Here is a 109957-nt window from a genome sequence, read left to right on the forward strand (position 1 = left end):
CGCATCGGCGAGTTGTGGGTGCGGGCGCACGCGGACAGGGAGACGCGAACGGAGTGAGCGTCTCCTGATTGCGAGCGGGGAGCGACAGCGACTCGCGAGCAGCGAGGCGTGAGCGCAGCGAGCGCCTCGGGACGTGCGAGCGGCGAACGCAGTGAGCCGCGAGCTGCGAGACGCGAACGCAGTGAACGTCTCGAAGGCTACGCGCGCAGTTCCAGCTTCTTCACCCGGGTCGAGATCGCGAGGAAGGTCGCGGCGAGCGTCAGGACCACGGCACCGGCGGCCGCGATCTCGTGGGCCGGGGACGGGTGGCTGTAGCCGGTCGCGAGCAGTTCCTGACCGGGCAGGGTGGTGTGGTGGGGCGTGCCGACGAGCGGGACGAAGTAGTCGACGAGGTCGTTGAACCCGTACCAGACGACGGCGACGAAGACGGCACCGACGGGGAAGTCGCTGTAGCGGTGGATGAGGAACGCCTCCAGCACCATGGCGAGGTGGCTGCCGAAGAGGAACGCGTACATCGGCCAGCCGACGCCGATGAAGCCGTCGAAGAACGCTGCGAGCACGAACGGCGTCCACGCGCCGAGCTTGATGCAGCCGAAGAAGGCCAGCGCGTTCAGCCACTCCTGGTTGCGGCCGAGCTTCCACAGCCCCAGCGAGAGCGCGATGAACAGCGTCGCGACGGGGCTGTCGGGGACGAACGGCCACATGACCACCGGTTCGGCGGCGAACTGCCAGGTGATCAGCGGGTCGGAGAGCGGGACGGGGTGGAAGCCGTAGTACCAGAAGCCAAAGGCCGTGCCGACGAGGTTGATGGCGACGATGACCCACGCCATCCGGAGACCGAAGTCCTCCAGCCAGGTCGGCAACGGCGCGACGTACCACGGGAGGTCCTCGCGCGGCGGGCGGTCGCTCATGTCGGCGGCGACGGATGGGGCCGGCAAAGACCCTTCGGTGCACCCCGCCGGCGATCGCCCACCGGAGCGAGGCCGCTTCTGGTTGCGAGGACGCTTGGTAGCGAGCGCGCGCCGTAGCGAGAGCGAAGGTTGATTAACGGCGAATACCAAATCCGTCGTAATGGCACGGACAGCGAAGAAGGTCGAATCGCTCATCGCCGAGGACGCGGCGATGGCCGACGCCCTCTCGGCGGTGTACGAGCGCACCGACGAGGGTGCTCACGAGGTCCAGTGGGGCGACGTGAGCGACGACATCACCAGCGGTCAGTGGGGCCGCATGATCGAGAAGGGCGTGCTCGTCGACGGCGACAACGGATTCGAGCTTGCAGACGCCGACGCGGTCGAGCGCGCGCTCGAGGAGGGTGGTGGTTCCACGACGTCGATCTCGACGGACACGGACGCCGACGACGTCGAGACCACCTCGTGGTCGACGTGGGACAAGCTCGCCGCGGTCGCCAGCATCGGGCTGTTCGCCGGCTACTCCATCGGCCCGATAAAGAACACCATCGGCGGGATACTCGACGTCGTTCTCGGCCCCGTCGAGAGCATGCTCCCGTTCTACGTCGTCATCATGATCCTCGCGATGCTGACGGGCCTGTACTCGACGCTCCTGCAGGACAACCTCATGGACATGGAGAAGATGAGCAAGTACCAGGAGCGGATGAAGGCCATCCAGGAGAAGCGCAAGGAGGCCAAGGAGCGCGGCGACGACGAGGCCATGGAGCGCATCCGCGAGGAGCAGATGGAGGCCATGGGCGACCAGGCCGGGATGATGAAAGAGCAGTTCCGGCCGATGGTGTGGACGATGTTCCTCACCATCCCCGTGTTCCTCTGGATGTACTGGCGGATCAGCTCGGCCAGCGCGCCCGTCTCGCCGCAGAACATCGTCCTGCCGATGATCGGCTCGACGACCTGGCAGAACGGCGTCCTCGGCCCGATGCAGGCGTGGATCATCTGGTACTTCCTCTGCTCGATGGGCTTCACCCAGCTCATCCGGAAGTCGCTGAACATCCAGACGACGCCGACGTAACAAAACCTCTTTCTTCTCCCCACTCGCAGATGCGATATGCTGATTACCGTCTCCGGACCGCCGGGTAGCGGCAAGAGTACGACGGCCAAGAAGCTGGCCGACGCGCTCGACCTCGAACACATCAGCGGTGGTGACATCTTCCGCGAACTCGCCGACGAGCGAGGCTACACCCCGCTGGAGTTCAACAAGATGGCCGAGCAGGACGACGAGATCGACCGCGACCTCGACCGCCGCCTCCGCGACATCGCCATCGCCCGCGACGACGTGGTGCTGGAGTCGCGGCTCGCCGGGTGGCTCGCCGCCGAGCACGCCGACTTCCGCGTGTGGCTCGACGCGCCGCTGGACGTTCGCGCGGCCCGCATCGCCGACCGCGAGGACAAGGCCGTCGACCAGGCGCGCGAGGAGACCGCCGCCCGCGAGGGCAGCGAGGCCGACCGCTACCTGGAGTACTACGACATCGACATCAGGGACCTCTCCATCTACGACATCGACGTCAACACCGCCCGCTGGGACGCCGACTCCGTGCTCGACATGCTCGTCACCGCGGTCGAGGAGTACGACCCCGAGACGGACGAGGGCAAACACCCCGTCACGGACGTCAGGTACGACTTCTGACCATGAGTCTGCGTGGCCCGCCCGACGAACGCGGCCCCGACGCCCTCCTCGAGTTCGGCGTCGTCAACCTCGACAAGCCCCCCGGCCCCTCCGCCCACCAGGTCGCGGCCTGGGTCCGGGACCTGTGTGACGTCGAGCAGGCGGCCCACGCCGGGACGCTCGACCCGAAGGTCACCGGATGCCTGCCGGTCCTGACCGGCGCGGCGACCCGTCTCTCGCAGGTCTTCCTCGAGGGGACGAAGGAGTACGTCGCGGTGCTCGAACTCCACGCCGACCCGCCCGCCGACCTCGATTCGGTCGTCGCGGAGTTCGAGGGCCCGCTCTACCAGAAGCCGCCGCGGAAGAGCGCCGTCGTCCGCCAGTTGCGCGTCCGCGAGATACACGACCTCGAGGTCCGCTCCGTCGAGGGGCGGCAGGTGCTGCTACACGTTCGGTGTGAGAGCGGAACCTACATCCGGAAGCTGTGCCACGACCTCGGACTCGCGCTCGGCACCGGCGCGCACATGGGCGACCTGCGCCGGACCGCGACCGACCCCTTCGACGACGCCGACCTCGTGACGCTGCACGACCTCTCGGACGCGCTCGGCCGCTGGCGCGAGCGCGGCGACGACGACTGGCTGCGCGAGGTGGTCGCGCCGGCCGAGCGTGCCCTCGACCACCTGCCCCGGGTGACGGTCGCGTACGGCGCTGCCGAGGAGATCGCCAACGGCGCGCCGGTGTACGCGCCGGGCGTCATCGACGCGGACGCCGACGCGTCGTTCGACGGGCTGGTCGCCTGCTACACGCCGGACGACGCCGTCGTCTGTCTCGGTCGCATGGTCGGCGACCCCGACGCCGAGAGCGGGACGGTCGTCGAACTGGAGCGCGTCCTGATCTGACCGGCGGAAGGCGGCCATAGTTGTCGTTTTCCGGACGGAGACCGAGGAAGTTGAGGAGCGAACGGTCCACCAACGCGAGCAGGACTGCCCGTACACGTGCCTTTTTGGTATCGCTGGGTCACGCTACAGTATGCACGTCGGCACCGCGCACTCCGCTCCCGGCGAACTCGTCACCGGCTGGTTCGAGGTGACGGACCTGCCGACCGGTTCCCCCGAACGGCTGCCCGTCCTCATCGCGGACGGCGAACGCGACGGCCCCACGCTCTGGATCACCGCCGCGATCCACGGCGACGAGGTGACCGCCATGGCGGCGGCCCAGGACGTCATGTCCGAGACCATCGAACTGTCCATCGCCGGCACCGTCGTCTGCCTGCCGAACCTCAACCCCGCCGGACTCAGGCGCACAACGCGCACGTCCTACTACCACGACGACGACCCGAACCGCCACTTCCCGGATCCCGACGCCGAGTCAACGCGACCGCCGCGCGTCCAGGAGCTCATCGACGAGCGCGTCTACGAGGCGTTCGCCGACTCCGCGGACGCGCTCGTCGACCTCCACACCGCACAGGTCGGGTCGGTGCCGTTCGTCATCCGCGACCGCGTCCTCTACGGGTCCGAACGCGACGAGGACGAGGCGCGCGAACTGGCGGCCGACCTCGAACGCCTCGTCGACGCCTTCGACCTCCCCGTCGTCAACGAGTACGCGGCCGAGGAGTACACCGACCAGAACCTCCAGCGCTCGACTGCCGGCGCCGCGCTGAACAACGCCGGCATCCCGGCGTTCACGGTCGAGCTCGGGAGTCACACCGTCGTCGAGGAGGACAACCGCGAACTGGGCGTCCGGGGCGTGATGAACGTGCTGCGCGAACTCGGCATGGTCGACGACGAACCCGAACCCCTCGACGTCGAATCGCCCGTCGACTTCCCGGTCAAGCGGGCGGTCCATCCCCACACCGACGTTGCCGGCATCGTTCGCCACCGCGTCGAAGCGGGCGACGTCGTCGAAGCGGGCGACGTCGTCGCCGACGTCCTGACGCCCCACGGTGGACGGAAGGCCGCCGTCGAGAGCGAACACGACGGCTACGTCCTCGGTCGCCACGAGGGCGTCGCGGCCTACGAGAACGACCCGCTCGCGAGTCTCGCCGTACGCGACGAGGGCGACCTCGTCGTTCCGCGCGACGACGAGTCGGACGAAGACGGGGAGACGTGAAACGAAGCTCTTAAACAGGAGTCACTCTTTCTTCGGAATGCAAGCGGGACCGTGGGGTAGTGGTATCCTCTGCGCATGGGGTGCGTTGGACCCGTGTTCGAATCACGGCGGTCCCATCCAATCTTGTTCCGGCCACCATCTCCTGGAATGAGAGACTTCAACTGTACCTGCTTCGCTTCTCGACGTCAGAATGACAACGATTCCGCTTCGCGAAACCCGTAGTTACGGTCGCACTGGCGGCCAACTGGACTGTAACAGCGAGGACAGACGCGACCGTAGAGAATGCAGCCAGTCGGGTACGCCGAAAAAAGTGTGAGCGGTTCGGAGATCAGACCGTGACTGCGCTCTCCTGGGAGAGCGACTGCGGGACGTTCGCCCGGTAGATCGTCACGGCACCGTACTGGGTGGTGAGCTTCAGTTCGACTTCCTCACCCGGACCGAGCGAACTCGAGATGTCGCTCGCGTCCATCTCTATCGCGAAGCGGTCGTCCTGATCGTTCAGGACCGGCTGTGAGTCGTCCGTGTCTTTGATCGCCGACACGTTGAAGTGATCGGCGCTAGCCGTACTGCCGTTGGTCAGCGTCGTCGCCGTCTCGGGGCCGATCCACTCGATGGTGGCGCTGGAGAGGTTGATGTCGTCGGCACCGGAGCCGCGCATCACCGTCAGGTTGATGTAGTCGACCTGTTCGTTCGTAGTGACGTTACCGAAGCCGGAGACGACCTGCACGCGGTTGGAGACCTGCGAGGTACTCTCCTCGCCGGTCTGTTCTGCCTTCGTTTGCAGGAAGCCCGCCGTGTTGATGAGCACGCCCGCCGCGATCGCGGCGACCAGCACCATCGCGATGAACACGATGAGCGTCCCGATACCGACCTGACCGCGGTCGTCGAGTCGTTTTTGAATTTTCTCTTTCATTGTATCGATCACCTGTCCAAGTGGTATCAACCAATGGACGTACTCGGTGCCGAAACACTTCACCCCAATAAACCTATCTGGTAATATCAGAGCTGATACTCTAAATCACGGCCCGGAAGAGAGTCCCTGTTCCTTCGTGTTGCTCCGGTCTTGAGGGCCAACACCACAAATTGCGCCAGAGTCGAACAGGGATACGTCGGCGAGATGTAAAGTTGGCGCGTGTGTATGACCACCCACGCTTCGTGTAGCATTCGATGGTGCGGAGCATCCAGGTTCGATCATCGGGGTAGCGGCAGGTAGCATCATCTGACGTCGTCGAACCTGCATTCAAACGCATCACAGCCTTCCGATGGAACTTCTCGTCCTTCTTACCCGACTCTTCGATAGAACGGTCCCATTCCGAGCGAGGGTGAAAGTAGGTCGGCGATCTGCCGCGTCGCGACCTGAGCTCACTGCCCACTGAATCCTCGTGCTCCGGTGATCGCCGGGACTACGTACCCGGATAGTGAGCCCGACGTGGTCGACGACGTCTTTCAGAGGATTCGACGAGCACTCTCACGCTACACCATCACCCACGGCATCGTTCTCTCGCCTGGAGTACCGTAGTTTGATCGCCTCATGATACGCGGTGGGGCGAAGGAATGAGATCGGCCCCCAAGACGGCGACACGATCGTGAGAACAGCAGAGAGGAGAGAGACGGCCGGCCGACCGTTCGCCCTACCGCTCGTCGGTCGGTTCGACGCGGAGCAGCGAGTCGTAGGGGATGTACCCGATGTTGTTCCCGGAGGCGTCCTGGAGGTAGAGTCCGCTCTCCCCCTCCGAGACGTCGTCGCACTCGATCGAATCGTTGGCGCGGCCCGCCGAGTACACGGCCTTCATGCGACTATCTGTAGCGGCGCTCGACAAAAGAGTAGCGATAAGCGATCCGACAGCTTCCGCGAACGACGACGCTGGCCGTCGGCAGGGGCGGCGTCCGCTTTATGCTCGTCCGCGCCGTCGGCCCGTCATGAAGCGCGACAGGGCCTTCCTCCTGGTGCTGGCCGCGGTGTTCGGGCTGCTGGCCGTGCTACTCGTGCGGCCGTTCCTCCAGTACGTCCTCGCGGCGGTCCTGCTGGGATACGTCCTCTGGCCCGTCCACGAGCGACTGGCGCCGCGCGTCGGCGAACGGGTCTCGGCGCTGGTGCTCCTGATCGCGACGACGGTCGTAGTGCTCGTCCCGGTCGGCCTCGTGCTCGCCGTGGCGGCCGAACAGGCGGTCGACCTGGCGATGGCAGTCGATCGCGGCGACGTCGGAATCGACGCGGTCGAACGGTTCGTCGAGCGGTACACCGGGTTCGCCGTCGACCTGGGCGGGATAGATCTGGCCGCCCTCCTCCAGCGGTCCGGCGGCGGCAGTTCGGCCATCGTCGGCAGCGTGCTCGGCGTGTTCGGCGGCGTCTCGACGGCGTTCGTCGGCCTCACCGTCATCGCGTTCGTGCTCTACTACCTGCTCGTCGACGGCGAGACGTTCCTCCGGTGGCTCCGCGCGATCACGCCGCTGCCCGACGACGTGCAATCCGAACTGTTCGAGGAGATGGACCAGGTGATGTGGGCGGTCCTCGTCGGGAACGTACTGGTCGGTCTCGTCCAGGGCGTCCTGACGGGTATCGGGCTGTTCGTCGCGGGCGTGCCCAGCGTCGTCTTCTGGACCGTCGTGACCACGTTGCTGTCGCTGCTGCCGCTCATCGGCGCGTCCGTGATCTGGTTCCCGGCGTCGGTGTACCTCTTCGTCGTCGGTCAGTCGGCCGCGGCAGCCTTCCTGTTCGTCTACGGGAGCGTGGTCGTCAGCCTCTCGGACAACTACCTCCGGCCGATGATCAGCGCCCACGAGGCGGAGCTCAACCCGGCCATCCTCGTCGTCGGCATCTTCGGCGGCGTGTACGCCCTCGGCTTCATGGGACTGTTCTTCGGCCCCATCGTCCTCGGGATACTCGGCGCCGTCCTGGACGTGTTCGCCCGGGAGTACGCCGACACGTCGTAACGCTGGCCGTCGTGGAGCGTTGCGTACCTCTCATCCGCCGGCGTTCGCCGGGCCGAGCGTGTTGTTCGCGAGGACGTTGCCCTGCGAGGCGGACGAGACGACGACGTCGCGGCGGTTGTCGGCCCCGCGGTTGCCCACGACGCGGTTGTCGTCGCTGGAGATGAGCAGGATACCCGTGTCGCTGCTGTCGAACACGCGGTTGCTGCGGATGGTATTGCCGTGACTCGACCGGAGGCGGACGCCGACGGCGTTGTTCCGGGCGAGGTTCGAGACGATCGTGTTGTTGCGGGCGCCGTCGGCGAGGTAGATGCCGTAGAAGGGGTTCGACACCCGACTGTTCCGGACGCGATTGTCGCTGGCGCCCGAGAGCCAGACGCCGGCGATGCTGTTGTTGGTGGCGACGGTGTCGCCGACGTCGTTCCCCCGTGCGCCGAACAGGGCGACGCCGAACTCGTTGCGCCGCGCGACGGTGTCGACCAGGGTGTTGTCGCGCGCCTCGACCAGTTGCAGACCGACGAGAGCGTTGTCGGTCACGGTCGTATTGCGCAGGACGTTGTTCCGGCTCGCGCCGACGAGGAACGTGCCCGCCACGGCGTTCGACCTGGCGACGTTGTCGACGACCGTGCTGTCGCGCAGCGACACCAGCGAGAGGCCGACGCGGTTGCGCGCCGTCGTCGTGTTCGTGACGGTCGCCCCGGCGATGCCGGTGAGGCGCACGCCGTCGTCCCAGTCGGTCGCGGTCACGTTCCGGACGGTGACGTTCGACCCCGCCGTCACGAGGACGCCCGCGGAGCCGAACGCTCCGACGCCGTCGACCGCGTGGCCCGCACCGTCGAGGGTTACGTCGTTCGTCGTCACGCGGATGCAGGTGTCGACGCTAGCGTTGCGGACGTCCTGCGTGAGTACGTAGCGTCCCGGTTCGTCGACGGTCGTGCAGCCGTCGAGCGTCGATGCTCCCGACTGGCGTGCCGTCGGTGCGTCCTGGCCAGCCGTTCCCTGGGCACCGGGGGTGACAGTTCCGAGGACGATCAGGAAGGCGAGTCCGACGGCGACGGAGCGGAGGACGTCGTCGCGCATGACGGACGTCACGGCCCGGCCACAGTTCGTTATTCGCCCGACGACCGCGGATAAGCCGCCGTTGCCGTCGAGTGTTCTCGATTACGGCCGGAACCGTTCGAGCACGGGGATCTCCGCGACGCGCTCCTCGGGGAGGTCGTCCCAGCGGATCCCCGTCGGGCGGTCGTCCGCGGATTCCGTGCGGACGACGCGCTCGGGCGTCGCGACGACGTCCATCGGCACGTCGTGGGGTGCCGGCGCGTCCAGCGCAGACTCGTCGACGACCTGCAGCTCGTGGACGGTGGTCGCGACCGTCGTCGCGTCGTCGACGGCACCGAGTTCCCGCAGGACGGCGAACTCCAGGTCGCTGTACCCCTCGCCCTTGCCGACGCGCGCGCCGGCCTCCGTGACGGCGACGCTCCCGGAGACGACGAGGTCGACGTGGGGGACGGCGTCCGGCCCTACCGGCTCGGCGTACCGGTCCATCTTCGACACCGTGGCCGCAGCGTCGGTGTCGCCTATTTCGGCGGGGTCGAGCTTCATGAACGGCCGCTCGTCGCGCAGTCGCGGCTGGGCCATGTACACCACCGTGCCCTCGGCCAGCGCGCGCCGTCGCACGGGAAGTTGCGGCGCGTCCGGGTTCGCCTTCAGCACGTCGGCGTCCTCCCACTCCGGCAGGGCGGCCAGCCGGTCGGCGGCGGCGTCGGCGCCCGCGAAGTTCGGGATTCGACCGTGCGGCGGGAACGGGAACCGGGCCTCGCCGGCGTCCTCCAGACCGTCCCAGACGCGCTCGCGCAGGTCCTGCTTGTCCATGGGAGCAGTCGAGCGCCGGGCGGCAAAAACCGTGGGGACGCTTGCCGTCGCGGACGGTCGCGTCGGCCTTCGACGGCCACATCGCAGCCGCGAACGTACGTGAGACGGCGTCGCGAACACGTAACCAGTTACCCAAAACGGTTTTCGCGTCGAACGTCGTCACCCTGCGACCATGTCGAAATACGTCTCCCTCGTCAAGATCCGCGGCAGCGTCCAGAACGTCCAGAAGCTGGCGTCCATCTGGGGCGACCTCCGCAACCAGCTGAAGGAGTACGACGCCGACCTCGAACAGAGCTACGCCATCCTCGGCGAGTACGACTTCCTGATCATCATCGACGCCCCCGACCGCGACGCGGCGTTCAAGGCCGCCCTCGCGGTCGAGAACCAGGGACTGGACATGCAGACGATGGAGCTGCTCCCCATCGAGGAGTTCGCCAACCTCGTCGACGAGTGATAGCGGCCGACGGCAGTCGGGCCACGTGCACGTCAACGCAACGCTCACGGTCCGTCCGCTCCAACGTCGACCGTGATCCGACGGAAGGACGGCATCCACGTCGACGTCGGCGGAGCGACGGGCACCGTCGTCGCGGACGCCCGCAGCGCGGTCGGCGACGTGAACATCGTCAGCCACGCCCACGCCGACCACACGTTCCGGCGGACGCCCGACGCCGTCTGCTGCTCTGCGACCACGGCCGCGCTGGTGGAGGCGCGCACCGGTACGGCCGTCGAGTTCACCGACTCGCTACCGGGCATCGAACTGCTCCCCGCCGGCCACGTCGCGGGGTCGCGGGCGGCGCTCATCGAAGGGGTCGGCGGGCACGACCGGAGCGTCCTCTACACGGGCGACTTCTCGACGCGCGACCGGGCCTACCTCTCCGGGTTCGACCCCGTCCCGGCCGACGTGCTCGTGATGGAGACGACCTACGGCGACCCGGCGTATCGCTTCCCGGCGCAGTCGGACCTCGAAGCCGAGATACGCGACTGGCTGGCCGACAACGACGACCCGCTCTTCCTGTTCGGCTACTCGCTCGGCCGGGCGCAGAAGCTCCAGAAGCTCGCCCGGGAGGCGACGAACCGCCCCATCGTCGCCAGCGACTCCGTCCTGACCGTCAACGACGCCATCGAGGCGGCGACCGGCGTCGCGTTCGACGCCGAACCCCTCCGGACCGACGACCTCGACGGCGACGAGATAATCGTCCTCCCCGCCAATCAGGCCCGCAGCGACTGGGTCGCGGACCTCGTCGAGCGCGTCGGCGGGCTGAAGGCGGGGTTCTCGGGGTGGGCGGTCGACGATTCGTTCCTGTACCGCGGCGGCTACGACGTCACCTTCCCGCTCACCGACCACTGCGACTTCGACGAACTGCTGACCGTCGTCGAGGCGGTCGACCCCGAGACGGTGTACACCCACCACGGCTTCGACGAGACGTTCGCCGCGCACCTCCAGAAGCGGGGGTACGACGCGCGCCCGCTGCTGGCCGGGCAACGGACGCTCTCGGAGTTCGCGTGATGGACCGAGCCGACCGACGGCCCGGCGAACTGCCGTGCGGGCGGCCATGACGCCGACAGTTCCGGACGGCGGGGGTTCGCTGTCTTTATGCCACAGGTAGCGCAAGTTTTGCGCATGGATTTCAGTCTTCCCGACGAGCACAGGATGGTTCGGGACACCGTCCGCGAGTTCTGCGAGGAGGAGATCGAACCCATCGCGCAGGAGATCGAGGACGAGCACCGGTTCCCCGCCGACGTCTTCGACCAGCTCGCCGACCTCGACATGATGGGCGTGCCCGTCAGCGAGGAGTACGGCGGCCTCGGCGGCGACCAGCTGATGTACGCCCTGGTCACCGAGGAGCTCGGCCGCGTGTCGGGGTCGGTCGGCCTCTCGTACGCCGCGCACGTCTCGCTGGCGTCCAAACCCCTCGAACTGTTCGGCACCGAGGAGCAGAAGGAGCGCTGGCTCCGCCCACTCGCCGAGGGCGAGTACCTCGGCTCGTGGGCGCTGACCGAACCCAGTTCGGGGAGCGACGCCAGCGACATGGACACGACCGCAGAGAAACGCGAGGCGCAGAGCGCCTCGAACCGGAGCGGCGTAGCCGCGGAGGAGGACGGCGACGAGTGGGTCCTGAACGGCACCAAGCAGTTCATCACGAACGCGAACGTCGCCGGCAGCGTCCTCGTGAAGGCCGTCACCGACCCCGACGCGGGCTACGACGGCATCTCGACGTTCATCGTCGACCCCGAAGAGGACGACGGCTTCGAGGTGACGACGGTGTGGGACAAGATGGGCCTGAACGCCTCGCCGACCTGCGAGATCCAGCTCTCGGACGTGCGTCTCCCCGAGGACCGCCTGCTCGGCGAGGAGGGCGACGGCTGGGAGCAGACGAAGAAGACGCTCGACGGCGGCCGCATCTCCATCGCAGCGCTGTCGACGGGCATCGCCCAGGGCGCGTTCGAGGCCGCGAAGGAGTACAGCACCGAGCGCGAGCAGTTCGGCCAGCCCATCTCGAAGTTCGACGCCATCCGGAACAAGATCGTCGACATGGACCGCAAGATCGAGCGCTCGCGCCTGCTCACCCACAAGGCCGCGACGAAGTACGACCAGGGCGAGTCGGTCAGCCACGAGAGCGCGATGGCGAAGCTCGACGCCAGCGAGTCCGCGCGCACGGTCTCCGAGGACGCGGTCCAGGTGCTCGGCGGCTACGGCTACACCGAGGACTTCGCGCCCCAGCGCCACCTCCGCGACGCGAAGCTGATGGAGATCGGCGAGGGCACCAGCGAGATCCAGCACCTCGTCATCGGCCGCGAACTCGGACTGTAGCGCAGTAGACGGGAGCGGTTTTTCTTCTCAGTACGTCGGACTCTCCTCCGGTTCGCCGTCGCGCTGGTTCACGAGACGCGCGAACACGAACAGAGCGTCCGAGAGCCGGTTGAGATAGGTCACGGCCGCGGCGTTGACGACCTCCTCCTCCGCCTCGGCCAGCGCGACGGCGCGGCGTTCCGCGCGCCGGCAGACCGTCCGCGCGTGGTGGAGGTCCGCCCCCGCCTCGCCGCCGCCGGGGAGGATGAACGACTCTAACGGTTCGAGTTCCTCGTCGTAGCCGTCCATCCAGTCCTCCAGGTCCGCGACGTGCGCCTCGGTCACCTGCGGGTCGTCCTCGTCGGGGTCCGGGTTGGCGAAGTCCGCCTGGACGACGTGGAGGTGGTTCTGGACCGCGCGAAGCTTCTGGTCGACGTCGTCGTACCCCGTCGGCCGGACCCGCCCGAGGAGGGCGTTCACCTCGTCGACCGTTCCGTAGGCCTCGATGCGCGGACTCGTCTTCGACACGCGAGACATGTCCCGCAGGTCGGTCTGTCCCTCGTCGCCGCGGCCGGTGTAGACCTTCATGTCAGGCTCCGCTCCACGTACTCGACGATGTTCTCGCTCTCGGCCATCGTGACGCCGCGCTCGTCGTCGACGAGCACGGGTACCATCCGTTGCCCGCTGACGCGGGCGACCTCGTCCCGTTCGGAGTGCAGCGGCGCGACCCACTCCGTCTCGTACGCCAGGTCCGCGTCTTCGAGCGCGTCGTGGACCCGCTCGCAGAACGGACAGCCGTCGAGCGCGTACAGCCGTAGTGCCATGTGCGGACCGATGGTCGGGAGGGTAAAGTAACTGGTCGTCTGCGGAACTGGAGGTTGACAAAAGCCCTGAATTGTAGCGGGCACACCAAGACCACCTGAAAGCCCTCGGGTGGCTCGGCTCCCGCGGCTCGCTGCGCGCTTCGGCCGCGACGCGGCCTGCAGTGCTTACATCGCCGGGGTTCGCCGACCCACCCTCGCCCTTTCAATCCACCAGGTTGGCAGTTGACCAGTTTCTCGAAACTGACGCTGGTGGGCCGGTATCGGAACATCAGCTCCCAACCCCGAGCACGAGTCGGTGAAAGAAGTGCCAGAATCAGTCCGCGACGAGCGCGGCGTCGAGCACCTCCATGGGATGGCGGATCTCGTAGCCGGTTCCGTGCTCCATCTGCATCGCGCAGGTCGGACACTCGGTCATGCCGGTCTCGCCCTCCACCGCTTCCATGTGCTCGAACATCTCCTCGCCGATGGCCATCGAGGCGTCGTACTTCTCCTCCTTCCAGCCGTAGGTGCCGCTGATGCCCGAGCAGGAGTCGCCGACGTCCGCGGGGTCCGCGCCCGCCACGTCGTCGAGCACCTCGACCGCCTGGCCGGCGATGCCCTGGTTGCGGGCGTGGCATGGCGCGTGGTAGGCCAGGTCGCCGAACTCGTCCTGGGGGACGCTGGCGTCCGCGAGTTCGCCGTCGAGGTCCTCGTGGACGCGGAGGTACTCCAGCGCCTCGTAGGTGTTCGCGGCCACCGCGGCGGTGCCGTCGAACGAGTAGAGTTCGGGGTACTCCTGGCGGAGCGCCATCGAGCAGGAGGTGCAGGAACAGACCACGTCGTACCCCTGCTCGACGAGGTGTGCGAACGTCTCGACGTTGAACCGCGCGGCGCGCCGGGCGTCGTCGCGCATCCCGTTGGCGAACATCGGCGTGCCCGAGCAGCGCTGGTCCGGCACCGCGACCTCGTAACCGAACGACTCGAACACCCTGACGAGCGCCTTCGCAACCTCCGGCGTGTTGTAGTTGGCGTAGTCGCCGTGGAAGTAGGCGACGCGCCTCTCGTCGCTCTCGACCCGCGCGCCGCCGCGCGCGTCCCACCACTCGCGGAAGGTCTGCGCGGCGAACGCGGGGAACTCGCGCTCGCTCGTGATGCCGAGCAGTTTCTCGTTGAGCCACTTCGTCACGGGGTTGCCCATGACGGCGTTCGTCAGACGGGGAAACTTCGCGCCCCACGCCCCGAGGCGGCCGTAGTTCGCCAGCAGGCGGTTGCGGAGGTACGCCCGCGAGAGGCGGTCCATCTCCTCGTCGACGTAGTCCGCCCGGGCCGTGTTGTGCATCTGGCTCAGGGGGACGTCCGACGGGCAGGCGTCGTCGCAGCGCATGCAGTTCGAGCAGGACATGACGGAGGGGTCGACGTCCTGGTCGTCCTTGCGCCGGAGTCGCCACTGCTCGGGCCCCTGGAACTTCGGCCCGGGGAACTCGTCGTCGACAGCCGCCACCGGACACCGGGTGTCGCAGGTCGAGCACTTGTAGCAGTCGTCGGACCCCGGCCTGAGGTCCATCGATTCGCCCGTGAACACGTCGGTGAGTTCGTTCTCTGTCATGGATCACCCTCGCCGCTCGCAGTCGTCTGCTCGCTCGCTTCGCTTCCCACCGCCGACTCGCCGCCGTCCCTGTTCCCCGTCGCTGCCTCGCCGTCCGCCGTCGCCAGCTCGCCCGCTCGTTGCCCCGCCACCACGCCCGTCGCCAGCGAGACGCCGCTCCCGGAGTTCTCGGCCGCGAGGTCGTAACCGCCGAGCACCGCGCCGGCCGCGCGGAGGTTGTCGAACTCGGGGTCGCCGCCGGCGTCGAGCGGCCGGAGTTCGTCGTCGGTCGATACGCCGAACCGGGCGAAGGCGTGGTCGCCGAAGGGGTCGTCGTCGAACCACTCGTAGCGGTCGTCCGGGGCGGCGACGTGGCAGTCGAAGACCGGTTCGCGGACGCCGTCGCGGTCGGAGTCGACGCCCTTCCCGACCAGCCCGCCCGTCGCCAGCACGAACTGGTCGGCGGCGTGGGGAATCCGCGCCCCGTTGCGCTCGACGACGACGGCCGCGACCCGGCCCGAATCGCGTTCGAAATCGACGACGGGGTTGCCGGCCGTCACGGCCACGCCGGCGTCGTCGAGTGCGGCCTCGAACTCCGATTCGAGGCGCATCCCGGGCAGGCTCGGTGGGCCCGTCGGCACCTCGAAGACGTCGACGCCGAGTTCGGCCTCGATGCCGGCGCGCACCTCGTCGGGGTCGTCCACGCCCAGGACGGCGGGGAAGCCCACCCGTTCCGCGCCGTCGAGGTGCGGTGCCACCCGCTCGGCGAGCGCCCGCCGGACGGGCAGCGACTCGCCGACGCCAGCCCGTCCCTCGCGCTCGACCCGCTCGTTCTCGTCGAGTGCGCGGGCGAGGCGGGTGACGGGTGCGTCGGCGCGGAAGTCTCCCGGGAACGCGACCGTGACGCCCGAGGCGTCGAACGGGACGCCGGCGGCCGCGAGGCGGTCGGCCGAAAGCGGCGCGTCGAAGTCGACGACCGTCTCGAAACCGACCAGCAGTGCGTCCCGTTCGTCGCTCGCCAGGCCCGCCGCGACGCTCGCGGGATAGCGCGCCGTCGGCTTGACCGACCCGCCGACGGTCGGGACGAGCGCGTTCCGGTCGGTGTGGCCGCCCGCGTAGTCGGCGACGGCGTCGAACAGCGCGAGGCCTGCCCGGACGCCGTCGACGCCCACCCGACGGTAGGGATGCTCCGGCGGGAGGCGGTCGACGGCGTCGAACGGGTCGACGACCGGTCCGTCCGCGTCCGGGAGGTAGCCGAGCACGTCGACGAGGCCGCTCGCCTGCCGGAGCGTGCTCTCGGCCTTCGTGACGACGCGGACGTCCGCTCCCTCGCGTGCGGCGGCGAGCGCCGCCGTCATCCCCGCGAGGCCGCCGCCGACCACGACGACGTCGTCGTTAATCGGCATCCGTCCCTCCGTCGAACTCGTTGAAATTCACGTCGCCGCCGTCTTCGGGGGCGCGGTCGCGGTTCATCGTCGTCGCGTGCAGGGCGTACGTGAGCGCGGCCTGTGAGAGCTGTTCGCCCCAGAGCGCGTGGCGCTCGCCCCGCCAGCGCTCCGCGAACAGGTCCTCGAGCGCGGCGCGGGCGGCCGGTTCGTCGTACTCCGGATGGAGTTCGGCGGCCATCCGGTGAGCGCAGAGGCCGCCCTGGCAGTTGCCCATCGACGCCCGGGTGCGGATGCGGACGGCGTTGAGGTCGGTCCCCGCGTCGTCGATGGCGTCCTGCAGTTCGGCGCGCGTGACGGCCTCGCAGTCGCAGACGACGGGATTCGCCCCGTCGACGTCGAGCACGTCCGCCGTCCGGCTGCCGAGACGCTGGGCGCTCCGGCGGGCGACCGGCGACCGCAGGCCGAACGAGGCCATCTGCTCGCGGAGGACGCCTGGGTCCTCGCTGCCCGGCAGGGGTTCGTCGGCCGTCCGGCAACGCCCGCGCACGCCGAGTTCGGCGCAGACGTGGTCGGCGACCGCCTCGGCCATCATCCGGTAGGTGGTGAACTTCCCGCCGACGATGCTGGCGAAGCCGGCGAGGCCGTCGCGCTCGGCGTGGTCGAGCAGGAAGAAGTCGCGGGTGATGTCCGTCGAGTCGGCGGTGCCCCGGTCCGGGGGTTCGTACAGCGGGCGGACGCCCCAGAACGACCGGACGGTCCGCGACTCGCCGAGGATGGGAACCAGTTCGGCGAGTTCGTCGACGAGCAGGTCGACCTCCCACTGTTCCTCGGGGTAGTCGGCGGGGTCGTCGACCTCCTCGTCGGTCGTCCCCAGGATGGCGGTCGTCTCGTGGGGGACGACGATGTCGGCGTCGCCTTTCGGCCGGCACCGGTTCACGACCGTGTCGACCTGCCGGCAGTTCATCACGACCATCGCGCCCTTCGAGGGGCGGACCGCGACGTCGACGCCGGCCATCGCGGCGAGCTGGCCCGCCCACGCGCCGGTCGCGTTGACGACGTACTCGGCGGTGATGCGCTCGGTCGTCCCCGGCGCGGCGTGGTCGCGCTTCCCCGGCCCGCTCTCGTGGCGGACCTCGACGCCGACCACCCTGTCGTCTTCGACGAGCACGTCCGTCACCTCGGCGTGCGTCTCGATGCGCGCGCCGTGGCGCTCGGCGTCGGCCGCGTTGGCGACGCAGAGCCGGAAGGGGTCGACCGCGCCGTCGGGGACCGCGATGGCGCGCTCGACGGCGTCGGAGAGGTAGGGTTCGCGCTCGCGGGCCTCCTCGCCGGAGACGACCTCGGCGGGGATGTCGCAGTCGCGGCAGGCCCGGAGCTTCCGCTCGAAGTAGTCGTCGGAGTCGCCCGGCATCTGGACGAACAGGCCACCGGTCTCCTCGACGCAGTGGGTCGCTATCTCGCGCAGCACGCGGTTCTCCGCGATGCACTCGCGGGCGCTCGCGGGGTCGGAGACGGCGTACCGGCCGCCGCTGTGCAGCAGCCCGTGCATCCGGCCCGTCGTCCCGTGCGTGAGGTTGCCCTGCTCGACGAGCGTCACGTCGACGCCCCGGAGCGCGAGGTCACGGGCGATGCCGGTCCCCGTCGACCCGCCACCGATGACGAGCACCGCCGCGTCGTCGGCCATGGATTCTCCGTAGGGGGCAGTTCACTTGAGGATACCGCTCGCCCGCACTGGGTCGGACGTCCGCCGCGGACCGGAGCGGACGACGGACGAGTACGTTCCGCTCGGTACCACTCGGTATCCCTCCGTACACCCCCATATCGCTCCGCAGGAACGCTTTAGACGGACGCGTCACATCCCACGCTCGTGCTCGACAGTCTCCAGCGCGAGGTCGACCTGCTCTCGCGCGCGCTCCAGACCCTGGCGTTCGTCCGCGAGAACCAGCCGGTCGGAATCCGGCGCACCTCGAAGGCCCTCGACTACGAACATCACGAGATTCGCGTCTCCTTCCGCCTGCTGGAGGAGGAAGGACTCGTCGAGGCGACAGACGAGGGTGCAGTGACGACCGAGGAGGCGGCGGCGTTCGTCGCGGCGGTGGACGACGACCTCGACGCCGTCGAAGAGTCGCTGACCGCCCTCCGGTCGCTGACCGACGAGGAGCTCCCGGCGGGCGACCGGGAGCGAGCGTCCGTCGCCTGACTACTCCCGCGTCACGCTGACGTTCCGCATCTCGTCACCGCACTCCGGACAGACCCCTGGCTGTCCGTCCGCGCTCGTCCGGTGTCCGCACCGCTCGCATTCGTACGTGTTCGACATTCGAGCGTCACTACGTCGCACACGGAGATAACTCTAGCTGGCGCACACGGCGGCGGCTGCAGCGGGCGAGCGGCCAGAAGCGGCCGCCTACAGCGCCGTCGCGGTCCGCGCCGCCCTACAGCATCGTCACAGCATCGTGAAGAGCAGGTACGGGACGCCGAACAGCAGGACGGTCATCACGGCCAGTATCAGCAGGTAGGACGCGGCGGTGCTCGCAGCGGTCAGCCACGCGGGGTGGTCGAACTCGGCGGGAGCGTTCATACGCACCCTTCGGAGAGCCGGCACTTAAAGGCTGTCAGCGGACGATGTCGCCGATGCGACGGGGCTCGCCGCGCAGGTCGGGCGCTTCCTCGACCATCTTCAGGACCTCGTGGTCGGTCACGTCGTAGTAGGCCTTCTGGGTCGCCTCCTCGACGAGGTCGCGGGAGAGGCGGAACTCGGTCCCCTGGTAGACCACGTCGACGCCGTCGTCGTCGAACGAGAGCGTTGTCATGTCACGCCGTAAGGTGGGGGCAAGTAAAAACCCACAGACTCAGTCCGCGCCGAGGTAGTCCGCCAGCGTGCGCAGGTCGGTCGGGTCGCGGTCGAACGCGGTGACGTCGTTGTCCGTCACCGTGTTGTCGAACTGCAACGAGCGGTACTGGTCGGCACCCATGGGGAACCCCGGGACCGCGCCGAGGACGGTCAGGCCGACGCGCGCGAGGACCATCGGGACCGGCAGGACGACGAGCGACTTGCCCTCGGCGCGGTAGCTGAGTTTCGCCACGTCCGCGAGCGTCAGCACCTCCGGCCCGCCGAGCTCGTACGTCTTCCCGACGTGCTCGTCCGCGGACGCCGACCGGTCGTCGCTCGCCGCCGCGCCCGACCCGTCGGACGCGGCCGCGGCACCGCCGTCGACGCAATCCGCCAGCATCGGTGCGACGTCGCCGACCCAGATGGGCTGGAAGCGCGTCTTCCCGCCGCCGGGGAGGCCCGTCACGTACGGCGTCGTGAGCTTCCGCGTGAACGAGACGAACTCGCCGCCGTCCCCGAACACGACGGACGGGCGAACGATTGTCCAGTCGAGCGACGAGCCGCGGACCACGCCCTCGGCCTCGCCCTTCGCCCGGACGTAAGCGGTCGGACCGTCGGGGTCAGCGCCGAGCGCGCTCATCTGGACGAGCCGCGGGACGTCGTGGGTCTCGGCCGCCGCGACGACGTTCTCGGTCCCGCCGAGGTGGACCGACTCGTGGCTCGTGCCGGGCGGCGGCTGGAACAGCGGCGAGAGCGCGACCAGGTTGACGACGGCGTCGCGGGCGGTGAACGCGTCCTCGATGGCGTCGTACTCCGTCACGTCGCCCGCGACCGTCTCGACTCCGGCGGACAGGTCGGCCTCGTCGGGATGCCGCGAGAGGACGGCGACCTCGTGTCCGCGGTCGACGAGGACGCGGGTGAGCGCCGTGCCGACGAAACCGCTGCCGCCAACGATCAGGACGTTCATGGACGGACGTACGCGCTGGAGACCCTTTGCGTCACTCCCTGTCCGTCGTGACGCGCCGTGTCGTGACGCGACCGCTCGTCGTGACCCACCACGTCGCGGGGGACGTCGCAGGTGACGCCCCGTGTCGCGGTCCGAAACGGCTTACCGGCCGGGCCCCCAACTCTCGGTCACATGTACGGCGTGGTGACGCGGAACCCGGAGGAGCTCGAGTGGGCCGAGTTCGACACGGGGTTCTACGAGGTCAAGGACGTGACCGGTCGAGCGACCGAACCCGTCGAGACGGGCGTGAACATGATCTCCTGTTTCGGCGACAACGCGGCGGCCGAGCAGGACCCGTCGCTCGTCCCGGTGAACGAGAACGGCGAGCGGGCGACGCGCGAACGACCCTACTTCGACTGGGCCTACATCTGCCCCACCCGGGACGCCTACCGTGAGGGCCTGCTGGAGATGGTCGAGGACGCCGCCGCGGTGAACCCCGACGTACGCCTCGACGACGTCGGGTTCCCGCGCGCGGAGTACTGCCACTGCGAGGAGTGCGACGACCGGTTCGCGGCGAGCGAGTACGACGACCGGGCGGCGTGGCGCGCGAGCGTCATCACGGAGTTCGTCGCGGAAGCAGCGGAGCGGATTCCGGGCAAGACCTACCTCACGCTCTACCCCGACCCCTACCCCGGCCACCTCTACGAGCGCGCCGGTCTCGACCTGGACGCGCTCTCGGAGTACGTCGACGAGTTCGTCGTCCCGCTGTACGACATGGCCTACTCAACGACCTACTGGCTGGAGGTCATCGCGAGCGGGTTCGAGGACGCGCTCGACGTCCCGTTCAGCGTGGAACTGTACGCGGTCGACGTCGACGTCGACGCGCTCGTGCACGCGGCGGAGGTCGTGGACGAGTACGCCGAGAACGTCCTGTTCGGCTACGAGTCGAGCAACGCCCGCGCCGCCCTCCGCCGGATGGACGCCGACTCGCGCGAGGGCGTCAGCCACGGCGAGGAGTGACCGTCGGCGAGCGACCCCGAACCTGTTGACCCCAAGACATTTGTTGGCAAACGACGTACCGGTGACGTGACGGTCCGCGTCGGGGTCCGCCCAGAATCGGACGACCGGTCGCTCGCAGACGCCACGGGTCGCGGTACCGGCCCCGACGCACCACACGGGGTGAACGAACGTGAACGGCAACGGAGTCTCCGCACGACTGTTCTCGGGTAGCGGGCGGTGGAAACGAGCGTCGCCGACCGAGCCGAGGTGGTAGCGTGCCGGACCGTTCGGTCGACGGGCGGCTGTCGGTCGACGAGCTGTTCGACCTGCTTGGCCACCCACGACGGCGGGACGCGCTCCGCCACCTCGTCGGAACCGAGGGGCCGGTCACGGTCGAGGACCTCGCCAGGGCGCTCGCCGGAGAAGGAGCGGAGTCACACCGTCTCGTAGCGGCGGCGCTGCGGCACAAGCACCTGCCGAAGCTGGACGAACGGGGGGTCGTCGACTACCGGGGTGGCGAAGGACGGCTCCGGTACGAGTCCGACCCACGGCTGGAGGAGTGGCTGCAGCAGGCGACAGCGTTCGAGGAGGGGAACTCAGGATAGCGTCCGCTCGCGCCACGTCCGGAGCTGCTCGCGGTCGCGCGTGTTCTCGGGAAGGTCGTGGAACCACCGCGCGTCGGTTATCTCGCCGTCGGGGTCGTCGACGTCGAGCGTCGCCGTCTCCGTCCGCGCCTGGAACGTCGGCAGGACGCCCAGCGTCGAGTGCTCGCCGCTCTCGATGGCGGTGCGCGTCGCGATGGCCAGCCCCTCGTAGTCGGCCTCGACGCCGGCCTCCTCGCGGAGTTCGCGAGCGGCCGCCTCGCGGAACGACTCCCCCTCGCGGACGCCGCCGCCGGGGAGCACCCACCTGTCGACCCCCTCGTGCCAGACGAGCAGGAGTTCGCCGGAGGGACGGTAGACCACCGTGTGTGCGCCGTACGGAGCGCCGGTCTCGGCCGCTCGCCGGGCGAGGGTGCGGAACCGCCGCCGGGACACCTCGTAGGTGCGGGTGAACTCCAGGTACTCCGCGTAGGCGCTCGTCAGGCGGTGGTAGGCCTGCTCGGCGCGCTGTTCCGCCCTGTCGGCGAGGAACCAGAGCTCGTCAACGGTCATCGTCCGACCGGCGGGGAAGCGGCTTCGGAGACGGATCGAGCCGGGGACGCGAAGATCGAGAGGTCATACCACTCGCTTGTCCGGCCCCCGAGATAAGCTTTCGGCCGCCGGAACCTGCGGACGGAGACGGGGTCGACCGGCGCTCCCGGCGCACGGTCGAGGGCGACGCGACACCAGCGTGCCACGTCCGGAATCGGACGCTTTTTAGGCAGCGACGGATTACCTCGACGCATGAGCTTCGACGAAGACGACCGCGTCATCCTCCACGACGAGCACAGCGAGTACGACGGTGAGGAAGGCACCATCACGCAGGTGATGGAGACGATGTTCGGCGACGCGACCTACACCGTCAGCTTCGACGACGGCCAGGAGACCGGCATCCCCGAGGACTCCCTCGAAGCGGCCGAGGAGTAAGGGCTTTTTCTCGCTTCGGTACCTACCGCGACCATGGCCAGCGTTCCGTTCCACTACATCGACCTGCGGGCGTTCTGTTACGCGACGGAGGACGACAAGCGCGTCGAGGACGCCCTCCGGACGTACCTGCCCGAGGACTTCGAGATCGAACGCACGGAGAGCGAGGGACACCACGGCGACCGCATCCTCGTCCTGTCCGCCCGCGTCGAGAACGCCGACGACGTGCGACACGTCCTCGACAAACTGCGCGAACTGCCGGACCTCGACGACGTCCGCGACGAGCTCGACGAGCGCGTCGACGACAACTGCTCTTTCTTCGTCTCGCTGGACAAGCAGGACGCCTTCCGGGGCGAGGTGTCGCTCGGCCAGGGGATCACCCTCCGCGCGAAGGTGGAGGCGTACCCCGCGAAGAAGGACGCCGCCGTCGAGAACGCGCGCGAGGCGCTGGCCCGGTAAGCGCGGCCTAACTTCCCGTTACGCGCAGTCAGGTGGACAGAAAGTTTATCACCGTACCCGACAACGTGCTATCCGTTACCACGCAACGCGTGGTGTGGCACCATGAATGAATGTCCGTACTGCAGTTCTGACCTGCGTCGTTCCGGCACGAGACAGACCACCCGTAGCGGCGACCCGATCGGCAACAAGAGCACCGGCACGGAACTCGTCTCGTGCCCCGACTGCGGCGGCGTGATCGACGGCTTCACCGCGCACTGAACGCGTCCTCCCCCTGCTATTTCGACGACCACCGAGCAGCGACGCGACGATAGCGCAGGCTCAACGAGAACCGCGTGAACGGAGAGAAACGTGTCTTCGGACCGTCACCGCTGACCGCGGCGGCGGTGGTCCGTCGCCAGCCGCGCGACTACTCCTCGTCGGCTTCGGCTTCGAGTTCCTCGACGAGTTCCTCCTCGTCGACGTCGGCGTCCTCGAGGGCCTCCTCGAGGTCGGCCTCGCCGGCACCGCCCATCATGCCGCCCATGCCGCCCATCATGCCGCCCATGCCACCGTCGATGGTCTCCTGGACGATGACGCGGTCGAGGTCGAGGCGGTCGATGATGTCCTGAGCGATCTGCTGCTTCTGGAACATCCACTGCTGGTTCATCGACAGCTGCGGCGTCGACTCGATGTAGAGCGTCTCCTTCTCGACGGTCTCGGTCTCGGTTTCGCCGTCCTCGCCCTCGACCTCTTCCTCTTCCTCGTCGGTCTCGATCCACATGTCGAGGTCGGCGTCGATGTACATGCCGAGCAGGCCCTCGGCCTTCTCGGTGCGGTCGTCGACCTCCTCGACGACCTCGTAGTCGTACTCGATGTCGTCACCCGCGAGCGGGTGGTTGAAGTCGACGCGGGCGCGCCCGCCGATGATGGTCTCGACGTAGCCCTGCTGGCCGTCGACCTGGACGCTCGCGCCGGGGTAACGGTCGTCCTCGTCGATCTTGTCCGCGCTCACGGTGCGGACCTCCTCGGGGTCGTACTCGCCGAACGCCTCCTCCGCGGGGACGACGACGGTGCCCTCGGTGCCGACCTCCTCGCCGTAGATGCCCTCCTCGACGCTCTCGAAGATGTGCCCTGCGCCCAGGACGATGGTGCGCGGCTCGAAGTCGCGGCCCTCGTCCTCGATGCCCTCCTCCTCGGCCACCTCGGCGTCGGTCGTGTCGACGAGGTCGTCGCTCTCGACGGTTCGCGCGGTGTAGGCGAGGCGGACGAAGTCCCCCTCCTGCAGCCCCTCCTCGGGTGCCTGCTCTTCCTCGGCGTCGGTCTCTTCCTCGGTTACTTCGGCCTCTGGTTCTTCACTCATACACGGAACGACACTCGTTCGGCCCTTAAGAATCACGTTTCGCCCCGGCGGGCATCGCGGACGGTTCGCGGTGCCACTCCGCCGGTCCGGACGCGCCGCCCGACGGAGATTTTACGTGGGTCCGGGCGGCAGTTCCAGCCGAGATGGACGCTGCACGGTTCCTCGCCGGGTCGCCCGACCGACGTCGACTGCTCGCGCACCTCCGCGAGCAGCCAGGGTCGCCCCGCGACGTCGCCGACGCGCTCGACACCTCGCGCCGGAGCGTCCAGCGCAACCTCGCCGAACTGCGCGACCGCGGCTGGGCCGAGAGGCGCGACGGCGGCTACCACCTGACGACCGCCGGCGCGCTGGTCGCGCAGGCCCACGCGGACTACCGCGACGCGCTCGCGGTCATCGACGAGGCCGCGCCCTTCCTGCGGGAGGTGGCGGCCGAGCACGCGCCCGACCCCGCGTGGCTCGGCGACGCCGCGGTCGTCACCGCGACCGCCGAGCGACCGCAGGCACCCGTCAGTCACTACGTCCAGCGCGTGCGCGAGCGCGAGACGACCACCGTCCGGATGCTCGCGCCGGTGCTGAGTCGCATCTTCCACGAACCCCACGCCGAACTCGTCCTCTCGGGCGTCGACACCGAACTGGTGCTGCCTGCCGACGGCGTCGAGACCGCCCGCTCGATGAACCCGCTGGAGTTCAGGGTGGTCGTGCGCGCCATCGACCTCTACCGCCACGACGGACCGGTCCCCGTCGGACTGACGCTCGGCGACGACTGGGTGCTGGCGGGCGCATACGACGACGACGGACAGCTCAGGGCCGTCGTCGAGTGCGACCACCCGGAGTTGTTCGACTGGGCCGAGTCGCTGTACGAGGACCACAGGTCGAAGTCGGAACCGGTTCGGTCGTGAGCTGTCGTGCAGCGACCAGATTCCGGGTGACTGGGTCGGTTCTGTGACGCGTTCGTTCCGCTGGATGGCTCGTGACCGCCCCGAAAGCCCCTGGCGGCTCCGGTCGAGGGACTCGCTGCGCGCTTCCCTCGCGGTGCTCGGTCCAGTGCTTGCATCGTCCGTCTTCCCGGAGCCGCCAGCCCCTTCCAGTCCCGCCCGCGTCGGTTGGTCGGGCGGGCGAAACCGGGACCCGATTCCCAGATGCGTTTTCGGACAGCGTGACCCACCCACCCGCAACATTAACCGCGCGGCCGGCCGAACGGCCGACCATGATAACCGCAGACCGGATGGCCGCGGTCGACGAGAACGCCGCAGCGCTGGGCGTGCCGCGCAAGCAGTTGATGGAGTCCAGCGGGAACGCGGTCGCCCGAGAGGTACGGGCGGCGGCCGACCCCGGCGCGCGGGTCGCCGTCGTCGCCGGCCGGGGCAACAACGGCGGCGACGCGTTCGTCGCGGCGCGCTTCCTCGACGACTACGACGTGTCGGTCCACCTGCTCGGTCGCCCGGGGGACATCGGCACCGACATCGCCCGCGAGAACTGGGCCGCGCTCCAGCAGGGCGAGTACGAGACGGTGACGGTCGCCGACTCGCGCGCGTTCGAGTTGCCCGACTGCGACGTGGTCGTCGACGCGATGCTCGGCACGGGCGTCACCGGGGCGCTCCGGGAGCCCGCGGCGACGGCCGCCGAGCGCATCAACGCCGTGGACGCGACGGTCGTCGCGGTCGACGTCCCCTCGGGCGTGAACGCCGACACGGGCGAGGCGGCGGGCGTCGCCGTCGACGCCGACCGCGTGGTGACGTTCCACGACGAGAAGCCCGGGCTGGCCGACGTCGACGCCGCGGTGACGGTGGCCGACATCGGCATCCCCGCGGCGGCCGAGCGGGTCGTCGGCCCCGGCGACCTGCGGGCGGTCCGCGACGACGTCGGCGGCCGCGCGTTCGTCGTCGGGGGCGGGCCCTTCACCGGCGCGCCCGCGCTCGCCGGGCAGGCGGCACTGCGCGCGGGGGCCGACCTCTCCTTCGTCGCCGCGCCGGAGACGGTCGCGGGCGAGATACAGGGGTACGCCGAGGACCTCATCGTCCAGCCGTACGGCGGCGAGCGGCTGACGCCCGACCAGGTGCCGGACCTGGTGGAGACCGCGGAGCACTACGACGACACCGTGATAATCGGACCGGGGCTGGGCGACGCCGACGAGACGCTGGACGCCGCCCGACAGTTCCTCCGTTCGTTCGAGGGGCGGGCCGTCGTCGACGCCGACGCGCTCGCGGTCGTCCCGGACGTCGAGACGGACGCGACGCTGGTCTGCACGCCAAACCGGCGCGAACTCGCCAAGCTCGGGGGACCGCAACCCGACGACCTCCGCGACGCGACCGACGCGATCGAGGCGCTCGCCGACGACCTCGGCCACGTCGTGCTGGCGAAGGGCGCGACCGACGTCGTGACCGACGGCGAACGGACGCGGCTGGTGCGAACGGGGAACCCGGGGATGGCGGTCGGGGGCACCGGCGACCTGCTCGCGGGCGCGGTCGCCGGCCTGTTCGGCGGCGCGGACGCCTTCGACGCCGCCTGCGTCGGCTCGTACGTCAACGGCCGCGCGGGCGACCTGCTGTACGACGACCGCGGCGAGGGGCTGCTCGCCTCGGACATGCTCGACGAGCTTCCGGCGGCGATCTGGGGTGACGACGATGTCTGAGGACGACCTGACCCACACCGACGAGGAGGGCGAGGTGCAGATGGTCGACGTGGGCGACAAGCCCGACACGGCCCGGCGTGCGGTCGCGGCGGGCGAGATACGGCTCCGGCCGTCGACCGTCGAGGCGGTCCGCGGGAACGACGTCGCGAAGGGCGACGTGCTCGCGACGGCCCGCGTCGGCGCGGTCCAGGCAGTCAAACACACGTGGGAGACCATCCCGATGTGCCACCAGATACCCATCACGAACGTCGAGACGGAGTTCACCGTCCACGACGACCGCATCGCCCTCGAAGTGGCCGTCGAGACGACGGGGAAGACGGGCTGCGAGATGGAGGCGCTGGAGGGCGTGACGACCGGCCTGAACGTCGTCTGGGACATGGTGAAGTCGGCGGAGAAGGACGACGACGGGCAGTACCCCGACACCGCCGTCCGCGACGTGCGCGTCGTCGAGAAGGAGAAGCGGTCGCTGTCGGGACGGAGAACCGGGGAGGAGTGACAGGGTTTTTGCCGCCGCCTGCGAAGGGGGCACGATGAGCCCGCGCCCCGACGAACCACGGGAGTCGGACCCCCTTCCGCCCGCACGGGCGTTCTCGATACTCGGGAACGAGTTGCGGGTCGAGATACTGCGGACGCTGGCGAGCGCGGAGCTACCGGAGGACCCGCTCGGCGAACCGAGCGGCCTCTCCTTCTCCGAGTTGTACGACCGGGTCGACGCGAGCAACACGTCGCAGTTCTCCTACCACCTGAACGAACTCGACGACGCGTTCGTCCGCGAGACCGACGACGGCTACCGGCTCACCTACGCCGGCCAGAAGATCGTCCGGACCATCCTCGCGGGGACGTACAACGAACGCCCGGGCTTCGAACCGGTCGACCTCGACGGCCTGTGCCCCGGTTGCGGGGAGACGACCCTGCGGGCGGCGCGCGACGAGGAGATGGTCGTCATCCGCTGCACCGGCTGCGAGGCCCCGCTCGTCTCGGTGCTGCCCTCGCCCGCACAGGGCAGAAACCGGACGGCCAGCGAGATACTGCAGAGCACCGGCCGGTACGTCCACCAGGAGTACGCGCTAGCGGTCGACGGCGTCTGCTCGGAGTGCAAGGGACGGATGCGGGGGCGCGTCGAACCGGGCCGAGACCCGGCCGACGACACCTACGTCCACGTCGTCCAGTGCGAGGAATGCGACTACCGACTCACCTCGCCGATCGAGCTCCGACTGCTCTCCCACCCGGCGGTCGTCTCGTTCTACTGGTCGCACGGCGTCGACATCGGGGCGAAGCCGCTCTGGGAGCTGTTCGAGTACCTGTTCTCCGACCGGTGGCGGACGACGGTGCTGTCGACCGACCCCTACGAGTTCCGGGTGACCTTCGCCGTCGACGGGAACGAACTGCGGATCGAGATGGACGAGACCCTCTCGGTCACGTCGGTCCGCGCGACCGAGACGCAGGTTCCGCGCGCGAACGAGGACGCCAGTGAATGACAGATTCATAACAAAAACGGCGTTGAGCTATACGCGTTCGTTCCGGGACCGCCACCCCGGCTTCGACGAACACCTTGAATCGCGTACGAGATTATTTTAGTCAATCTCCTGTTACTGCACCAACAAATCGGAACAGGTATCCCTCCGACCTCGGTTCGTATCGAGCATGACCGCGATACAGACGAGCGGACTGACGAAGCGGTTCGGCGACGTGGTAGCGGTGCGAGACCTCGACCTCACCGTCGAGGAGGGCGAGATCTTCGGCTTCCTGGGGCCGAACGGCTGCGGGAAGTCGACGACCATCAACATGCTGCTCGATTACGTCCGCCCGACGGAAGGCACCGCGACCGTCCTCGGCCGGGACGCCCAGGCGGACACCCTGGCCATCCACGAACGCATCGGCATCCTCCCGGACGCGTTCGACCTGTACGACCGGCTGTCGGGGCGCAAGCACGTCCAGTTCGCCATCGACTCCAAGCGCTCCGAGGAGTCCGTCAGCGAGATACTCGACCGCGTCGGTCTCTCCGCGGAGGACGCCGAGCGGCCGGCCGGCGACTACTCGAAGGGGATGCGACAGCGCCTCGCGCTCGGGATGGCGCTGGTCGGTGACCCCGACCTCCTCATCCTCGACGAGCCCTCCTCCGGCCTCGACCCGAACGGTGTGAGCGAGATGCGCGACATCATCCGGTCGCAGGCCGACCGCGGGACTGCCGTCTTCTTCTCCAGCCACATCCTCAGCCAGGTCGAGGCCGTCTGCGACCGCGTCGCCATCATGCAGTCCGGCGAACTCGTCGCCGTCGACACCATCGAGGGACTCCGGCAGGCGAACGGCGGCGGCGCGCGGATGACCCTCACGGTCGACGCCGTGCCCGACCTCGACTTCGCGGACGTCCCCGGCGTCACGGACGCGACGGTGGACGGCAACCGCATCACGCTCGCGCTCTCCGACGACGGTGCGAAGGCCCCGGCCATCAACCACGTCGAGGACGCCGGCGCCCGACTGACCGACATCGAGACGAGCGAGTCCTCGCTGGAGGACCTGTTCACCACCTACACGAGCGGTTCTGGTGCCGATCGTGGCGGCGAACCCCAGGAGGTGGACGCATGAGCTGGACCGTCGTCGCGCGCAAGGACTTCGAGGACGCCGCGCGTTCGAAGATGCTCTGGGCCATCACCGCCCTGTTCGTCGTGTTCACGGCGGGGACCGTCTACGCGTTCGACCGCATCATGGAGCAGACGGCGACGACCGCGCTCCAGACGCTCACCCTCCCGGCGGGCCTCGTCATCCCCATCACGGCGCTCGTCGTCGCCTACCTCGCCATCGCGGGCGAGCGGGAGACGGGGAGCATCAAGCTCCTGCTCGGCCTACCGCACACCCGCCGCGACGTGATGGTCGGGAAGCTCGTCGGGCGCGCGGGCACCGTCGTCGTGGCGACCGTCGTCGCGTTCGCTGTCACGACCGCTGTGCTCGTCGGACTGTACGGCACGGTGCCGTTCGTCGAGTACCTGCTGTTGACGCTGCTGACGGCCCTGTTCAGCGCGGTGTTCGTCGGCATCGCCGTCGGCATCTCCGCAGCGACGGCGACGCGCTCCCGGGCGATGGCCGCCGCGGTCGGCGTGTTCGTCGTCTTCCAGATCCTCTGGGACTACGTGCCGATGGGGATCTACTACCTCGTCGAGGGGGCGATTCCGGCGGGGGGGCCGCTCCCGCCGTGGTACTTCCTGGCAGTGATACTCAACCCGAAGAACGCCTACTCGACGGCCTCGGCACTGTTCCTCCCCCAGAGCCTCACCGGGTCGATGGCGGAGCGGGTCGCGGGCGAGGTGCCGTTCTACCTCCAGGACTGGTTCGCGCTGGGCGTCCTGATCGCGTGGCTCGTCGTCCCGGTCGTACTCGGGTACGTCCGGTTCGAGCGGGCCGACCTCGGGTAGCTCACGCGATAGCGGAGTCCGGGTCCTCCGCGGGCACGAGGTGCTCGTTGCCCCAGTCGCGCATGGCGAAGATGACCGGCCGCAGTGACTCCCCGGTCTCCGTCAGCGAGTACTCGACGCGGACCGGCTTCTCGCTCACTATCTCGCGGTTCACGAGACGCTTCCCCTCCAGGTCCTCCAGGCTATCGGACAGCACCTTGCTCGAGATGCCGTCGACCTCCTCCTGCAGCGCGTTGAACCCCAGCGGCCCGTTCACGAGCAGCCGGTGGACGATGACCGGATGCCACTTCTTCCCGACGAGTCGCGCCGTCGCAGTGATCGGACACCACTCCTCGCCGGCACACCAGAGTTCGAGTCGTTCCGGCTCGTCGCTCATGGGTCGGCCTACGCGCTGGACCGACGAAGCGTTACCCCTAGACGTCTGCTCACCAACAGTAATTCGGTGCTGAACGCGCCCGGAACGGACGGCAACGTCTCGCCGCGGACCGTCGTGAGAGACCCACCGCAGCTGGAGCGTCACCTGCCTGACCGGTTGTCGCGACGACCCACCGACGGCACGTCCACCACCCACCTAGGTCGTTGGTAACACTTAACACCGCTCGGTCGCTAGCTACTGCCGTGGCGCAAGTGGGTTGCCGCCCAACAGCATCGACATGACCACCAGCACGCACGACCCCGAAGACGACGCCCAGTGGACCCGCGAGGCGGACGACCGGTACGCCGAGCTTCAGGTCCAAGAGAACGACGTGATGATCTACGACCTCCGGAACCACAGCGCGTGGCTCAGTTCGAACGCAGCGGTATTGCTCTCCAAGATGGTGTGAGACGGGTCGACGGGTCGGTTACAGTACGGCTGGGCGGTCACGCCCCTCCTCCGGTCACCGCGCTTCTGACAGGACCACCTGCACGTACTACGGCGATCGTAGCCGAGCGCTGGTAGCCGACCGCACGTCGGTGGCCTTCACTGCGAACCAGCGCGACATACCGTCGCGGCAGCAGTTACTCCAGAACCAGCAGTCGACGCCTACGCAGATATGGTGCGGGCGTCCGACGTCCTACGCGGATGGCGCGGGCGTCCGACGTCCTACGCGGATGGCGCGGGCGTCCGACGTCCTACGCGGATGGCGCGGGCGTCCGACGTCCTACGCGGATGGCGCGGGCGTCCGACGTCCTACGCGGATGGCGCGGGCGTCAGGTCGCTCGCCTTCGCACGTGACCGTTCGACGACGGAGGGGCGGGCCTCGAACTCGACCAGGACCTCGTCGTCGGCGTAGGTCACGTCCTCGACGTGCGCGTGGTCGTGGACCCACGAGACCAGGCTCATCGTGTCCTCGGTCATCGGCAGCACGAGGCGCTCGTGCTCCCAGTCGGGGAGTTCGTCGTCGATGCGCTGCTCGAGTCGCTCGACGTTCGTCCCCTCCATGCCACTGATGGCGACGGGGTCGGGAGCGAGCGCCGACAGCGCCTCACGCTTCTCCGCGAGTTCCTCGTCGCTCACCGCGTCGATCTTGTTCAGCACCGTGACGATGGGCGCCTCGTTGCGCTCGTACAGCGTGTCGTGGCAGGTGACGACCTTCTCGCGGATCTCCTCAACCGGTTCGCTCACGTCGACGACCAGCAACACGAGGTCGGCGTAGTACACCGCGTCCAGCGTCGACTTGAACGACTCGACCAGCCAGTGGGGCAGGTCGCTGATGAACCCGACCGTGTCCGTCACGAGCACGTCGCGGCGGTCGATTGCCGCGCGCCGGGTCGTCGTCCCCAGCGTCGTGAACAGTCGGTCCTCCGCCTCCGCGGTCGTCTCGAGGTCCGGGTGGAGCTCGTCGTTCTCGCCGAGTTCGAGGTCCTCCGCGAGTCGCTGGAGCAGGGTCGACTTGCCGGCGTTGGTGTAGCCCGCCAGCGCGACGAGGTCGAACCCCGACTCACGGCGGCGCTCGCGGCGGTCCGCCTCCTTGTCCGCCAGGGCGTCGAGTTCGTTCTTGATGCGCGAGATCTGGTCTTTGATGTCCTGCTCGCGGCTCTCGTCGTACTCGCCCAGGCCCATGAACCCGGGGCGCTCCTCCCGTTTCGCGAGGCTGGTCTTGGCCTCCGCGCGGGGGAGTTCGTACCGCAGTTCGGCGAGTTCGACCTGCAACTGGGCCTTGCGCGTCTGCGCCCGCTGGCCGAATATCTCCAGGATGAGCCGGAACCGGTCGATGACCCGGGTCCCCTCCGGGAGCTCCTGGCCGAGGTTGTACGTCTGGTACGGCCCGAGCTGGTTGTCGAAGACCACGACGCCGGCGCCCGTCTCCTCGACGGCGGCGACCAGTTCGGCGACCTTCCCCTCGCCAAACTGGTAGGCCGGGTCCTCCTCGCGGGACTGGGTGAGCTCGGCGGCCACCTCGTAGCCCGCGGCCCGCGTCAGGTCTCGCAGTTCCTCTACGTCTGCCGTGCCGGAGTCGACGCGTTTTGCGATTATCGCTTTCATAGGAGCAGTCTCCGGGCGGCGTACGCGGCGTAATGAGCTGCCTGCACTGTCTCGCGTTCGGCTATGCTCTCGACGTACTTGAACTCTCCTTCGAGGTACTGTTCGACGGTCCACGGCGGTTCCTCGTAGAACTCGCCGCGCTCGGCGACCACCGGTCCCTGCGGCGGTTCCGGGAGCTCGCCGAGAGCGTCGCGGACCACGCCGACCGTGGCCTCGAGCGTCGGCTCCTCACGACTGACGGCGAATCCCATCCCCAGAACGCTGTCCAGTCTCGTCGTGCCGACGGCGGCGTGGACCGCAGCCGCTACCATGAGGTACTCGCCGGCCTCCTCGTGGCGGCCGCTGATGTCGACGCCGACCACTTCAGCCGCGCCGGGCCTGCACCTCGATTGACGCCGCGCACCCGTGCACGCGAGGAGCTATGCGGTCGTGGTTATTGAATCTCCCGCCGACACGGGGGTTGCCGCCATCCGCAATCCCGGCCGCCAGCCAACCCGTAGACATTTAAAACAATGCCACCAACGCCCGGACATGAACCGACTCGCGAAGGCTGCCGCGGTCGTATTCGCGGTCGCCGCGCTCCCCTATCTCGCCTTCCTCGCGCTGTACGGTCTGCTCCGGCCGGCGGGGTCGCCGGCGCGCAAGGACGAAGGGGCGGAACCGACGGTGAGCATCGTCCTGCCGACGTACAACGAGGGGGACATCGTCGAGAAGAAACTCGACGACCTGCTCGCGCTCGACTACCCGATGGCGAAGGTCGAACTCGTCGTCGTCGACTCCAGCGACGACGAGACGCCCGAGATAATCCGGGAGTACTTCGCCGACCGCGAGCATCCCGAGCTGACCCTCATCGAGGAGGACGAACGGCGCGGCCTCGCCCCCGCCCTCAACGACGCCTACGCGGCGGCCGAGAACGAGATGATCGTCAAGACCGACTGCGACTCCTACGTCGCCGCGGACGCGCTGCGGGTCGCCGCCGCGAACCTCGCCGACCCCGACGTCGCCGCCGTCAGCGGCACCAACGCCGAGGTGCTCGGCGGCAGCGAGGTCGAAGAAGGCTACCGCGACGTCCAGGGCCACGTCCAGACGCTCGAGTCCCACCTCGACTCGACGCTCATCTTCCACGGCCCCTTCTCCGCGTTCGAGAACGACGCCATCGTCCCCATCGACCCCGACTCCATCGCCGACGACACCGAACTCGCGCTGAAGATACGCCGCAACGGCGACCGCGTCGTCTTCGACCCGGCCATCCGCTATCAGGAGGCCTCTCATTCGGACTTCCGCAAGCGCCGCCAGCAGAAGGACCGCCGCGGGATGGGACTGATACGATTGCTGTACCGCCAGCGCGACGCGCTCGGGCAGCACGGGCTGTACGGCTGGCTCGTCCTCCCGTTCAACTGGTGGTTCATGGTCGTCTCGCCGTGGCTGGTTGCGCTCGGCGTCGGGCTGCTGACCGGCGCGGCGCTGGTCGCGGCGGGACCGTTCGGGCTTGCAGTTCCTGCGGCGCTGGGCGCGTTCGTGTGGTTAGGTGGGCGTGACAAGCTGGGCCCGCTCCAGCCGTTCTACGCCGTCTTCGACACGCAGGTCTCGCTGTGGCGTGCGAGCGTGGAGCTGTTGCGCGGCGAGGGCGACGGGACGTGGGAGATAGACGAGGAGTTGCGGGAGGCGTTCGAATGACGACGACGGTTGGCAGCGTCGTCGTTAATCGAGCTACCGAATACATTTTAATGTGTCATGCATAGGCCCGCTCAATGAACGCGGTCGTTGTTCACGATGGAGCCGTTCATCCCGGTGGTGCTGTGAAAGTTGTGATAGAAACGGCACGTGCCCTTGACGGTGACATCGTCGTCGGGATATCAGCCATGGACGAAGACTGGTGGAACTCTCGCGTTCCGAACGACGCCAAGGTTCTTTCGAAGAAGTCCAAGATGGGGACCATTCAAGATTTGAAAAACGCATATCGAATGATGAATTTATCACTTAACGAATATGACGTTGTAGTGACCTCAGGGCCAGCGACGAAGTTCTTCCAGCCGTATGACAACCAGACGCACGTCCACTACCTCCACCACCCACCGCTTTCGAAACTATGGTTCGAGGGTGGACTCTCCGCCTATCTCCAATCTTTCGTCGACAGAGTAGAAACGAGGTCGATCCCAGTTATCATAGCAAACAGTCGGTTGACAGCCGAAAGGTGCTGGAAACACTACGGTCGTGAGGTAAGTCGAGTTGTCAATCCGCCAGTTGAAGTGGAGTCCTTTTCGGGCAAAACCGACCGCCAAGAGAACAAGTTCGTGATGGTTGGGCGCCTGGAGGAACGCAAGCGTCCCCGTCTGGCAGTTCAAGCGTTTACCGAACTGCAAGACTCGGAGATTTCTCCAAGACCGGAGCTCCACCTAGTCGGAGGGGGACCGGACTTGCAGAAAATCAAGAAAGAGGCATCTGATAACATTGTTGTTCACGGGTTCGTTGACGATGAAGAGCTCAGGTCAATCGTTGAGTCCGCTTACGGAGGAGTATTCCTCGCAAAACGGGAGGATTTCGGTCTTACACCGGTAGAGTATCTAGCCGCCGGTCTTCCCGTGCTTGGTGTCGACGAACCGAATACGAACAACCAGATACAGAATGAAGAACAGGGGGTTCTCGTCGAACCAGACGTGGAGTCGGTGAAGAAAGGGGTAGTCAAGATGATAGACAAGCCCTGGGACAGGGAAAATATTTCTGCGACAGTTGACCAATATGGAATTAATCGGTTCCAGAAAGAGATACAGGAGGCAGTGAAAGATGCCTGACCCGATATTTCTTTACAACGATCCACATCCAGTCCACGAGAAGATGGCAACGCGAATCGACGCAGAGTTTGTCGAATGTTCGAAAGGAAGCGTTCTAGACAGACTTCAAGCCGGAGTCTCCCACGATTTCGGCGATCGGCCAGTTTTGATCGAAGGGGGCGTCCCCTTGCTGGAGACCGGATTTCTAGGGCGGTTCGGGAACTCGGGACCGATCATCGAACTTGCGGCCGATGGTACGCTTATTGACATCCAGACTCCGCTACAAGGTCGCCCGTACCACGAACGAATCGCCCACATCTTCGGGGAACACGAAGTCGATGCGACGATCACGGTGAGCGACTACATTGCTGCCTACGCACGAAAGTACGATCGTCCCGTCCAGGTTATACATCCATTTGTTGAGGAGAATCGGTTCGAGAACTTGTCGGCCCAGCAACCGGGAGGTGATGGAGAAACCATCCTCTGTGTTGGGAAGTACCGACACAAGAACGGTCAAGACGTACTCAAGGACGCGATGAGCCACATTTCAGGCAGTGCTGTAGCCCACTTTGTAGGGCCCGATACCGAGAACATCGAGGAGGGCGAGAACATCGAGGCCCATGGGTACGTCGAACTGGACCAGTTCTACGGCTTGATGGACCGAGCAGACCTGATGGTGTACCCTGCGCGCGTCGGTGCCTATCCAGTCGCCGTCCTTGAGGCGATGGTCGCTGCGACGCCCGTCCTGACGTCACCATACGTTGGAAACGCTGACATTGTCAGATCCCTCCACCCGAACTTCATTACCAGACCCGAGCCACGTACGGTTGCCGACCACATCGAATGGGCGATGGAACGCGATTTATCCAAGTATGGACGCCAGGCACGGGAAATTGGGATGGGCTTCGAAGAGGAACGTCACCTTTCAGACTTCGAAAACCGATTCAATAAAGTCCTTTCAGAACTAACCTAAGTGTGAATGAAATGACAGAGAATCCCAATATCGTTATGGTGTCCTGGGATAGTGTTCGTGCCGACCATATGCCATTTCACGGATACGATCGGAGCACGTGTCCATTCGTTAGCGAGATGGCACAGGAGGGACTCCTGTTCGAAAACACCCAGGTATCTGCGGTCGGGACTGCTGCATCGTTCACTGGTGTATTCACAGGCGACCACGCAAGTGCGACGATGCTCAATCCGGATCCGTCGTACTGGGCAAAGTCCCTCGAAGGAGAACGTCTTCTCCCGGAAGTTCTACAGGAGGAGGGGTACCACACCGGGGGGTTCCATTTCAACGCGTTGATGTCGTCTAACTTCGGGTGGAATCGAGGGTGGGACGTCTATGAGGATCACATGTGGGACGAGAAAGGCGGGAACTCCCCGACGGATGACAGCGATGAAGATCTAAAGTCGAAAGTCTACGACTTCCTCCAGAAGCGGGATATGGGTAACTTCGCGATGCACCTCAAGAAGTCCATCACCGGCGAAACACCGGTCAAGTGGGAGAAGATGTGGGGAGAAATCGAGAAGTTCATCGAAGACGCCCCCGAACCGTGGTTTCTCTGGGTTCTCCTCATCGATACCCACCATCCTTACTATGCACCGCCGGAGTCTCACGAATGGTCGCAACCCGGTATCCGTCCTACGTACGCGCTGAACTACCTGATGCGGCGCCACCGAGATCTCGTCGGAGAGCGTCGGCAGTCGGTCATCGATTCGTACGACAATACGATGCGGTACGCCGACGAATTTGTGCGCCAACTCGACAAAAAGCTCGAGTCAGAGGGGTACGGGGACGCCCCATTTATCTTCCACTCGGACCACGGTGACGAGATGGGTGAGCACGCGAACTACGGTCACCGTCCGTTGATGTACGATACGGTGACCCGCGTGCCGTTAGTGATGAAAAACGTCGGCGAGAGCGGAGTGAGAGAAGGGCCCCACTCGTTGATGGACCTCGGGAATGCGATTCTAGAAATCGCAAACATCGACGAGCGTCTCGGACAGGGACAGTCGGTTCTCTCCCACGACAGAGACACCGTAACAGTCCAGAACTTGCTCGGCGACGAGTTCGGACGAACGGTAGCCGCTGTCGGTCCGAAGTGGAAGGTCCTCTATCATCCAGAAGGCGATTGGGGTCACGGTATGGACTTTGAGGGAGGATCCTGGGAAGCTTACAAACACAATGAGGATCCAATGGAAGAAGAGAACAGGTGGGGAGAACATCCGAAAAAACTCGAAGAGAAACTCCGAACCCAACTCGAAACTGACGCCGGTGAGGTGAGAAGTAAAGGAGACATGGATAACGAAACGAAAGAAAGGCTACGCGAACTGGGTTACATAGAATGAAGAAAGTGAATCTCGGCTGCGGCCCGGACTACCGAGATGGTTGGACGAACGTAGACATCAACCCCGAGTTCAATCCTGATCAGGTAATCGACCTCGAAGATAACAACTGGGACCTGCCGTCGTCGACGTTCGATGTCGTTCTAGCTGACAACGTTTTCGAACACATCGACCCGAGAAAACGTCCGACGTTTTTGGAAGAGTGTCACCGAATTCTTAAAGAAGACGGAGAGCTGGTGATGCGCTGGCCGACGCCCGGTTTCGGTGGAGGGTGGGACGTCACCCACTACTCGATCCCCAGCTGGGAATGGCCGAACCATCCGAACAACGACGACTACTGGGAAACGGAGGAGATTTCGTTCGACTACAGCGCAATAGGACGATACCTCCCACAATCTATCGCTACCCAACTAATGTGTCACGGGATTCGTACGATTATCGCTGTGGAACTCGTCGCCTCTCCAACCGGAGACGAATACGAGAAGACGTGGTAATCCTCCTGACGAATATCTAATATGAAACCGCTAATGTTGTACCTGAAGCCCCATCATTCCCACCGGTCGATGGGGGAAGCGGTCGGCGCAGAATTTATCGAGCTCAACCGGGGGAACCCGATTGAGCGGATTCAAGCTGCTCGAAGATTAGATGTCGGCGATCGACCTGTCATCACGGAAGGAGGAAAGCCGTTGTTCCAAGCCGTCTGGATGAAGCACTTTGGTAACTGTGGACCGATCGTTCATCTTGCAGCTGACGAGACTATATCGAACATCTTCGATAATTACCAGCACTACTCGACCCTCGAGCGGCTCGTACACCTTGTAGAGCACAGATACGTAGACGGCGTTATCGGTATCTCCGAGGAGATCTGCACGAAGGCTCGAATCCTAGGTGTCGACAGCGTCGAGCATGTGCCGCCGTTCACCACTCGACAGAAGTACGAGGAATTGACAGATATCACGCCCTCGCTCGAGACGCGCCAGATCCTCGTCGTTGGTTCGAACGCTGAGAAGAACAATCTCAGGTGCCTCCAAGACGTAGCAGACGAGACAGACACGGACGTCACCTTCGAGGTGGTTGGCCCGATGACCGAAGAATTAGGCAGCCAAAATGTGAACGGACATGGATTCGTCGACGAACAGTCCTTCTTCCAGAAATTCCAGGAGTCATCCCTGTTCGTGATGCCAGCTATCTCCCAGATGTTCTGCGTCGGAGTTCTGGAAGCGATGCACGCCGGGATTCCCCCCATCGTAACGAAGAACGTCGGTGCGCGAACGGTGGTCGAACAGGTCGATTCACGGTTTATCACGGAAACAAACGTCAAACGCATCTCCGACACCATCGATATGTATTTCGAGATGAGTGCAGAAGAGCGATCGACTCTTTCGGAGGAGTTCCGCGACGTGGCAGACCACTTCGACCCGGAATCGGGGATAGAACGATTCTCCGTCGCCTACGACCGGCTGCTCCAAAACGTATGAAACGACAAGACACGACGTTGAGCAGGAGGTGTCGTCGAAATGACTGAGATAGAGCCGAGGGACGTGAGTATCGGCTCCGAGGCGCTCTCCGGGGGAATTGCTCGCGGTGTTCTCCTGTTGATCGGTTTTCTCGGGAGCATCGTGTTTGCCCGCGTCTTGGGTGCGACGGAGTTCGGGGCATTCTATCTGCTCGTCACGCTAGAGAACGTCGTCGACAGACCAATTATCGGGTTCGCACAAGCGGTCAAAAAGCGCCTCTCCGAGTCACAGACAGACCCATCAGAACTCTTGGGGGCGTTTCTGATCGGGTTCGCCGGGTTCAGCTTGCTAATTGTCATCATCGCTAGTGTCTGGAAGTCGTGGATCACATCATACGTCCAGCGGGGAGACGCCTTGTTCCTGTTTCTGGTCCTATTCCTGACGCTCTCTGCTCAGGAAGCATTCAGCACCCTGCTCGGTGCGACGGGGCGACTCGGTATCGTGAACTGGGTCGACGCCCTTCGTTCGTTGTTGACAACGCCGGCGCAACTCCTGTTCGTTCTAACTGGATTTGGTGTCATCGGGATGACTGCCGGCCTGACCGGCGCATCTCTCGCTGCGTCGTTCCTCCTCTACTACATCCTTCATATCAAACCGACAGTACCACGTCGAGAGGTCTTCAGCTCCCTCTTCGATTACGCCAAGTACAGTATCCCTTCGAGCGTGGTGTCCTTTAGCTACGATAGAATTGGCCTGATAATAATAGGGCTCTATCTGGGTCCGAAGATCTCGGGGTACTTCGAAGCAGCGCTAAAACTCACCATTCCTGCCCTCGTAGTGGGGATGGTTGCTGCCGGAGTCCTGATGCCAAAGGTCAGCCAGATGTCATCACAGGGAGAAGAGCTTTCGCAGGAGGTCGACAACGTGCTGAGTTACTCGAGTATATTCGCTATTCCAATCCTGTTCGGATGTTTGGCGATTGCGGATAAAATTGTCATCACAATATACGGAGGCGACTTCGCCCCAGCAGGAAAATTCCTCGTTGGGTTGGCCTTCTACCGCTTTATGGACACGCGAACGAAGCCGCTCCTCAATACACTTCGGGGCGTCGACCGCCCTGATCTCGACTTGTATAGTAACGTTTCAGCGTTCGTCACATTGTTAGTAGTCGGGGTTCCGGCACTTCACCAGTTCGGCGCAATGGGGATGTTAGCCGGGATGATTTGTGCGATTTGTACGCAATTCCTGATAGCTACTATATACATCCGCAAAGAAGTAGAGTCGGTTTCTCATCTTTCGCGCCCGTTCATTTCACAGATTGTCGCTGGAATCGTGATGTTCGTGTCAATCACGGTTTTGTCCGACATATTCCGTCTCTCCCCATGGTACCGGGTCTTTATATTGATCGGTACAGGAGCGACGATATATTTTGTCACTGTGCTCGCCATATCTGGACAAACGCGCAGGACTGTCTCTTTTGTCCTCAGGGATTTCGTCAAAGAGAAGGTTCGTTTACCGGATAAGTTATCTAGCGATACTTAATTACGACATAGTTTAATCAATCAATGCTCGTATCTCTTCGGGCGTTTTAGTCGTCAAATCAGTCGTGAAGAACGCTTCGTTCTGTTGTATCTTTTTTGTCGACCAGTCCCACCAAGCGATATCGAGCAACAGATCGCGAATTTGTGCGGGGAATCGCCATCCAATGTGGTCGGCTGGGTTTCCTCCAACGATTTCGAATGGCTGAACGTCGTCTGTCACTAACGAGCTAGCTCCGACCACTGCCCCATGACCAATTGAAACACCTGAGAGAACGGTTGCATCCAAACCTAACCAGACGTCGCTTCCGATGTCTACCGGTTCGTTGTCTGCTCCCTCAAGAGCAGGAAAGTCCTGGAGGGAATAGAACTGTCCCTGTAATGAGGGCTGGTTCACACCGTGGTCACGCTGCTGAATCGACGATCTGGCGGCAAAAGCACAAAAATCACCAACAGTAACGTCTCCTACCACCCTGTTTTCTGCAACGAGTTTCGTCCCCCTACCAATCGTCACGTCACCGCGTAACGTACAGTCGACACCTACCGAAGTCTGGTCTGACAACGTAATATCGCCGCCACCCAGTTGTGAACCGTTCTCGATTTGAACGTTTGAGCCGATAGAGAGAGTCGGATTTCTGGACACAGCATCCACAGCAAACGCCGATGCGACTCCGGCCATTCTTAGCCGAGCATAGGAAGTGCTCCAGACCACGAGAGGTTTTACTGGACCGAGAAGATTTGACAGTTTTTCCCTCATTAGTGAGCTACTGGTCGTAGCAATAGCATGCCACGACTTAAATACTGGCTTCCGAAATCAGGCTCGAGAGTGGGTTCAGATACGGTGAAATTATAGACGATAGCTTGAAGTCGTACGGGTATCTTGCTTCGGGAAAATGACTGTCGGGGATTGGCTAGAAGAGGCCAAAGATGATTACGAAAAATACGGTATTTCGTCGTTGAAATACACGTCGCAGGAACTCTGGCATGGGCTGCTCAGCCGTGCGGGTTTCTTCAGCAACTACGGAAACGATTTTTACGACTATAATTGGGACCTTTTGATACTTGTCGATGCGTGTCGGTGGGATCTCATGGAAGAAGTTGTCGATGAGTACGACTTCGTCGACTCACACAGCAACTTCCTGGTTCACGCCTCCCATTCCCGTGAATTCCTTCACAAGACCTTCATGGAGAACGACGCTCCGCTGCTCGAACAACTCCAGATCTGGCGGAAGATTCTCCAAGATCCAGACAATATAGAGATATTCAAAGAGCATTACGATATGAACAAGGAGGTGACACAGGACACTGCGTACATCAGCTGGAACGTATTCGCACAGATGTTGGATCCCGACGCATTCGATACATTCGTGCCGGTGGGGCGAGCAAAGTGGGGTGACGATCAGGAGATACTACCACCGCGAGAGCTCACAGACAGAACGATAGACATCATGCGGAACGGTTCCGCCGAGAGAACCGTGGTCCACTACATGCAGCCACACACTCCGTTCAAAGACAGTGACACGACTGAGGTCCCTGGCAGCGTCTGGGAACGGATTCAACGCGGTGAGAAAGACAGGGCAGAGGCTCTGGAGGAGTACGAAAACAATCTCCGGTGGGTGATGGACGACATAGAGTTACTACTTGAAAACGTGGACGCTGAAAAAGTGATTGTATCCTCGGATCACGGGAATCTTATAGGAGAGTTTGGTTGCTATGGACACCGGCCATACGTTCCAATTCCGTCCGTCAAGCGGGTTCCTTGGATCGAAACGACCGCGACTGATAAGAAGACATACGACCCAGAAGTCGAAGAAATGGCCGACGCAAGCGAATCAGAAGTCGAAGCCCGACTCGAAGCACTCGGCTACAAATAACCCGACACTGAATCTTCTTGTTGCGACACTTTCGGCTCAACATCTCTTTGTAGGCTGCAGATCCATACTTCAGTAAATTTTATAATAAAATCCAGATTGCGACCTCAGGGTATTTGACCACAATCCCATACCAACCGTTCGATTGGAAGGTTGGAATGCGGACCATCGAGAAGTCATAAGGCTTATGCGCGTTTTCCCAGTCGTTCCACTCAATGAGTCAAGGTACCGAACGGGTCGAGGAGTCCTCCGACCTCGTCGATTCTCTCCTCGATTACGCGGAACGATGGTATCACGTCCCCGTACTCACAGTCCTCCTGGGGTTCATGCTGTGGGTTCGCGTACAGTCGTACGACCGATTCACCCTCGGCGGTGAGGTGTTCTTCTCGGGTAACGACGCCTACTACCACCTCCGGCAGGTCCAGTACACGGTCCAGAACTGGCCGGCCACGATGCCGTTCGACCCGTGGACGTACTTCCCGTACGGGACAAGCGTCGGGCAGTTCGGCACGCTGTACGACCAGCTCGTCGCCACGGCAGCACTGATCGTCGGCCTCGGTAACCCGTCCCAGCAGACGGTCGCGATGACGCTGCTGTTCGCGCCGGCCGTGTTCGGCACGCTCGTGGCAGTCCCGACCTACTTCGTCGGGAAGCGCCTGGGCGGCCGCCTCGGCGGCCTCTTCGGCGTGCTGGTTCTGGCGCTCATCCCCGGCCAGTTCCTCTACCGCGGACTCGTCGGATTCGCCGACCACAACGTCGTCGAGCCGTTCTTCCAGACGGTCGCCGTGCTGGCGATGATGGTCGCGGTGTCCGTCGCGGAGCGGGAACGTCCGGTGTACGAACTGGTCGTCGACCGCGACTTCGCGGCGCTGCGCCGGCCGGTCGGCGTCTCGGCGCTCGCCGGCGTCGCCACCGCGCTCTACCTCTGGACGTGGCCGCCGGGCATCCTGCTCATCGGCATCTTCGGCGTCTTCTTCGCGCTGAAGCTCTCGGCGGACTACGTCCGCGGCGTCAGCCCTGACCACCTCGCGTTCGTCGCCACGACGAGCATGGGCGTCACGAGCCTGCTGTTGCTCGTTCCGTTCGGGACGGTGTCGTTCAGCGCGACGAAGTTCTCGCTGCTGCAGGTGCTGCTGCCGCTCGCCGTCGCCGTCGGCGCGGCGTTCATGGCGTGGCTGGCCCGGAAGTGGGACGACCGCGACCTGTCGCCGGTACTCTACCCGGCCGCGATACTCGCCATCATCGCGCTCGGGGCGCTGGTCGTCCGCTTCGCGCTGCCGGACCTGTTCAACCTGATCCGTAGCAACGTAATCCGGTTCATCGGCTTCGGTGCTGGAGCAGAATCCCGAACCATCGGGGAAGCGAAGCCGTTCCTCCAGGACGGGTCGCTGGCGTCCACCGTCATCCCGGAGTACGGCCTGATGTTCTTCACGGCCATCGTCGGCGCAGTGGTGATGGTCTGGCGGTCGTTCGCGGCCGACGAACACGAGGCAGAGAAGTTGCTCGTGCTCGTGTGGGCGGCGTTCATCACGGCCGCCGCGTTCACGCAGGTGCGGTTCAACTACTACCTCGCGGTGCCGGTCGCGGTGCTGAACGCCTACCTGCTCGGCTGGATACTCGGCTTCGTCGGGTTCCCGGACACGGCGGGCAGCGCGGTCCGCGACGTCGAGGCCTACCAGGTCCTCGCCGTGTTCTTCGTCGTCCTGCTCATCGTTCCCGGCCTCGTCATGCCGGTCTCCGTCGGCGGTTCGAAGACCTACACCGCGACGGACATGGGCAAGAGCGCCACCCCGAGCGCCGCCGTCCAGTGGGACGGGACGCTCGAGTGGATGAAGGAGAACACGCCGGAGGAAGGCCAGTACGGCGGTGCGAACAACGACATGTCCCTCTACGGCACGTACGACGAGGGCGACGGCGACTTCGACTACCCCGACGGCGCCTACGGCGTCATGTCGTGGTGGGACTACGGTCACTGGATCACGGTGGGGGGCGAACGCATCCCGGACGCAAACCCGTTCCAGCAGGGCGCGACGACCGCCGCGAACTACCTGCTCGCCACGAACGAGTCGGAGGCGAACGACGTCCTCGGGCAGCTCAGCGACGACGGCGAGCAGACCCGCTACGTGATGGTCGACTGGAAGATGGTCAACACGAAGGGCCAGCAGGGCAACGTGAAGTTCTTCGCGCCGACGGTGTTCAACGACGACGTCACCAGCCAGACCTTCGTCGACTACCTGCTACAGGGCCAAGGTCAGTACACGGTCCTCCACCAGCAGCCGTACTACGAGAGCATGATGGTCCGCCTGTACCGGTTCCACGGTAGCGCGGTCCAGGCCCAGCCCATCGTCGTCGACTACGACCTCCAGCGGGCCCAGAACGGCCAGACGGTGAAGGTCGCTCCGCAGAACGGGACGCTCGTGAAGCGGTTCGACACGATGCAGGCGGCCCGCCAGTTCGTCCAGGACGACGGGTCGGCGCGGATCGGCGGCATCGGTGACTACCCCGCCCGCGACGTGCCCGCACTCGAACAGTACCGCGTCGTGAAGGTGAGCCAGTCGTCGTCGGCGAACGTCCCCACCCACCGCCAGATTCTCGGGCAGCAGCTCGGGATGATGCCGGACGGTCAGGCCCAGCAGAACATGCTGAAGACGTCGCCGTCGTGGGTGAAGGCGTTCGAACGCGTCGAGGGCGCCGAGGTACAGGGTACCGGCCCCGCCAACACCACCATCACGGCGTCGGTGCAGATGCAGACGGCGAGCGGCACCTTCACCTACCGCCAGCAGGCCCAGACGGGCCAGGACGGCTCGTTCACGATGACGCTGCCGTACTCCACCACGGGCTACGACGAGTGGGGCACCGAGAAGGGCTACACGAACGTCAGCGTGCGCGCGCTCGGCTCCTACGAGTTCAAGACGCCCACGACGGCCGGCGAGGACGGCTTCACCTTCCAGAACGCCACCGCGCAGGTCAGCGAGGGCCAGGTCATCGGCGAGGACGACTCGCCGGTGACGGTGACCGTCGACAACGAGCAGGTCATCCCCGTCCAGGGCGCGAACAACTCGACCGCCGGTAACGGCACGGCCGGCCCGGCGAACGGGACGACCGGCCCGACCAGCGGTGAGAACGCGACCAGCGGTGACAACACGACCAGCGGCGACGATGCGACGAACGAGTCGGGCAACGCGACGACCGACGCCGCCAGCGACCTCGAACCGCAGACGGGCGCCAGCACGGCGACCCGCGCCGGTCTCGTCGGGTCGTTCGCCGCGGCGATGCTCGTCGCCCGCCGCGACTGAACCGCTCGCGACCGAGCCACCCCGGATTTCACGCGGTGTTCGTGCTCGTTTTCGTTCCGTCCCCCTCGACGACGAGCGATGCCATCGTCCGCGAGCGGACGCGCGAGCTGACACTGACGGACCGCTGACAGCGGCCGAAGGCTGATACCCGGGGACGCCGTACCGGCGGGCGATGGACGAAGACTCCGACGCCGCCCGCGGATGGGAACGGTTTTTTGACTGGCCCGGGAACCCCGCGCCAATGCGTGCCTGGCTCTCCGTCTTCCTGAAAGGCCTGTCGATGGGCGCTGCGGACGCCGTACCGGGCGTCTCCGGCGGCACCATCGCGCTCATCACCGGCATCTACGAACGCCTCGTCTCCGGCATCGCCGCGTTCGACCCGCGGCTCCTCTCGACGCTCCCGCGGTCGTACGACGCCGACGCCCGCGCCGAGTCGTGGACGATACTGGAGGAGATGGACGTCGCGTTCCTGCTGGTGCTCGGCGCGGGCATCGCAACCGCCGTGGTGACGGTGACGGGGCTGGTGGACTACGCGGAGCAGACCGCCCCGGCGCTGATGTTCGCGTTCTTCTTCGGCCTCGTGCTGGCGTCCGCCGTCGTCCTCTACCGCAAGGTGTCGATCACGACGCCGCCGCGGATCGGCGCAGCAGTCGCCGGATTCGCGGTGGCGTTCCTCCTCGCCGGCGCGACCGAGTCGACGGCCACCGCCCCGCCGCTGGCGCTCGTGTTCGTCGGCGGCGCCATCGCCATCTGCGCGATGATACTGCCGGGCGTCTCGGGCGCACTCCTGCTGATGTTGTTCGGACTGTACACCTACCTCTCGGGGACGCTCCACGAGTTCCTCAACGCGCTGCTCGACCTGGTCGACGGCGGCACCGTCGCCGCGGTGATCGACCCCGGAACGCCGGTGGCGACGTTCATGGTCGGCGCTGTCCTCGGGTTGCTGACCATCTCGAAGGTGGTGGCGTGGGCGCTCGAACGCTACCGGTTCGTCACCCTCGCGTTCCTCGTCAGCCTGATGGTCGGCGCGCTCCGCTACCCTGCCGCGCAGGTCGTGGCGGTGCTCGACGGCACCTACGAGCACGCGGGCGTGCTCGGCGGCTGGACCGCTCCGAGCGTCGCCGCCCTCCTCGTCGCCACGCTCGTCGGCGTGCTGGCCGTGCTCGCGCTCGACCGCTACACCGACGACCTCGACTACTGACGGGCGACGACCGCGACCAGCGAACCACCGGCTGGCCGACATTATTTTCGACCGACACCGGAGTCGTTAGCCCAAGATATTTTATCCTCGCCGGCCGAAGGCTGTAGCAGTTTGGTCCCACGAATGGACGGACAAATCCCCACGACGACGTTCGACGACTCCCCGGAGGCGGACCTCGACTGGTGTCACGAGGCCGTCCAGGGCGTCTCCCGAACGTTTGCAATCACCATCGATCTGCTGGAAGCGCCCATGGCCGACGCTATCGGCGTCGGCTATCTTCTCTGCCGAGTCGCCGACACTATCGAGGACGCAGGACACATCCCACCGGACGAGCAGGCGGCCCTGCTTCGCCAGTACGCCCGCGTGCTCGACCCCGACGACGCGACGGAGGTGTCCGAGTTCCGGGCCGCCGTCGACGGGTGGATCCCCGAGGACGGCGGCGACGACTGGGACGTCGTCGACCACGCGCCGCGCGTCGTCGCGACGTTCGAGACCCAGCCCGAGTCGGTCCGCGACGCCGCCCGCCCGCCGGTGCGCGAACTCGTCGGCGGCATGGCGACGTTCGTCGACGAACACAGCGACGCCGGCGGGCTCCGCATCGGCACGGTCGACGAACTGGAGGAGTACTGCTACTACGTCGCCGGGACCGTCGGGGAGCTCGTCACGAACCTCGTCGCCCGCGACGCCGACGCGACCCGGACGGGCCGGATGCGCGAGACGGCCGAGTCGTTCGCCCTGCTCCTGCAACTCGTCAACGTCGCCAAGGACGTGTACACCGACTACCACGACGAGAACAACGTCTACCTCCCCGCCTCCTGGCTACGGGCCCACGGCGTCCCGCAGGACGAGGTCTGTGCCCCCGAGCACGCGGCGGACGTGACGGCGGTCGTCGCGCGGACGGCCGAACACGCACAGGGCTACGCCGACGACGCGCTCGCGTACCTGGAGGCGATGCCGGAGACGCGCGGCAACCGCCTCGTCGCGTGGGCCATCCCCTTCCTGCTCGCCGTGGGGACGCTCCGCGAGGTGCGCCAGCGCCCCGGCGACGCGCTGCGGCGCGAGGGCATCAAGGTCGAACGCGAGGAGGTGGGTGCCCTGCTCGCGACGTTCTCGGACGGCATCGAGCGCGACGCGCTCGCCGACCTCCGGGCGACCATCGCGGAGACGCCGTTCCACCGCGCCTGAGACCCGTCGGTCCCGAAGGGACCGCCTCTCCTATTGCGGACGGACCACTTTCTGGAATCGCGTACTACCCGTAGCGAGGGACGTATTTGCCCTCGGCCGTAGTGGTGCCCACCGACGTGCTCATCGCACGTATCGGACTCGACGAGGAGAGCCACGCTGGAGAGACGAGCACTGAACTGGGAATCCATCGGAGAGAACGAACGAGGGACCGGGGGAACATCCATAACGTTTGAATCCGTTGTGTGTCGCATGAGTTCTACCGACAGGACGACCGTCGAAGAAGTGATGTCGACGCCACTGGAGACGATCTCGAAGGACGCGACGGTGATGGACGCCGCGCAACGGATGCAAGAGGAGGACATCAGTGCGCTGGTCGTTCCGAACACGCCGCGGGCGATCGTCAGCAGTACGGACGTTCTCGAAGCCGTCGCCGACGGACGCGACACCTCGGAGCTCCAGGTGGCCGACGTGATGACGACCGGCGTCGAGACCGCCACGCCGGACCTCTACATGGAGGAGGTCGCCGCCATGATGACCACGTACGGTATCAAACACCTCCCGGTCGTGAAGGACGAGTACGTCGGGATGGTCTCCTCGACCGACGTCACTGCCCATCTCTCCTGACCGGGGCAGACAGGCTGGTCGATGCCCTCTTTGCTGTGTCCGGTAAGTAGCCGCTCTCCTCGTAGGCGTGGCATCGACGACCTCGCGTTCTCAGCCGTCTACTCCGGCCCGGAGTGCGAGCAGGCCACGGGGCCCTACGACGAACACGCGACCGGCCGCGACCACCGGTGACGATAACGCGGACGTGTGTACCGACGAACTCTGCCACAGGTCACGCTCCGGACCGAAGAGTCCACCGGCGTCCCGGCGGAACGCGAGGACGGAACTGTCCACGACGAGGACGGCGTCGTCGGTCACCACCGGGGCGGCCGTGGCCGTACCGCCTCTCCCGAGGAACGTCTGCCAGTTCGTCTCGCCGGTCGCCGCGTCGATCTCGTAGAGGTCGTCTGCGGCGACGTAGACGTCGCCGTCGGCGACCGCGGCGGCGGCGATGGTGTGGAGGTCGCGCTGCCAGCGGACCTCGCCCGCGTGGTCGACCGCGACGGTCTCCTGCCAACCGGTCTGGACGACGCCGCCGTCGTCGACGACCGGGGCGGCGTACGCCGTGTCGACGGGGACGCGCCAGCGTTCCTTTCCGGTCTCACGGTCGAGTTTCACGATCGCGTCTCGGCCGGTGACGTAGACGGCGTCCTCGACGACGGCCGGCGCGACCTGGGTCGCCGTGCGGTCACCGAGGTTGTACTCGTCGTAGACGAGGGTGTCGAGCGGTCGCCGCCAGCGTTCGGTGCCGTCGGGCGCGAGCCTGACGCACGCGGTGGCGCTCCGGACGTACGCGTCGCCGTCGACGACCGTGGCGCCGTACGTTCGCCGGCCGCCGACCGCGTGCGTGTCGACGACGTCGCCGTCGTCCAGCGAGAGCACCGTCACGAACGCCCGTTCCGAGTCCGAGCCGTTCGTCGTCCGAACGCCCCACGTCGGGACGTAGAGTCGGCCGCGGTCCGGGTCGACGGCCGGCGCTCCGGACGTCCCGTCGTCGAGCTGTCGCGACCACTGCTCGCTGCCGTCGGTCGTGACCGCGACGACCCGCTCTTCGGTGGCGAAGTACGCGACGCCGTCGTGGACGACGGGCGGCGCGTACGGCCAGCCGGCCGAGGTGAGCCACTCGTGTTCGTCGGGCTTCGGTGCGCCGCCGCCGACGGAGTTCGCGTTCGCCGGACCGTTGCCGTACTGACGCCAGTCGCCGTCGTGGAACGCCGCAGCGTCTTCACTGCTGCCGAGGACGCCGTTGCAGCCGGCGAGCGCACTCGCCGTCGCGGTCCCCGCGGTCGCGAGGAGAGCGCGACGTGACGTTCGGCGCCGAGAAGAATCGGACTGCGACGAACTGGACCGTGGCGGGGATTCCATGTCTGGAGAGTCGACAGGGGGCACGCTCCGCGGATTCGGTCGAGGACACAAGTGTTTTCTGCTTCATTGGTTCCGGCGAACGTATCATACACGACGGGCTGTCGAGTACGTCGACGAGACAGCGGCTAGCTGGTTACGGGGATATCCGCTGAATTGTGGGCACCAGGAACCGACGAGACGAGAAAAACGGATGGGCGTCGTCCGCGCTCAGGGCCAGTTGCCGCTCTCCTCGTAGGCGTCGAGGACGCGCTGGATGGCGACGACGTACGCCGCGGTGCGGAAGTTCGCGAGGTCGTGTTGCTCGTAGGCGTCGGTCAGGTCGTCGAACGCCTTGGTGATGATGGTCTCGAGTTCGTCGTTGACGCGCTGTTCGGACCAGTAGAACCGCTGGCGGTTCTGCACCCACTCGAAGTAGGAGACGGTGACGCCGCCCGCGTTGGCGAGGATGTCCGGGAAGACGTAGGTGTCGGTCTCGGCCAGCACGTCGTCGGCACCGGGCGTGAGCGGCCCGTTCGCTGCCTCGACGACGACGTCCGCGTCGACGTCCCGGGCGAGGTCGCTGTCGATGGCGTTCTCCAGGGCGGCCGGGACGAGCAGGTCGACGTCGAGCGTGAGGAGGTCCTCGTTGCTGAACTCGTCGGCGGCACCGGGGTAGTCCGCGACGCTCCCCGTCTCGTTCTTGTGGTCTTTCACGTCGCGGGGGTCGAAGCCCTCCTCGCGGTAGATGGCGCCGCTGGAGTCGCTGACGGCGACGATGTCGGCACCGAGTTCGTCGATGAGCTTCGCGGCGATCCAGCCCGCGTTCCCGTACCCCTGGACGGCGACGGACGCACCCTCCATCTCCTTGTCGAGGTAGTCGAACGCCTCGCGGGCGGTGAGCATGACGGACCGGCCGGTCGCCTCCACGCGGCCCGCGCTCCCGCCGGAGTCGATGGCCTTGCCCGTGATGACGCCGGGCGCGGTGGTGTTCTCCAGCGTCTCGTAGGTGTCCTTGATCCAGTTCATCTCCCGCTGGCCGGTGTTGACGTCCGGCGCGGGGACGTCCCTGTTCACGCCGATGAGCGGGCGGAGTTCCTTCGCGAACGAGCGGGTGACCCGTTCGAGTTCGCCCTCGCTGTACTCGTCGGGGTCGATGACGATGCCGCCCTTCCCACCGCCGTAGGGGATGTCGACGACGGCGCACTTGTACACCATCCACCCGGAGAGGGCCTTGACCTCGTCGCGGTTGACCCCGGGGTGGTAGCGGATGCCGCCCTTGTACGGGCCGCGGTCGCCGTTGAACTGCGACCGGAAGGCCCTGAACACTTCGACGGAGCCGTCGTCCATCTCGACGGAGAGGTTCGTCTCCAGCACGCGCTCTGGATGTTTGAGACGTTCGAGAACGCCCTCGGAGACGTCGACGTACGCCGCGGCGTCGTCGATCTGCTCCTGCAGGCTCTCGAACGGGTTCGCTTGCTCGGACATCGTGTGTGAATCTCACCCCCCATCGGTTAAGCATGGCGAAAGACGTATGTGGTTATATCATAGAGAGCCTGTATAAGGTGTTTTAATCCCCGGCGGCGCGGGCGTACTCGACGATGCGGCGCGCTTGCTCGACGAGCGGGGCGTCGACCATCTCGCCGTCGACGCGGAACACGCCGCGACCCTCGGCGTCCGCCTCGCGCTTCGCTTCGAGCACGCGTTCGGCCCACTCGACGCGCCCAGGTGCGGGCGTGAACGCCTCGTTGATGGGGTCGACCTGCGCCGGGTGGATTGCCATCTTCCCGTCGTAGCCGAGTTCGATGGCGAACTCGGTCTCCTCGCGCAGTCCATCGACGTCCTCGATGTCGGTGTAGACCGTGTCGATGGCGTCAACGTCCGCCGCGCTGGCGGCGAGGACGACGTGCTCGCGGGCGTACAGCACCTCGGTTCCCTCGGCCGTTCGCGTCGCGCCGACGTCGGCGGAGAGGTCCTCCGCGCCGAACACGAGCGCGTCCGTCCCGTCGGCCGCCGCGACGTCGGCCGCGTTCAGCACGCCCTGCGCGGTCTCGACCAGCGCGAGCACTGGCAGGTCACAGTCGTGCTCGTCGAGCAGGCGCGTCAGGGTCCGGACGTCGTCCGCGGTCGCCGTCTTCGGCAGCATCACCGAGTCGAGCGTCGCCGCGGCCTCGGCGACGGCGTGGAGGTCGTCGTCGGCCGCGACGCCCGTCGGGTTGACCCGCAGGCAGACCTCGCAGTCGGGGTCGAAGCCGGGGTCGGCGAGCACGTCGTGGACCGTCTCGCGCGCCTCGGGCTTGCGCTCGGGCGCGACGGCGTCCTCGAGGTCGAACACGATGACGTCCGCACCGGCGTCCGGTGCCTTCCGTAGCATCTCCGGGCGGTCGCCCGGCGTGAACAGCACGCTTCGTCGTGGCATAGGCGAGGCGACGTGCCGCGGCGGTTTAACGGTGGGCGAACCGGCTCGGCTACAACCTCTATTAGCGGCCGGGTTCAACGTCCCCAGGATGCTCGGGAGACGGGGGTTCGTGCGGGCGGGAGTCGGTCTCGTACTCGGGGGGACGGCCGGACTCGGCGGTTGCCTCGGGATGTTCGACGGGCCTGCCGACGAACAGACCACGACCACGACGACCACCAGAACCATGAGCTCGGTAGATTTTAGCACGCCAGCGTTCGCGGACGGCGCATCGATCCCGAAGAAACACACCTGCGAGGGAGCGGACCGCTCGCCGCAGCTCGACATCGGGAACGTGCCCGACGACGCGGGGTCGCTCGCCCTCGTCGTCGACGACCCGGACGCGCCGTCGGGCACGTTCACCCACTGGCTGCTCTGGGGAATCTCCCCTGACACGACGACGATTCCGGCCGGCATCCCGGGGACGGAGACGGTCGAGGAACTCGACGGGGCGAAACAGGGCGAGAACGGCTTCGGCGAGGTCGGCTACCGCGGACCCTGTCCGCCGGAGGGCGACGGCCCACACACCTACCAGTTCACGCTGTACGTCCTGGAGAAACCGCCGCGACTGGGCGCCGGCGCGTCGCGGGAACCGTTGCTGAAGGAACTGGAGGGCATCGCGATGGGGCAGACGCAGTTCACGGGGACGTTCGAACGGTAGGGCAGGCGAGCAGTCGGCTCTCGTCTTCGGCGGGTATCGATACAGCGAAGTTACCGGGGGTCCCGGGTACGGACGTCATGATAAAACTGGTCGACTTGCTGGTTCGCAAGGACGGCACGAGCCACGAGGAGTTCGTCGACTACTGGCTCGACGAGCACTCCGAACTCGCAAAGGACCTCCCGGGCCTGCAGAAGTACGTGACCTCGGTGCCGAAGGACCCCGAGAAGGCGGGGTACGACGGCGTCCTCGAACTGTACTTCGAATCCACCGCCGACCTGGGCTCGGCCTTCGACTCCGAGGTCGGCCAGCGCGTCCAGGAGGACGCCGCGGAGTTCGTCGATGTCGACGAGGGGCCGACGCTCATCGTCGAGGAGACGGTCCAGCTCGACGAACTGGAGTAACGACCGCCGCTCGCGCCGCACTCCTCCCGTCGCACTTCTCCCGTCGGCGGCCGCGCTCGAAACAGCGTTCGGACCGAGAGCCGACGCCGTGCGCCGGCGAGGGGCGCGGCCGGTTTTCTGCGGAACGGTTCCGGCCCGGACTACCGCCGTCAATCAGTTTTAATGCTACGACGGTCAATTGGAAACCGATGGCTGACGACGGTCAAGAATACGAGGTAGCTGTGGTCGGTGGGGGACCCGGCGGGCTCACCGCCGCCCTGTACACCACTCGACTCGGCCACGATACGGTGGTCGTGAACCGCGGCGGCGGTCGGGCCGCCATGATGGCAGAGACGCACAACGTCATCGGGGTCACGGAGGACGTGTCCGGGATGGAGTTCCTCCAGACGGCCCGCGAACAGGTGAAGAACTACGGAGCCGACTACGTTCGAGGGTACATCGAGACTGCCGAGCGACGCGACGACGGCCGCTTCCACCTGCACGGGGGCGACAACGACTTCGTCGCCGAGAAGGTCGTGCTCGCCACCGGTTTCACGGACGTACAACCCGACCCGCCCCTTCCGCCCACCGGACGGGGGCTTCACTACTGCGTTCACTGCGACGCCTACATGTTCGTCGACGAGTCGGTGTACGTGATGGGCGTCGGCGAGGCGGCCGCCCAGGTCGCCATGATACTGTTGAACTTCACCGACGACGTCGACCTGCTGACGCGTGGCGAGGAACCCCGGTGGAGCGACGAGACGAACCGGCAACTCCGGGCACACCCGGTCGACGTCGTCCACGAGGAGGTCGTCGGCATCGAGAAGGACGACGACGGGTGGCTGTCGGGCATCGAGTTCGAGGACGGCCGCTTCCGGGAGTACCGTGGCGGCTTCCCCATGTACGGCTCGGACTACAACGCCGAACTGGTCGAGCAACTGGGCTGTGAACGCAACGACGACGGGACCGTCGTCGTCGACGACGCGTTCGAGACCACCGTCGACGGCGTCTACGCTGTCGGCGACCTCACGCCCGGCCACAAGCAGATTCCGGTGGCGATGGGCGAAGGCGCGAACGCAGGCATCGACATCCACTACGACCTCCGGACCTTCCCGAAGTCGCTGGACGAGATCGAAGCGGAGGGCGACGTGGCGTCCGACGAGATACCGGGTATCGCCGACGAGGTCCGCGAGGCGGCTCGCGAGTTCCGCGCCACCGGTGACGACTGACCGCCTGCCGACCGACGACGCGACCACCGGCAACGTGGCGGACGAGCACACGGGAGTCGTCCCGCAGACGACCTGGATTCCTACCGGGGGCCGGGTCTGCAGGTGCGACGTCCACGATGGCACGGCCGCTGTTTCTTCGGGCCACAGAACTACGACGCCGGAGACCGTAGCAGACGGTGATGAGCACCATCACCGGTCGGGGCGGCTTCTCGCGGGACGACCTGCCAGGACTGATCGCGGCGATCGTCGTCTGCGAGCTCGCGGGCATCGTCCCGTCGCTGCTCACGGCCGACGAGGTGGCGACGTGGTACACGACCATCCAGAAACCGGCGTTCACACCACCGAGCTGGGTGTTCGGGCCGGTGTGGACGACGCTGTACCTCCTGATGGGCGTCTCGCTGTACCTCGTCTGGCGCGGCGACGACAACCGGTTCGCGCTCGGTGCCTTCGCCGTCCAGCTCGGCCTGAACGCGGCGTGGACGCTCGTCTTCTTCGGCATGCGCTGGCCGGCGGGCGGGCTCGCGGTCATCGTCGCGCTGCTGGTCGCTATCGTCACGACCGTCGCCGGCGCGTGGCGCGTCGACCGACGGGCGGCGCTGCTGCTGGTGCCGTACCTCGCGTGGGTCGCGTTCGCCACGCTCCTCAACCTCCAGATCTGGCGGCTGAACTGATTCAGACGCCATTTCTTCGGCCCGGTGGGTGCTGAACGCCGACCGAGTGCTTTTGCCCGGCGAGGGTGAACTCCGGCGGGGTGGGGAGATGAACAGACGACAGTTCCTGCGGTACGTGGGGGTGACGGGCACCGTCGTTGCGCTGGCTGGCTGTTCGGCGCCGGGGGTGACTCCGGACGAGACAACGACCGAACCAGAATTCACGGCGGGCGAGACCACCGGCACGACGACCGCCGGTGGCGACGGCGAAGTAACGGAAGTTGCGGCCGGCCCCGAAGGACGACTCCGCTACGTCCCCGAGCGGGTCGAGATCTCCACCGGCGACACCGTCCGGTGGACGTTCGAGAGCCCTGGCCACAACGTGACGACGAAACCAGGGTCGTCGGAGAAGGTCGTCATCCCGGAGGCGGCCGAACCGTTCGGGTCCTACGAGGGCGACGCCCACTACAGCATCAACGAGGTGGGGACGACCTACGAGCACACGTTCACCGTCCCGGGGGAGTACGTCTACGTGTGCGCCCCGCACGCCGGCCAGGGGATGGTCGGAACGGTGGTCGTCTCCGAGTAGCGTCGTCCCGCGTTCCGCCCTCGGCGGCGGTCGCACTCACAGCCGCGTCCCGTCGGGGCCGCTCGACGTTCTCCGCAGGAGCAGCACCGCAGTCGTTCGCAGCGGCGTGCCGTTGCGACCGTCCCGAGCGCCGTTTCGTCCTCGGTTGCAGGGGGACGTGTTTTGGAATAACATGCGCTCGGATTCGACCAACAACCGCCCAGATTCGACCCCAGACGGATGTTTAAGCGGAATCGTCTCGACGGTCCGAGGTATGTCGGGGGAGGGCAACGACACTGACACGACGAGGCGAGAGCGGTACCTGAGCCGACGGAAGTACATGATGGCGGCGGGAACGCTCGCCGGCGTCGGCGTGCTGTCGGGTAACGCGGGAGGGCAGGAGACCACGACGACGCAGGGGACCACCGCGAACGGCGGCGGCCAGCAGAGGGCACCACCCCTGGAGGAGCAGTATCCGGGGCTGCGAATCCTCTCGCCGGAACCGGAGAACGCCGAGGCGGCACAACGAGGCACGTACGAGAGCTTCATCACGCCACGGACGGAGCACTACATCCGCAACCACTATCCGACGCCGGAGATCGACGAGAGCGAGTGGACCATCTCGCTGACGGGGATGGTCGACCAGGAGGTCGAGATATCGATGGACGAGCTCAAGAACGACTACTCGACCCGGACGGTCACGCACACGATGCAGTGCTCCGGGAACGGGCGGTCGTACTTCCAGCCGCAGGTCGGGGGCAACCAGTGGACGTTCGGGGCGGTCGGCAACACCGTCTGGACCGGCGCACCCATCAACGAGGTTCTGGAACGGTACGGCGCGAACACCGACGACGACATGTGGCTCTCGGTGATGGGCGGCGACGCACCGGAGAGCGAGGACATCTTCACGCGCTCGATTCCGATGGAGAAGGTGATGAACGACTGCCTGCTGGCCTACGAGATGAACGGCCGGCCGATGAACGACGACCACGGCTTCCCGGTGCGCCTGCTCGTCCCGGGGTGGTTCGGCAACAACAACGTGAAATGGGTCGACCGGATGCACGTCATGGAGATGATGGTGTTCGGCGACGAGTGGGAGGAGGGCGACCAGCGGCTGTACACCCACTGGCAGCAGTACTCCTACCGCATCATCCCCGAGGACGAGGAGCTACAGCAGAACCGAGCTATCGAGGTGTTCGACACCCAGGAGCAGATGGACGTCCAGGAGATCGGCCAGCCGTACCTGTACGACCAGATGGTGAAGTCGATCATCGGCTATCCGAGCACGGACGCGACGATGACGCCGGGGCCTGGCGGGCAGGTCGAGGTCGTCGGCGTCGCGTGGGCGGGCGACGACAGGGTCCAGACGATCGAGGTCTCGACCAACGGGGGCGACTCCTGGAACGAGGCGGAGTTCTTCGGCCCGCAACTCGGGCCGTACGCCTGGCGGCAGTTCCGCTACGTCTGGTCGGACCCGGACCTGGGCGAGCACACGCTGTACTCCCGGGCCACCGACGAGAACGACCGCACCCAGCCCGCGACCATCTCCAGTCCGGACGAGGGGCTGCAGGGTATCACTGACGACCAGTACCCCTGGAACATCGACGGCTACGGCGCGACGGCCTACGAACCGCTCGGCGTGACCGTGACGGTCCAGCGCGGGGGCGACGGCGACGGCACGACGACCGGAGAGACGACGGGCGAGGGTCAGACCACGAGCGGGACGACTCCGACCGATGGGATGACCGGAACGACCACGACGGACGGCGGGAGCTAGTCCCGCGACTCCTCGCCGCCGTGGGCCTCAAGCACGCGGATCTCTAGCTCCACGGGCTCACCCGCGAGTTCGTGGTTGAAGTCCACCGTCACCGTCTCCTCGCCCACGTCGACGATCCAGCCGGTCTGTCCCGCGTCGCTGCGGACGAGGTCGCCCTCCTCCGCGGTCTCGCCGCTACGCTCCTCCAGCTCGTCGCGCGACATCTCGACGACCTTCTCCTCGCTGTACTCGCCGAAGGCCTCCTCGGGGTCGAGTTCGACGGTCCGCTCCTCACCCACGTCCATCGACTGTACCGCCTCGTCGAACCCGTCGATGACCGTCTCCTCGCCCACGCGGAACTCCAGGGGCCTGTAGTCGCGGTCGTCGTGGTAGATGCCCGCGTCCATCGCGACGTCCACGTCGGTCGTGTCGAACACCGACCCGTCCGAGAGTCGGCCGACGTAGTGGACCACCGCGACGCGGCCTGGTTCGACCATACCCCCGACACGACGGCGAGCGTCTTCAGTTCTCGGGCGGCCCGTCGGTGGGTCCAGGACATGCTGTGCAGGGCTCGAACGGTTGGGCTGGCGAACGCCCTGAACCGGCGGCTTCCACGGACGCTCGACCGGACGGCGCGCTCCGCCCTCCGGGCCGACGACTCCACAACCACTATCTTGTCCGGGAGTTGACCCGTTCTCCATGGCGCAGGAACTTGGTCCCCTCGCTCGAACGCTGTCGCTACCGTACTACGACGCCGCCCTCCCGGCGCACGACCGCTTCCACGCCGAGCGCGTCCGCGACCTGGCGGTTCGTCTCGCGGGCGAGTGCGAGCGAAGCGTCGATGAGGACGTCCTCACTGCGGCGGCCTGGCTCCACGACGTCGGTCGACCGCTGGAACGGTCGGGTGAGATCGACGACCACGACGAATGGGGCGCAGAAGAGGCCGAAGAGCTCCTCGCGACCGAAGGGGTGCCGGCCGACCGGGTCGACGCCGTCACCGACTGCATCCGGACGCACAGCATCCGGGCGAGCTCCCCGGAGCCGGAGACGATCGAGGCGAAGCTCCTCTTCGACGCGGACAAGCTGGACGCTGCCGGCGCGCGCGGTATCGTCCGCATGGCCTGCATCGTCGGCGAGCGGTCCGGACGGGCGGGCGAAAAGTACGCGGTTATCGACGACGCGTCTGCCCACGGAACCGCGACGTCGGACCTCCCGGACGTCGCGTTGCTCCGGGAGTGGTCGAGGGAGCGCCTGGACGCGCTGTACACGTCGCCCGGACGTCGTCTCGGAGAGTCCCGGTGGCGGTTCATGGAGGAGTTCTTCGCCCGGTTCGAGAGCGAGATCGGGGTCGGAGCGGAGCAGTAGCTCGCTTCGGACGCGACCCGCGCGGCCGTCGACGGGGGATTCGACATTCTTTTGCACGCGCCTCGGGGAGTGTCGGGCATGACAGCAGACACGTTCGGGCCGCTGTACGCCGTCTCGCCGCTCGACGGCCGGTACGCCGGCCGGACCGCACCGCTGCGCGAGTACGCCAGCGAGGCCGCGCTCATGCGCGCTCGCGTGCGCGTCGAGGTCGAGTATCTCGTCGCGCTCGCCGACCTCGACGCGACGCCGCTTTCACTCGACACCGACGAGCGCGACACGCTGCGTGCGCTCTACGAGGAGTTCGACGAGGACGACGCCCAGGTCGTCAAGGCGCTGGAGACGGAGGGGTACGCCGGCTACGCCGCGACCAACCACGACGTGAAAGCGGTGGAGTACTTCATCCGCTACGCCGCCCCCGACGACCTGGAGCGCATCACCCCGTGGATCCACTTCGCGCTGACGAGCGAGGACGTGAACAACCTCGCCCATCGACTGCTCGTCGGGCCCGCCGTCGAGGACGTGTTGCTGCCCGAGCTGGCGACCGTGCGCGACGAACTCGTCGACATGGCCCACGAGTACGGCGACGTCCCGATGCTCGCGCGCACCCACGGCCAGCCCGCGACGCCGACGACGTTCGGCAAGGAGATGGCCGTCTACGCCGCCCGCGTCGGCCGCGCGATGGGGCGCATCGAGCGCGCCGCAGAGTCGCTCTCCGGAAAGCTGGCTGGCGCGAGCGGCACCTTCGCCGCCCACGTCGCCGCCTACCCGGACGTCGACTGGCGGGCGTTCTCCCGCGAGTTCGTGACCGGCCTCGGCCTCGAGCACACCGAACTCACCACGCAGGTCAACCCGTGCGACGACCTCGCCGCCCTGTTCGACGCGCTGCGCGGCGTCAACAACGCCTTACTCGACCTCGACCGCGACATGTGGCTCTACGTCAGCGACCGCTACCTCGGCCAGGAGGCGACCGAGGGCGAGACGGGGTCGTCGACGATGCCCCACAAGGTCAACCCCATCGACTTCGAGAACAGCGAAGGCAACCTCTCGAAGGCCAACTCCGACCTCACCTTCCTCGCGGACTACGTCACCACCTCCCGCCTGCAGCGCGACCTCTCGGACTCGACGGTGAAGCGCAACGTCGGCTCTGCGTTCGCCTACTGCCTGCTCGGCTACGTCAAGACGCAGGCCGGCCTCGGGAAGGTCGTCCCCAACGAGGCGGTCATGCGCGAGGAACTCGACGCCACGCCCGAGATCATCGGCGAAGCGGTCCAGACCATCCTCCGCCGCGAGGGACACGGCGACGCCTACGAACGCGTCAAGGACCTCACCCGCGGCCAGCGCGTCACCCTCGACGACTTCCAGGCCCTCTTCGACGACCTCGACGTGAGCGAGGACGTGCGCGCCGAACTCAAGGCGCTCACGCCCACGGGGTACACCGGCGTCGCCGCCGACCTGGCGGACACGAACTAGCGCCGACACTTCCTTTTTGTCTGCTGCCGTCGTCCACGGCCCCATGGGGGACTCGAAGTTCCAGGGGGTACGACGTCCAGCACTGCTCGCCGCCGCGGCGGCGACGTACTGGTTCCTCGTCCGCCGGTGGCACCTGCGGTGGGGGACGGACGGCGACGAGGCGACGCGGTACCTGCCCGGCGACGCCATCATCCCGGAGCCGGCGACCGAGGCGACCCACGCCGTCACCGTGGACGCACCGCCGGCCGACGTCTGGCCGTGGCTGGTCCAGATGGGGCAGGACCGCGGCGGCTTCTACAGCTACGAGGCGCTGGAGAACCTCGTCGGCGCCGACATCCACAACGTCGACCGCGTCGTCCCGGAGTGGCAGGAGCGCGAGGTGGGCGACACCGTCCGCCTGGCCCCGCCGGACTACCCGGTCGACAACCCCGACTCCCGGCCGACGGTCGCCGTCGTCGAACCCGAGCGCGCGCTCGTGCTCCGGTCGCCCGTCGACCCGCCGAACTACACCTGGGCGTTCGTCCTCGACCCGGCCGACGGCGCAACCCGACTCGTCGTCCGGTTCCGCACCCGCGAGCAGGAAAGCCTGGGGTCGACGCTCGCGGAGTACCTGTTCTGGGAACCGGCCCACTTCGTCATGGAGCGCAAGATGCTGCTGGGAATCAAGGAGCGGGTCGAATCGTCGGACGGGGAACGGGAGCCGCAGGCGTGAACTGACGGCGAGGGGGCTGGTCGTCGCAGCGGTCCCCGTGCTGAGGTTCAAGTAGGAGAACGAGACCACGGAACGACGTGCTCGCCGACTGGTTTGCCGTCCTCGTCGCGTTCGTCGCGTCCGCAAGCGTTCCGACCGACGTCAGAACGCGGCACCGCCGGCGGACAGACTCCCGGTCCACACGACGGAGGTCCGCCGGTGAGAGTCCGACGGCTCGAACGCTCGACCGGCCACCCCCTGAATGAAGCGACGCTCACTCGACGAGGGTCCGTAGCGTCTCCTCGACCGCCCCAGCGGCTGTTTCGACCTCGTCCACGCGCACGTACTCCCGCGGCGCGTGCGCGACGGCACCGTCGTCGTCGGCCAGGTACCCGGGCCCGAACACCACCGTCGGGGCGTCCGCGGCGAAGTACGACGCTTCGGTCGCAGCGGTGAACGGGCGCACCTCACCGCCGTTTGCCTCGAGGAGCGCCTCCACGAGCGGGTCGTCCGCGTCCGTCTCGAACGGGCCGAGGAACGGCGTGTCGCGGTCGGTGAGGTCGACCGCGACCGCCACGTCGTCCGGCGCGGCGGCGCGCAGATGCGTCTCCAGCCCGGCTCGGAACTCCTCGGCACCCTCCGGCGGCACGCTCCGGCGGTCGACGACGAACGACGCCGAGGCGGGCACCTGGTTGGTCGCCGTGCCACCCTCCACCGTCGTCGGCGTCAGGGTTGCTGGCCCGAGCGCCGGATGCGGTTCGTCGTCGTCGAACGAGTCGAGCGCGTCGAGGACGGGCGCGAGCGCGCGGACGGCGTTGACGCCCTCCTCGGGGCTCGCGGCGTGAGCGTTCGCGCCGGACAGCGAGACGGTCGCCTGGAAGCGCCCCTTCGCGGCGTTGCAGACGTCGAGACCGGTCGGTTCGCCGACGACGACGGCGTCGGCAGCGAGGTCGAGGGCGTCGGCCCCCGTCGAGAGCGTCTCCTCGTCGGGGGTGACGGCGAGCGTCACCTTCCCTTCCGTGGGGTCGACGGCGAGGAAGGCGGCGAGGAGTGCCGCGAGCGGTCCCTTGGCGTCGCAGGACCCGCGTCCGCGGATCACGTCGCCGTCGCGCTCGAACGGGACGTGCGGCGGGACGGTGTCGATATGCGTGTTCAAGACGACGTGGGGGCGGCCGGACCCCCGGGTGGCGAGGACGTTGCCGGCGTCGTCGACCGTCGCGTCGTGGCCGTGGTCGGCCAGGGTCTCGACCAGCAGTTCCCGCATCGGTCCGACCGCCTCGTGGGAGGGCGTCCGGACCGCGTCTTCGAGGAAGCTGATGGGGTCGAAACCGGTCATGCCTCCGAGTCCATCCGGCCGGGCGACGGCGCGTCGATCTCGTCCTCGAACTCCCGGACGACGGGGCCGGAGAGGGTGGCGACGTCGCCGTCGAACGTGACTGCCAGGTCACCGCCGGGCGGCGAGACGGCGACGCTGGCGGCGTCGGTCAGTCCGAGTCGGCGGGCGACGGCGGCCACGGCGACGGCACCGGTGCCACAGGAGTCGGTCTCGCCCTCGACGCCGCGCTCGAAGGTGCGCTGGTCGAACGCGGCGTCGCCGGCCCGCGACGCGAAGGTGACGTTCGCGCCCTCGGGGAAGACGTCCGCGTGCCGGATTTCGGGAGCATCCTGTTCGACAGTGACGTCGTCGACGTCGTCGACGAACGCGACGGCGTGGGGGACGCCCGTGTTCACCGCCGTCACGACGTGGTCGCCGACGCGCTCCTCGACGAGGGGTTCGTCGCGGGCCAGCGGGACGTCGGCGGGCGCGAACGACGGCGCGCCCATCTCGACGGCCGCCTCGCTCTCGACCGCCTGGCCGTCGTCGACGGTCGCGTGTCGCGTGCCGGCCAGCGTGTCGATCATCACCTCGTCGGCGCCGGTGCGGTTGGCGGCCCAGTGGGCGGTACAGCGCGCTCCGTTGCCGCACATCGCGGCGGTGCTGCCGTCAGGCTGGACGAGCGTCATGACGACGCGCGGGGGGCTGTACGCCGGTTCGAGCGCGAGGAAGAGCACGCCGTCGGCGCCGACGCCGCGCTGGCGGTCGCAGACCGAGCGGGCGAAGGCGTAGCGGTCCTCGACCGTGGTGGCGGCGTCCACGACGACGAAGTCGTTGCCGGTGCCGTGGTACTTCTCGAAGGGGACGCTCACGCCCAGGTCACCTCCCGTTCGACCGCGACAACGTCCGCGACGGTCTCGCGCCGTCGGGCGACCGCCGACCGGTCGCCATCGACGACGACCGACGCCGGTCGGGGCCGCGAGTTGTAGTGGTTCGCCATCTCGTAGCCGTACGCGCCGGCGTTACCGACCGCGAGCAGGTCGCCCCGCTCGGGCGCTGGCAGCGCGTGCTCGCCGAAGGTGTCGGCGCTCTCGCAGATTGGGCCGGCCACGGTCGCCTCGACGACGGGCGCATCGCCGGCGTCGGCCGCATCGCCAGCCGCCTCGACGCGGCGGACCTGGTGGGTGGCGTCGTACATCGCCGGGCGGGCGAGGGCCGTCATCCCCGCGTCGACGCCGACGACGGTCGTTTCGGGCGTCTCCTTGACGGTGTTCACCCGCGTCAGGAGGACGCCCGCGTCGGCGACGAGGTAGCGCCCGGGTTCGACGACGAGGTCGGCGTCGACCGCGCCGAGCGCCGAGCGCGTCGCGTCGGCGACGGCGTCGAGGTCGAGCGGCGGTTCGTCGGGGGCGTAGGGGACGCCGAACCCGCCGCCGACGTCGACGAACTCCAGGTCGACCGGCGCGTCGCGTGCGAGGTCGCCCATCCGCGCGACGAGTTCGCGGTGGGCCGAGAGATCGTCGCCGGAGATGCCGCTGCCGGCGTGGGCGTGGACGCCGACGACGTCGAACCGGTCGGCGGCCGCCCCGAGCAGAGCCGCCGCGCGGTCGTCGGGGACGCCGAACTTCGCGTCGGCACCGGTCCGGACCTTCTCGTGGTGGCCCGCGCCGACGCCGGGGTTGACCCGCAGGCAGACCCGACCGTCGTAGCCGCGCTCCGCGAGGCGGTCGAGGGTGTCCTCAGCGCCGACGGTGATGGTGAGGGCGGGATGGTCGACGGCGAGTTCGACCGCGCGGTCGAGGTCGGCGGCGGGCGGGTTGACGGCGGTGTAGTGGACGCGCTGGCCGTCGAACCCGGCGTCGAACGCCCGCTGGAGTTCGCCGGCGGAGGCGCACTCGACGCCGGCGCCCTCCTCGGCGAGCGTCCGCAGCGCGGGACGGACGGTGTTGGCCTTCGCCGCGTAGTGGACGTTCGCGTCCGGGAACGCCGCGGCGAACCGGCGGTAGTTCGCGCGGACGCGGTCGAGGTCGAGGACGTACAGCGGCGTGTCGTGCTCGGCCGCCAGCGCGTCGAGGCGGGCGTCGTCCCAGTCGGCGAGTCGACGTACCGGCGGGTTCTGCCCTGCGCTCATCGCAGCGCCTCCTCGCGCTCGACCTCGTCGAGGGTCCCCGCCTCGACGTCCATCGCGACGACGGCGGGCTTGTAGGCCCCGCCCTCGAAGAGGTCGTGGTCGCTCACGCTCGACTCGACGAAGCGAGTGAACGCCCGGCGGTTCGGCGGGAGGTGGCCGTAGACTATCTCCTCCTCGACGAGGTCGTAGACGGGGATGCGGGGCGTGAGCAGCGTGTTCTCCGCGACGACGCTGCCCTCGCCGACGACGAAGCCGGAGGTGATCCGGCAGCCGGCGCCGATGGAGACGTCGTCCTCGACGACGACCGGCGTGCTCTCGACCGGTTCGAGGACGCCGCCGATCAGGGCGTTCGCGCCCAGCTTGACGTTCGCGCCGATCTGGGCGCACGAACCGACCGTGTCGCAGGAGTCGACGAGCGTGCCGTCGCCGACGTACGCGCCGACGTTGACGAAGCTCGGGCTCATCACGATGCAGTCGCTGCCGACGTGGGCACCCCGCCGGAGGACGGTCCCGTCCGGCGTGTTCCGGGTGTTGCGTCCCGGCAGGTCGTCCGTGCGGCGCAGCGGAAGCACGTCGTGGTAGGTGACGTCGCCGTACTCGCGCCCCTCGATGTCGCGCAGGCCGAAGTTCAGCAAGATTCCCTGCTTCACCCACTCGTTGGCCTCCCACTCGCCGTCGCTGGGTTCGGCCGCGCGCACCTCGCCCGCCTCCAGCGCGTCGAGGAACGCGTCGAGCGCGTCGTAGACGTCCTGGCTCGCGTTGTCGGCAGTGAGGTCACCGTCGTCGTAGCGCCGCCAGAGGTCCCGTACTTCGCTCTCGACGCTCATGCGGCGACCACCTCCTCGAAGTCGTACCAGCCGGCGTCGCGGGCGGCCAGCCACACCGCCGCGTCGAGCGCGCCCTCGGCGAAGACGGCGCGGCTCCGCGCGCGGTGGGTCAACCGCAGTTCCTCGTCGCCGCCGGCCAGGAGCACCTCGTGCTCGCCGCGGACGTTCCCGGCGCGTCGCGCGTGGATGCCGATCTCTCCCTCCGTGCGGGGCGCGTCGCCCTCGCGGCCGTGGACGCGCTCGCCGTTCGCTTCTCGGACTGACTCGACGTGGTCGACGACGGTGAGCGCAGTGCCGCTCGGCGCGTCACGCTTGCCGTGGTGGTGGGTCTCGGTCACCTCCACGTCGTAGCCCGGGAGGTCGTCGACGGCGGCCGCGACCGCGTCCAGCAGCGCCTGGACGCCGCGCGAGAAGTTGCTCGCGACGAGGACGGGGACGTCGTCGCTGGCGGTGCGCAGCGCGGCCTCGCCGTCCTCGTCGAAGCCCGTCGTCCCGACGACGGCGGCGACGCCGGCCTCGGCGCAGGCGGCGACGTAGTCGCGGCTGCTCTCCGGGCCGGAGAAGTCGACGACCACGTCGGGGTGGTACTCGCGGAGTGCGTCGGCGAACTCGGCCGCGGCTTCGAGCGGCACGCCGAGGTCCGCGTCGGGTGCCGGGTTACGGTTCACGCCGGCGACGACCGACACGTCGGCGCGGTCGGCCGCAGCGTCGACGACGGTCCGGCCCATCCGTCCCGTCGCGCCGGTGACGAGGACGCGCGTCACGCCGATACCTCCTCGAGGTCGTCGAGGACGGCGGCGAGTTCTTCGCGGTGCTCGTCCGACAGCTCCGAGAGCGGCGAGCGCAGGGAGCCCGGGCCGTACCCGCGGATCTCCATCGCGGCCTTCACCGGGATTGGGTTCGTCTCGACGAACAGTTCGCGGAACAGCGGACCGAGTTCGTGGTGGAGTTCGCGCGCTCGCTCGTAGTCGCCGTCGAGCGCGGCGTGGACCATCTCGACGGTGCGCTCGGGTTCGACGTTCGCGACGACGCTGATGGTCCCGGTTCCGCCGATGGCGAGCAACGGCAGGGTGAGCGCGTCGTCGCCCGAGAGGACGGCGAACTCCTCGTCGGCCGTCCGCTCGATTATCTCGCCGATCTGACCGATGTCGCCGCTCGCGGCCTTGTAGCCCACGACGTTCTCGTGGTTCGCCAGCGAGACGGTCGTCTCGACGTCGACGTTCCGACCCGTGCGCGAGGGGACGTTGTAGACGATCTGCGGGCAGTCGACGGCGTCGGCGATCTCGCGGTAGTGGGCCTCCATCCCCTCGGGTTCGGGCTTGTTGTAGTACGGCGAGATGAGGAGCAGGGCGTCGGCGCCGGCGTCGACCGAGCGCTCGGAGAGTTCGAGCGCCTCGTGGGTCGAGTTGCTGCCGGTGCCGGCGATGACGGGCACGTCGACGGCGTCGGTGACGGCGTCGACGACCCGGACGTGCTCGTCGTGGGTCAGGGTCGCGCTCTCGCCGGTCGAGCCGACCGGGACGAGGCCGTCGACACCGGCGCGTTCGAGGCGGCGGGCGTCGGTTCGGAGCTGGTCGTAGTCGATGCTACCGTTGCGGAAGGGGGTCGTCATCGCGGGGTAGACCCCGCGGAGTGGTGTGTGCGTCATTGGTTCGGTGGTCGGAAACGGGTGTCGCGCTGTACAGAACGAGGATGGTCCGGGACGGGGACGCTACGCCCGCCGCGAACCGCAGGACGTGCGTTTTGTGCGTTTACCGACCGCGCTGCGGCTCGTCGCGACGGCGGTCGCGGTCGAGGCCGCAGCGAAGCGCATACTGGTTTGCCGAGCCCCGACGGTATTAGCTCTTGTGCCGCTGGCAGGTATTGTTCCCGTCGGCGGATCCGCCGACGCGCTCGTCGGGCCACGAGCCGGTACAGGGCGGGTGAACCGGCGGTCTTATGAGGCCCACTGCAGCTAGTTTCGATAGATGCTCGTCCTCGGTGACGCCCACGCCGACGACCCGGAACGGCGAGCGGCCCTGTTCGCCGCCTACCGGGAAGCAGACCCCGACGTAGCCCTGCAGCTCGGCGACCTGATGTACTACGACCTTCCGGTCCCGACGTGGTTCATCGCCGGCAACAACGAGGACTTCGACGTCATCGACGCGCTCCGGAACGGCCTCGTCAGCAACTCGCAGGTCCACAACGTCAACCTCCTCGCCAGCACCGCGGTCGACCTGCAGGGCATCCGCGTCGCCGGCCTGTCGGGCAACTTCGCACCCACGCAGTACGACCGACCCCGCGCGAACCTGGTCGACGAGCGCCGCCGCCACTTCACGCGCGAGGACGTCCAGGCGGCGATGGAACTGGCAGACGTGGACGTGCTGTTGACCCACGAAGCGCCCCACGGACTGCCCGTCTCCGAGGAGTACGACGTCGGCTGCACGTACATCGACGACCTGCTCGAGGCCCTGGAACCGCGGCTCTGTCTCGTCGGGCACCACCACGAGCACGCCGAGTCGACGTTCGGCGACACCCGCGTCGTCGGCCTCGCGCCCGCGTGGGAGCGGTACTACGCGCTCGACCCCGAGACGCTGTCGCTCGCGTCGTTCGAAACGCCGAGGCCGTGACAGGTCACGATTGGGGTCCCCTTGCCGTGGCAGGCTCCGAGTGGGAACCCCTTTATGCGAGTAGTTATCACACCAACGCATGACCGCAATCCACCCGAACCAGCGGGTCACCGTGCTGGCCGACGCGCAGAATCTCTATCATTCGGCGCAGAGCGTCTACAGTCGGAACATCGACTACTCGTCGCTACTGGAGAAGGCGACCCAGAACCGTGAACTCACCAGGGCGATCGCCTACGTCATCCGCGCCGACAGTCCCGACGAGGACACGTTCTTCGACGCGCTCGTCGACATCGGTTTCGAGACGAAGATCAAGGACCTGAAGACGTTCGGCGACGGCACGAAGAAGGCCGACTGGGACGTCGGCATCTGCATCGACGCCGTCACGCTCGCGTCGCGCGCAGACACCATCGTCCTCTGCACCGGCGACGGCGACTTCGCGCGCCTGGCTACCCACCTCCGTCACGAGGGCGTCCGGGTCGAGGTGATGGGGTTCCAGGAGTCGTCGGCCGAGGAGTTGATCGAGGCGTGCGACGAGTTCATCGACCTCAGCGAGCGAGAAGAGACGTTCCTGCTCTGACTCAGACCGGGCGGCCGTCCTCGCCTTCGGTGCCGTACGCGAGGGCACCGCCGGCGAGCGCGAGCGTGGCGACGCCACCGAGAGCGTTCATCACGAGCCCGCCACTGGACGCCGCGACGACGAAGATGAGCGCGCTCCCTGCCAGCAGGAGTCCGATTCCCAGCAGTTCTTTCGAGTTCATATCCGCGCTTACGTCCGAAGACTAATAAATCGCATCCAAAATCGGCTGACATCGTGACGGTATAACATAGCAAGGTTCTGTCGGTTGGGTATCACTCTCCCGCGCGTGCCACGTCGACTGGCCGACACGTGAACGAACCGGCGAACCGCGCCGGGGCGGAGCACCGCCGCGTCGAAGCCTTTTCACGGCCCCGCTTCGAACAACCGGCGATGACCGACGCCGACGACCTGTCCGACCTCCGGGTGACCGCCGACTACCAGTTCGGTGCCGGGGCGGGGGACGCGCTGTTTCCGCCGGACGACGACCTCACCATCCGCCGGTCGTCGTCCGGGCGACCGAGCCAGGTACACGCCGCCGCCGGGCGACTGGTGACCTACACCACCGACGGACGGTTCACGCTCGGGACCGCGGGCGGCCGCCGCCTCGCCGACGCACTCGCCGCACCTGCGGCGCGGGTCGTCGTCGGCGACGAGAGCGAGCCGTTCGTGCGCGACGGGAAGAACGTCTTCGCCAAGTTCGTCGCCGAGGTCGACCCGGCCGTCCGCCCGGACGACGAGGTGCTCGTGGTCCACGAGGAGGGCGACCTGCTCGCCGTCGGCCGGGCCGAACTCGGCGCCGACGCCATGCGCGACTTCGACACCGGCATGGCCGTCAAGGTCCGTCACGGCGTCGGCGAGTGAACGGCTCCGTCCTGGCGGCGTCGACCACCTCGTGGTGCCAGCAGTAGCGTTCGACCGGCGTGACCGAACGGAATCGCTCGTGGTCGGTCGTTACGACTCCTTCCACAGACGGCGTCGAGGATCGTCCGTTCGGCGACCGTGCTCCGCCACGCTTAACTCTCCCCATTCCGTCGATTCCCGTATGTTCGGAGGAGGCGGTGGCGGGGGGATGAATCCCCGCAAGATGAAGCAGATGATGAAGCAGATGGGCATCGACGTCGACGAACTCGACGCCGAGGAGGTCGTCATCCGGACGGCCGACGGCGAGGAACTCGTCTTCGACGCGCCCGACGTGACCCGGATGGACGCCCGCGGCCAGCAGACGTACCAGATCGTCGGCGACGCCGAGACGCGCGAAGCGTCCGCCGGCGATGCCGTCGAAGCGGAGGAAGCGGACGAGGGTGCAGCCGGCGAGATTCCCGACGCCGACGTCGAGATCGTCGCCCAGCGAGCGGGCGTCCCCGAGGACGACGCTCGCGAGGCCCTCGACGAGACCGACGGCGACCTCGCCGCGGCGGTCGAGCGACTGGAGTGACGGTCCTACTCGTCCACGGCGACCGGGAGTACCTGCGCGAACCGGGCGAGGAGCTCCAGACCGACCTGGGCGTCCTCGAAGTCCCCGAGGACGTCGAACCCGGGGACACCCTGGAGACGCATCTCGGCGAGCCGTTCACCGTCCGCAAGCTGCGCGGCCCCGACCTGTTCCACCACCTCGAACGCACGGGCGCGCCGATGATGCCGCGCGACGTCGGGCTCATCGTCGGCGAGACCGGCGTCGCGGCGGGCGACCGCGTGCTCGACGCCGGCACCGGGACCGGCGTGCTCGCGTCCTACCTCGGCCGCATCGACGCGACGGTGGTCACCTACGAGCGCGACCCCGAGTTCGCCGAGGTCGCCCGCGAGAACGTCGCGATGGCGGACGTCGACGACGTCGTCGACGTGCGGACCGGCGACCTGCTCGACCACGTCGACGACCTCGGCGGGTTCGACACGCTCACGCTCGACACGCCCGACGCCCCGGCGGTCGTCGAGCACGCACCGGACCTGCTCGACGACGGCGGGTCGCTCGCCGTCTACTCGCCGTTCGTCGAGGACGCCCGCGCCGTCGCGGAGGCGGCCCGGAGCGTCGACCTCGCGAACGTGCGCACGAAGGAGACCATCCAGCGCGAGATGGACTTCGACGAGCGCGGCACCCGCCCGTCGACCGCGGGCGTCGGCCACACCGGCTTCCTGACGTTCGCGCGCTCGGACTGACCCGGACGGTCAATCGCGACCTGTCGCACGACGGGCGGACTCACCGACGACCGGATTCTCCCGTCGTCGCCGTCTCTTCGTCCCAGTAGTGCCGACGCGATCCAGCGAAACCGCCGCACAACGAAAGCACGTCTGGTCGTCACGGCCAGCGTCGAGATAGAGCTCGGGTAGGGTGCCACGACCTCCCAGCGGTTCGACCGCCTGCGTTCGGACGGCGAGCGGGAGCTGACCGCTCTCGACCGGTGTGACAGTCTCGACATCCCGTTCACGTTCGACGTCGTCCACACCCTGCTCCCCGTCACCCCCGACTCGCTCGGCACGCTCCGCTCTCTCCCGGAAGGGCGGGACGTGGTCCGGTATCTCGCCCGGAACAACGTGGGTGACTGCGGAAGCTGCGGTCCTGATGGACGGTCACGACCGCTGGCCGTCGTGACCGCCGCCGGAACGCGTCAGCAGCGACGTCGCCGAACGGACTCCGTCAGGGCAGGCCACCTGCCGCGGAGAATCAGTGGTCGTCCTCGCGCCACTTGTGCTCGCACTCGGTACAGACGAAGAAACGCGTCTCGCTCTCGTCGGCGGCGCGGATCTGCTGCATGTACCAGTGCGCGCGGTCGTTGCCACACTCCGGACACTGGGCGTCGGTCGTCGGCAGGCCGCTGTCCTCGCCGTCGCCGGTCTCGATGACCTCGCTGGCCTCCTGGTCCTCGGTCAGGACGTACTCCGCCTCGGGGTCCTTCGGCTTCTCGTAGCCGCAGCTGCCACAGACCCAGAGGCCGTCCTCGGCTTTCATCATGGAACCGCACTCGTCACAGAACTCCATCGTTGCACCGCTGTAGCCGCGCCGCCCATTTAAGCGGCGTGCTTTCCGGCCTCGTCACGGGCCGACGGCGTCGCTGCTCGCGTTCTGCGGCGTCGTTCGCCGCGACTATCCCTCGCCCTCGGACTGGTACGGTTCGCCGACCGCCTCGCGCGGGAGCGCGTTGTGGAGTTCGGCGTCGAGGTCGTCCACCGAGTCGAACTCCTCGTCCGGGACCTTCGCGACGACGTCGCCGAGGTTGCGCTCGCCGTCGGCGAGGATCAGGGTCACGTCGTCCAGGCGTTCCGCCGCCGTCTCCCGGGTCACCGGGTACGAGAGCTGCTGGAGCTCGGACCTGACGTCGCGGAGCTTGACTGCTCGTGCCATGAGCGTGAGTATGAGCGCCGTTCGCTTAGCTGTTGAGGCGGACGTATCACCGAACGCGTTCGAACGCGAGCACCTCACCGCACGCGCTCGAACACGGTGGCCTCGCAGTTGCGACACGTCCGCCGGTTGCGCCAGTAGGTCTTCCCGCACCGGGCGCACCGCCACTTCGGTCGGAGGAGGTCGGGGACGAACCGTTCGCTCGGTTTCACACCTGTGGTAGGCAGCCGGGCGGTAAATCCCTCTCGCCGGCGTGACGGGCCGCGCCCGTACACTTTAGCCGGTCGCCGTCGTCCACGGGGACCATGACCGACGCCGAGTTCGGCTACGTCACGCCGGAGAACCTCTCGCTTTTCACCGACCGCTACGAGCTGACGATGCTCCAGGGGTACCACGCCGCCGGCCACGAGCCGCGAGCGACGTTCAGCCTCTTCTTCCGCGACCTGCCGCCCGACCGCGGGTACGTCGTCGCGGCGGGGCTGGAGCAGGTCGTCGACTACGTCGAGACGCTGTCGTTCGGCGAGCGGGCGCTCGACCACCTCGCGGAGCGGGGGTTCGAGGCGGACTTCCTCGACCGGCTGGCGGACTTCGAGTTCAGCGGCGAACTCCGCGCCCTGCCCGAGGGGACGCCGGTGTTCCCGGACGAACCACTGCTGGAGGTGACCGGCCCCATCTTCGAGGCGCAACTGCTGGAGACGCTGCTCATCAACCAGGTCGCCTTCCAGAGCCTCGTGGCGACGAAGGCGGCCCGGATGGCGGAGGCGGTCGACCGGCACGGCGACGACCAGTCGCTCGTCGACTTCGGCTCGCGGCGCGCCCACGGCACCGACGCCGGGATGAAGGCGGCCCGCGCGGCCTACGTCGGCGGGGTCGACGGCACCTCGAACGTCGCCGCGGGCGAGGCGTTCGACCTCCCCACGTACGGTACGATGGCCCACTCGTGGGTCCAGAGCTTCCCCAGCGAGCGCGCCTCCTTCGAGGCCTTCGTCGAGGAGTACGGCGACGATTCCGTCCTGCTCGTCGACACCTACGACACCGTCGAGGGCGCGAGGCTCGCGATGGACGTCGCCGACGAGTACGACGCGAAGGTCGGCGTCCGCCTCGACTCCGGCGACCTCGTCGCGCTCTCGACGGCGGTCGTGGACGTCGTCGACGGCGACATCTTCGTCTCCTCCGGCATTGACGAGTACAAGATCGCCCGGTTCCTGCAGGAGGGCGGCGTGGCGACCGGGTTCGGCCCCGGCACGTCGCTGACGACGAGCCGCGACGCCCCGTCGCTCGACGCCGTCTACAAGCTCGTCGCGGTCGAGGAGGACGGCGAGATGCGCCCGAGCATGAAGCTCTCGGCGGGCAAGACCACCTACCCCGGCGCGAAGAGCGTCCGCCGCATCGCCGGCGACGACGGCCCCGAACGCGACGTGCTGGCGCTGCGCGGCGAGGACGGGTCGGGCGAGGAGCTGCTCGTGACGGTGTTCGCCGACGGCGAGCGCGTCTACGACCTGCCGGGGCTCGACGCCATCCAGGACCGGACGCGCGAGCGCCGGCGTCGGCTACCCCACGGCTGTCGCGACCTGCGCGACCCCGCGAGCTACCGGGTCGACGTGAGCGACGACCTCCAGGCGGCAACGGACGACCTCGCCGCGGAACTACGAGAGTGATGGCCGACGGAGACGGGCGGATACCCCCACAGGAGCGACTGACCGGGGTCGTCATCTGGCTGCTCGCCATCGCCGGTGCCGCCTACGCGCTCGACCTGCTGGGCCTGCTGACGGTGCCGGTGGCGACTGCCGTCCCGCTGCTGGCGCTCGGCGGCGCGCTCACCGTCTTCGTCGAGACGTTCCTGCGGTACTTCGCCGTCGGTCGCCTCTTCTAGTCGAACAGTTCCTCGTGTCGCCCGGCGAGGTGGGTGTAGGCGCCCGACGAGTAGTCCTCGAAGATGGTCTCGGGGGCGACGGACGTCTCCGCGAGCGGGGTCACCCTTGCCGGCACGCCGCGGGCGAACGACTCCGACGGAATCTCGTACTCCTCGGGGACCACGGTGCCGGCGGCGACGATGCTGCGCTCGCCGACGGACCCGCCCATGAGCGTCGCGTTGAACCCGACGAGCGCGCCGTCGCCCACCTCGGCGTCGTTGCAGACCGCGCCGTGGCCGACCATCACGCGGTCGCCCGCGACGGTCGCGTGCAGGACCGCGTTGTCGCCGACGTGCGACTCAGCACCCACCCGGACCGGCGCGACGTCGCCCCGCAGGACCGCACCGGGCCAGACGCTCGCGTCCGCGCCCACCTCGACGTCACCCACCAGCGTCGCGTCGCGGGCGACCTGCGCGCTCTCGTCGACCGCGGGACCGTTCCCCTCGAACTCGTACCGAACCATGGGAGGGCCACGACGTCCAGCCCCCTGTACGTTGTCCCCGGAACGGGAGGGAAACCCGGCATCGCGCAGTCGTACTTCTGTGATGGTTGTGACGACCTCGAAAGCTCCCGTTTCGGCCGGCCGGACAAGCGACACTGGGTGGGACTGAAAGGGGCCGCGGGCTCGACGAACCTGGACGAAGCAAGCACCGCAGCCGCCGCAGGCGGCGAGGAGCGCAGCGAGGGTCCCGTGAGCGCAGCGAACGGGACGACGGACGACGAGCGGAGCGGGTCGTCCAGAACCCGGGAGTCGAGCACGCGGGGGCTTTCGGAAGCGTCATGGTCATTTCAGCACCCGAACCCTGCTCGACTGACGCCACTCTCCTGGACCTGCCGTCTCCCAACCGTCGTCCAGAAGACTCCGCGCGCTTATACGGCCGTGCCACGAACGCGCCCACATGGCGACCGACGACGGCACCTACGAGTACCAGGGACGGTTCGGCGACGAGTTCGGGCGCACCTACTTCCGGCGACTGGACGACCTGGCGGTCTCCAGCGTCGGCCTCGGCACCTACCTCGGCGACCCGACCGACGCAGTAGACGACGACTACCGCGAGGCCATCACGACCGCGCTGGAGAGCGGCGTCAACGTCGTCGACACGGCCATCAACTACCGCTGCCAGCGCAGCGAGCGCGTCGTCGGCGAAGCCATCGCGGACGCCGATGTCGACCGCGACGAGGTGTTCGTCGCGACGAAGGGCGGCTTCGTCCCCTTCGACGGCGAGCGGCCCGACGACCCCGGCACGTACGTCCGCGAGGAGTTCGTCGAGCCCGGACTCGTCGACGCCGACGACCTCGCGCGCGGCAGCCACGCCATCGCGCCGGAGTTCGTCGACACCCAGCTCGACTGGTCGCTCGACAATCTCGGGCTCGACAGCGTCGACCTCTACTACGTCCACAACCCCGAAACGCAACTCAACGCTCGCTCGCGCGAGGCGGTCTACGACCAGCTCGAGGAGACGTTCACGCGGCTGGAGAAACGCGCCGCGGCGGGCGACCTGGACCGCTACGGCGTGGCGACCTGGACGGCCTTCCGCGTCCCTCGCGACCACGACGACTACCTCTCGCTGCCCGAGGTCGTCTCGCGCGCCCGCAAGGCCGCGAAGCGAGCGGAGAACACGGCGACGCACTTCCGCGCCATCCAGTTGCCGTTCAACGTCCACATGGCCGACGGGTTCACCGTCGAGTCCCAGCAGGGGCCGGAGGGCGACCAGAGCGCGCTCTGGTTCGCCCACGAGGCCGGTCTGAACGTCTTCACGAGTGCCAGCATCGGCCAGGGTGACCTCGCGAGAGGACTGCCGGAGGACGTCGACGAGCGCCTGGCCGGGGAGACGGCCGCCCAGCGCGCCATCAACTTCGCGCGGAGCGCGCCCGGCGTCACCTGCTCGCTGGTCGGCGCGAGCGACGTCGAACACGTCCGCGAGAACGTCGACGCCGGGCGCTACGACCCGATGGGTGCCGACGCCTTCGACGCGGTCTTCGAGTAGCTACAGCTCCTTCCACTCGGCGCCACACTCCGGACAGTACTTGACCGTGAACACCTCGTCCGGGTCGTTGCGGGTCTTCACCGACTCGTCGCACTCCGTGCAGGTGAGCCGTCCGTAGGTGTCCTTCTCGACCTCGCCGTCGCGCAGCGCGCTCCGGACAGAGTTCATAGTTCTGTCATCGCTCGCCGAGTAACAAAAAGTCACCGGGCACTCTCACTCGTGGGAACGCCACACAGCGAGACGACCCGCAGTACGACCGGAGTCCGCGCGTTTATTAGTCGCCCGGCCGTTATCTTCGGGCATGCCCGCGACGCTCGAGGTGAAATGCACGGATGGGGGCTGTGAACTGGACATGTTCGAGTTGCACTACACGTACGACATGCCGGACGACGTGGGCGTGAGCGACTTCCAGTGTCCGTACTGCGGCGGCACCGACTGCCTGGAGGAGATCGAGCTATGACGCTCCGGGACATCGGCCGCTCGGTCGGCAACGCCGTCTTCCAGCGGGTGGGCCGCGCCGCGAGCAGGATGCAGGAGTCGCGCCCGCTGCCCGCCGACCTGCTGGAGAGCGACGACGCCTACCTCGTCGTCTTCGACGCGCCCGGCGCCACCGGCAGCGACGTCCAGGTCCGGTTCGCCGACGGCGCGGTGCTGGTCCGCGTCGACCGGTTCCGCGAGTTCCACGAGGGCTACGGCATGGTGTTCCCCGGCCGCGGCATGTCGCTCGACGGCGAGGTCGAACTCCCCGCCGACGCCGACGTCGACCCCACCGCCGCGAACGCGACCCTGACCGACGCCGGCACGCTCCAGGTCCGCATCCCCAAGGAATCCGCCGAAGAAGAATCGTAGACGGCGTTCTTCGACTGCCGGTCTCCCTCCTTATCACTCCGTTCTCGACGCGACCCCCAACTCGTAGCCGCCAGCTACTCCACGGTCATCCCCTCGACGACGTCGAACTCCTCGTCGCCGTCGAACCGCGTCGGGTCGAACTCCGGAATTCCGCCCTCGCCGAGCACGTCCAGCGCGACGGCCTCCCCGAGCGCCGGGGTGCGCATGAACCCGTGGCCCTGCCATCCCGCCGCGACGTACAGGCCGTCGCGGAGTTCGCCCAGTAGCGGGTCGCGGTCGGGCGTGGCGGTACAGAGGCCGGCCCAGGTGCGCTCGACGTCGGACTCCGCGACGGCGTCCTCGGCGAGTCGACGGTCGAGGCGCTCGACCATGGTCTCGCGGAAGTCGTCGTCGCCCGCGCGCTTCCAGTCGTCGGGGTCGCTCTCGACGTACTCGGTGCCGTCCCCGCCCAGCACCCCCGTCGGGTGCGTGCGGAGGTAGTACCCCTCGGTCGCGTCGTACAGCATCGGCACGTCCGCGTCGACGTCCACAGTGAGCGCCTGCACGCGGTAGGGCTTCAGCGGGACGGCGATTCCGGCGTCCGCGAGCACGCGCTTCGTGTGCGCGCCGGCGGCGACGACCACGGCGTCGAAGCGAGTCTCGCCGTCGGCGGTCACGACGCGCAGCGGGTCGGTGCGAACCGCGGCCGGCGCGTCCGTCCTGATTTCCGCGTCCGCTTCTTCGGCCGCGTCGGCCATCGCCGTCGCGTAGGTCGCGGGGTCGGTCCGGCCCGCGTTCCGCGCGACGGCGGCGACCACGACGTCGTCGACGTCCAGCGCGGGGTAGCGTTCGGCGAGGTCGGCGGCGTCGGCGAACTCGACGTCGCGGCCCGCCGCCTGCATCCGCGGGACCTGCTCGCGGATGGCGGTCGCCCGTCTCTCGTCGCCCTCGCGGGCGAACCAGACGTACGGCGTCTCGACGAACTCGAAGTCGCCGGTGCCCGAAAAGTCGCGGAAGCGCTCGATTGCCCGGTCGCCGACGCGGGCGTCCTCCGGCGCGGCGAAGGCGTCGTACAGCAGGCCGGAGGCCCGGCCCGTGCTCCCGCTGCCGATGTCTCCTTTCTCTAACAGCGTCACGTCCGCGCCGCGAACGGCGAGGTCGCGGGCCGCCGTCACGCCCACCGCACCGCCGCCGACGACGCCGACCCTCATCGGTGAGCCTCCGGCCAGAGCGCGTCGAGGTCGCGGTCGCCCAGCCAGTCGACGAGCGCGGCGAGCTCCTCCGTCGCCCGGTCGAACAGTTCTTCGCCTGCCTCGCGAGAGGCGTTCGTCGGCCGGCCGACCGCGCCGCTGTCGGAGAAGTCCGCGGTGTCGAGGCCGACGTTCGCGCCGTGGACGCGCTCGCCCCACGAGTCGCTCGCGCCCGCCTCGGCGTCGGCCAGCGCCGCCTCGCGGACGAGGTCCTCCGCGACGGCCAGCACCATGCTCGACTCCACCTCGTCGGCGTGGCCCAGCGACGTGTCGAACAGCTCCGCGATGAGGTCGTCGAGGCCGCTCCACCAGTTCCACGACGGCGCGAACGCCACCTCGGACTGCCGGAGGTCGCGGGCCACCCGCTTGAGCGCGTCGTCGTTGCCACCGTGGCCGTTGACGACGACGGCCTTCCGGACGCCGTGGCTGGCGACGCTGGCGACGACGTCGCGCACGTACGCCTCGAACGTCTCCGGGTCGGTCCACAGCGTCCCGTCGAACTGGCGGTGGTGTTCGCTCACGCCGACGGGGACCGTCGGCAGGACGACGACCTCCTCGCGGTCGGCCAGCTCGCGTGCGACCGCCTCGGCCGCGAGGAAGTCAGTCCCGAGCGGGAGCGCCGGCCCGTGCTGTTCCACGCTCCCGGTGGGCAGGAGCGCGACCTCGGCCTCGGCGAGCGCGTCACTCGCCGTCGTGGTCGTGCGTTCGGCTAGCAGGGTCACGGGAAAGAGTCGGAGCGGCGGAACTTAGGATTGCGTGTCGCGGCAGGCCGACGGCGGACGCTCTCGACTGGCGGTCGCGCCTCAGTCGAGGAACGCCTCGATGCCCCGCGCGGGGTAGCCGACGGCGAGGTCCGCGCCGGCCGACTTCAGGTCGGCGACGTGCTCGCGGACCGTCTCGGCCGTCCCGACCAGCGCGAAGTCGCCGCTCGCCGCGAGCAGCACCTCGCGCGCCCGTCCCGTCGCACTGCTGTCGGTCGCCGCGTCGTCGGGCAGCGCCCGCGCCACGGGCGGGCGCCGGGAGACGTACGCACCGACTGCGTCGAGCACGGCGTCCTCGTCGTCGGTCAGCACCGTGGGCGCGTACACGGCGACGTCGCCGGTGAAGCCGGCCGCCCGGAGCGCGTTCAGGTCGCGCACCGTCGACCGCGACAGGAGTTCGAACTGCGTCGCGCCGGTCGCGAGCGCCATCCGCTCGACGCTCTCCGTGCCGACCCACGCGTCGGCGTCCTCCTCGACGGCCGCCCCGAGCCGGGGCGCGACCGCCCGCGACTGCTCGTCGTCGGTCAGGTACGCCGGGTGGCCCGCGACGAGCACCCGACCCACGGACGCGGGTAGTCGGCGGACGAGCGCGTCGTCGCCGAGCGGGTCGAAGCCGTCGGCCCGGACGGGCGTCGTCAGGCGGACGTCCAGTTCGTCGGCGAGCGCAGCGAGCGTCTCCTCGTCGGGCAGGTGCTCGCGGCCCTCGTAGTCGATGGTGACCGTGTCGAGCGGGAGCTCCGTCGCTCGGCGGACGTCGCACTCGGCGGGCTTCAGCGCCGCGGCGTCGATACCCGTGTGCGCGACGGCGTCGCCGCTGGTCAGCATCGGCACGCACCTCCCATAATCAGAGCTAGTCGTCTACTGTTCGTGCGGAACGCGATCCATCGTCTGTGCGACCATGTACTCCCTCGTAACCCGGGGCGTGTCAAAAGGGTGTCGGCACCTGCAACGATTCGAAACGCCGGCGCGGTCGACCGCGGCGTCATTTAAGTGCTTCTGGCGACAACGGGTAGATACGAGGACAGTGCGGTTCTGCGGCACTCGAACGACTCCGGGCGGCAGCGTTCTCGGGCGGTTCTCGCAAAGCGTTCTCCGACGGTTCTCACGACTTCGTTCTCGCTGTCGTCCCGTCGTCACTCTGCGTCCGGTCGTTCGTCGGCCGGCAGGTCGTCCCGGCGCTCCGTCAGACTCGGGAGGTTCGGGTCGCGGTAGGGGTTGCGACCGTAGACCGCGCCCTCGAGGTCCTGTTCGTCGATCTGTTCCTTCAGCGTGCGACGGAGGCGGTTCAGGCTCGTGACGTCGAGGCCGTGGCGCTCGGCGAGTTCGGTGAAGCGGTCCTCGTCGGTGACCGAGCGGAACTGGTCGTAGAGGTCGGTCAGTCGCTCGGGCGGGAGGTCGTTGATCCACTCCTGGTCGTCCAGACCGAGGTAGTGCTCGCGCTCGCGGTCGACGACGTGCCGGATGACGACGAGCGCGACCTTCGGGATGGCGCGCTGGCTGCCGAAGGCGGTGAGGTCGAGGTCGGCCATGATGCCGATGACGCAGTCGCGCTGCCACGGCGTCAGCGACAGGTCGTTGCAGAGCGCGTGGCTGATGCGCACCTTGTCGAGTCGGTGCACGCGCTTGCTGTGGCCGGCCATCGCCGAGTGGCGCTCCTCGTGGAGTCGACGGACGTTCTCCGAGAGGTCGGCGTCGGGCGACTCTGCGCGACCGATCTGTGTCGCGCTCGGCGTCACCGGTCCCCAGCGGCGCACCGTCTCGTCGCGCTGGAGGTCGGCGCGGCTGACGACACTGTCGCCGGGACGCTGGCTGAAGGGCCGTTCGGGAGGATGCCGGTCGTCGACGGCGGGGTCCGGAACGCCGGTCATAGTCAGCCCTTTCTCTCCGAGGATAGTTCAAAGGCACGTCTCTGTCGGCGAAGGGTGACAGCCGGCTGGTACGACGACCGTCCGTCGGCGCGCACGGTCGACCTCTGTCAGACCCGGAGCTGTCGCTTCCTGTCGAGAGGAGCCCGGAGAACGATCGTCTTCCGCTCGTATCTACTCCTTGTCGCCAGAAGCACTTAAATCGCGAGCGGTCGGGACGGTCATCGGCGGGCGAGGTCGTACGCCAGCGTCACGGTCGTCAGGAAGACGCCCAACGCGAGCACCGGGACGATGGGGTTCAGGCCCACGCTACACGCCGACGCGGCCGAGTCCCCACAGGTTCGCGCCGGACCGAGGCCGGCGAACAGCGCGAGGAACCCACCGCCGGACGCGAGCGCCGCTCCGCGTCGCGGCCAGTCGTCCATCCGGAGGCCGCGCGCGAACTGGACGACGAACCCTGCACCGGGCAGTGCGTACGTCGCCAGGACGGGAAGGCCGAGGAGTCCGAACAGGAGCGACGCGAGCGCGGCGGCAACGACGAACGCCAGCGAAACCGAGAGTCCGGCCGCCAGGAAGGTCTGCGGACCGTTTCGTCCATGGGCGTCGCTCATCCGGTTTCACCACGGCCGTCCAGGAGGAAAAGGTTCGGGAGCGCGGGGCAGGCTCAGTAGTGCCAGGGGTAGTCGTCGAAGTCCGGGTCGCGCCCCTCGTTGAAGGCGTCGCGGCCCTCCTGGGCCTCGTCGGTCATGTACGCAAGCCGCGTGGCCTCGCCGGCGAACACCTGCTGGCCGACCATGCCGTCCGAGTCGAGGTTGAACGCGTACTTCAGCATCCGCATCGCGGTCGGCGACTTCGAGTTGATCTCCGCTGCCCACTCCAGCGCGACGTCCTCCAGGTCCTCGTGGGGGACCGCCTCGTTGACCATACCCATCTCTTCGGCCTCCGCGGCGGAGTAGGTCTTTCCGAGGAAGAACACCTCGCGGGCCTTCTTCTGGCCGACCTGGCGGGCGAGGTAGGCGGAGCCGAACCCGCCGTCGAAGCTGCCGACGTCGGGGTCGGTCTGGAGGAACTTCGCGTGCTCCTCGCTGGCGAGGGTGAGGTCGCAGACGACGTGGAGGCTGTGGCCGCCGCCGACCGCCCATCCGGGGACGACGCAGACGACCGGCTTGGGGATGTGGCGGATGAGCCGCTGCACTTCGAGGATGTGGAGGCGACCGACGCCCGATTCGGCGGCGTCGTCGTCCTTGCTGTCGCTCCCGTCCTCGTCGCGGTACTCGTAGCCGGACTCGCCGCGGATGGACTGGTCGCCGCCGGCGCAGAACGCCCAGCCGCCGTCCTTGGGCGACGGGCCGTTGCCCGTCAGGAGGACGCAGCCGACGTCCGTCTGGCGCTTGGCGTGGTCGAGCGCCGCGTACAGTTCGTCGACCGTCTCTGGGCGGAAGGCGTTGCGCACTGCGGGACGGTCGAACGCGATGCGGACGGTCCCCTGGTCTTTCGCGCGATGGTAGGTGACGTCGCGGAGGTCGAGATCATCGATCTCCTCCCAGCGGTCCCCGTCGAACAGTTCCGATACCATGTCCGAAGTGGTGGACGGCGACCGCAAAAATCTGCCGCAACGCCCGACGCGGACGCGAGTCGGGCGAGGGGGAGACCCGCGACCGACGGTCAGAACAGGTCGTCGATCTGTTCGTTGTGGAACTGCTCGGCAGGGTCGACGCGCTCCTGCTGCTTGCTCGCCTGCTTCGCCCGCTCCATGAACTCGTCGATGCGGTCGGAGCGCTCGGCGCCGCCGAGCAGGACGAGCGACGCGAGGCGTTCGCTCTCCAGCGGGAAGTCGCCGCCGCGCACCTGGAGGCTGCCGGTCTGCTCTTCGACCCACTGGCGGGCGCGTTCGACGCCCTTCCGCGAGATGCGGTCGGGCTGGCCGGCGATGACCAGCAGCGCGGAGTCGGCCTCGACCGCGTTCGGAAGGCTGAGGTTGGAGAGCAGCGCCTGCCGCGTGTTGCTCGTGATGGTGTTGACGTTCTCGGCGCTGTCCTCGTCGGCAGGAGCGGCGGCGTAGCCGAGCGTCGCGATGCCGCCGGACCGGAGCGTGTTGATGACCTCGCTGGAGTCGACGACGCTCTCACCGACGCCCTCGACCGCCTCGCCGGACGCCAGCAGCAGGCCCACGCGGCGCGCGATGGACTCGTTGATGGCGTCGAACGCCTCGCCCATGCTCTCGCCCGCGGAGTGCCAGGCGTCGTTGTCGATGAGCAGCGTCGCGTCCGCCTCGCGGACGACGGTCTTCAGCGAGCGGCCGGCGTTGGCCTGGTACATCGCGCCCTCGCCGCGACCGGGGAGGACGCCGAGCGCGTACACCGGCATCCCGTAGACCTGCTGCAGTTCGTGGACGAGCACGGGCGCGCCGCCGCTGCCCGTGCCGCCGCCGAGACCCGCGACGACGAAGATGGCCTCCGCCTCGGCGGTGATGCGGCCGTCGAGCGACCCCATGACCTGCTGTGCGTCCTCCTGCATCACCTCGGCACCGAGCTCGTTGTCGCCGCCGACGCCGTGACCGTTCACGCGGTCCCGACCGACCAGCTGCGTGTCCAGGTCGAGCTCCCGGAGGTCAGCCTCCGCCGAGTTGACCGCGAGCGCGCCTTTCACTGCACCGAACTCCATCCGACTGTCGAACTCCACCAGCCGCTGGGTTATCTTCCCCCCAGCTTGCCCCACACCTATCAGGACGACCTTCATGAAACAATCCTCTAATCGTCGGGTAATGAATTTTCCGACGGCCACCCCCAGGAAGAAGGCTGTCAACGAACGGACGTGTGACAGGGGTGGTTGCGGTCCAGGACTACAATCCCATTGGAAAGAGCACTGTTCAGGTCCGCTGATTTCATGCGAAGTCGGCACTGACTCGACGAACGTAAACTTAATCCAGTCGCTAGCTTCAGTGCGCCGCGCCTAGCGAGAATCGGACCGTACTCGAAGTTAGAGTGTCAGTTCAAACACAGCAGTGGAAAACAATGATCGAACCATTCTCGTTGCAGGACGGACCCTCTTTTTCGACAGGGTTTCATCCGGAGTTGCGTGATTCGACTGTCACGATCTGTTCGCCGCCTGTCGCGATGTCAACGCCAATTCGAACAAGCATCACACCACCAAGAAAGAGCATTCCGATCAGTAGAAAATCGGGATAGATGTTGGTGGGTGACTCCCATACTTCCCCAAGTACTGTTAACCCAACGAACGACACGGCAGTTGCGAAATATCCGAGAGCAGCGAAAGAACGGAAAGTATGGTCGCCTATTTCAATGTTGAGGCCGGCCATAAGAAATGCAACGCCACCAAGTCCGAATACCCCAAGAGCAATTGCAGTGCGTGGACTGGATAGGACAGCATGAAAGCCGAATATAATCAGGAATACTTGAAGGATAACTAAATATGCGATGCCATAGTAGCTGAATGAACCTTGTCTCATGACGTGTAGGGCACGACGTGAGGAGTTGTATATTTTATGTAGTTTTTCTATATATTCTTCCCGACGCAATGCGCACAGGCTCCACGTGCTGCAATCAAAAGGCTCAATCCCACGCTCACCATCGTCGTCACCAAGCAGTTCCTCACCGGATTGCAAGAGAAACACCGCGTCGTCTTCGTTGTGCTTCTCGTCGATGGCCCACCGTTACAGGCTGAACTCTTTGAACTTAACCTCCGACTTCAGCACGTCACCCATGGAAATCGGAACAGCATCGAACGTGTCTTCAAGAAGGTGAAACGCCGCACCAGCTAGTTACGAATCATTTCCGTATCGCCGCGACCACACCGTCGAAACCTGGCTGGAAGTGCTTGCGTTCGTATCTAATAACCTGATCTGAACGGTGCAGTTAGGAAAGGAACTCGAACCTTAAGTACCAGCACGGGGCCAGGACCAGCGATGCCCGACGCCAACACACTCGACGAGCGTCTCCGCACGGTCGAACGCGCGCTCGCCGACGCCGAGGAACTGCCCGACCTCGACGCCCAGGCCGAACTCGAAGCGACGACCGACGACCTCGCGGCGCGACTGGACGACCTCGAATCGCGCGTGGACGAACTCGACGCCGCCGTCCAGGCGGTCCGCGGGTACGTGGGCACCATTCGCGCCGTCAACGAGGACGTCGAGCGCCGCGCCGACGCCGCGCTCGCGAAGGCCGAGGCGGTCGACGCCCCGCCCGACGCGCCGGCACCGGACCCGGTCGCGACCGGACCACGCGACGTTGCCTGCCGCGAGGACGACGGCACGGACGGCGCGGACCGCTCGCTCGTCGACCGGCTCCGGGAGCGGCTGTGATCGTCCGGACGGTGCTCGCCGTCTCGCTGGCGCTCGCGCTGTGTACACTCGCGTTCCCCGCCGTCGAGGACGCCCGCACGACGCGCACCGAGCGCGCCGTCGAGGGCGAACTCGGCCGCCTCTCGCGGGCGATGCACGCGGTGACGGCCGACGACCCCGTCGCCGTCGACGAACGCGGCGCACGCAGGAGCGTCACGCTCGTGATTCCGTCCGCGTCGGCCGCCGGCGCCCGCCTGGAGTTCGTCGCGGTCGGTGGCGTCCCCGACCGCGACCGGCCACCCGACGTGGAGGAGGGACCGCCAGCGGACGCACGCCGCGACGCTCGGTCCGTGGACGCGCACGGCGACGTCCTCGCCTACCGGGTCGCCGGCGGGCGGACGCGCGTCGAGCGCGTCCCGTTCGACGTGCGGGTGGCGGCGGAAAGGAAAGGGGACGGCTGGCAGGTGCGTTCGGACGACGACCCGCTGGTCGTCCGGTCGCCCGGTCGGATTCGACTCCTCCTCCGGTTCGTCACCTACCGGGGGACGCCGACGGTCCTGGTCGCCGAAGCACGACGATGACTGACGAAGCGTCACCGCGGAACGGTCCGCCGCTGGCTCGCGTCGACGGCACCCGAGACCTTGTTGCGCCAGCGGTGCGACGGGATTTATCACGGATGACGACGGAACGTTGATAGATGGTTCCCCGCAAGCGACTGCGAGCACTGTTCGTCCTCCTCACGGTCGTCTGCGCCGGCGTCCTGGTCGCCGGATTCGTCGGACAGATCGGCGCAGGGGCCGCGAGCGGCGCGGACACGACGGACGGCCCCCACGGCATCACCGAGGTTCCCGCGGACGAACTCACCGTCGTCACCGACCACAGGACGCCAACGGTCGGGTCGAAGCTCGTCGCACTCGGCCCCGACGAGGAGGTCCGGTACTACAACGCGACGCTGGACTACTACTCCGACGTGGACCCCAGTCCGGCCGGCAAGTACACCGTCACGTACGTCGGCGCCGAGGACCTCTCGAAGCGCGAGTGCGACGGCGCGACGCGCTGTCGCCGGATGGTCGTCGAGCGCCTCAACATGTCCACCGACGAGGTGACGCGGCTGTACAGTCGCGTCGTCCCCACGTACGAGGGCTTCCGCCTCCCGTACACGAACCGCTGGCACGACGTCGACCGCATCAACGACACCCACTTCGCCGTCGCCGACATCGAGCGCGACCAGGTGTTCGTCGTCAACACCTCCAGCGAGATCATCACGTGGACGTGGCAGGCGCTCGCCCACTACTCCCACGACAGCGGCGGGCCGTACCCCTACGACTTCACGCACGTCAACGACGTCGAGGTGCTCGACGACGGCCGGATAATGGCGAGCATCCGCAACCAGGACGAGGTCGTGTTCATCAACCGCACGACGGGCGTCGTCGAGGACTGGACGCTCGGGGACGAGGGCAACCACAGCCGCCTCTTCGGCCAGCACAACCCCGACTACATCCCCGAGTCCCGAGGCGGTCCCGCGGTTCTCGTCGCCGACTCGCACAACGACCGCGTCGTGGAGTACCAGCGCATCGACGGCGAGTGGCGCGAGAGCTGGGTGTGGAAGGACGACCGGGCGCAGTGGACCCGGGACGCGGACCGCCTGCCGAACGGCCACACGCTCGTCACGGACACGCACGGCAACCGCGTCGTCGAGATCGACGAGGACGGCGACGCCGTCTGGAGCGCGAGGCTCAACTTCCCCTACGACGCCGAACGGCTCGGTACCGGCGACGAGAGCGCGGGCGGGCCGAGCGCGGCGCGCGCAGGGCTCGCGAACGCGAACGACCTCGACGGCGACCAGGGCGCGGTGATAGACGCGAAGGGCACGTCGGACGACGGCGACGGCGGTCTGCTCGCCCTGCCCGGAGCGGCGATGACCGCCGTCGAGGACGCGATCCCGGCGAAGGTGTTGAACGGTGCGCTGTACGTGCTCCCCGGCTGGTTCGACGTGGGCGACCTGTTCGCGCTCGTCGGCTTCGTCGGCGTCACGGCGACGTGGGGCGGTGCGGAGGCGTACTGGCGTGGGTACCGGCTCCGACTCCCGGTCGGGCGCGTCGACGAGGATTCCTGACGGACCGCCGTCACGACAGCACCCCCTGACCGTCGTAACCTTTAGGCGATGGCCGTTGTCCCGGTAGACGGATGAACGGGCGCACCTCCCGTCGTGGGTTTCTGGTCAAGGGTATCGGCGCGAGTGCAGGCGGTCTGCTGACCGCAGGGACGGTCCGCGACGCGGGCGACGAACGCGCGCGGACGCCTCGCGAGGGAACCGGGACGAACGGGGCGAGACGGACAGCGGGGTCGACCGGCGAAGGGACGACGAACGACGTCCTCCCGGACGAGTTCGACACGAACGCGCCGGTCGACGTCCGCGGCGCGATCTACGTTCCGACGCGGGCGTTCAACCGCTACCAGATGTGGCACGACTACGACCCCGACGTCACCGAACGCGACCTGGGGTACGCCGAGCGACTGAACCTGAACGCCATCCGGACGTGGATGAGCTACCAGTACTGGCTCCAGGACCCTGAGGGGCACGAGCAGGCGCTCGAACACTTCCTCGACACGGCCGACGACTACGGACTCCGGGTCGTGCTCGGCCTCCACGACAGCATCGGCCTGGAGCCGACGTACGAGAACCTCGTCCAGGACGACCTGCTCAAGGGCGTCCACACGTTCTCGCCGGCGACGCGGACGATGCTCAACGAGAACCTCTGGGAGAAACCGCGTGAGTACGTCCGGTGGTTCATGCGGCGGTACAGCGACGACGACCGCCTGCTCGCCATCGAGTTGACCAACGAACCCGGGTGGAACCGGAAGGACATGCGGTTCATGGAGGAGATGGCGAAGACGCTCACCGTCTACCGGGGCGACGTCCCGCTGACGGTCGGGTCGACGAGCCTCGCGAACAACACCCACTTCCTGGAGTGGGGGATGGACATCCTCCAGTTCCACTACAACTTCGCCAACACGCCGGCCCAGTACCGCCGGATGCTCCGACAGGCCAACCACGTCATCACGAAGATGGACAAACCCGTCTGGCTCTCGGAGTGGCAGCGCATCCGGCCGGGCGACGGCTTCTTCGCGAACCTCGACGACGGTTCGGCCGTGCCCGACTACTCCTCGCTCGCGCCGCTCATCCAGAAAGCTGGCATCGGGAACTTCTTCTGGTCGCTGATGCTCAAGCCGGCGTACTCCGCGAAACTGCGCCGGCAGGGCGTTATCAACGGCATCTTCCACGAGGACGGCAGCGTCTGGAGCCGCGACGACGCGAAGGCCATCAAGGCGATGTCCGGCGACGCCTCGTTCGACGGCCCGGAACGCCAGGAGTATCCCGAATGGGCCGCGGAGGTCAAGCCCAGTCGGCGGGGGGTCGACGCGCCCGACGGGCCACGACCGCGGTAGCTACCTGGTGGCGTCGGCCCGTCGTCGCGCCGCGCGATATCGGCTGGTCGGTGCACGCACCGGCGACCGTTCGTCCGGGCCGACCGTGCCGACGGCGGTCGTCGACTGCGTCGCGTCGGCTCGTCGGAACCGGCCGCGCCTCCGCGCGACGTCGCCCGCGTAGTTGTTCGCAAAGTAGTTGTTGTTCGCTATCCGGACGCGAGCGCTCTCGTTGTCGACGACCACCCCAACGAGGTTCCGCTCGAAGCCCGACCGCGCGACGGTGCTTCGAGTCGTGTTCCAGAACGTCACGCCCTCCGCGTTCCGGGACGCGTTCACTCGCCGAACCTGGATGTGTGAGCCGTTCTTCACGTGGATGCCGCGGTTCAGGTCCGACAGGTCGAACGACCGGACGGTGACGTTCGACACGGAGCTCCCGTTGACGATGCGGATGCCCGTGGAGTTCGTCACCCCCCGGCCGTCGATGGCGTGCCCGAACCCGTCGAGGACCACGTCGCTCGATTTGATCCGGAAACAGCTGTCCGACAGCCCGGCGGCGCCGCCGACGTTGCTACGGAGAGCGTAGTAGCCGGGCTGGGAGATCGTCCGGCAGTGGGAGACGTTCGTGAACGACGGCTGACCGCTCTCCCCGTCGCTGGGGTCGACGAAGTGTTCACCGACGAGGACGACGCCACCGAGCGCCACACTGACCGAGAGAAGTGCGAGGAAGAGCCAGCGCGGGCTGGACGACAGCTTGGACGGGACCATCTTGCTTCGTGGACCACGACGCTGTCCGGGAAAAAAGTACCTCCACCCATCAGCGGGCGAAACTGTCGAAGGAACGTACACGCGGTTCAGGGCCACCCTACCAGTCGGCTTAACCGCGTCCGGAGAGTTGCACCCGACCGGATGAGCTATCGAGACGCGGTCATGGCGGCGAAGTACTCCGGCGGGTCGAACGAACAGGCGACGGCGCTGCACGAGGAGCGCCTCGATCCGGTCGCCACCGGCGACGGCTACTTCGGCTTCGACGAACCGCGCGCCGTCGTCGTCCACGTCGTTCCGGACGGCGTCTACGACGACGGCTACGCGCTCGACCTCGGCGCGAGCGCCGTGGTGCCGGAGGCCGACCCGTCGCGGCCCACGCAACTGCCCGTGCTCGGCGCGCGCGACCCCGGACAGGGAACGTGGACCGCGGACGGGTTCGGTGCCGCGGTCGCGGCCGACGGGTCGGCGGACCGCTGCGCTGGCTACGCGCACCTCTTCTCGAACGGCGTCGTCGAGTCCGTCTCGGCGCTCCCGTTCGACGACCCAGATGGCGACGGCGAGGGCGACGAGCGTCGCGCACGCCTCGACGGTCGCGCGCTGGAACTCGACCTGACGGCGTGCGTCCGGCGGTACCTTCGCCTGCTCGCGTACCACCAGGCGACCGCACCCGTCCACGTCGCCATCAGCGTCTTCGGCACCGCGGGCTGTCGTCTCGACCCCGGACAGGCCGGCCCGTCCCCGCAGTCGATTCGCGAGGACCTCCTCGCGCCGTTTCCCGTCACACTCGCGAACTTCGACGCCAACGTTCGGTCGGCGCTGGCCGACCCAATCGACGCGCTCTGGCGCAGCGCGGGCTACCCCGGGTCGCCGTTCGTCGACGATGGCGAGTGGACGCTCCGCTCGGCGCACGACGAGCGGTGACCTGGGGACGAATACCGCGAACTGTCGCTGGCGAGCGTGACTACCGTGAAGACAGAAGAATCTCCTGACGAACGTTAACGACCGTAGAATCGACCTGCTTCCCTCGTATCTACCCGTTGTCGCCAGAAGCACTTAAAGGACGACGCGGTCGGTGGAGTACGTGCAATCCGACGACACATGGCCAGGCGACAGAGACGTCTCTCCGGTGAACGAACTGACCGCAGAACTCGACTCCTCTCGTATCTGTCCGTTGTCGCCAGAAGCACTTAAAGGACGACGACGGACCCGCGGTTCGAGAGGGCACGACGACTAGCGACGATGTAGAGGCCGGTGAACAACTGCAGACGTCTCTGGGAGATAAGCGTGCGACAGAACCCGGCCCGTCCTCCCTCCGTATCTACCCGTTGTCGCCAGAAGCACTTAAAGGAAGATCGGGCCGGTGGCCATCACCCGTTCACGAACGTCTCGATGCGGTCCATCGCCTCCTTGAGGTCGGCCATCCCCGTCGCGTAGGAGACGCGGAGGTGGCCCTCGCCGCCCTCGCCGAAGACGCTGCCGGGGACGACGGCGACCTCCTGTTCGTTCAGGAGGTCCTCGGCGAACTGCTCGTCGTCGCCGCCACAGTGCGGGAAGGCGTAGAACGCGCCCTCCGCCTCGAAGCAGTCGAGGCCCATCTCGCGGAACCGCGAGAGCACGAACCGCCTGCGGCGGTTGTACTCCTCGCGCATCTCCGCGACCTCGTCCTCGCAGCTCTGGAGCGCCTCGATGGCGGCGTACTGCGCGGTCGTCGGCGACGACAGCATCGAGTACTGGTGGACGTGGTTCATCGCGTCGATGGCCTCTGCGGGACCGAGCGCGTAGCCGAGGCGCAGACCGGTCATCGCGTACGCCTTCGAGAAGCCGTTGAACACGACCGTCCGCTCGCGCATGCCGGGCAGCGTCGCGATGGAGGTGTGCTCGCCGTCGTACGTGAGCGCGGCGTATATCTCGTCGGAGAGCACGGTCAGGTCGTGTTCGCGGACGAACTCGGCGACCTCGGCGAGTTCGTGGCGGGACATCGTCGCGCCGGTGGGGTTGTTCGGGTAACAGAGGACGAGCACGTCGGCGTCCGCCGCGCCCGCCGCCTCCAGGTCCTCGTAGGTGAGCGCGAAGTCGTTCGCGGCGTAGGTGGGTACCGCGAGCGGTTCGCCGCCGGCGAAGACGACGCCGGGCACGTAGGAGATGTACGACGGCTGGGGGACGGCGACGCGGTCGCCGGGGTCGACCAGCGCGCGCATCGCCACGTCGACGGCCTCGCTCGCGCCGGTGGTGACGAGGATCTCCTCGCCCGGGTCGTAGTCGAGGTCCCAGCGCGCGACGTGGTCGGCGATGGCGCGCCGTAGCTCGATCTTCCCGCGGTTGGAGGTGTAGGAGGTCTGGCCGCGTTCGAGCGACTCGATGGCGGCGGTCCTGGCGGGCCACGGCGCGGTGAAGTCGGGTTCGCCGACGCCGAGCGAGATGACGTCGTCGTGCTCCTCCGCGAGTTCGAAGAACTTGCGGATGCCCGACGGCGGGACGCGCTGGACGCGGTCTGCGACCTTCATGGCGAGACCGAGAGGCGGTCGTCGTCGTGGTCGTCGAACTCCACGCCGCGCTCCTTGTACCGCTCCATCACGAAGTGGGTCACCGTCTGGGTCACCTCGGGGATGGGCGCGATGCGGTCGGCGATGAACCGCGAGACGTCGTGCATCGACTCGCCCTCGACCTGGGCCGCGAAGTCGTAGTCGCCGGACATGAGGCGGAGCGACGACACCTGCGAGAAGCCCGCGATGCGGCTGGCGATGTCGTCGTAGGACGTCTCGCGGTCGAGTTCCACGTTCAGTTCGACCGCCGCCTGGACGTGCTCGTCGTCAACCTGGTCCCAGTCGACGATGGCGTGGTAGCCCCGGATGGCGCCCTCTTGCTCCAGTTCCTCGACCAGTGCTGCGACCTCGTCGGCGTCGGTGCCCAGTTGCCGGGCGAGGTCGTCCGTGCTCTCGCGAGCGTTCGACAGCAGCAGGTCGAGCAGTTCACGTTTCGCGACCATACTCGCTTCAACCCTCGGAGCGGGATAGGGTTTTCCCACACCGCAATATCCGCGATGGCATCGGAACGAGGGATACGCTGCCGCCGCCGATGCGATACGTTCGCCGACCAGTTCCGTGAACTCGTTCCGAAGGCGACCGCGTGAACTGTCGAACCGACACCGTGTCTTCGGGCTGTCCAGAGTGAAGACCTATCGGCCGAAGGCGATGAGAACGCCGTAGACTACGAGACCGCCCCCGACGACAGCGCCACTGACTCCCATGCTGGCGGTACGCGAAGCCACTGCGCCAAGACCGATGACACCAAGCCCACAGAGCGTCCAGAACAGCCCGGTCCAATAGCGGTCCAGTTCGGTGAACAGCGGTGACAGCCGCGGGGTGAGCACTGCTGCAACACCGATCACCACCAGCGCCAGGCTCGCTATGGTCTCGCCAGTATCGACCGAGTCCCCGTAGAATACGAAGACAGACATTCCGAGTAGACCAAGAGCGATATACGAGAGTCCGTTCCACAGCCCGCCGAAGTCCGGACGGTCGCTCTCAGCCATCACGGTACACGTCGACTATTGCTCGGGAAAATGTCTTGGAAGTCGACCTCGGGTCCCTCCCGCAGACGTGTTCGACACGCAGTGAAACTGGGTAGTCGGACCGGAGCAGCAGTAGCGGTAGAACAGTGCTCCCGTCTCACGTCCAAACGGGCGCTCACTACGAAGCCAGCGACGATGACCGGGGCAACCCATCACGACGTGTGGTGAACCGAGAGGGGCCGTCTACGCGTCGTCGTGACCGGGTTCGAAGATGTCTTCGATAGTACAGTCGAAGTGCGCGGCGAGTTTGAATGCGAGGTCCAGCGACGGGTCGTACCGGTCGCGTTCGATCGCATTGACCGTCTGGCGAGTCACGCCGACCGCCTCGGCGAGTTCACCCTGGCTGAGCCCATCCTCCTCGCGTCGCCTGGGAAGGTCGTTCTGCATAGTTACGTGCGCCGTTTGGCGATTCCCAAACAGACGCCGTACAACAGGAACAGCGCCGAAAGCGTGACGACTACACCCGAGACTTCCCCCGTGATTTCGAAGTAACTACCGACGTCGAGGACGTAGAGGACCGGGAGGACGCTCAGCCCGAGCACCATCGTGACCCCGACCAGCATGCCACTGGCACGGTTGTGCAAGTCGTAGTCTCGCTCGTCCTGGAGTGTCGTCTCGCTCCACATCGGTGCGAGAACGGCGATCCCGCCGGCTATCCACACGCCGAGCAAGTAGACGATCGCACCGGCGAACTGGTGGTCGAGTACGAACCCGGCGAGAAATCCAAGTGTCGCTACCGCAGCGACTCCGTAAACGGCTCGCCTGTACGTCCGGCGAGTGAGTCCCGTGTTTGAGTTGGTGGTCACGACGTAACCCTCGTTCGATAGTAAAGTGTACTTTACATCAGGTGTTAAAACTGACGTTCGTCGGACCGTCGGGAGCGCTGGGTTCCGATTACCGTGCCACGTTCCATTCCCCGGTCGTCTACTGGACGCGGTAGGTTTCGATGCGTCGAACTGCGGTCCGGTACGCGACCGGGATCGAGAGAGCACCACCGACGACCACGGCCCAGCCGAGCGTCGCGAGCGTTCCGCTGTCGACGTCGATACCGAAGGGAAGCCACTGCGAGAGAAGCACAGCACCGATCGTTCGCGCAGTCGCGTCGGCGACGAACGCGACGGCGATGACGACGAGACTCAGGGTGACCGAGAAGAGGCCGTACGCGCGTTTGCTCGGCGGGACTGCCTGTCGAGACCCGTCGAGACTGACCGCTTCGAAGCGCGGAAAGACGGACCCGATACCGGTCGCGACGAGCGCACTCCCGGTGACTGCGGTGACGCTGGCTCCGCCGAGTGCGACCAGCACTGGCGGGGAACTACCGGCCAGATAGCCAGCGCCGACGGCTAGCCCCGCGGTCGGCGGCGCACAGACGAGCGTCGCTGCGACGACGTTCCCGTGGACGACGTGGCGGGCGTGCGCCGGAGCCGTCAACAGCGTCGGAAGCATCGAACCCTGGTTCCCGAGCGGGTTCAACGGCAGCACGGCACCACCAGCCCACGCTCCGTACCAGACGACGAACCACGGCACGTACCACGGGACCGACCCGGTGGTCACCACACCCTCCACGAAGACTATCGCGGCCAGAAGCGGCGGTGCGACGAACACGAACTGGAACGGCGAGCGAACTGCCCGGCGGAGCGTCGTACTCGCGATTCCGAGGGTCGCAGGCGCCCGACAGATCGTATCGAGAGCCGCGTCGAGACGGGACTCCGGGGGCGCCACCAGTTCCGTCTCGTCGTCCCCGGAGTGAGTGGCGTCCGCTAGCCACGCGTATCGGGCTGCCGGGACTGCCACGACAGTCCCACCGACGACGATGACCGGTGTGAACCCGAGGAGAACGAGCGCCCCAGTGACGTCGACTCCGGCGTCGGGTATCGTGGCGAGTGCGAGGTGGCCGAACCACGCCAGCGGTGCGGACTGGACGACCGGTTCCAGTCTCTCGACGAGCGTCAACAACTCGCCCGTCACAGCGAGTGTGACGTACGCGAGCCCGATACCACCGCCGAGGACGGTCGTGATCCGCCCGAGGTTTCCCGACCGGCGGATGAAACCCTTGAGCGCGAACCCGATCGGGTACCCGACCGCTGCCGCCGTGGCCGGGATGACAACTGCTGCAGCGCCGACGCCGAGTAGGGGACGCAGTGAGCCGGTTCCCGCCGCCAATCCGGCACCGGCGGCCAGTCCGGGGCCGAGCGTGTAGACGGAGAACTTGCTCGCGGCCGCGAGCAAGAGGCCACCGACGACGTCGGCCGCCGGACAGAGCGTGAGATATTGACCGTCGTTGTCGAGGTCACCGTTGCTCCCCAGCGCGTCGGTCACGAGCAGGATCGTCAAGAACAGCCAGAGCACGCCTGTCGCCGTCACCATCCACGACGGGAGCGCCGCGCCAGCGGCGACTTCCGAACCGACGGCTCTCGCCGCGTCGAACGTCTGCCAGAGGAAGAACGCGCCCAGGATTCCCACGAGAGCGGTGAACGCGAGCCAGAAGTCCTGGTATCTGACCCAGCGATACCCGCGAAGCAGGTCGACCCGGGCGAACTCCCAGCTCCGACGAGGAGATGGCACGACGCCTCCGGACGCGTCGGTCGAGCCGTGGGCGCGAGCGCTGGCGGACGCGGACGTCTGCGAGTCCGAGAAGCGGGACGGTCCGTCAGACATCTGTCCGTGTCCCCTCCGTCTCTGGGCCACCGGCGTCGGTCTGTGGACCGTCGCGGGTCGTACCGTCCCGTTCTGCGGTGACCTCCAGGAAGACGGTTTCGAGGTCTGGCGACTCGTCTGCGCGGGCTTTGAGTTCCGCGGGCGGACCCTCTGCGACGAGAGCACCGTCGTTGATCACACCGACAGTGTCGGCGAGTTCGTCGACGATCGACAGGACGTGCGTCGAGAGGAAGACGGTCATCTCTCGCGTGACGAGATCGGCGATGGTGTCCCGGACGGTGCGCGCTGCGCGGGGGTCGAGGCCGCTCGTGGGTTCGTCGAGGAAGACCACGTCAGGGTCGTGGAACAGCGCCGCGATGATGCCGACCTTCTTTCTCATCCCCGTCGAATACGATTCGATACGTCTGTCGGCGTCAGCGAGGAGGTTGAACCGGTCGAGGAGCGTCTCGATCCGGGTGTCGGCCTGGCCGTCGGAGATGCCGTGGATGCGGGCGACGTGGCGGAGTTGTTCCCAGGCGGTGAGTTCGTCGAAGAGGGGCGGGTCCGCAGGCAAGTAGCCGATTCTTCGGGTCAGTCGGGGCCGGTTTGCGATCGAAACGCCGGCAACGTCTGCGGTGCCGGCCGTGGGTTCGGTGAGTGCGACCAGCATCCGCATCGTCGTCGTTTTCCCCGCACCGTTCGGGCCGAGGAAGCCGTAGACGGTTTCTCGCGGGATCGACAGGGAGAGGTCCTCGACCGCGAGTTCGTCACCGAACCGCTTCGTGAGTCCGTCGGCGGTGATGGCGTGGTCGGTCATGGCTGTTTCACCATCTCTGTCGTCGCGTGGGTGCTGTTGACGAAGGGAGGCGAACTCTTCCTGCGACCGGTTCCGGGGAACTGTAGCGGGGTTGGATGGTCGAGCATCGGTGGTGTAAACACTCCTTTACAGTAAAGCGTACTTTACATCCCGTGTTAAAACTGTCGGTGAACCTACATCCGGGCGCCGTTCATGTAATGCGAGGGGGAGTGAAAGTGACGGATCGATAGCTCGGATACTGTCCGGACGTCCACAGAAGTGTGAGGCGAAAATCCACGGCTCCCACTGTGAGACGGACCGACGACGGGAGGCCAGTCCACGCGACGACGGACGACGTGATTTCCGTCCGCCCAAATCGCGCGACCGCGCCGAGTGGTCGCACCCGGAACCGGAGCCGGTCAGGTCTCGACGACGGTCACGCCGGTGACCTCGAACCGCGCACCGCCGCCGTCGCCGTTCGTGGCAGCGACGTCCCACCCGTGGGCAGTCGCGACCTCCCGCACGATGCCGAGGCCGAGCCCCGTCCCCGTCTCGCCCGTGGAGTATCCGGGGTCGAAGACGGCCGCCTGGTCGGCGTCCGGAATCCCCGGGCCGTCGTCCGCGACGTACATCGTCCCCTGCTCCGCGTCGGCGCCGACCCGGACGGTGACGTCCGACCGACCGTGCTCGACGGCGTTCCGGAACAGGTTCTCGAACAGCCGCCGGAGCCGGCGTTCGTCGGCCACCACGGCGGCGTCCGTCGCGACGACCAGGTCCGCGTCGTCGCTCTCGACCGACCGCCAGCACTCGTCGAGCACCGACGGCAGGTCCACGAGCGAGGGGTCCTCGACGGCCTCGCCGTCGCGGGCCAGCGTCAGGACGTCGTCGATGATCGCCTCCATCCGTTCGAGGGAGTCGGCCACCTTGTCGAGCGCCTCGCTGTCGCGGTCCTCACGAGCGATGCCGAGGTAGCCCGTCGCCACGTTCAGCGGGTTCCGGAGGTCGTGGGAGGTGACGCTGGCGAACCGGTCGAGGCGCTCGTTCTTCCGCTTCAGTTCGTCCTGTTCGTCGAGGGCGTGGATGGCGTAGCCGATCGTCTCGCCCAGCTCGACGAGGATGCGTCGCTCGCGGTCGTCGAACGCGCCCGGCCGGTCGGCGTAGACGTTCAACACCCCGTACTGGGTGTCCCCGTACGTCAGCGGGACGGCGATGCTGGCCTGGTAGCCGCGTTCCAGCGCCTGCTCGCGCCACGGCTCGAAGTCGGGGTCCGTGTGGATGTTCTGGACGACTTGCGGTCGCCCGGTCCGGACGACCGTGGCGGTCGGGCCGGCAGCGCCCTCGTCGACCGGGATGGAGATGGCGTCGAGGTAGGACTCGTCGACGCCAGCGGCGGCCCGGGGGACGATCTCGCTCGACGACCGGTCCACCTCGCCGATCCACGTGAAGACGTACGGGGTCGCCGACGTGAGCGTCTCGCAGATGTTGCTGTCGAGTTCGGCGCGGGTGTCGGCGGCCACGACGTCGCGCTCGACCTTGCGGAGCGTGTCGAGGATGCGCGTCTCGGTCGTGAGCCGTCGGGTCTGGCGGTAGACCTTGTTCTCGTAGACGCCGATGAGCAGTCCGACGCCCGCACTGCCGGCCATCGTGTTCACCACGACGTGGTTGACGTGGATGATGACGCCGCCGTGAGCGCGCTCGTACCAGACGAACAGGATCGCAACGAGGAACCCGATGACCATGATGGCGACCATCCAGCCGCTCATCCGCAGGACGTCGACGGACTGCAGGTCGCGGCGGTAGGCGTCCACGCCGGCCGCGACGATGACGAGCGAGATGAACGCCGGCAGGACGGCGCCGAACAGGAGCGCGCTGACTGGTTCACCCGACAGACCGTGGGTGACGGAGGCCGTGAAGAAGCTCAGCCCACTGACGACTATCAGGAGGATGCCGACCAAGCGCTTCGCGCGTTCGCCGACGTTCTCCATCACAGGACCATTCCTCGAACGCCGGGTTCTCGAGTCTATCCTAAGTAAATCACGGAATCTCGCCCCACATCCTGAAAGAAAATTATCGTGACCGAGAAACCATCGAGCCATTCCCGAGAGTCGGCCGGTCCCGACAGTAGAGTCAGCGTCCGAGGAACCACCCGCAGCTCGACCGCGCTACGACACCGCTACCCCTCGCCCGCGGTGTTCCGTTCGACGCCGTCGTCGACGCCCCACGTCGGCGACGGGGCCTCGTCTTCCCGGTGCGCGGTCTCCTCGACGCGTCCGGCGAGTTCCGCGAGCGTCCCCGTCGCGACCCGGAACGACTCTGGTCCCCGCTCCGCGGTGACGTCGACGCGGCCCCCGCGCGCCCGGATCTCGCACCCGTCCCGGACCGCCGAATCGAACCCGGACTCCTCGATGTCCATGGCGTACCTGAGACACAGGAGGACGTCCGGCACGAGCGTGTCAGCCTGGTCGAGCAGGTACGCGAACCGCCCGAGGACGATCCCCTTCCGGGTGGCCCGCCCGAGGACGTCCGCCTCGAACTCGACGACGTCCTGGCGGCCGACCGCCTCGCAGTCGCTGCCGCAGTAGAGCTTGCCGTCCTCGCGGATGCGCGACACGGACTGGGTCAGCGAGCGACAGCAGACGTTGCAGAACCCCTGCACCAGGGGGTCGTCCGAACCCGGACTCGTGACGAACCCCGACGCCGCGAGCGCGTCCTGCCACGACCCGAACCGGCTGTAGTAGGTCATCCCCGAGAACGGCCCCTGCTCCTCCATCTCGGTGCGCTGCGGGAGTCGCCCGAGCGACGCCGCCAGCCGCCGCAGTTCGACGATCAACTCCCGGTCGCCGATGCCGTCCCGCCGGGACCGGCGCGTGTCGAGCCCCGCCGCCTCCAGCGCGGCGTTCCACGTCTCGTACCGGTCCAGATACGTCGCCGGACTGTGCTCGCCGCGCTCCTGGACGTCCTCGGCCGTCGGCGACCGCCCGAGGTCGTCGGCGAGCGACCGCAGGTCGTCCAGCAGCGCCCGCTCGCCGATCTTGCCCGTCGCGCTCCCCCGATGCCTCTCGTCCGGGTCGAGTCCCGCCGCCGCAAGCGCGTCCGCCCACGACCCGAAGCGGCGGCGGTACGTGCTCGGGCTGTACTCGCCGAACTCGTCCATCTCCGTCGTCGTCGGCGGCCGGTGCAGGACCGCCGCCAGTCGCCGGACCTCCCCGAGCAGGTCCTCGTCGGAGAGCCGCCGCGTCGTCGACGACCCGTCGGGAACGTCGGCCGCCTCGACCGCGGCCGTCCACGACCCGAAGTGCCGGTGGTACGTCGACGACGAGAACGCGCCGGACTCGTCCATCTCCGTCGACGTCGGGGCGCGCCCGAGCGACGACGCGAGCGACTCCAGTTCCGCCAGCAGTTCGTCACAGGACACCGCCGTGCCGCGCTGGGGCGGCGAGAGCCCGGCCGCGTCGACCGCGTCGCGCCAGGAGCCGAACCGGTCGGCGTACGTCGTCGGCGAGTGCGAGCCCTCCTCGCGCATGTCCTTCTTGCACGGCGTCCGGTCGAGGTCGTCCGCGAGGTCGCGCAGGTGGTCGAGCAGCTCCTCGTCGGCGTACTCGGGCTGGCGGCGCGAGTTCGGGGGGAGACCCGCTTCGACGACGGCGTCGTTCCACGACCCGAACCGCGACTGGTACGTGCTCGGGGCGTACTCGCCGTGCGCCGCCATCTCCCGCAGACTGGGCGTCTTGTCGAGGTCACCTGCGACGCGCTGGAGCTCCCCGAGCAGGTCGTCGTCGGAGAGCCGCCGCTCTGTCGACGTGTCGTCCCCGCCGGCGTCGATCTCGTTACTGCTCCCCACCAATTTGGTGCTAGTGAGAAACTATCATGGTAAATATCTTCGGAGTGGTCCCAATAGATGCCGCGGGGAGACGATTAAAATAGGACCACCGTTTAATATAGTTTCTTCTCGTCGCGAGCGCACCGTCGAGCGATCCCCCGGACGATTCGGACGCGGCCACGGCACAGGAGCGCCCATGACATCCTACCGGAACTACCGCCGTGATAAACAACCATTAGAACTGAAAATTTAAATGATAAGAGCAGTCGAAGGATGCGTATGGGACGCACTCACGCGGCAGCCCCGTCGTCGTCCGACGAATCGCCGCCGGACCACGTCCATCCGCCGGTCCCGCCCGGGGACCCGGACGCCTGGTACGCCCCCGACGTCCGCGCCCAGCGCGAGTTGTACCCGGGCGTCGTCGCCACCGTCCGCGAGACGGCGGAGGGGTTCCACTACGACGTCCGCGAACCCGCGCTGGGTCCGGCCGACGAACGCGCCCTCGAACGCATTCACGACCACTTCGAGGGCGCGAACCTCCGGCGGCCGCTCACCCGCGAGGGTGCCGTCGAGCGCGTCGATGCGGGCTTCGACCCGAAGTACCGGCGCGTCATCGACCGCCTGACCGACCTCTCCCACGACGCCCGTCGGCGCGTCGACTACCACGCGCTCGCCGACCTGCTCTGTCTCGGCCGACTCACGCCGCTGGCGCTCGACGACGCCATCGAGGTGGCCGACGCGGCGGGCGACCACCTCGTCGTCCACACCGACGACTACGCGCCCGCCGACACCGACCTGCCGGCGGACGCCGACTACCTCGAACGGTTCGCCAGCGAGCGCGTCGAGACGCACGCAGTCGAGTTCCGCGGCTTCGAGGTACCGGTCGTCCTCTACCGCGAGCACCTGCTCGGCTCCGACTCGTTCGCGACGAAGTACGCCGTCCTCGAACCGAACCTGCTCCCCGGCGACGAGGAACTCATCGACGAGTGCAAGGAACGGATCTGGGAGACGAACGTCGACGGCGTCGTCGACGACCGCGCGGCGTTCGTCCGCGAGCGCGCCCGCCAGTTCCTGTCGCGTCGCCTCACCGCGCGCAACACCCGGGCGTGGCTCGACGCTACGACCTACCGCCTCCGGACCGCTCTCGCGGAGTACGACCTCGCCGTCCCGCCCGTCGACCACCGCTTCTCCGACGACCGGCTGACCGACCTCGTCTACTACGTCCTCCGCGACTACGTGGGGCACGGCAAGCTGACGGTGCCCATCCGCGACGGCCTGCTGGAGGACGTCGAGGCGAACCGCGTCGGCGAGCGCATCAAGGTCGTCCCGCGCGGACGGGTGGTCGGGCACGGCGAGCGCGTGCCGACGAATCTCGCGTTCGACGACGAGACGAGCTTCGTCAACGTCGTGACCCAGATGGCGGCCGCCGACGGCGTCGAGTTGAACGCCTCGAATCCGAGCGCGAAGGTGAACCTCTCGCCGGAGGGCGTCCCCAACGCGGAGACCATCCGGTGTGCGGTCGCGCTCCCGACCATCAGCGAGGACGGCCCGCACATCTCCATCCGCAAGCAGGCACCGGAGACGATGACGCCCGTCGACCTGCTGCACAACGACAGCATCTCGACGGAGATCGTGACGCTGCTGTGGATGCTCTACGAGCACCACGGCGTCGCGCTGTTCTCCGGACCAACCGGCGTGGGCAAGACGACGCTGCTGAACGCCCACATGCCCTTCATCCCCTACTCGGACCGCCCGATCAGCATCGACGAGGGGTCGCGAGAAGTCGAACTCCCCCACGAGACCGGCGTTTCGCTCACCACGCGCGACCACGAGAGTGACTACAAGCGCGTGACGATGGCCGACCTCATGACCGAATGCAACTACCTCAACCCCGACGTCGAGGTCATCGCCGAGATCAACACCGAGGCCTCGTTCGCTACGTTCGCAGAGACGCTCAACACGGGTCATGGCGTTCTGGGCACCACTCACGCCGACGACATCGAGAAGCTCGTCAACCGGGTCATAGAGCAGGGGCTGCCACCCTACCTCCTCCGCGAGATAGACCTCGTCGTCTTCCCGCAGTACGTCGACGGCGACCGCTACGTCGGCGAACTGGTCGAACTCGTGAGCGAGGCGGAGTTCGCGGACTGCGACGGTCGCTGCGGGGCGATAGACAAAGACGACACCACCGTCTACTGGAACGCGGTCGCCTGGCGCGACCACGACGGCGAGTTCCACGTCGACTACGACCATCCTAGGCTGGGTGACGACGAGCGCGACCTCGGCCTCCACTTCTTCGACCGACTCGCTGACCGCACAGACCGGAGCGTCGAAGCCGTCGAGACGGAGTTCCACCGCAAGCATCGCTACGTGCAGTACCTCGAACGGGAGGGGGTCGCCGACTTCGACGAACTGTTCTCGTTCCTCGCCGACCTCCACAACAACGAGACCGCGACCGTCGAACGCGTGAAGCGAGAGGTGAACGGATGACGGCCAGGACGTCCCCGTCCGCGAGGGGGGTTGGCCAGTGAGCGTTTCGGAGGCCCCGGCAGCACGGGAGGAGAGCGTCCGCCACGGGGCAGGGTCGCTCGGCATCCTCGACCGCGCGCTGTACGCTCTCTTCTCGCGTCACGCCGACCGCTCGCGTCACGCGACCGACCGCAAACGCTACCGGGCGACGAACGTCACCGCGAGTTTCGACGTCTACCTCGCGCGGGCCTACGGCCTCTCGTGGCTCGTCTTCGGTTCCGCGTTCGCCTGGGCGTTCCTCGGTACGGTCGCGGTTCCAGCACCGGTGTTCGACAGCGTCGCGGCGTTCCTGCAGGACGGAATCCCCCTCGTCGACCGCGTCGGACTGCCGGCGCTGTCGCGAATACAGGGTGCGACGCTAGCGGCGTTTACCTGCGCGGCCGTCGGAAAGCGAGCGACCGTCTCGTTGGCGGGACTGCACCTGAAGTGGGCGGCCAGCGCCCGCCAGTCCGGCATCGAGGCAACGTTGCCGGGCGCCGTCCGGTACCTCCGCGCGCTCTCGTCGGGCAACGACGACCGCAGAGGGATGCTCCGGAAGGTTGCCAACCGCGAGGAGTCGTACGGCGAAACAGCGGTCGCGTTCCGGAAAGTGTTGAACAAGGCGGCGCTCACCGGAAGCCTGGACGACGGCCTGCGCATCGTCGCCAGGGACACGCCGTCGCGGGACGCGCTCGCGCCGTTCCTGCTGAAGTTCCGCGAACACGCCGAACAGGGGCCGGACGCGCTCGAACAGTACCTCGAGATGGAGAGCCGGATGCTGAGCCACCGTCAGGCGCGGTCGCGCGAGCAGGCACAGGACTTCCTCGAACTGCTGGCGGAGATGTTCATCGTCCTGCTCGTCCTGCCCGCACTGCTGGTCATCGTGCTGACGGTGATGAGCGTGCTGGCGCCGGGACTCGGCGCTCCGGTCCCACTCCCGTTGGTGACGCTGTCGGTACGGGCTCTGGTCGTCTACGGGAGTGCCGTCTTCATCCTCGTCGTGGGTGCTGGGGCGGCGAAACTGGTGTCGACGCTCCGACCGGCCGACCAGTCGCCGCCGACGTACCACCCTTCGGCGGCTCCGGGGGACGTGGTCCGGACCGCTCTGACCAACCCGGCGAACGCAGTCGTCGTCGTCGGACCGCTGGCCGCGTTCGCCGCCGCACTGCTCTGGACGCTGGGGTACTCGCGGGTCGACGTCGTCCTGCTCGCGTACGTCTCGTTCGCGCTCCCCGTGGGGCTGATCGCCGTCCGGCGTGCGTACCGCGACGACGCGAAGGACCGAGAGATACGCGACTTCGTTCACGCCGTCTCCGGGCACGTCACGCTCGGGCGGCCGTTCTCCGAGGCCGTCGCCCGCGTCGCGCGCGACGTCGACCTCGGCGCGCTACAGCCCGACGTGAACGACCTCGCGTTCAACGCGAACCTGACGACCCGCCAGGGCGATCTACGGCGGGACGCGCTCTCGCGGTTCGTGGAGCGCGTCGGGACGCCGCTGGCCGACCAGACCATCGGACTGGTCACCGGGACCCTCGACGTGGGCGGGGACACCGAGACCGTCTTCGAGACGTTGCAGGTCGAGATCGGTCGTCTCTACCACGAACGGAAAGCGCTTCGGTCGAATCTCCTCGTCTACGTCGCCGTCGGGTGGACGACGGCGCTGCTCGTCGTCGGCATCATGGTCGCCGTCAACGGATACGTGCTGGACAGCTTCTCGCAACTGTCGACGGTCTCGTCGGCGTCCACGGAGCTCGCGCTCGACCCGAACGCTGTCCAGCCGGAACGCGACCGGTTCCGGTTCTACGTCGTCACCCAGGCGACGATGCTCGCCTGCGGCTGGTTCGCCGGCTACGCGAGCCGCGGCTTCTACGAGGCGTTGCTGCACTCGGGAGCACTGGTTGCGGTCGCCTACTTCGTGTTCGCGGGGGCGGGAATGATATGAGCGGCCGTCTTCGTGGCCAGTCGGACGTGGTCGGCGTCGCGATCCTGCTGGGAGTCACGGTGGTCGCGCTCGGCTCGCTGACAGCGAGCATCGGCGCCGTCGTCGACAGCAACGCCGCGACCGCGGACGCGAACCGCGTCGCCGCCGACCTCGACCGCGCGCTCGAACCGGTGGAGACGACGGGCGTCAACCGCGGTCGTATCTCGTTCTCCCGGGGAGAACTCCGGACGGTCGAACGCGACCTCCGCGTGCTCGACGCGAACGGCGTCGTCCGTCGAGTCCGGGTCGACGCGCTCGTCTTCACCACCGAGAACAGGCGCGTCGCGTTCCTCGCAGGGGCGGTCGTCCGTGGAGCCGGCAAGGGTGGACGGATGGTCACACGGCCGCCCGTCACCGCCTCGCCGGACGTCCTCGTCGTCGGCGCACCGGAGCTCGACGCGTCCGACTTCGCCATCGCCTCAACGACCGGGAAGTCCGTCGTCCTCGGAACGGACGTCACCCACAATCGCACCACGCTCGGCGACGGGAGATACCGAGTAGCGGTCGAGACGGCCACGCCGGGTGCCTGGCGACGCTACTTCGAACGTGCCAACGCAACGGTGACGACGCGAAACTTCGACGACGACGGAGTCGACAGTGTCGTTGCCACGTACCCGGGCGAACGGATGGCGTACCTCGTCGTCCACGAGATGCGCCTGGAGGTCGCCCATGGCTAGCCGTAACCCCGCTGGTCGGGGGCGGACGGAACCCCGGCCCATCGACGACCGCGCCGTGAGCCCGCTCGTCGGCAAGGCGATGGAGGCCAGTCTCGTCGTGCTGTACATCGGCCTGCTTACGGCGACGCTGTACGGGAACGTCGTCCCGGAGTACCGGACGGCCGCCGGGGTGGAGGTCGGCGAACGCGTCCTCTCGAAGTCGGCCGAGCGCGTCCAGCAGTCGGTCCCGACCGACGCTATCGCTGTCAGGGTTCGAGCGCGAGTGTCGCTCCCGGACACGATACGGGGTCGGACGTACGAAATTCGCGCTGGAAACCGGTCGCTGTCGCTCGTCCATCCGAACGAGCGCGTCGAAACGACCGTGGAACTCACGCTCCCCGGGAGCGTCGACGGGGTCCGCGGGACGTGGTCGAGCGGGACGCCAGCGACAGTGGTCGTACGACCCGGACCGGACGGTCTGATCGTCGAACTGAGACGGGGTGACCGACGGTGAGGCGCGCACAGATGAACCTCCCGGCGCTCGCGGTCGCGCTCGTCGTCCTGACGACGGTGACGGCGATGAGCCTCGGGATGGCCGACCGGGCGTTCGTGAGTGCCGAACGCGACGCGGAGTCGCGGCGCGTCGCCGTCGGCCTCAGCGAACGACTCGTTCGACCGGACGAGCCGGTGACGGTCCGTTCGAACGTCCTCGACGGAGCGGCACTCGACCGACTCGACGGGGACCGGTTGCGAACGCTGTTCCCCGTCGTCGCCGAACACGGCGTTCGCGTCACGGTCGGCGACGGGACGGTCGTCGAGCACGGCGACGTCGACGACGGCACCACGATCCGTCGCATCGTGCTGGTCGAACGCCGCCAGACCGTCAGGCTGACGCCTCGCTTCGACGCGACGCCGGCGTTCACGCTACCCCGACGCACACGAACGGTCGACCTTGAAATTCGACCCCCCGACGGAACGACCGTGACCGAGGTACGGGCCGACGGACGCGTCGTCCTCCGGAACGCGTCCGGACTGGCCGGGAACTTCAGCGTCGACGTCTCCCGCTACGAGACGGTCGAACTCGCGTTCGACGTCGAGGGGCAGCTGCCGACCGGCAGCGTCGAGGTGACCTACCATCCGACAGCAACGCGGAAGGCGATACTGGCGGTGACCGTCGATGCGTAGGACGCGACGCGCCCAACTGTCGCTGTCGGTCGTCGAGGCCGGCGTCGGCGTCGTCTTCGTCCTCGGAGTCGCGCTCGGATTCGCACTCGGAGTCCCGTCGCCGGAGACCCGGGACGCCCAGCTTGACCTGTACGCGGAGGACGCCGGCACCGTCCTCGCCGGCGAACCGCCGCGTCACCAGGGGACGACCCGGCTCTCGGAACTCCTGGAATCGGCCGAGACGTTCGATCGGGAACGTGCCGCGCTGGAGCGTCGCGTGGACCGCATCCTCCCGGACAACCTCATGTTCCGCGTCGGAACGCCACACGGCGCGGTCGGTTACCGGAAGCCCGCCGACGTCCCCGTAGGCGTGGCGACGGTGACGACGGCGAACGGCGACGTGACGGTATGGGTGTGGTACGTGTGAGGGGAGCGAGCGCCGTCGACGGAGAGCGAGCCCAGCTCGTGCTGGCCGCGGCAGCGGTCGTCGCCGTCGCCCTCGCGCCGGTCGTGTTCGCGTACCTGCAACTGGGATACCACGCCGACGTGGCGGCCAGCGACGACTACGACGCCCCGGTCCGCAACGCCGACCGCGTGCTCTCGCGGGCCGTCGCCGACGCCACGGCGGGAGTCCCATCGATCTACCGGTGGGAGTCGCGGTCGGCCGCCGTCTCGAGCGTCCGCAGGCGACTGTCGGACGACCTCGAAACGTTGCGAGCGGCGCGCGTCGAATCGGGAACCGTCTACCGGGTACGGTACAACCGGTCGGCGGCCAGTCGGGTGGCGAACGGGGACTGCCCGGACGGTCCGAACCGCCAGTTCGGCGCCTGCGAAGCGGAACACGGTGTCGTCGTCCAGAACCGGAGCGGCGAGACGCACGTGCTGGCCGTGGCGTTCGACGTCCACGTGACGACCGAACGGAGCACCTACGACGTTACCGTGCTGGTGCGCACCGTCTGAGGCAGGGGAGGCCGTGCGCTGTACGTCACGACGCTCGGCGATACATTCTCCGTCGTGACGGTGCAGGCGCGTTCGATGACCGTCTCCTCGTACGGACATCGCTTCCGGGATGCCCCGTCACCAGCTTGCAATCCGTCGTGGTGCAGTGGAACGAGAGTAAATGTATTTAGCAGGAGATGGAAAACAAGCGTTCTACGATGCCCTCCAACCGCCGGTCGGTCTTGCTCGGCAGTAGCGCGTTCGTCTCGTCGCTGGCAGGATGTATGGAGCTGGGAACTTCAACGCACACGGTCGACCTCAACCTCTACAACTACACCGCCGAGCGTCAACCACTCAAGATCGAGATCCTCCGCGAAGATACCGACGAACACGGCGCTGGTCTGGTTCTAGGTCGCAAGTTCACGATCCCGGCACCGAAAGCAGGCGACTCAGCAAGCACCATTCGCAAGTCGAACCTCGTAGAACGACGACCGTATCTGGTGCGGACGCTCCTGAAGAATGGGCGCAGTCAGTGGGATCATCACCACTTCTATCCCGGCGAGAACGCGACAGACCCCGAAGCATCCTACATAGACATCCGGGTCTACCAGGACGACGATACGAACGAACTCTACACTAGATTCATGTAGTAGGTCCGCAAGCACGGTCGATAGGGAACAGGTGAATTCGCCGCGTGTCCCTGCTACGTGCCGGGCCGAACGGAGAACCAGTAGGACGCCCCACCGAGGAGAGCATACACGACGCCGAACGAGGCGAACGGTAGGTCACCCCGCACCAGACCCCAGACTGCCTGAACACTCCCGAGAAGGACCATCCCGACCGCGACGAGCGTCCGCAGTTGCCGTTGCTCCATCTGTGTTCGAATCGAAGACACAGCCGAAGATAGTTTCGCCGTTATCCAGCACGCGAACTCTCTCGACAGCGAAGGGCCTACGACGTGGTCGACCGAAGCAGAGCGTCGATACCCGCTTTGGTCACAGGTCGCTCTTACCCACCACCTATCGATTTCCCCAGGAGCACGACGACCGCCGATGAACAGTTCAGAGCGTTCACGAGGCAAAACGACGTCGGGGGTCTAATACCAACCGGACGCATGGTCGAATCGCATCGGGCCGCTGCGACGGTTCCTGGTGACTCACCGCCGTGGTCGGTCCGATGCAGACGTAGTGCGGCTCCCGCACGCCTGCGCGCACCGAAGCAGGCCCCGTCCAACCCACCCTCTCCGAGGAGAACACCAACGATGGGTCTCGATTCGCCGACGGAACGGTCCTCCACCGACCGCTCTCCGGTCGAACGAGCCGGCCTCGAGACGTATCGCATCACCGCATCGGCCGGCAGAGTCGCTCGTCCGGCGCTACTCGTCGTGGGGAGTGAGACTCCTCACGGGACACAGTGGTCGTGGTAAGTGGTTCTGTCGAAGCCCGTAGGCCCGACAAGAGTTGCGAACAGGACTATTAGTCAACAGGTAGAATTCGCCCGTAATGGCAACTGAGGCAACGTTCACCGTTGCGTCGGGCGTATTTCCCCTCGGGACGGTCTTCGAACAGCTCCCGGGGGTGACGGTCGAACTGGAACGCATCGTTCCCGGCACCGACGTGGTGATTCCGTACTTCTGGGTTCGGGGCACCTCGACCGACGACATCCTGGCGGCGTTTAGTGACGACCCGGGTGTGAAGGATATCCGACTTGTCGATTCCGTCGAGGACGAGTACCTCATGCGCGTCGAGTGGATGACGGAGTATACGGGAATCCTGGCAACGCTGGCTGAGCTCGAAATCCCGCTCGTCGAAGCCACTGGTACGAACGAACAGTGGACGTTCGAGATTCGTGGCGATGACCGAGAGGACATCGCCGAATTCCAGCGTCGCTGTCGAGAGCGAGGGATTCCGATTACCCTGACGAAGTTGCAGGAACTACAGCCGGTCGAACCAGGGGCAGAGTCCAGTCTGACCAGTGCCCAGAAAGAAGCGCTGTCGCTGGCCTACGAACGTGGTTATTTCGAGTCGCCCCGCGGTGTGACGATGGAGGAACTCGGGAGCGAACTCGGCATTTCCCAACAGGCTGTGTCCTCACGACTTCGCCGCGGTATCAACCGCGTCCTCAAACGGACGCTATCGGCGTCACAGAGTGAGTCTTAAATAGTGGTTGTATATACAGGAGTCAGTCTGAACGGCGGCAACCGACTAGTGCCAGTCGATGGAATCCAACGACGATCGCTCCCGCGATGAAATGTTCAGGGGTCTCGCGGACAGGCGACGCCGAATCATCCTGAGCCAGCTTCTGACCACCGACGAAGAAACGGTGTCGTTCGACGCGCTCGTCGATCACGTGGTCGTGGAGGAAACCAACTCCCCGCCGCCTGACCGTGACCTGGTCGCGACGTCGCTTCACCATCACCACCTGCCGAAACTCGCGGACGCAGGTCTCATCGA

At 67.3% G+C, this 109957-nt stretch carries 122 protein-coding genes and 1 tRNA gene (2 of these 123 only partly in view); 69 read left to right on the forward strand and 54 right to left on the reverse strand.

Going from position 1 to position 109957, the window contains the following annotated elements:
• Positions 1 to 57, forward strand: partial view of an HFX_2341 family transcriptional regulator gene (locus NKT36_RS04395; RefSeq protein ID WP_327052734.1) — the 3' end only. The gene continues 846 nt to the left of window position 1, outside the view; the window shows 57 of its 903 coding nt (coding positions 847-903); the start codon falls outside the window, past its left edge; the stop codon is at positions 55 to 57.
• Between the two features lie 140 nt (positions 58 to 197).
• Here the strand turns inward: NKT36_RS04395 and NKT36_RS04400 are convergent, their stop codons facing one another.
• The gene (locus NKT36_RS04400) at positions 198 to 911 is read right to left on the reverse strand and encodes a DUF1405 domain-containing protein (protein WP_327052735.1); all 714 of its coding nucleotides are present in this window, start codon (positions 909 to 911) and stop codon (positions 198 to 200) included.
• 160 nt (positions 912 to 1071) lie between these two features.
• On the opposite strand from NKT36_RS04400, the gene NKT36_RS04405 reads away from it, so the two are divergent.
• From NKT36_RS04405 to NKT36_RS04425, 5 genes are all read left to right on the forward strand, one after another.
• On the forward strand, positions 1072 to 1980 hold the full coding sequence (locus NKT36_RS04405; protein WP_327052736.1) for a DUF106 domain-containing protein: 909 nt from the start codon (positions 1072 to 1074) through the stop codon (positions 1978 to 1980).
• Between the two features lie 36 nt (positions 1981 to 2016).
• Positions 2017 to 2595 carry a (d)CMP kinase gene (gene cmk / locus NKT36_RS04410; RefSeq protein ID WP_327052737.1) on the forward strand — a complete coding sequence of 193 codons (579 nt, stop codon included), beginning with the start codon at positions 2017 to 2019 and terminating at the stop codon, positions 2593 to 2595.
• Positions 2596 to 2597: 2 nt separating this feature from the next.
• Positions 2598 to 3473 carry an RNA-guided pseudouridylation complex pseudouridine synthase subunit Cbf5 gene (locus NKT36_RS04415; protein ID WP_327052738.1) on the forward strand — a complete coding sequence of 292 codons (876 nt, stop codon included), beginning with the start codon at positions 2598 to 2600 and terminating at the stop codon, positions 3471 to 3473.
• Positions 3474 to 3603: 130 nt separating this feature from the next.
• A complete protein-coding gene (locus NKT36_RS04420) occupies positions 3604 to 4683 on the forward strand; it encodes a succinylglutamate desuccinylase/aspartoacylase family protein (protein ID WP_327052739.1) in 1080 nt (359 codons plus the stop codon).
• 45 nt (positions 4684 to 4728) lie between these two features.
• Positions 4729 to 4799 (forward strand) — tRNA-Pro (locus NKT36_RS04425).
• Positions 4800 to 5011: 212 nt separating this feature from the next.
• Here the strand turns inward: NKT36_RS04425 and NKT36_RS04430 are convergent.
• Together NKT36_RS04430 and NKT36_RS04435 are read right to left on the reverse strand one after the other, a co-directional pair.
• Positions 5012 to 5596, reverse strand: coding sequence for an archaellin/type IV pilin N-terminal domain-containing protein (locus NKT36_RS04430; protein ID WP_327052740.1), 585 nt, complete (start codon positions 5594 to 5596; stop codon positions 5012 to 5014).
• A gap of 718 nt (positions 5597 to 6314) precedes the next feature.
• Positions 6315 to 6476 (reverse strand): hypothetical protein, encoded by a 162-nt coding sequence (locus tag NKT36_RS04435; RefSeq protein WP_327052741.1) that lies wholly within the window; start codon positions 6474 to 6476, stop codon positions 6315 to 6317.
• A 127-nt stretch (positions 6477 to 6603) separates the two neighbouring features.
• Between NKT36_RS04435 and NKT36_RS04440 the strand changes: the two genes are divergently transcribed.
• Entirely contained in the window at positions 6604 to 7617 is a 1014-nt protein-coding gene (locus tag NKT36_RS04440) for an AI-2E family transporter (protein ID WP_327052742.1), read from the forward strand.
• Positions 7618 to 7647: 30 nt separating this feature from the next.
• Here NKT36_RS04440 and NKT36_RS04445 read toward each other — a convergent pair whose 3' ends face one another.
• Positions 7648 to 8694 (reverse strand): right-handed parallel beta-helix repeat-containing protein, encoded by a 1047-nt coding sequence (locus NKT36_RS04445; RefSeq protein WP_327052743.1) that lies wholly within the window; start codon positions 8692 to 8694, stop codon positions 7648 to 7650.
• Between the two features lie 81 nt (positions 8695 to 8775).
• Positions 8776 to 9486 carry a 5-formyltetrahydrofolate cyclo-ligase gene (locus NKT36_RS04450; RefSeq protein ID WP_327052744.1) on the reverse strand — a complete coding sequence of 237 codons (711 nt, stop codon included), beginning with the start codon at positions 9484 to 9486 and terminating at the stop codon, positions 8776 to 8778.
• Between the two features lie 172 nt (positions 9487 to 9658).
• On the opposite strand from NKT36_RS04450, the gene NKT36_RS04455 reads away from it, so the two are divergent.
• From NKT36_RS04455 to NKT36_RS04465, 3 genes are all read left to right on the forward strand, one after another.
• A complete protein-coding gene (locus tag NKT36_RS04455) occupies positions 9659 to 9940 on the forward strand; it encodes a GYD domain-containing protein (RefSeq protein WP_327052745.1) in 282 nt (93 codons plus the stop codon).
• Positions 9941 to 10012: 72 nt separating this feature from the next.
• Positions 10013 to 10993 carry an MBL fold metallo-hydrolase gene (locus NKT36_RS04460; protein WP_327052746.1) on the forward strand — a complete coding sequence of 327 codons (981 nt, stop codon included), beginning with the start codon at positions 10013 to 10015 and terminating at the stop codon, positions 10991 to 10993.
• A gap of 114 nt (positions 10994 to 11107) precedes the next feature.
• Entirely contained in the window at positions 11108 to 12298 is a 1191-nt protein-coding gene (locus NKT36_RS04465) for an acyl-CoA dehydrogenase family protein (protein ID WP_327052747.1), read from the forward strand.
• Between the two features lie 27 nt (positions 12299 to 12325).
• On the opposite strand, the gene NKT36_RS04470 is transcribed toward NKT36_RS04465, so the two are convergent.
• From NKT36_RS04470 to glpA, 5 genes are all read right to left on the reverse strand, one after another.
• Complete coding sequence (locus tag NKT36_RS04470; protein ID WP_327052748.1) at positions 12326 to 12865, reverse strand: cob(I)yrinic acid a,c-diamide adenosyltransferase; 540 nt, start codon at positions 12863 to 12865, stop codon at positions 12326 to 12328.
• Positions 12862 to 13101 carry a glutathione S-transferase N-terminal domain-containing protein gene (locus tag NKT36_RS04475; RefSeq protein WP_327052749.1) on the reverse strand — a complete coding sequence of 80 codons (240 nt, stop codon included), beginning with the start codon at positions 13099 to 13101 and terminating at the stop codon, positions 12862 to 12864. The genes NKT36_RS04470 and NKT36_RS04475 overlap by 4 nt, the downstream gene beginning before the upstream one ends.
• A 313-nt stretch (positions 13102 to 13414) precedes the next feature.
• Complete coding sequence (locus tag NKT36_RS04480; protein ID WP_327052750.1) at positions 13415 to 14686, reverse strand: anaerobic glycerol-3-phosphate dehydrogenase subunit C; 1272 nt, start codon at positions 14684 to 14686, stop codon at positions 13415 to 13417.
• Positions 14683 to 16071: a glycerol-3-phosphate dehydrogenase subunit GlpB gene (gene glpB, locus NKT36_RS04485; protein ID WP_327052751.1), complete on the reverse strand. Its 1389-nt coding sequence runs from the start codon at positions 16069 to 16071 to the stop codon at positions 14683 to 14685. The genes NKT36_RS04480 and glpB overlap by 4 nt, the downstream gene beginning before the upstream one ends.
• Complete coding sequence (gene glpA, locus NKT36_RS04490; RefSeq protein ID WP_327052752.1) at positions 16061 to 17737, reverse strand: anaerobic glycerol-3-phosphate dehydrogenase subunit GlpA; 1677 nt, start codon at positions 17735 to 17737, stop codon at positions 16061 to 16063. The genes glpB and glpA overlap by 11 nt, the downstream gene beginning before the upstream one ends.
• A gap of 183 nt (positions 17738 to 17920) precedes the next feature.
• On the opposite strand from glpA, the gene NKT36_RS04495 reads away from it, so the two are divergent.
• Positions 17921 to 18253, forward strand: coding sequence for a hypothetical protein (locus tag NKT36_RS04495; protein ID WP_327052753.1), 333 nt, complete (start codon positions 17921 to 17923; stop codon positions 18251 to 18253).
• Here the strand turns inward: NKT36_RS04495 and NKT36_RS04500 are convergent, their stop codons facing one another.
• From NKT36_RS04500 to NKT36_RS04515, 4 genes are all read right to left on the reverse strand, one after another.
• The gene (locus tag NKT36_RS04500; protein WP_327052754.1) at positions 18254 to 18370 is read right to left on the reverse strand and encodes a rubrerythrin-like domain-containing protein; all 117 of its coding nucleotides are present in this window, start codon (positions 18368 to 18370) and stop codon (positions 18254 to 18256) included. It lies immediately after the preceding gene.
• Between the two features lie 126 nt (positions 18371 to 18496).
• Positions 18497 to 18631 carry a hypothetical protein gene (locus NKT36_RS04505; protein ID WP_327052755.1) on the reverse strand — a complete coding sequence of 45 codons (135 nt, stop codon included), beginning with the start codon at positions 18629 to 18631 and terminating at the stop codon, positions 18497 to 18499.
• Positions 18632 to 18665: 34 nt separating this feature from the next.
• Positions 18666 to 18863 (reverse strand): DUF5800 family protein, encoded by a 198-nt coding sequence (locus NKT36_RS04510; protein ID WP_327052756.1) that lies wholly within the window; start codon positions 18861 to 18863, stop codon positions 18666 to 18668.
• 39 nt (positions 18864 to 18902) lie between these two features.
• Entirely contained in the window at positions 18903 to 19850 is a 948-nt protein-coding gene (locus NKT36_RS04515; RefSeq protein ID WP_327052757.1) for a complex I NDUFA9 subunit family protein, read from the reverse strand.
• Positions 19851 to 20021: 171 nt separating this feature from the next.
• Between NKT36_RS04515 and NKT36_RS04520 the strand changes: the two genes are divergently transcribed.
• Complete coding sequence (locus NKT36_RS04520; RefSeq protein WP_327052758.1) at positions 20022 to 20849, forward strand: hypothetical protein; 828 nt, start codon at positions 20022 to 20024, stop codon at positions 20847 to 20849.
• A 254-nt stretch (positions 20850 to 21103) separates the two neighbouring features.
• On the forward strand, positions 21104 to 21433 hold the full coding sequence (locus tag NKT36_RS04525) for a DUF7344 domain-containing protein (protein WP_327052759.1): 330 nt from the start codon (positions 21104 to 21106) through the stop codon (positions 21431 to 21433).
• Here NKT36_RS04525 and NKT36_RS04530 read toward each other — a convergent pair.
• Positions 21425 to 21982 (reverse strand): NUDIX hydrolase, encoded by a 558-nt coding sequence (locus tag NKT36_RS04530; RefSeq protein WP_327052760.1) that lies wholly within the window; start codon positions 21980 to 21982, stop codon positions 21425 to 21427. The two genes, NKT36_RS04525 and NKT36_RS04530, sit on opposite strands and share 9 nt — an antisense overlap.
• 231 nt (positions 21983 to 22213) lie before the next feature.
• Here NKT36_RS04530 and NKT36_RS04535 point away from each other — a divergent pair, with 231 nt between their 5' ends.
• The 3 genes from NKT36_RS04535 to NKT36_RS04545 all read left to right on the forward strand — a co-directional run bounded on the left by NKT36_RS04535 (position 22214) and on the right by NKT36_RS04545 (position 23110).
• Positions 22214 to 22396, forward strand: a complete 183-nt coding sequence (locus NKT36_RS04535) for a DUF1918 domain-containing protein (RefSeq protein WP_327052761.1) — start codon at positions 22214 to 22216, stop codon at positions 22394 to 22396.
• Between the two features lie 33 nt (positions 22397 to 22429).
• A complete protein-coding gene (locus NKT36_RS04540; protein WP_327052762.1) occupies positions 22430 to 22852 on the forward strand; it encodes an RNA-binding protein in 423 nt (140 codons plus the stop codon).
• A gap of 102 nt (positions 22853 to 22954) precedes the next feature.
• Positions 22955 to 23110, forward strand: a complete 156-nt coding sequence (locus NKT36_RS04545; protein ID WP_327052763.1) for a hypothetical protein — start codon at positions 22955 to 22957, stop codon at positions 23108 to 23110.
• A 148-nt stretch (positions 23111 to 23258) separates the two neighbouring features.
• Here NKT36_RS04545 and NKT36_RS04550 read toward each other — a convergent pair whose 3' ends face one another.
• Positions 23259 to 24191, reverse strand: coding sequence for an FKBP-type peptidyl-prolyl cis-trans isomerase (locus tag NKT36_RS04550; RefSeq protein WP_327052764.1), 933 nt, complete (start codon positions 24189 to 24191; stop codon positions 23259 to 23261).
• 143 nt (positions 24192 to 24334) lie between these two features.
• Between NKT36_RS04550 and NKT36_RS04555 the strand changes: the two genes are divergently transcribed.
• The 6 genes from NKT36_RS04555 to NKT36_RS04580 all read left to right on the forward strand — a co-directional run bounded on the left by NKT36_RS04555 (position 24335) and on the right by NKT36_RS04580 (position 30233).
• Positions 24335 to 25090 carry a helix-turn-helix transcriptional regulator gene (locus tag NKT36_RS04555; protein WP_327052765.1) on the forward strand — a complete coding sequence of 252 codons (756 nt, stop codon included), beginning with the start codon at positions 24335 to 24337 and terminating at the stop codon, positions 25088 to 25090.
• 308 nt (positions 25091 to 25398) lie between these two features.
• A complete protein-coding gene (locus tag NKT36_RS04560; RefSeq protein ID WP_327052766.1) occupies positions 25399 to 26823 on the forward strand; it encodes an NAD(P)H-hydrate epimerase in 1425 nt (474 codons plus the stop codon).
• Entirely contained in the window at positions 26816 to 27319 is a 504-nt protein-coding gene (gene moaC / locus NKT36_RS04565; protein WP_327052767.1) for a cyclic pyranopterin monophosphate synthase MoaC, read from the forward strand. The genes NKT36_RS04560 and moaC overlap by 8 nt, the downstream gene beginning before the upstream one ends.
• A gap of 34 nt (positions 27320 to 27353) precedes the next feature.
• Positions 27354 to 28301, forward strand: a complete 948-nt coding sequence (locus NKT36_RS04570) for an ArsR/SmtB family transcription factor (RefSeq protein ID WP_327052768.1) — start codon at positions 27354 to 27356, stop codon at positions 28299 to 28301.
• A 166-nt stretch (positions 28302 to 28467) separates the two neighbouring features.
• A complete protein-coding gene (locus NKT36_RS04575; RefSeq protein ID WP_327052769.1) occupies positions 28468 to 29409 on the forward strand; it encodes an ABC transporter ATP-binding protein in 942 nt (313 codons plus the stop codon).
• On the forward strand, positions 29406 to 30233 hold the full coding sequence (locus NKT36_RS04580) for an ABC transporter permease (RefSeq protein ID WP_327052770.1): 828 nt from the start codon (positions 29406 to 29408) through the stop codon (positions 30231 to 30233). Before NKT36_RS04575 ends, NKT36_RS04580 begins: the two co-directional genes overlap by 4 nt.
• A 1-nt stretch (position 30234) precedes the next feature.
• On the opposite strand, the gene NKT36_RS04585 is transcribed toward NKT36_RS04580, so the two are convergent.
• Complete coding sequence (locus NKT36_RS04585; protein WP_327052771.1) at positions 30235 to 30609, reverse strand: winged helix-turn-helix transcriptional regulator; 375 nt, start codon at positions 30607 to 30609, stop codon at positions 30235 to 30237.
• Positions 30610 to 30886: 277 nt separating this feature from the next.
• Here NKT36_RS04585 and NKT36_RS04590 point away from each other — a divergent pair, with 277 nt between their 5' ends.
• Positions 30887 to 31057, forward strand: coding sequence for a DUF7331 family protein (locus tag NKT36_RS04590; protein WP_327052772.1), 171 nt, complete (start codon positions 30887 to 30889; stop codon positions 31055 to 31057).
• A 347-nt stretch (positions 31058 to 31404) separates the two neighbouring features.
• Here the strand turns inward: NKT36_RS04590 and hflX are convergent, their stop codons facing one another.
• Together hflX and NKT36_RS04600 are read right to left on the reverse strand one after the other, a co-directional pair.
• Complete coding sequence (gene hflX / locus NKT36_RS04595) at positions 31405 to 32700, reverse strand: GTPase HflX (RefSeq protein ID WP_327052773.1); 1296 nt, start codon at positions 32698 to 32700, stop codon at positions 31405 to 31407.
• On the reverse strand, positions 32697 to 33011 hold the full coding sequence (locus NKT36_RS04600; RefSeq protein ID WP_407652229.1) for a DUF2209 family protein: 315 nt from the start codon (positions 33009 to 33011) through the stop codon (positions 32697 to 32699). The genes hflX and NKT36_RS04600 overlap by 4 nt, the downstream gene beginning before the upstream one ends.
• A gap of 220 nt (positions 33012 to 33231) precedes the next feature.
• On the opposite strand from NKT36_RS04600, the gene NKT36_RS04605 reads away from it, so the two are divergent.
• The 7 genes from NKT36_RS04605 (at position 33232) to NKT36_RS04635 (ending at position 40819) form a co-directional block, all read left to right on the forward strand.
• Positions 33232 to 34377, forward strand: a complete 1146-nt coding sequence (locus NKT36_RS04605) for a glycosyltransferase (protein WP_327052775.1) — start codon at positions 33232 to 33234, stop codon at positions 34375 to 34377.
• Between the two features lie 74 nt (positions 34378 to 34451).
• Positions 34452 to 35492, forward strand: a complete 1041-nt coding sequence (locus tag NKT36_RS04610) for a glycosyltransferase (RefSeq protein ID WP_327052776.1) — start codon at positions 34452 to 34454, stop codon at positions 35490 to 35492.
• Positions 35485 to 36444 (forward strand): glycosyltransferase family 4 protein, encoded by a 960-nt coding sequence (locus NKT36_RS04615; protein ID WP_327052777.1) that lies wholly within the window; start codon positions 35485 to 35487, stop codon positions 36442 to 36444. The genes NKT36_RS04610 and NKT36_RS04615 overlap by 8 nt, the downstream gene beginning before the upstream one ends.
• Positions 36445 to 36512: 68 nt before the next feature.
• Positions 36513 to 37823 (forward strand): sulfatase-like hydrolase/transferase, encoded by a 1311-nt coding sequence (locus NKT36_RS04620; protein ID WP_407652230.1) that lies wholly within the window; start codon positions 36513 to 36515, stop codon positions 37821 to 37823.
• The gene (locus NKT36_RS04625; RefSeq protein WP_327052778.1) at positions 37820 to 38314 is read left to right on the forward strand and encodes a class I SAM-dependent methyltransferase; all 495 of its coding nucleotides are present in this window, start codon (positions 37820 to 37822) and stop codon (positions 38312 to 38314) included. The genes NKT36_RS04620 and NKT36_RS04625 overlap by 4 nt, the downstream gene beginning before the upstream one ends.
• A gap of 69 nt (positions 38315 to 38383) precedes the next feature.
• Positions 38384 to 39298 (forward strand): glycosyltransferase, encoded by a 915-nt coding sequence (locus NKT36_RS04630; protein ID WP_327052779.1) that lies wholly within the window; start codon positions 38384 to 38386, stop codon positions 39296 to 39298.
• A gap of 39 nt (positions 39299 to 39337) precedes the next feature.
• Positions 39338 to 40819, forward strand: a complete 1482-nt coding sequence (locus NKT36_RS04635; protein ID WP_327052780.1) for an oligosaccharide flippase family protein — start codon at positions 39338 to 39340, stop codon at positions 40817 to 40819.
• 12 nt (positions 40820 to 40831) lie between these two features.
• Here NKT36_RS04635 and NKT36_RS04640 read toward each other — a convergent pair whose 3' ends face one another.
• Positions 40832 to 41527, reverse strand: a complete 696-nt coding sequence (locus NKT36_RS04640; RefSeq protein ID WP_327052781.1) for a CatB-related O-acetyltransferase — start codon at positions 41525 to 41527, stop codon at positions 40832 to 40834.
• A gap of 181 nt (positions 41528 to 41708) precedes the next feature.
• Between NKT36_RS04640 and NKT36_RS04645 the strand changes: the two genes are divergently transcribed.
• From NKT36_RS04645 to NKT36_RS04665, 5 genes are all read left to right on the forward strand, one after another.
• Positions 41709 to 42689, forward strand: a complete 981-nt coding sequence (locus NKT36_RS04645; RefSeq protein WP_327052782.1) for a hypothetical protein — start codon at positions 41709 to 41711, stop codon at positions 42687 to 42689.
• Between the two features lie 212 nt (positions 42690 to 42901).
• The gene (locus tag NKT36_RS04650) at positions 42902 to 45982 is read left to right on the forward strand and encodes an oligosaccharyl transferase, archaeosortase A system-associated (RefSeq protein ID WP_327052783.1); all 3081 of its coding nucleotides are present in this window, start codon (positions 42902 to 42904) and stop codon (positions 45980 to 45982) included.
• A 241-nt stretch (positions 45983 to 46223) separates the two neighbouring features.
• Positions 46224 to 47183 (forward strand): DUF368 domain-containing protein, encoded by a 960-nt coding sequence (locus NKT36_RS04655; RefSeq protein WP_327052784.1) that lies wholly within the window; start codon positions 46224 to 46226, stop codon positions 47181 to 47183.
• A gap of 123 nt (positions 47184 to 47306) precedes the next feature.
• The gene (locus tag NKT36_RS04660; RefSeq protein ID WP_327052785.1) at positions 47307 to 48368 is read left to right on the forward strand and encodes a phytoene/squalene synthase family protein; all 1062 of its coding nucleotides are present in this window, start codon (positions 47307 to 47309) and stop codon (positions 48366 to 48368) included.
• A gap of 249 nt (positions 48369 to 48617) precedes the next feature.
• Positions 48618 to 48992: a CBS domain-containing protein gene (locus tag NKT36_RS04665; protein ID WP_327052786.1), complete on the forward strand. Its 375-nt coding sequence runs from the start codon at positions 48618 to 48620 to the stop codon at positions 48990 to 48992.
• Positions 48993 to 49082: 90 nt separating this feature from the next.
• Here NKT36_RS04665 and NKT36_RS04670 read toward each other — a convergent pair whose 3' ends face one another.
• From NKT36_RS04670 to NKT36_RS04680, 3 genes are all read right to left on the reverse strand, one after another.
• Positions 49083 to 50336 (reverse strand): outer membrane protein assembly factor BamB family protein, encoded by a 1254-nt coding sequence (locus tag NKT36_RS04670; RefSeq protein WP_327052787.1) that lies wholly within the window; start codon positions 50334 to 50336, stop codon positions 49083 to 49085.
• 207 nt (positions 50337 to 50543) lie between these two features.
• On the reverse strand, positions 50544 to 51800 hold the full coding sequence (locus tag NKT36_RS04675) for a Glu/Leu/Phe/Val family dehydrogenase (RefSeq protein ID WP_327052788.1): 1257 nt from the start codon (positions 51798 to 51800) through the stop codon (positions 50544 to 50546).
• Between the two features lie 82 nt (positions 51801 to 51882).
• A complete protein-coding gene (locus NKT36_RS04680; protein WP_327052789.1) occupies positions 51883 to 52731 on the reverse strand; it encodes an HpcH/HpaI aldolase/citrate lyase family protein in 849 nt (282 codons plus the stop codon).
• A 223-nt stretch (positions 52732 to 52954) separates the two neighbouring features.
• Here NKT36_RS04680 and NKT36_RS04685 point away from each other — a divergent pair, with 223 nt between their 5' ends.
• The 6 genes from NKT36_RS04685 (at position 52955) to NKT36_RS04710 (ending at position 58032) form a co-directional block, all read left to right on the forward strand.
• Positions 52955 to 53428 (forward strand): YbhB/YbcL family Raf kinase inhibitor-like protein, encoded by a 474-nt coding sequence (locus NKT36_RS04685; protein ID WP_327052790.1) that lies wholly within the window; start codon positions 52955 to 52957, stop codon positions 53426 to 53428.
• Positions 53429 to 53505: 77 nt separating this feature from the next.
• A complete protein-coding gene (locus tag NKT36_RS04690; protein WP_327052791.1) occupies positions 53506 to 53829 on the forward strand; it encodes an EthD family reductase in 324 nt (107 codons plus the stop codon).
• 188 nt (positions 53830 to 54017) lie between these two features.
• A complete protein-coding gene (locus NKT36_RS04695) occupies positions 54018 to 55037 on the forward strand; it encodes an NAD(P)/FAD-dependent oxidoreductase (protein WP_327052792.1) in 1020 nt (339 codons plus the stop codon).
• A 179-nt stretch (positions 55038 to 55216) separates the two neighbouring features.
• The gene (locus tag NKT36_RS04700) at positions 55217 to 55708 is read left to right on the forward strand and encodes a TspO/MBR family protein (protein ID WP_327052793.1); all 492 of its coding nucleotides are present in this window, start codon (positions 55217 to 55219) and stop codon (positions 55706 to 55708) included.
• Between the two features lie 88 nt (positions 55709 to 55796).
• The gene (locus tag NKT36_RS04705) at positions 55797 to 56276 is read left to right on the forward strand and encodes a plastocyanin/azurin family copper-binding protein (protein WP_327052794.1); all 480 of its coding nucleotides are present in this window, start codon (positions 55797 to 55799) and stop codon (positions 56274 to 56276) included.
• 253 nt (positions 56277 to 56529) lie between these two features.
• Entirely contained in the window at positions 56530 to 58032 is a 1503-nt protein-coding gene (locus tag NKT36_RS04710; protein WP_327052795.1) for a sulfite oxidase, read from the forward strand.
• On the opposite strand, the gene NKT36_RS04715 is transcribed toward NKT36_RS04710, so the two are convergent.
• Positions 58029 to 58508 carry an FKBP-type peptidyl-prolyl cis-trans isomerase gene (locus NKT36_RS04715; protein WP_327052796.1) on the reverse strand — a complete coding sequence of 160 codons (480 nt, stop codon included), beginning with the start codon at positions 58506 to 58508 and terminating at the stop codon, positions 58029 to 58031. The genes NKT36_RS04710 and NKT36_RS04715 overlap by 4 nt on opposite strands.
• A gap of 202 nt (positions 58509 to 58710) precedes the next feature.
• On the opposite strand from NKT36_RS04715, the gene NKT36_RS04720 reads away from it, so the two are divergent.
• From NKT36_RS04720 to NKT36_RS04730, 3 genes are all read left to right on the forward strand, one after another.
• Complete coding sequence (locus tag NKT36_RS04720; protein ID WP_327052797.1) at positions 58711 to 59376, forward strand: HD domain-containing protein; 666 nt, start codon at positions 58711 to 58713, stop codon at positions 59374 to 59376.
• A gap of 78 nt (positions 59377 to 59454) precedes the next feature.
• Positions 59455 to 60846 (forward strand): adenylosuccinate lyase, encoded by a 1392-nt coding sequence (gene purB / locus NKT36_RS04725; RefSeq protein ID WP_327052798.1) that lies wholly within the window; start codon positions 59455 to 59457, stop codon positions 60844 to 60846.
• A 43-nt stretch (positions 60847 to 60889) separates the two neighbouring features.
• Positions 60890 to 61558, forward strand: coding sequence for a hypothetical protein (locus NKT36_RS04730; RefSeq protein WP_327052799.1), 669 nt, complete (start codon positions 60890 to 60892; stop codon positions 61556 to 61558).
• A 253-nt stretch (positions 61559 to 61811) separates the two neighbouring features.
• Here NKT36_RS04730 and NKT36_RS04735 read toward each other — a convergent pair whose 3' ends face one another.
• Genes NKT36_RS04735 through dapA form a run of 6 tightly spaced genes read right to left on the reverse strand, consistent with a single transcriptional unit; the run spans position 61812 to position 67458 of the window.
• On the reverse strand, positions 61812 to 62873 hold the full coding sequence (locus NKT36_RS04735; RefSeq protein WP_327052800.1) for a M20/M25/M40 family metallo-hydrolase: 1062 nt from the start codon (positions 62871 to 62873) through the stop codon (positions 61812 to 61814).
• Complete coding sequence (dapF, locus tag NKT36_RS04740; RefSeq protein WP_327052801.1) at positions 62870 to 63724, reverse strand: diaminopimelate epimerase; 855 nt, start codon at positions 63722 to 63724, stop codon at positions 62870 to 62872. The genes NKT36_RS04735 and dapF overlap by 4 nt, the downstream gene beginning before the upstream one ends.
• Positions 63721 to 64983: a diaminopimelate decarboxylase gene (lysA, locus tag NKT36_RS04745; RefSeq protein WP_327052802.1), complete on the reverse strand. Its 1263-nt coding sequence runs from the start codon at positions 64981 to 64983 to the stop codon at positions 63721 to 63723. Before lysA ends, dapF begins: the two co-directional genes overlap by 4 nt.
• The gene (locus NKT36_RS04750; protein ID WP_327052803.1) at positions 64980 to 65810 is read right to left on the reverse strand and encodes a 2,3,4,5-tetrahydropyridine-2,6-dicarboxylate N-succinyltransferase; all 831 of its coding nucleotides are present in this window, start codon (positions 65808 to 65810) and stop codon (positions 64980 to 64982) included. Before NKT36_RS04750 ends, lysA begins: the two co-directional genes overlap by 4 nt.
• A complete protein-coding gene (gene dapB, locus NKT36_RS04755; protein WP_407652231.1) occupies positions 65807 to 66538 on the reverse strand; it encodes a 4-hydroxy-tetrahydrodipicolinate reductase in 732 nt (243 codons plus the stop codon). The genes NKT36_RS04750 and dapB overlap by 4 nt, the downstream gene beginning before the upstream one ends.
• A gap of 32 nt (positions 66539 to 66570) precedes the next feature.
• Positions 66571 to 67458, reverse strand: coding sequence for a 4-hydroxy-tetrahydrodipicolinate synthase (gene dapA / locus NKT36_RS04760; protein WP_327052805.1), 888 nt, complete (start codon positions 67456 to 67458; stop codon positions 66571 to 66573).
• Positions 67459 to 67777: 319 nt separating this feature from the next.
• On the opposite strand from dapA, the gene NKT36_RS04765 reads away from it, so the two are divergent.
• Both NKT36_RS04765 and NKT36_RS04770 read left to right on the forward strand, forming a co-directional pair.
• Positions 67778 to 68419 carry a metallophosphoesterase family protein gene (locus tag NKT36_RS04765; RefSeq protein WP_327052806.1) on the forward strand — a complete coding sequence of 214 codons (642 nt, stop codon included), beginning with the start codon at positions 67778 to 67780 and terminating at the stop codon, positions 68417 to 68419.
• Positions 68420 to 68498: 79 nt separating this feature from the next.
• Positions 68499 to 68996, forward strand: coding sequence for a LabA-like NYN domain-containing protein (locus NKT36_RS04770; RefSeq protein WP_327052807.1), 498 nt, complete (start codon positions 68499 to 68501; stop codon positions 68994 to 68996).
• A 1-nt stretch (position 68997) separates the two neighbouring features.
• On the opposite strand, the gene NKT36_RS04775 is transcribed toward NKT36_RS04770, so the two are convergent.
• Positions 68998 to 69177 carry a hypothetical protein gene (locus NKT36_RS04775; protein WP_327052808.1) on the reverse strand — a complete coding sequence of 60 codons (180 nt, stop codon included), beginning with the start codon at positions 69175 to 69177 and terminating at the stop codon, positions 68998 to 69000.
• 209 nt (positions 69178 to 69386) lie between these two features.
• On the opposite strand from NKT36_RS04775, the gene NKT36_RS04780 reads away from it, so the two are divergent.
• The 3 genes from NKT36_RS04780 (at position 69387) to NKT36_RS04790 (ending at position 71150) form a co-directional block, all read left to right on the forward strand.
• A complete protein-coding gene (locus NKT36_RS04780; RefSeq protein ID WP_327052809.1) occupies positions 69387 to 69857 on the forward strand; it encodes a PUA domain-containing protein in 471 nt (156 codons plus the stop codon).
• Positions 69858 to 70038: 181 nt separating this feature from the next.
• Entirely contained in the window at positions 70039 to 70431 is a 393-nt protein-coding gene (locus NKT36_RS04785) for a nascent polypeptide-associated complex protein (protein ID WP_327052810.1), read from the forward strand.
• Positions 70428 to 71150, forward strand: a complete 723-nt coding sequence (locus NKT36_RS04790) for a methyltransferase domain-containing protein (RefSeq protein WP_327052811.1) — start codon at positions 70428 to 70430, stop codon at positions 71148 to 71150. Before NKT36_RS04785 ends, NKT36_RS04790 begins: the two co-directional genes overlap by 4 nt.
• 505 nt (positions 71151 to 71655) lie before the next feature.
• Here NKT36_RS04790 and NKT36_RS04795 read toward each other — a convergent pair.
• The 3 genes from NKT36_RS04795 to NKT36_RS04805 form a co-directional block, all read right to left on the reverse strand.
• Positions 71656 to 71970, reverse strand: a complete 315-nt coding sequence (locus NKT36_RS04795; RefSeq protein ID WP_327052812.1) for a transcription factor S — start codon at positions 71968 to 71970, stop codon at positions 71656 to 71658.
• A 105-nt stretch (positions 71971 to 72075) separates the two neighbouring features.
• Positions 72076 to 72333, reverse strand: a complete 258-nt coding sequence (locus NKT36_RS04800; RefSeq protein WP_327052813.1) for a DUF5789 family protein — start codon at positions 72331 to 72333, stop codon at positions 72076 to 72078.
• A gap of 74 nt (positions 72334 to 72407) precedes the next feature.
• On the reverse strand, positions 72408 to 72542 hold the full coding sequence (locus tag NKT36_RS04805; protein ID WP_327052814.1) for a SprT family zinc-dependent metalloprotease: 135 nt from the start codon (positions 72540 to 72542) through the stop codon (positions 72408 to 72410).
• A 93-nt stretch (positions 72543 to 72635) separates the two neighbouring features.
• On the opposite strand from NKT36_RS04805, the gene NKT36_RS04810 reads away from it, so the two are divergent.
• The gene (locus NKT36_RS04810; protein ID WP_327052815.1) at positions 72636 to 73988 is read left to right on the forward strand and encodes a nicotinate phosphoribosyltransferase; all 1353 of its coding nucleotides are present in this window, start codon (positions 72636 to 72638) and stop codon (positions 73986 to 73988) included.
• The gene (locus NKT36_RS04815) at positions 73988 to 74203 is read left to right on the forward strand and encodes a hypothetical protein (protein ID WP_327052816.1); all 216 of its coding nucleotides are present in this window, start codon (positions 73988 to 73990) and stop codon (positions 74201 to 74203) included. Before NKT36_RS04810 ends, NKT36_RS04815 begins: the two co-directional genes overlap by 1 nt.
• On the opposite strand, the gene NKT36_RS04820 is transcribed toward NKT36_RS04815, so the two are convergent.
• Positions 74200 to 74706: a gamma carbonic anhydrase family protein gene (locus NKT36_RS04820; protein ID WP_327052817.1), complete on the reverse strand. Its 507-nt coding sequence runs from the start codon at positions 74704 to 74706 to the stop codon at positions 74200 to 74202. The two genes, NKT36_RS04815 and NKT36_RS04820, sit on opposite strands and share 4 nt — an antisense overlap.
• Positions 74707 to 75142: 436 nt before the next feature.
• Between NKT36_RS04820 and NKT36_RS04825 the strand changes: the two genes are divergently transcribed.
• Positions 75143 to 76231: an aldo/keto reductase gene (locus tag NKT36_RS04825; RefSeq protein ID WP_327052818.1), complete on the forward strand. Its 1089-nt coding sequence runs from the start codon at positions 75143 to 75145 to the stop codon at positions 76229 to 76231.
• Here NKT36_RS04825 and NKT36_RS04830 read toward each other — a convergent pair whose 3' ends face one another.
• Positions 76232 to 76399, reverse strand: coding sequence for an HVO_0758 family zinc finger protein (locus tag NKT36_RS04830; RefSeq protein WP_327052819.1), 168 nt, complete (start codon positions 76397 to 76399; stop codon positions 76232 to 76234).
• A 133-nt stretch (positions 76400 to 76532) separates the two neighbouring features.
• Between NKT36_RS04830 and NKT36_RS04835 the strand changes: the two genes are divergently transcribed.
• Entirely contained in the window at positions 76533 to 76691 is a 159-nt protein-coding gene (locus NKT36_RS04835) for a DUF7559 family protein (RefSeq protein ID WP_327052820.1), read from the forward strand.
• On the forward strand, positions 76688 to 77080 hold the full coding sequence (locus tag NKT36_RS04840; RefSeq protein ID WP_327052821.1) for an Hsp20/alpha crystallin family protein: 393 nt from the start codon (positions 76688 to 76690) through the stop codon (positions 77078 to 77080). The genes NKT36_RS04835 and NKT36_RS04840 overlap by 4 nt, the downstream gene beginning before the upstream one ends.
• A gap of 74 nt (positions 77081 to 77154) precedes the next feature.
• Here NKT36_RS04840 and NKT36_RS04845 read toward each other — a convergent pair whose 3' ends face one another.
• The 8 genes from NKT36_RS04845 to NKT36_RS04880 form a co-directional block, all read right to left on the reverse strand.
• Positions 77155 to 78270 (reverse strand): NAD(P)/FAD-dependent oxidoreductase, encoded by a 1116-nt coding sequence (locus NKT36_RS04845; RefSeq protein WP_327052822.1) that lies wholly within the window; start codon positions 78268 to 78270, stop codon positions 77155 to 77157.
• On the reverse strand, positions 78267 to 79031 hold the full coding sequence (locus NKT36_RS04850; protein WP_327052823.1) for a creatininase family protein: 765 nt from the start codon (positions 79029 to 79031) through the stop codon (positions 78267 to 78269). Before NKT36_RS04850 ends, NKT36_RS04845 begins: the two co-directional genes overlap by 4 nt.
• 81 nt (positions 79032 to 79112) lie before the next feature.
• Positions 79113 to 79895, reverse strand: coding sequence for a DUF7388 family protein (locus tag NKT36_RS04855; RefSeq protein ID WP_327052824.1), 783 nt, complete (start codon positions 79893 to 79895; stop codon positions 79113 to 79115).
• Positions 79896 to 80203: 308 nt separating this feature from the next.
• Positions 80204 to 80938 (reverse strand): DNA-directed RNA polymerase subunit epsilon, encoded by a 735-nt coding sequence (locus NKT36_RS04860; protein ID WP_327052825.1) that lies wholly within the window; start codon positions 80936 to 80938, stop codon positions 80204 to 80206.
• A gap of 218 nt (positions 80939 to 81156) precedes the next feature.
• Entirely contained in the window at positions 81157 to 81546 is a 390-nt protein-coding gene (locus tag NKT36_RS04865; protein WP_327052826.1) for a hypothetical protein, read from the reverse strand.
• Between the two features lie 53 nt (positions 81547 to 81599).
• Entirely contained in the window at positions 81600 to 82511 is a 912-nt protein-coding gene (locus tag NKT36_RS04870; protein ID WP_327052827.1) for a 1,4-dihydroxy-2-naphthoyl-CoA synthase, read from the reverse strand.
• Between the two features lie 89 nt (positions 82512 to 82600).
• Positions 82601 to 83674, reverse strand: a complete 1074-nt coding sequence (locus tag NKT36_RS04875; protein ID WP_327052828.1) for a tubulin/FtsZ family protein — start codon at positions 83672 to 83674, stop codon at positions 82601 to 82603.
• Positions 83675 to 83999: 325 nt separating this feature from the next.
• The gene (locus NKT36_RS04880; RefSeq protein WP_327052829.1) at positions 84000 to 84404 is read right to left on the reverse strand and encodes a hypothetical protein; all 405 of its coding nucleotides are present in this window, start codon (positions 84402 to 84404) and stop codon (positions 84000 to 84002) included.
• Positions 84405 to 84860: 456 nt separating this feature from the next.
• Here NKT36_RS04880 and NKT36_RS04885 point away from each other — a divergent pair, with 456 nt between their 5' ends.
• The 4 genes from NKT36_RS04885 (at position 84861) to NKT36_RS04900 (ending at position 88685) form a co-directional block, all read left to right on the forward strand.
• Positions 84861 to 85256 (forward strand): DUF7310 family coiled-coil domain-containing protein, encoded by a 396-nt coding sequence (locus tag NKT36_RS04885; protein ID WP_327052830.1) that lies wholly within the window; start codon positions 84861 to 84863, stop codon positions 85254 to 85256.
• Entirely contained in the window at positions 85253 to 85816 is a 564-nt protein-coding gene (locus NKT36_RS04890) for a DUF7311 family protein (RefSeq protein ID WP_327052831.1), read from the forward strand. The genes NKT36_RS04885 and NKT36_RS04890 overlap by 4 nt, the downstream gene beginning before the upstream one ends.
• 116 nt (positions 85817 to 85932) lie before the next feature.
• Positions 85933 to 87351: an arylsulfotransferase family protein gene (locus tag NKT36_RS04895; protein WP_327052832.1), complete on the forward strand. Its 1419-nt coding sequence runs from the start codon at positions 85933 to 85935 to the stop codon at positions 87349 to 87351.
• A gap of 71 nt (positions 87352 to 87422) precedes the next feature.
• Positions 87423 to 88685: a cellulase family glycosylhydrolase gene (locus NKT36_RS04900; protein WP_327052833.1), complete on the forward strand. Its 1263-nt coding sequence runs from the start codon at positions 87423 to 87425 to the stop codon at positions 88683 to 88685.
• Here NKT36_RS04900 and NKT36_RS04905 read toward each other — a convergent pair whose 3' ends face one another.
• Positions 88686 to 89432 carry a right-handed parallel beta-helix repeat-containing protein gene (locus NKT36_RS04905; RefSeq protein WP_327052834.1) on the reverse strand — a complete coding sequence of 249 codons (747 nt, stop codon included), beginning with the start codon at positions 89430 to 89432 and terminating at the stop codon, positions 88686 to 88688.
• Positions 89433 to 89573: 141 nt separating this feature from the next.
• Between NKT36_RS04905 and NKT36_RS04910 the strand changes: the two genes are divergently transcribed.
• Entirely contained in the window at positions 89574 to 90353 is a 780-nt protein-coding gene (locus NKT36_RS04910; protein WP_327052835.1) for a hypothetical protein, read from the forward strand.
• A gap of 446 nt (positions 90354 to 90799) precedes the next feature.
• Here the strand turns inward: NKT36_RS04910 and NKT36_RS04915 are convergent, their stop codons facing one another.
• The 9 genes from NKT36_RS04915 to NKT36_RS04955 form a co-directional block, all read right to left on the reverse strand.
• Positions 90800 to 91936 carry a pyridoxal phosphate-dependent aminotransferase gene (locus NKT36_RS04915; protein WP_327052836.1) on the reverse strand — a complete coding sequence of 379 codons (1137 nt, stop codon included), beginning with the start codon at positions 91934 to 91936 and terminating at the stop codon, positions 90800 to 90802.
• On the reverse strand, positions 91933 to 92418 hold the full coding sequence (locus NKT36_RS04920; protein WP_327052837.1) for an Lrp/AsnC family transcriptional regulator: 486 nt from the start codon (positions 92416 to 92418) through the stop codon (positions 91933 to 91935). The genes NKT36_RS04915 and NKT36_RS04920 overlap by 4 nt, the downstream gene beginning before the upstream one ends.
• A 189-nt stretch (positions 92419 to 92607) precedes the next feature.
• On the reverse strand, positions 92608 to 92964 hold the full coding sequence (locus NKT36_RS04925) for a hypothetical protein (protein WP_327052838.1): 357 nt from the start codon (positions 92962 to 92964) through the stop codon (positions 92608 to 92610).
• Positions 92965 to 93186: 222 nt separating this feature from the next.
• Complete coding sequence (locus tag NKT36_RS04930) at positions 93187 to 93390, reverse strand: helix-turn-helix transcriptional regulator (RefSeq protein WP_327052839.1); 204 nt, start codon at positions 93388 to 93390, stop codon at positions 93187 to 93189.
• Positions 93391 to 93392: 2 nt separating this feature from the next.
• Entirely contained in the window at positions 93393 to 93809 is a 417-nt protein-coding gene (locus tag NKT36_RS04935) for a DUF2178 domain-containing protein (protein WP_327052840.1), read from the reverse strand.
• A 118-nt stretch (positions 93810 to 93927) separates the two neighbouring features.
• The gene (locus NKT36_RS04940) at positions 93928 to 95232 is read right to left on the reverse strand and encodes a hypothetical protein (RefSeq protein ID WP_327052841.1); all 1305 of its coding nucleotides are present in this window, start codon (positions 95230 to 95232) and stop codon (positions 93928 to 93930) included.
• A gap of 421 nt (positions 95233 to 95653) precedes the next feature.
• Positions 95654 to 96457 (reverse strand): ABC transporter ATP-binding protein, encoded by an 804-nt coding sequence (locus NKT36_RS04945; protein WP_327052842.1) that lies wholly within the window; start codon positions 96455 to 96457, stop codon positions 95654 to 95656.
• A gap of 398 nt (positions 96458 to 96855) precedes the next feature.
• Positions 96856 to 98421: a sensor histidine kinase gene (locus NKT36_RS04950; RefSeq protein WP_327052843.1), complete on the reverse strand. Its 1566-nt coding sequence runs from the start codon at positions 98419 to 98421 to the stop codon at positions 96856 to 96858.
• A gap of 188 nt (positions 98422 to 98609) precedes the next feature.
• The gene (locus tag NKT36_RS04955) at positions 98610 to 100277 is read right to left on the reverse strand and encodes a homing endonuclease associated repeat-containing protein (protein WP_327052844.1); all 1668 of its coding nucleotides are present in this window, start codon (positions 100275 to 100277) and stop codon (positions 98610 to 98612) included.
• A gap of 258 nt (positions 100278 to 100535) precedes the next feature.
• Between NKT36_RS04955 and NKT36_RS04960 the strand changes: the two genes are divergently transcribed.
• The 10 genes from NKT36_RS04960 to NKT36_RS05005 form a co-directional block, all read left to right on the forward strand.
• Complete coding sequence (locus tag NKT36_RS04960; RefSeq protein WP_327052845.1) at positions 100536 to 102746, forward strand: type II/IV secretion system ATPase subunit; 2211 nt, start codon at positions 100536 to 100538, stop codon at positions 102744 to 102746.
• A gap of 37 nt (positions 102747 to 102783) precedes the next feature.
• Complete coding sequence (locus NKT36_RS04965) at positions 102784 to 104706, forward strand: type II secretion system F family protein (RefSeq protein ID WP_327052846.1); 1923 nt, start codon at positions 102784 to 102786, stop codon at positions 104704 to 104706.
• Entirely contained in the window at positions 104703 to 105422 is a 720-nt protein-coding gene (locus tag NKT36_RS04970) for a DUF7289 family protein (protein ID WP_327052847.1), read from the forward strand. Before NKT36_RS04965 ends, NKT36_RS04970 begins: the two co-directional genes overlap by 4 nt.
• Positions 105415 to 105915 (forward strand): DUF7266 family protein, encoded by a 501-nt coding sequence (locus tag NKT36_RS04975; RefSeq protein ID WP_327052848.1) that lies wholly within the window; start codon positions 105415 to 105417, stop codon positions 105913 to 105915. Before NKT36_RS04970 ends, NKT36_RS04975 begins: the two co-directional genes overlap by 8 nt.
• Positions 105912 to 106586 carry a DUF7263 family protein gene (locus tag NKT36_RS04980; protein WP_327052849.1) on the forward strand — a complete coding sequence of 225 codons (675 nt, stop codon included), beginning with the start codon at positions 105912 to 105914 and terminating at the stop codon, positions 106584 to 106586. Before NKT36_RS04975 ends, NKT36_RS04980 begins: the two co-directional genes overlap by 4 nt.
• Positions 106579 to 106992, forward strand: coding sequence for a DUF7262 family protein (locus tag NKT36_RS04985; protein WP_327052850.1), 414 nt, complete (start codon positions 106579 to 106581; stop codon positions 106990 to 106992). Before NKT36_RS04980 ends, NKT36_RS04985 begins: the two co-directional genes overlap by 8 nt.
• Positions 106974 to 107525, forward strand: a complete 552-nt coding sequence (locus NKT36_RS04990) for a DUF7261 family protein (protein WP_327052851.1) — start codon at positions 106974 to 106976, stop codon at positions 107523 to 107525. The genes NKT36_RS04985 and NKT36_RS04990 overlap by 19 nt, the downstream gene beginning before the upstream one ends.
• A 197-nt stretch (positions 107526 to 107722) precedes the next feature.
• Positions 107723 to 108154, forward strand: coding sequence for a hypothetical protein (locus NKT36_RS04995; protein WP_327052852.1), 432 nt, complete (start codon positions 107723 to 107725; stop codon positions 108152 to 108154).
• Positions 108155 to 109006: 852 nt separating this feature from the next.
• Positions 109007 to 109663, forward strand: a complete 657-nt coding sequence (locus NKT36_RS05000; protein WP_327052853.1) for a helix-turn-helix domain-containing protein — start codon at positions 109007 to 109009, stop codon at positions 109661 to 109663.
• A gap of 58 nt (positions 109664 to 109721) precedes the next feature.
• A protein-coding gene (locus tag NKT36_RS05005) for a helix-turn-helix transcriptional regulator (RefSeq protein ID WP_327052854.1) crosses the window boundary here: on the forward strand, positions 109722 to 109957 show its 5' portion. Its footprint extends 109 nt past the window's final position; the window shows 236 of its 345 coding nt (coding positions 1-236); the start codon lies at positions 109722 to 109724; its stop codon lies beyond the right edge, outside the window.

Origin of the sequence: Halomicrococcus gelatinilyticus, from assembly GCA_024227995.1 — an archaeon.
In the GTDB taxonomy this organism is placed as follows: Archaea; Halobacteriota; Halobacteria; order Halobacteriales; family Haladaptataceae; genus Halomicrococcus; species Halomicrococcus gelatinilyticus.

Coding starts and splice junctions, on each gene's coding strand:
- NKT36_RS04575 (WP_327052769.1), top strand. CDS start 28,468: ATGACCGCGATACAGACGAGCGGACTGACGAAGCGGTTCGGCGACGTG.
- NKT36_RS04430 (WP_327052740.1), bottom strand. CDS start 5,596: ATGAAAGAGAAAATTCAAAAACGACTCGACGACCGCGGTCAGGTCGGT.
- NKT36_RS04830 (WP_327052819.1), bottom strand. CDS start 76,399: ATGAACTCTGTCCGGAGCGCGCTGCGCGACGGCGAGGTCGAGAAGGAC.
- NKT36_RS04685 (WP_327052790.1), top strand. CDS start 52,955: ATGAGCTCGGTAGATTTTAGCACGCCAGCGTTCGCGGACGGCGCATCG.
- NKT36_RS04845 (WP_327052822.1), bottom strand. CDS start 78,270: ATGAGGGTCGGCGTCGTCGGCGGCGGTGCGGTGGGCGTGACGGCGGCC.
- NKT36_RS04615 (WP_327052777.1), top strand. CDS start 35,485: ATGCCTGACCCGATATTTCTTTACAACGATCCACATCCAGTCCACGAG.
- NKT36_RS04450 (WP_327052744.1), bottom strand. CDS start 9,486: ATGGACAAGCAGGACCTGCGCGAGCGCGTCTGGGACGGTCTGGAGGAC.
- NKT36_RS04820 (WP_327052817.1), bottom strand. CDS start 74,706: ATGGTTCGGTACGAGTTCGAGGGGAACGGTCCCGCGGTCGACGAGAGC.
- NKT36_RS04970 (WP_327052847.1), top strand. CDS start 104,703: ATGAGCGGCCGTCTTCGTGGCCAGTCGGACGTGGTCGGCGTCGCGATC.
- cmk (WP_327052737.1), top strand. CDS start 2,017: ATGCTGATTACCGTCTCCGGACCGCCGGGTAGCGGCAAGAGTACGACG.
- NKT36_RS04930 (WP_327052839.1), bottom strand. CDS start 93,390: ATGCAGAACGACCTTCCCAGGCGACGCGAGGAGGATGGGCTCAGCCAG.
- NKT36_RS04510 (WP_327052756.1), bottom strand. CDS start 18,863: ATGACAACGCTCTCGTTCGACGACGACGGCGTCGACGTGGTCTACCAG.
- NKT36_RS04785 (WP_327052810.1), top strand. CDS start 70,039: ATGTTCGGAGGAGGCGGTGGCGGGGGGATGAATCCCCGCAAGATGAAG.
- NKT36_RS04840 (WP_327052821.1), top strand. CDS start 76,688: ATGACGCTCCGGGACATCGGCCGCTCGGTCGGCAACGCCGTCTTCCAG.
- NKT36_RS04695 (WP_327052792.1), top strand. CDS start 54,018: ATGGCTGACGACGGTCAAGAATACGAGGTAGCTGTGGTCGGTGGGGGA.
- NKT36_RS04950 (WP_327052843.1), bottom strand. CDS start 98,421: ATGGAGAACGTCGGCGAACGCGCGAAGCGCTTGGTCGGCATCCTCCTG.
- NKT36_RS04810 (WP_327052815.1), top strand. CDS start 72,636: ATGACCGACGCCGAGTTCGGCTACGTCACGCCGGAGAACCTCTCGCTT.
- glpB (WP_327052751.1), bottom strand. CDS start 16,071: ATGCCGATTAACGACGACGTCGTCGTGGTCGGCGGCGGCCTCGCGGGG.
- NKT36_RS04585 (WP_327052771.1), bottom strand. CDS start 30,609: ATGAGCGACGAGCCGGAACGACTCGAACTCTGGTGTGCCGGCGAGGAG.
- NKT36_RS04555 (WP_327052765.1), top strand. CDS start 24,335: ATGGACGCTGCACGGTTCCTCGCCGGGTCGCCCGACCGACGTCGACTG.
- NKT36_RS04535 (WP_327052761.1), top strand. CDS start 22,214: ATGAGCTTCGACGAAGACGACCGCGTCATCCTCCACGACGAGCACAGC.
- NKT36_RS04920 (WP_327052837.1), bottom strand. CDS start 92,418: ATGGTCGCGAAACGTGAACTGCTCGACCTGCTGCTGTCGAACGCTCGC.
- NKT36_RS04600 (WP_407652229.1), bottom strand. CDS start 33,011: ATGGTAGCGGCTGCGGTCCACGCCGCCGTCGGCACGACGAGACTGGAC.
- NKT36_RS04735 (WP_327052800.1), bottom strand. CDS start 62,873: ATGACCGGTTTCGACCCCATCAGCTTCCTCGAAGACGCGGTCCGGACG.
- NKT36_RS04800 (WP_327052813.1), bottom strand. CDS start 72,333: ATGGCACGAGCAGTCAAGCTCCGCGACGTCAGGTCCGAGCTCCAGCAG.
- NKT36_RS04470 (WP_327052748.1), bottom strand. CDS start 12,865: ATGAAGGTCTACACCGGCCGCGGCGACGAGGGACAGACCGACCTGCGG.
- purB (WP_327052798.1), top strand. CDS start 59,455: ATGACAGCAGACACGTTCGGGCCGCTGTACGCCGTCTCGCCGCTCGAC.
- NKT36_RS04945 (WP_327052842.1), bottom strand. CDS start 96,457: ATGACCGACCACGCCATCACCGCCGACGGACTCACGAAGCGGTTCGGT.
- NKT36_RS04520 (WP_327052758.1), top strand. CDS start 20,022: ATGTACGGCGTGGTGACGCGGAACCCGGAGGAGCTCGAGTGGGCCGAG.
- NKT36_RS04825 (WP_327052818.1), top strand. CDS start 75,143: ATGGCGACCGACGACGGCACCTACGAGTACCAGGGACGGTTCGGCGAC.
- NKT36_RS04750 (WP_327052803.1), bottom strand. CDS start 65,810: ATGAGCGTCGAGAGCGAAGTACGGGACCTCTGGCGGCGCTACGACGAC.
- dapA (WP_327052805.1), bottom strand. CDS start 67,458: ATGACGCACACACCACTCCGCGGGGTCTACCCCGCGATGACGACCCCC.
- NKT36_RS04855 (WP_327052824.1), bottom strand. CDS start 79,895: ATGCTGACCAGCGGCGACGCCGTCGCGCACACGGGTATCGACGCCGCG.
- NKT36_RS04710 (WP_327052795.1), top strand. CDS start 56,530: ATGTCGGGGGAGGGCAACGACACTGACACGACGAGGCGAGAGCGGTAC.
- NKT36_RS04985 (WP_327052850.1), top strand. CDS start 106,579: ATGCGTAGGACGCGACGCGCCCAACTGTCGCTGTCGGTCGTCGAGGCC.
- NKT36_RS04635 (WP_327052780.1), top strand. CDS start 39,338: ATGACTGAGATAGAGCCGAGGGACGTGAGTATCGGCTCCGAGGCGCTC.
- hflX (WP_327052773.1), bottom strand. CDS start 32,700: ATGAAAGCGATAATCGCAAAACGCGTCGACTCCGGCACGGCAGACGTA.
- NKT36_RS04405 (WP_327052736.1), top strand. CDS start 1,072: ATGGCACGGACAGCGAAGAAGGTCGAATCGCTCATCGCCGAGGACGCG.
- NKT36_RS04675 (WP_327052788.1), bottom strand. CDS start 51,800: ATGTCCGAGCAAGCGAACCCGTTCGAGAGCCTGCAGGAGCAGATCGAC.
- NKT36_RS04550 (WP_327052764.1), bottom strand. CDS start 24,191: ATGAGTGAAGAACCAGAGGCCGAAGTAACCGAGGAAGAGACCGACGCC.
- NKT36_RS04865 (WP_327052826.1), bottom strand. CDS start 81,546: ATGAGCGACGCCCATGGACGAAACGGTCCGCAGACCTTCCTGGCGGCC.
- NKT36_RS04415 (WP_327052738.1), top strand. CDS start 2,598: ATGAGTCTGCGTGGCCCGCCCGACGAACGCGGCCCCGACGCCCTCCTC.
- moaC (WP_327052767.1), top strand. CDS start 26,816: ATGTCTGAGGACGACCTGACCCACACCGACGAGGAGGGCGAGGTGCAG.
- NKT36_RS05000 (WP_327052853.1), top strand. CDS start 109,007: ATGGCAACTGAGGCAACGTTCACCGTTGCGTCGGGCGTATTTCCCCTC.
- lysA (WP_327052802.1), bottom strand. CDS start 64,983: ATGAGCGCAGGGCAGAACCCGCCGGTACGTCGACTCGCCGACTGGGAC.
- NKT36_RS04880 (WP_327052829.1), bottom strand. CDS start 84,404: ATGAGACAAGGTTCATTCAGCTACTATGGCATCGCATATTTAGTTATC.
- NKT36_RS04465 (WP_327052747.1), top strand. CDS start 11,108: ATGGATTTCAGTCTTCCCGACGAGCACAGGATGGTTCGGGACACCGTC.
- NKT36_RS04655 (WP_327052784.1), top strand. CDS start 46,224: ATGCGTGCCTGGCTCTCCGTCTTCCTGAAAGGCCTGTCGATGGGCGCT.
- NKT36_RS04545 (WP_327052763.1), top strand. CDS start 22,955: ATGAATGAATGTCCGTACTGCAGTTCTGACCTGCGTCGTTCCGGCACG.
- NKT36_RS04540 (WP_327052762.1), top strand. CDS start 22,430: ATGGCCAGCGTTCCGTTCCACTACATCGACCTGCGGGCGTTCTGTTAC.
- NKT36_RS04875 (WP_327052828.1), bottom strand. CDS start 83,674: ATGAAGGTCGTCCTGATAGGTGTGGGGCAAGCTGGGGGGAAGATAACC.
- NKT36_RS04715 (WP_327052796.1), bottom strand. CDS start 58,508: ATGGTCGAACCAGGCCGCGTCGCGGTGGTCCACTACGTCGGCCGACTC.
- NKT36_RS04455 (WP_327052745.1), top strand. CDS start 9,659: ATGTCGAAATACGTCTCCCTCGTCAAGATCCGCGGCAGCGTCCAGAAC.
- NKT36_RS04975 (WP_327052848.1), top strand. CDS start 105,415: ATGGCTAGCCGTAACCCCGCTGGTCGGGGGCGGACGGAACCCCGGCCC.
- NKT36_RS04720 (WP_327052797.1), top strand. CDS start 58,711: ATGGCGCAGGAACTTGGTCCCCTCGCTCGAACGCTGTCGCTACCGTAC.
- NKT36_RS04870 (WP_327052827.1), bottom strand. CDS start 82,511: ATGGTATCGGAACTGTTCGACGGGGACCGCTGGGAGGAGATCGATGAT.
- NKT36_RS04610 (WP_327052776.1), top strand. CDS start 34,452: ATGAACGCGGTCGTTGTTCACGATGGAGCCGTTCATCCCGGTGGTGCT.
- NKT36_RS04775 (WP_327052808.1), bottom strand. CDS start 69,177: ATGAACTCGAAAGAACTGCTGGGAATCGGACTCCTGCTGGCAGGGAGC.
- NKT36_RS04400 (WP_327052735.1), bottom strand. CDS start 911: ATGAGCGACCGCCCGCCGCGCGAGGACCTCCCGTGGTACGTCGCGCCG.
- NKT36_RS04440 (WP_327052742.1), top strand. CDS start 6,604: ATGAAGCGCGACAGGGCCTTCCTCCTGGTGCTGGCCGCGGTGTTCGGG.
- NKT36_RS04505 (WP_327052755.1), bottom strand. CDS start 18,631: ATGAACGCTCCCGCCGAGTTCGACCACCCCGCGTGGCTGACCGCTGCG.
- NKT36_RS04690 (WP_327052791.1), top strand. CDS start 53,506: ATGATAAAACTGGTCGACTTGCTGGTTCGCAAGGACGGCACGAGCCAC.
- NKT36_RS04580 (WP_327052770.1), top strand. CDS start 29,406: ATGAGCTGGACCGTCGTCGCGCGCAAGGACTTCGAGGACGCCGCGCGT.
- NKT36_RS04620 (WP_407652230.1), top strand. CDS start 36,513: ATGCCATTTCACGGATACGATCGGAGCACGTGTCCATTCGTTAGCGAG.
- NKT36_RS04645 (WP_327052782.1), top strand. CDS start 41,709: ATGACTGTCGGGGATTGGCTAGAAGAGGCCAAAGATGATTACGAAAAA.
- NKT36_RS04905 (WP_327052834.1), bottom strand. CDS start 89,432: ATGGTCCCGTCCAAGCTGTCGTCCAGCCCGCGCTGGCTCTTCCTCGCA.
- NKT36_RS04445 (WP_327052743.1), bottom strand. CDS start 8,694: ATGCGCGACGACGTCCTCCGCTCCGTCGCCGTCGGACTCGCCTTCCTG.
- NKT36_RS04420 (WP_327052739.1), top strand. CDS start 3,604: ATGCACGTCGGCACCGCGCACTCCGCTCCCGGCGAACTCGTCACCGGC.
- NKT36_RS04885 (WP_327052830.1), top strand. CDS start 84,861: ATGCCCGACGCCAACACACTCGACGAGCGTCTCCGCACGGTCGAACGC.
- NKT36_RS04860 (WP_327052825.1), bottom strand. CDS start 80,938: ATGACCGGCGTTCCGGACCCCGCCGTCGACGACCGGCATCCTCCCGAA.
- NKT36_RS04700 (WP_327052793.1), top strand. CDS start 55,217: ATGAGCACCATCACCGGTCGGGGCGGCTTCTCGCGGGACGACCTGCCA.
- NKT36_RS04630 (WP_327052779.1), top strand. CDS start 38,384: ATGGGGGAAGCGGTCGGCGCAGAATTTATCGAGCTCAACCGGGGGAAC.
- NKT36_RS04665 (WP_327052786.1), top strand. CDS start 48,618: ATGAGTTCTACCGACAGGACGACCGTCGAAGAAGTGATGTCGACGCCA.
- NKT36_RS04500 (WP_327052754.1), bottom strand. CDS start 18,370: ATGTCGAACACGTACGAATGCGAGCGGTGCGGACACCGGACGAGCGCG.
- NKT36_RS04660 (WP_327052785.1), top strand. CDS start 47,307: ATGGACGGACAAATCCCCACGACGACGTTCGACGACTCCCCGGAGGCG.
- NKT36_RS04475 (WP_327052749.1), bottom strand. CDS start 13,101: ATGGCACTACGGCTGTACGCGCTCGACGGCTGTCCGTTCTGCGAGCGG.
- NKT36_RS04435 (WP_327052741.1), bottom strand. CDS start 6,476: ATGAAGGCCGTGTACTCGGCGGGCCGCGCCAACGATTCGATCGAGTGC.
- NKT36_RS04625 (WP_327052778.1), top strand. CDS start 37,820: ATGAAGAAAGTGAATCTCGGCTGCGGCCCGGACTACCGAGATGGTTGG.
- NKT36_RS04900 (WP_327052833.1), top strand. CDS start 87,423: ATGAACGGGCGCACCTCCCGTCGTGGGTTTCTGGTCAAGGGTATCGGC.
- NKT36_RS04795 (WP_327052812.1), bottom strand. CDS start 71,970: ATGGAGTTCTGTGACGAGTGCGGTTCCATGATGAAAGCCGAGGACGGC.
- NKT36_RS04925 (WP_327052838.1), bottom strand. CDS start 92,964: ATGGCTGAGAGCGACCGTCCGGACTTCGGCGGGCTGTGGAACGGACTC.
- NKT36_RS04990 (WP_327052851.1), top strand. CDS start 106,974: ATGGGTGTGGTACGTGTGAGGGGAGCGAGCGCCGTCGACGGAGAGCGA.
- NKT36_RS04590 (WP_327052772.1), top strand. CDS start 30,887: ATGACCACCAGCACGCACGACCCCGAAGACGACGCCCAGTGGACCCGC.
- NKT36_RS04765 (WP_327052806.1), top strand. CDS start 67,778: ATGCTCGTCCTCGGTGACGCCCACGCCGACGACCCGGAACGGCGAGCG.
- NKT36_RS04560 (WP_327052766.1), top strand. CDS start 25,399: ATGATAACCGCAGACCGGATGGCCGCGGTCGACGAGAACGCCGCAGCG.
- NKT36_RS04770 (WP_327052807.1), top strand. CDS start 68,499: ATGACCGCAATCCACCCGAACCAGCGGGTCACCGTGCTGGCCGACGCG.
- NKT36_RS04680 (WP_327052789.1), bottom strand. CDS start 52,731: ATGCCACGACGAAGCGTGCTGTTCACGCCGGGCGACCGCCCGGAGATG.
- NKT36_RS04815 (WP_327052816.1), top strand. CDS start 73,988: ATGGCCGACGGAGACGGGCGGATACCCCCACAGGAGCGACTGACCGGG.
- NKT36_RS04910 (WP_327052835.1), top strand. CDS start 89,574: ATGAGCTATCGAGACGCGGTCATGGCGGCGAAGTACTCCGGCGGGTCG.
- NKT36_RS04835 (WP_327052820.1), top strand. CDS start 76,533: ATGCCCGCGACGCTCGAGGTGAAATGCACGGATGGGGGCTGTGAACTG.
- NKT36_RS04515 (WP_327052757.1), bottom strand. CDS start 19,850: ATGAACGTCCTGATCGTTGGCGGCAGCGGTTTCGTCGGCACGGCGCTC.
- NKT36_RS04780 (WP_327052809.1), top strand. CDS start 69,387: ATGACCGACGCCGACGACCTGTCCGACCTCCGGGTGACCGCCGACTAC.
- NKT36_RS04605 (WP_327052775.1), top strand. CDS start 33,232: ATGAACCGACTCGCGAAGGCTGCCGCGGTCGTATTCGCGGTCGCCGCG.
- NKT36_RS04915 (WP_327052836.1), bottom strand. CDS start 91,936: ATGAAGGTCGCAGACCGCGTCCAGCGCGTCCCGCCGTCGGGCATCCGC.
- NKT36_RS04730 (WP_327052799.1), top strand. CDS start 60,890: ATGGGGGACTCGAAGTTCCAGGGGGTACGACGTCCAGCACTGCTCGCC.
- NKT36_RS04480 (WP_327052750.1), bottom strand. CDS start 14,686: ATGACAGAGAACGAACTCACCGACGTGTTCACGGGCGAATCGATGGAC.
- glpA (WP_327052752.1), bottom strand. CDS start 17,737: ATGGCCGACGACGCGGCGGTGCTCGTCATCGGTGGCGGGTCGACGGGG.
- NKT36_RS04570 (WP_327052768.1), top strand. CDS start 27,354: ATGAGCCCGCGCCCCGACGAACCACGGGAGTCGGACCCCCTTCCGCCC.
- NKT36_RS04705 (WP_327052794.1), top strand. CDS start 55,797: ATGAACAGACGACAGTTCCTGCGGTACGTGGGGGTGACGGGCACCGTC.
- NKT36_RS04960 (WP_327052845.1), top strand. CDS start 100,536: ATGGGACGCACTCACGCGGCAGCCCCGTCGTCGTCCGACGAATCGCCG.
- dapB (WP_407652231.1), bottom strand. CDS start 66,538: ATGGGCCGGACCGTCGTCGACGCTGCGGCCGACCGCGCCGACGTGTCG.
- NKT36_RS04650 (WP_327052783.1), top strand. CDS start 42,902: ATGAGTCAAGGTACCGAACGGGTCGAGGAGTCCTCCGACCTCGTCGAT.
- NKT36_RS04530 (WP_327052760.1), bottom strand. CDS start 21,982: ATGACCGTTGACGAGCTCTGGTTCCTCGCCGACAGGGCGGAACAGCGC.
- NKT36_RS04670 (WP_327052787.1), bottom strand. CDS start 50,336: ATGGAATCCCCGCCACGGTCCAGTTCGTCGCAGTCCGATTCTTCTCGG.
- NKT36_RS04895 (WP_327052832.1), top strand. CDS start 85,933: ATGGTTCCCCGCAAGCGACTGCGAGCACTGTTCGTCCTCCTCACGGTC.
- NKT36_RS04995 (WP_327052852.1), top strand. CDS start 107,723: ATGCCCTCCAACCGCCGGTCGGTCTTGCTCGGCAGTAGCGCGTTCGTC.